Raw genomic sequence first — 115,343 nt, 5'->3', positions numbered from 1 at the left:
GCATCTTTACTTCTTCTGAATGAGTAAACAGTAGTTTCGGCACTATCCCTTGATATATCCATACAAAAGCAAATAAAAAGCATACGAGCCAATACGTCATTGTTCTTCTAATTAGTAACCTAGGATGAAGCCCCTTTTCTAACCATAATTTTAAGGCATCAAAACTCCAAGCGGTCGCCCAACCTAATAACGGACGAAAAATATAGGAATCTATTACATTTCCTATACGACCAAATCTTGTATCATAATCATATTGTGTCTCAAAATGGATGTATTCTTTATTCGGCGTATACTTCCAATAACCACGTCCTATTTGAATAAGAGATAATGTATTATCCGTCCAAAATTTTAAAGAGGAAATTCTTTCACCAGTTTCTTTTCTTATTTCACCTATTGATTCCCCTTCTCCAGCTATTTCAAGCCCAAATCCAATCTTTGTTTTATACAAAAACTTCTGTGGTTCTCCTTCTTTTTTCTCTAAATACGAAATTTCAGTAAAGCGAGCATCCCACTCTGTATGTATATCTGGTTCTTGCGTATATCTCCATAATTTTTCCATCGTCGTGTTCATTTTTGTCGCAACATAAATAGGCTGTTTCCTTTTCATTCTCCCACCTCCTATGCACTATAAGTTTAATGTACATGCAATGAATTTATTTTGCTACATTTTTCACAAACTTTTCTGTAAAAAGAAAGAATTTTTAAAATATATGTAAAACACTTGATTCCCCGAAAAATTTAAATTATTATAAAACAAATGTTACCAATAACTTCATAAATCAAACACTCTCGCCTAAAACGTGAGATAGAGGTTGCGATACTTATGAGTATTCTAATGGAGACACAGAGATGTCTATGAACTTAGATGAAAGGAAGTATTGCCGAAATTGATAAATTTCTCTGCATTTATCAATTGGGGCTGTTTTCGAATAGAAACAGAACTGTCATATGTACAGACGTGTACGTATGAAGAGCTATCTACAAAAAAGAGATATCATTTTTTATGATATTCCTTTTTTGGCGGTTTTTTTATTAGCTCCGTTTTCTGTTTCCCTTTTCCTGTAACAGCACCATCCTCACTTATTTGAGATGGTGTTTTTTGTTTGTCTTTCTGGTAACTACAGGAGTATTGGGATTTATATATTTCCTAATCTATTCTTAAAAATAGACGAAAGAAGGAATTTGTAATGGAAACAATTGTTCAAAAATTTGGTGGCACTTCTGTCGGAAGCGTCGAACGCATTCAACATGTAGCAAATTTAATTATTGAAGAATATGAACGAGGTCATAGCGTTGTCTCTGTCGTTTCAGCAATGGGAAAAAGTACGGATCAACTTGTCGCACTCGCTAACGCTATTACAGAAAATCCAAGTAAACGTGAAATGGATATGCTTCTATCTACAGGAGAACAAGTAACTATTTCATTATTAACAATGGCACTGCAAGCAAAAGGCTATCATGCAATTTCATTAACAGGATGGCAAGCTGGTATTACGACAGAATCTGTACATAGTAGTGCACGGATTACTGACATTCATACAGATCGTATTCAATCTTATCTTGCTGAAGGCACGATTGTTATCGTAGCTGGTTTCCAAGGTATAAGTGTAGCAAATGAAATTACAACGCTTGGCCGTGGTGGTTCTGATACGACTGCTGTCGCACTAGCCGCTGCACTTAAAGCAAAAAAATGTGATATTTATACGGATGTGACAGGCGTATATACGACGGACCCACGAGTTGTAAAAGATGCTTACAAATTAGATGAAATTTCTTATGACGAAATGTTAGAGCTTGCTAATCTCGGTGCTGGCGTATTACACCCACGCGCTGTTGAGTTTGCTAAAAATCATAACGTAGTTTTAGAAGTTCGCTCAAGTATGGAACAAGAAAACGGAACAATTGTAAAAGGAGAATGTAACATGGAACAACAATCAATCGTTAAAGGTATTGCATTTGAGGATAACATTACACGTGTCACAATTAAAGGACTAGAACAAGGCTCGCTTTCAACAGTTTTCTCTACATTAGCAGCAGCACACATTAATGTAGATATCATCATTCAAAGTATTACAAATGAAGGAACTGTACATCTCTCCTTCTCCATTCACTCGAATGATTTAAGAGAAACTTTAAAAGTTTTGGAACAAAATCAAGAAACTCTTCACTACGAATCTGTAGAACATGAAAATCACTTAGCAAAAGTATCAATCGTAGGATCTGGCATGGTATCTAACCCTGGTGTCGCTGCAAATATGTTCACTACTTTAAAAGAAGAAAATATTCATATTAAAATGGTAAGTACATCAGAAATTAAAGTGTCTGTCGTTATTGACCGCCTTCATTTAGTAACAGGTGTTGAGGCGTTGCATCAATCATTTATGGCGAAAATTGAGCCTTTAGTGCAAATGAGCTAATTTGATATTTTCAGTAACGCTTATAAAAAAATCATATTAATCTACTTCCTTCCTATTAAATAAAATGCTGTTCGTTAACAAGATGCTATATGACATATAAAAAAACACCTTGTCACCTTTTCATATACTATGACAAGGTGTTTTTGACTGAAAGGAATTTGTAACTACTTAGTAGTATAATTATGAGGATGATTAAATAATAAACTTTTATACATAAGGAGATAAGACTATGGCAAAAAACAAATTACTACGAATGGACAATGTCAGCATCGTTGTAGAATCCCTTGATAACGCAATCTCTTTCTTCGAGGAGATTGGCTTGAACCTCGAAGGGCGAGCCACTGTCGAAGGTGAATGGGCTGGTCGCGTAACTGGACTCGGCTCTCAGTGCGTAGAGATTGCTATGATGGTCACTCCAGATGGCCACAGCCGAATTGAACTTTCGCGATTTCTCACCCCACCTACTATATCAGATCACCGAAATACTCCTGTAAACGCCCTCGGTTATCTACGCGTCATGTTCACCGTTGAAGACATTGACGAAATGGTATCCAGACTCACTAAGCATGGTGCAGAGCTCGTTGGCGAAGTAGTTCAATACGAGAACTCGTATCGTCTCTGCTACATTCGTGGAGTCGAAGGAATTTTAATCGGTTTAGCGGAAGAACTCGGTAATAAATAAGCAAGTGACGTTTTATAAAAAAGAGGGAATAGCTCTATATTTAAGCTATTCCCTCACTTCTATTAAAACAGATGAATGTTTTCTTTTTTACAAGCTGCACGTAAATCGTCAGGCCATACAGAAGATTGAACTTCACCGATATGTGCTTTACGTAAGAAGTACATGCACATTCTTGATTGTCCAATACCACCGCCGATTGTTAATGGTAGTACGTCTTCTAGTATACCTTTATGGAAATCATACTCACGTTTGAAGTCTTCACCAGTTTTCGTTAACTGCTCATCAAGTGATTTACTATCAACACGAATTCCCATTGATGATAATTCAAATGAAGATTGTAGTACTGGGTGCCAGAATAAAATGTCACCGTTTAATTTCCAATCGTCATAATCAGCTGCGCGTCCATCGTGCTTTTCACCTGAACGAAGTGCATCACCAATTCCGATAATGAAAACTGCACCATGTTCTTTTGCAATTGCATGTTCACGATCTTTCGGTGTTAATTCTGGATATTTATCTTCTAATTCTTGAGAAGTAACGAAAACAATTTCTTCCGGTAAATACTTTCCAAGGAACGGATATTTTTCAAATAAGTGATCTTCTAAATCTTTGAATATTCCATAAATTGTTTGTACTGTTTTTTGTAAGTAATCGACAGTACGCCATTCTTTTTGAACGATTTTTTCCCAATCCCATTGGTCAACGTAAATGGAATGCGTTGCATCAAGTTCTTCATCACGACGAATCGCGTTCATGTTTGTATATAAACCTTCACCAGCTTCATATCCGTATTCATGTAATGCAAATCGTTTCCATTTCGCTAGTGAATGAACAATTTCTAATTCTTCTCCTGAATGTAACATATCAAATTCAATTGGACGTTCTACACCGTTTAGGTGATCGTTTAATCCTGATTTTTTCGTTACGAATAATGGTGCAGATACGCGGAATAGTTCAAGACGTTTTGCTAATTGGTCCTCGAAAAATGTTTTAACTTCCTTAATTGCGATTTGAGTCTCTCTTACTGTCATTAATGATTGATACATGGTGGTTTCCTCCTAAAATGTTTGGATGTTGTGAAAAGAAGCCAACAAAAAAGCCCTTCTTTCCCAAAAAACTGGGACGAAAGGCTTTGGTTCCGCGGTACCACCCAAATTAGCAACAGAGGTTGCTCACTTATACAATACGGAGATGAAATATCTCGATACTGTTCTTCTTGTAACGGCGAAGTTCCCGGCTAAGTCTACTTTCCTATAAAGGATTTCGGTTAGCAACTCCAGGAGGTTCTTCATAATAGGCTTCGTATCAGGCTCACACCACCCCTGACTCGCTTAAACTACGTCCTACTACTACTCGTCCTTTCATAGTCGTTTTGTTGTCACATCTCTGAAACATTTTATTAATGATTATTCTATACAAAAAATAAAGAAAGTCAACAAAAAGTTTTAAAATATTTTTCAATTCTTTATTTTACGGCTTTATTGATTGTTGTTAATTTAACATCTTTACTTTTTCTGCCTCGTCAATCCAAAAAATGTTTCACTGACCGAAACTAACGTATACACAACAATTAATGTGATCGTTCGGAATATAGAATCCGCAGTATTTCTTATTATTTTCATTTTCTTTATAATTCCTTTCAGTTTACTTGCAATTTCATGATATACTATAGCATTCAAGCAGTTTATTTTTACTTAAAGTAATCATAGTCATTTATAAAGAGTATTTTCTAAATCATTGACTATTATCAAATAAGATTTTTATATAACGGAGTGATCATATGAGTAAAACGAAAGCAAAACCGAAAAAAGGTGTAGGACAAGGTACAGGAAGTAAAGGATGGAACCGTTGGCAATCAAGTGCAAAGAAAAAGGCAGCTGCCAAACCATACAAAAGTAAAGGTACAAAGAAGTAATTTAAATAACATTTGATTTCTTTGCTTTATACAAAACAAAATATAATTATTACAACAAAAAAGCTATGCCCTCATAAATTTGAAGGCATAGCTTTTTTATATTAAATCATTAAAATATCTCGAATTTCTTCCTCTGTGATTGAGGACAATTTCTCTTCTCCCGGCTCAATCACTTCAGCGATTAAATTTTTCTTACTTTCTTGCAGTTCATGCATTTTCTCCTCAATTGTTCCGTGGGCTACTAGCTTTATAACTTGCACTGTATTTTTTTGTCCCATTCGATACGCTCTATCGGCCGCTTGTTGTTCAACAGCTGGATTCCACCATAAATCGTATAATATTACTGTATCTGCACCAGTTAAATTAAGTCCGGTACCACCAGCTTTTAAAGAAATGAGAAATAGATTCCCTTCTCCTTCGTTAAACCGATCGCATAGCTCTACACGTTCCTGCGCTGGTGTACTCCCGTCTAAATAAAAGTATGGAATTGCTTGGCGATTTAACTCACGACCAATAATGGAAAGCATCTTCGTAAATTGAGAAAAAATTAATATTCTCTTTCCTGTGCTTCTACATTCCTCTAAAATCTCTAACAGTTGTTCAAATTTAGCTGAACTTCCTTTGTAATCATCAACAAATAAAGCAGGATGACAACAAATTTGTCGCAATCTCGTTAAACCAGCTAAAATTCTAATTTTATTTTTACGTAACGTATCTTTGTCTAAATGCTTTAACGTTTCTTCCCTTAACTTCGCTAAATAAGCAGCATAAAGACTCTTTTGATCGGGTAATAACTCCGATGATTGTAAGTGCTCTATTTTCTCTGGCAACTCATTTAATACGTCCCCTTTTAATCGTCTTAATACGAATGGTTTCACTCGCTTCGCTATATCTTCACGCCTTAAATCACCGAACTCTTTTCTTCCTGGTAATAATTCCGGGAAGACGACATGGAAGATAGACCATAGCTCTTCTAATGAATTTTCTACAGGTGTACCCGTTAGCCCAAAACGGTATTCAGCTTGAATTATTTTCACAGCTCTTGCCGTTTGCGTTGTAGGGTTTTTAAACGCCTGCGCTTCATCAAGGAATAGTGTATGAAATGGTCTTGCATACAATCTTATATCTCTTCTCAATAATGGATATGACGTAATTACGACATCAAATTCCGTTATATCTTTCAAAATTTTCCGGCGCTCTGCTTGAATTCCATCTGCAATAACTGCTCTAATATGCGGGGCGAATTTTTTCAATTCACTAAACCAATTATAAACAAGAGATGATGGTGAAACGACTAATATAGGCAGTTTCTTTTCTCGAATCTCAGGCAAAACAGAATCTATAAAAGCAATGCTTTGCAACGTTTTTCCAAGTCCCATATCATCTGCTAAAATACCTCCAAAACGGTAATGAGCAAGTGTTTTCATCCATTCGAACCCATATACTTGATACTTTCTCATTTCTGCATTTAAAGTATTTGGCACAGCAAATTTTAATTTTTTCGGGTTTTGAATGTTTTCTACTAACTCTTGAACAGAATCATCCAAACTTAAAACATTGCCTTCATGAAGTCCATTCATCCATTTTACACTCCGAATAAGTGGAACATTTACCTCTTCTCCATGTAAAAATTCTTTCCGAATACCTGATTCTTTTATAAACTGATTAATTTCATTAAACTCTTTACTCTCTAGGGATAAAAACGAACCGTTCGCCAATCGATAATATTTACGTTTCTCTTCAAGGGCCGCTAATACACCTTTAATTTCTGCTTCTGGTATTCCTTTTATATCAAAACGAAATGACAACCAATCAATTCTTTCTTTTCTTCTCACTGTAATAAGAGGAACTGCATCCCCTTTACTAATTCGCAATTTGATTGCTGTCGTCGCATAAATATCAACTAAACCTTTTAATGTTGGCACGACGTGATATAAAAAGTTATACTCAGCTTCTTCATTATGCATAAAGTAACCGCCTTCTGTTTTTGCAAAAGCACTTTCACTCATAATGTCTAAAATCTCTTTTTCCTTTTTCTCATCACGATTAAAAACAGACGGCTGTCCATCCTCTTCTAGCGGATTAATCATGACGTTCCCATAGTGAAATTCAAGACCTGCTAATAAGCGATTTTTCACGCGGTCTAAATACAATTTCGCTTTTAGCGAAGGGGTTTCAACACGATCCGATATTACTTCATCAATGTGTACAGTTCCGAGCTTCATTAATCCTGGTACAACTTTCGAGACGAAATGTTCCATCTTACTTTCTGGAATATAAAACTGATTACTATTTGAACGACTCATCATCTTTTGTAATTCAATAAGTCGCATACAATCTTCAATATGTAAGTGATATAATTTCCCATCGTAAAGTGCATTGTTATACATATCCATAACTTGTACACGATTTAGACCATCTATATGAAGTGTAAATCCACCATTATTTCCCTTCGTAAATTCAAAGTGTAACGGCAACAATCCTTTTGAAACTTGTAATCCCTGAAACAGTTGTTCATTTTGTTTCAGCTGTACATATTCAACTTTAGAAAGTGAAGAGAGCATATCTTTCCATGAAGCTGGTGGTATAAATATCATACTTTCATCTTGTTTCGCATGTACTTCTAGCGTATCTTCATACATTTTTTCGTTATGATACATTTTAATGAGCTGCTGAATAATCGCATCCGTTTCTTGTTTAAAACTATGTACATCTGGTGTATATGTAAATTCATTTGAACAATGAAAAGACTCTCTTTTCTCCACCTTAGAAAGAAATTCTCTAATATGATTTATGAAATACACTTTGGCAAGTTTCAATTGAATTCCAAGAAGAGCCCCTCCACTTCTCGTAGCTACTGGTGTACATATAAACTCAATATCTAATATTTCACGTGTATCAAAACGGTGTTGTTTACTTTTTGGCCTCAGTGGTTTGTCTGCAAACAGCTGAAACATACCACTTGTCAATTGATCATTTCTGTTACTAGTGGAACTCATTCCACCTGTTTGTTGATTATAGTTTATTTGTATTAATACTGCTGCAACATGTTGACAGTACGTTTGAAAAGACGCTAATGAAGGACAACTACATTTTGCAACAACATCACCCTTTTTAGCTTTTTCTACTGTAACATGGAAATCCTCGTTCCCTTTTACTGTCGCCTCGCAAATTTCTTTATTTTCATCATAATGATTTATTATCACTTTATTTGATTTATAATAGGCTTCACCTCTTTTATATGAGGTCTCTCCGCACACTTCTTTAATAATCGATTTATTCAATGTGAAACTCATCGCTTTGACACTTCCTTAATATAAAACCATTTTCTCTTACTTAACATTTTACATGCTCCACGAGAAAATATAAAATGTTGATTTAACAAAAAAGATGCTTATTTATAAGCATCTTCTTCACTCTATCTCCATCAACCTCTTCGCCTCAAAATACAACACTTGAATAAACTTCTTCGTATTAATTCGCGTATGACCAGAAGATGCGAGTTCATCTTTCGTCATTTCTGTCATACGTTTTCTAACTACGGTGAAATCGAAAAATTTTGGAGCATAGCTTTCAAATTTTGGATTTGAAAAGTCTGTTAATCCTAAAGAAGCCAAATGATTTAACGACTGATAAATAGCTCGACGTACTCTTTGTTCAGACGCTTTTTTCTCTTTATCAATATCCGCATCTAAAGCTAAATCCCCTAGCTTCCTTATCGTAATATGATGAAAAATTTCTTTTAACGCAGGAAAGCCAAACTCAAATGTCTGTGCCTTTTCTTGACCATATAAATATTCCAGCATACTAAGTAAATCTTTACTTCCATTCTCTCCCGCAATACCGAGTTCTGATAGTAAAAAGCGCCCTAAATCTCCTATCTTTTTTCCTTCTTGCACTGGTTCAGTACGCAATTGCGGTTTTTCCCACTGAAACACGTTATTTAATGATTTTTGAATATCATGTATAGAACGCTCCAATCTAATACGCTCCATCACTTTGCGTACAACAGATACAACTTCGATTTTGTTTAATGGTTTTGTAATATAATATTCTACACCAAGTGTATATGCCTCACCTATAAGCTGCTTCGATTCCACTTGAGAAATCATAATGATTTTCCCAGTGAAAGTTGACGCAATGTGACGAACTGTTTCAATTCCGTCCCTCATCGGCATCAACAAATCAATAAATAAAATATCTACTTTTTTAAAATTTAGTTGATCCGCTTCAATAAAAGCTCCGTCATCCGCCTCACCAATTACTTCTCCAAGGTCTCCATCTTCAATAATTTGCGAAAGCATCGAACGGAAAACTTCATCATCGTCTACGATATAATAAAACAAATCTATTCCCCTTCCCGCTTTAAACTATCCTCTGGTAAACAAACGATAAACTTACATCCTCTTTTATTTTCTCGGTCTTCTAATCTCACTTCTCCGCCTAGCTCTGTTACCATTTCATTTATGTAAGAAAGCCCAATACCAGTTGACGGTGTTCCCGTTTGATCATACTTGGAAGTAAATCCTGGCTTAAATACTAATTTCTTATACTTTTGTGCAATACCAGGTCCATCGTCAATTACTTCAAAAAATATATGTTGCTCTCTTTTATATAGCTTAATAATAACGACACCTTTATCTTCAATTGCTTCAACTGCATTCGAAACTAAGTTATTAAAGATTGATAGAACTGTATACACGTGGTATGCAGCATGCTCACCTTCTATATGTTTAGAAAAACGTATATCCTTTTCTAGCATTTCGGCATACTTCTCGTTTATTCTAACAATCATTTCTGCTAACTCATGTCCTTCTACATATTCAGCCACATTTTTATCTAATAACAGTTTAGATAACCCTGCAAATATCCTTTGATTATCCTTTTTTATTTCATGCACTTCCCCTGCTATTTTCAATGCTGTTTTACTACTTGAATCAGCGCTTACTTGTAAATTTCGATATAGTTGATATGCTTCTTGTGTAATTAACTCCGCATTTTGTAACGTCTTTTTCAAATGAACAGATTCTACATATAAATTAGAAAGATGCATTAACATATTTTCATTTTCTTTTCGAACTTGCGATTCTTTTAATTTCGTTTCATATAAATTCATCATATTTAAAAAACCAAGTGCAAAGAAACTACGAAAAATAGCAATAATGATGAGTTTATTTACTTCAGAAATCGTTATTGTTGTACCTAGTACTAACATGTGATAAAACGCAAGTTCTGACATACTTGCAACAATTTCAATTGAAATTCCAAGGCATCCAATAATGATTGGTTTCTGATGGAACTTATTTACCCTGCAAAGCGAAAAAAGACTGCCATAAATAAAATAATAGAAGAACACAGGATAACGCAAATAAAATGATTCTGTCATATGAAATGAACCTTGCATGATCCAGTCAAGGCATACTCGGAATAAGACTACAGATATCCCAACAAGAATACCTGCAACTCCTGCTGGTACTCTTCTTAAAAATAATAATAAAAAGAAGAATAGCGGTGTACCGAAGCTAACTCGAAACGTATCATTAAAGGGATGAAAGTTCAGCTCCCCAGCAATCGGAACAACGACCATTAATATAATTAAAAGGGACATATCTTTCTTCCATAATTGATTCCAATTCAAAGGTGACACTTCCTATACTTTTTTTCAGTAGTAAAAGCGAAAGCCCGCTTATTGTTATAAACGGGCTTTTTTTCTATATTCTAACCTTTTCTACCGCTTTTATTTGGCGATACTCTGGCTTCCACATTGCTTCTTTCACTGCCATCTTAATATCGTTATCACTTAAGTTCACTCTTGCAACACCTTCTGCAACTGCAACTTTAGCTACTTCAATTGCAACCATTTCTGAGATATTACGTAATTCTTCGACCTCTGGTAAAATAGGTGCTCCTGGCTGACTTGTATCTACCATACTTGCAACTGCTTCAGCAGCTGCTGCGAACATTCCATCCGTCATGACGCTTGCTCGTACTACAATTGTTCCAAGACCAAGCCCTGGGAAAATAAGTGCATTATTTGATTGTCCAATCACATACGTTACACCGTTATATGTAACTGGTTCAAATGGACTTCCTGTTGCAACTAACGCTCTTCCTTCTGTCCACTCGATTAAATCTGCTGGTTTTGCTTCAGCAAGTGGCGTCGGATTCGACATTGGTAAAATGATTGGTCTTTCTACGTGAGAAGCCATTTCTTTAATAATCTCTTCTTTAAATGCACCTGCAACAGTAGATGTACCAATTAAAATTGTCGGTTTTACATATTTCACAACTTCAGCAAGTCCGATCACATCATTTTGCTTCCACTCACTTACTTCTGCTTCTTTTCTTGCGTACGGAATTTGGAAATCAAGAAGATCTTCCATATTATCTGTAACTAACCCGTTACGATCAATACACCAGAAACGCTTATATGATTCTTCTTCAGATACGCCTACGCGGACCATCGCATCTCTAACTTGATCTGCGATACCGATTCCAGCCGTACCAGCACCAAATACAACAACACGGTGTTCACTTAGCGGTACACCAGAAGCTTTCACTGCCGATAATACTGCCGCAAGTGAAACTGCACCTGTACCTTGAATATCATCATTAAACGTACAAACATCATGACGATATTTATCTAAAATTTTTCGTGCGTTACGAGAGCTAAAGTCTTCCCAATGTAAAAGTGCTTTCGGAAATTGTTTGTTTACCGCTTGTACAAACGTATCAATAAATTCATCGTAAGCTTCACCTGTTATACGAGGGTGACGATTTCCAATATAAAATGGATTGTTTAATAGCTCCTCACGGTTTGTACCTACATCTAAAATTACCGGTAATACACGACTAGGATCGATTCCAACTGCAGCAGTGTAAACAGCTAATTTTCCGATTGCGATGTTAATACCACCAACGCCCCAGTCACCAATTCCTAATATACCTTCTCCATCTGTTACAACGACTAAATCAATGTTCTCAGCTGTTGCACCGATATTCGTAAATGCTTCTTCGATACCTGATGGATCGTTAATTGATAAATAAACACCACGTGGTTTACGATATTCATGACTATATCTTTGAATTGCTACACCGACAGTTGGTGTATATACAATCGGTAACATTTCACGTAAATGATCTGTTAATATACGATAAAATAATACTTCATTTCGATCATGTAACGCAGTTAAGTATACATTCTTTAATAAATCATCCGGCTGAGAACTAAATTGTTCGTATGCTCGGCGTGCTTGTTCTTCTAATGTTAAAACTGCTGGCGGTAATAACCCTTTTAAACCTAATTCTTCTCTCTCTTCTTGCGTGAAAGCTACCCCTTTATTTAAAAGTGGTGTTGATAATACTTCTGCTCCTCTTAATGTTGTTTCTAATGCACCATTAGAAGCTACTGTAAACTTGCTCATAACATCCCTACCTCTATTCATATATAGCATTTCTATATTGTAAACAAAAAAGAGGGGATTGTCCCCCTCTTCTTTTAATTTTTCTTTAAAAGAGTTGCTCCTGCAATCCCTGGGTGTGTCATTTCGAATGGATCTAGAATTAACTCTAAGTCTTCTTGTGACAATACACCATTTTTCACACAAAGTTCTCGAACGGATTGGCCTGTTGCAATTGCTTCTTTCGCAACGCGAGCTGCTGCTTCATAACCGATATGAGGGTTCACGGCTGTAATAATTCCTACACTTTTCTCAACATACTCTTTTAAGCGATCTTCATTCGCTTCAATTCCTTTTAAGCAATTATCTGTAAAGGCACGGAAACCGTTATTCATAATGCTAATCGATTGAAGTAAGTTGAAAACAAGTACTGGTTCCATAACGTTTAATTCTAATTGTCCTGCTTCTGAAGCAAGGCAAATTGTATGGTCATTACCAATTACTTGGAACGCAATTTGGTTAATAACTTCTGGCATAACAGGGTTTACTTTCCCTGGCATAATAGAAGAACCTGGTTGACGAGCTGGTAACATAATTTCAGCTAAACCAACACGTGGACCTGATGCCATTAAGCGAAGGTCGTTCGCAATTTTAGACATATTCATCATACATACTTTCAGTGCTGCTGATACTTCTGTGTATGCATCCGTATTTTGCGTTGCATCTACTAAGTCTTCTGCACCAACAAGTGGCAGTTCACTAATTGCAGCTAAATGTTTTACAACTGCTTCAATATATTCTGGATCTGCATTTAAGCCTGTACCAACTGCAGTTGCCCCCATATTTACTTCATATAAATGTTGACGCGATTGTTGAATTCGTTTCATATCACGCTCAAGTACGCGAGAGTATGCTTTAAACTCTTGTCCAAGACGAATTGGCACCGCATCTTGTAAATGTGTACGCCCCATTTTAATAACATGGTCAAACTGTTCTGCTTTTAATTCAAATACATCATGCATATAACCCATCGTTTGTAATAAGCCTTCTAATGCATTTAACGTTGCGATATGAATCGCCGTTGGGAATGCATCATTTGTTGATTGGGCCATATTTACATGGCTATTTGGACTAATATAATGATAGTCTCCCTTTTCCATTCCTAATAATTCAAGAGCACGATTGGCAATGACTTCATTTGCGTTCATATTCATTGAAGTACCTGCTCCGCCTTGAATTGGATCGACGATGAAATGATCATGCCATTTTCCATCAAGAATTTCTTGAGCAGCTTCTGCGATCACGCCACCCTTGTTCAATTCCAATCTTCCTACATCTGTATTAGCAAGCGCTGCTGCTTTTTTTACAATTGCGAACGCTCTAATTAAACCTTCATGGATTTTGTATCCTGTAATTGGGAAGTTTTCAACTGCACGCATTGTTTGTACGCCGTAGTATGCATAGTTTGGTACTTCTTTCTCACCTAAAAAATCTTTTTCAATTCGAACACCATTTTTAACTTCAGTTAATGTTGCCATGATTATTCACTCCTTAACGATTTCTTATGCTGCTTTTGTTTCTTTGACTGTTTCTACATATTGTTTTGCTTTCTCATTATCGAATTCGCCTTCCCACTTTGACATAACAATGGCCGCTAATGCATTTCCTAATACATTGACAGATGAGCGAATCATATCTAAAATGCGGTCAATTCCCGCAATTAACGCGATACCTTCTAGTGGTAACCCCATTGAACCTAACGTTGCTAATACAACAACGAACGATGCACCTGGAACTCCCGCCATACCTTTGGATGTTAACATGAGAACGAATAATAACGTTATTTGCTCCGTTAGTGACATGTGTACACCGTACATTTGTGCAACAAACAATGCCGCTAACGCTTGATAAATAGCCGATCCAGTCAAGTTAAATGTATAACCTGTCGGAATTACGAAAGAGGCAACTGCCTTTGGACAACCGAACTCTTCCATTTTTCTCATTATATTAGGTAAAACAGCTTCTGAACTTGCTGTCGTAAATGAAAGAATTAGTTCTTCTTTTAAAATTTTCATTAATGTAAAAATGTTTACGCCAACCATTCGTGCATTAATACCTAATACAATCACAACGAATAGTATAACAGTTACGTATACAGCTAGCACTAGTTTTCCTAAAGGAAGTAGTGTTGCTACACCAAATTTTGCAACCGTAACCGCAATTAAGGCGAATACACCAAATGGTGCAAATTTCATGACTTGATTTGTAACCCAAAACATCGCTTCGAGTACACCTTCAAAGAAGTTAAAGACAGGCTTTCCTTTTTCCCCAATTGCCGCAACTCCTAAACCGAATAATACTGAGAAGAATATAATCGGTAATAGGTCACCTTGTGCAATCGATTCAAATACGTTTTTCGGTACAATGTGAACAATTGTCTCAGCAAAACCTTTCTTCTCTGTTGCATCTGCTGTTTGTTTATAAGAAGAAATATCACTTTGCTGTAAATTACTCATATCAACACCAGTACCTGGTTGGAATATATTCGCTGCAAGTAATCCCATTAAAATAGCAATCGTTGTAATAATTTCAAAATAAAGAATTGTCTTACCACCCAGTTTCCCAAGCTTCTTCATATCTCCTACACCAGCTACTGCAACAATTAATGCTGAAATAACAATTGGTACTACAATCATCTTAATTAAGTGAATAAATATATCCCCAATTGGTGTGATATAAGAAATCGCCGTTTTATTGCCATAAAAGACTGCCCCTACTACAATCCCTAAAACAAGCGCGACAAAAATTTGTGTTGCCAATCCGAATTTTTTCATTTATGTTCATCCCCTTCATGCGAACGCTTTCAATTTGAATTTATAAAAGCTACTCACACATCTTATAAGCGAACCTACAAAATCATACAAAAACCTACAAGTTCGTCACAAAAAATTCAAATATTTTTCTTCTTTTTTTCATTGACACCATTTTGTTAAAAAACGATAAAATAAACTTGATAAGTAATCAGATTGTTTCGTATAATCAAAAAGATATATACTTAAAACAAATTAAAATGAAAAGGAGTGGATGGTATGAAAAGTTACGTGAAAAAATTCGTCCTATCTTCTTCTTTTCTTTTTCATTTTCTTAAAAAGGAACAAAGGCATTCGCCTTTGTTCCTTTTTTATTGCGATCTATATAGGGGGAATTGTTATGAGGTCATATAAACGTGTCTTAATTAAATTAAGCGGCGGTGCACTTGCCGATCAAACTGGAAATAGCTTTAACTCCAAACGATTAGAACATATCGCAAACGAAATTTTATCCATTGTTGATTTGGATATCGAAGTATCCATCGTCATCGGTGGCGGTAACATTTTTAGGGGGCATCTAGCTGAAGAGTGGGGAATTGATCGCGTAGAAGCTGATAATATCGGTACACTAGGTACAATCATTAACAGCTTAATGCTTCGCGGTGTTTTAACAAGTAAAACAAATAGAGAAGTACGCGTTATGACGTCCATTCCATTCAATGCAGTAGCTGAACCATACATTCGCTTGCGTGCAGTCCACCATTTAGATAACGGCTATATCGTTATCTTTGGAGGCGGAAACGGGCAACCGTTCGTGACGACAGATTATCCAAGCGTACAAAGAGCTATTGAAATGAATAGCGATGCCATATTAGTCGCAAAACAAGGTGTCGATGGCGTCTTTACAAGTGATCCAAAGCATAATAAATCAGCAAAAATGTACAGCAAACTAAACTATAATGATGTTGTTAGACAAAATATACAAGTCATGGATCAAGCAGCATTACTGCTTGCCAGGGACTACAATTTACCAGCACATGTCTTTAACTTTGATGAGCCTGGAGTGATGAAACGAATTTGTTTAGGGGAGCATGTAGGGACGTTGATTAATGATGATGCTTCATTGCTTGTGCATGAAAAGTAATTAGTTCTCATAAAAAAGGGGTGTCTATAAAAGACCCCCTTTTCTTTAAACTTTATAAATAAAAATCCACCAAACCCGCAAATTTCTCCTTACAACGCTCCCAAAAAGATAACTTCTCAAAAAACTCTTTCGTCATTACTTTCGAATCACGAAAATCCTCTGTTAACACTGTATTAACTTGCGCTACAATAGGACCACCATGAATATAAAAATTCATTTCATCATTTATATTAAAGCTACGCGAAGTAAAGTTTGTTGTGCCAATAACGGTTAATTCATTATCAATAAGCATTAATTTGCCATGGAACATTCCTTTTTTATAACCATATACAGTAATCCCATTATTAACAGCTTGACGTATGTATGGATACGCCGCTTCTTTTATAAGAGGTAGATCTGGTTTATATGACCAAAGTATTTTTACTGTAACACCACGCTTTTGTGCTGCGATTAAAGCATTCATTGATTCTTCATTTTTCGCTATAAAATACGGCGTTGCAATTACAATGGAGTGCTGAGCTTGTTTTATAAGATCTAAATATTTTTCAGCGACGTGATGCCCATTATAACTAACCATAGTATGTAATGTATTCCCTTTACTAGCTTTATTCGTACTTCTCTTTATATCTTCTTTCGTATCTCGTTTCCAATCTAAAGCAAATTGTTCCTCTAAATCTTTTGCACCTTCTCCTTTTACCCGTACATGATAATCTCTCCAGTACCCAAAGTGTTTATCTTTCCCTAAGTACTCATCTCCTATATTAAAACCACCTGTATAACCAATCTCTCCATCAATTGTTGTAATTCGGCGATGATTACGATGATGAAGGGAATAAAACCCGAATGGTAATTCCTGTTTTCTACTATATGTAAAATGCACACCATTTTTCTGTAATTCTTTTTTCATCTTTCTTTCAAATGATAAATCGTTAAGTAAATCGACAGATAAATATACGTTTACTCCTTCTCTTGCCTTTTCTTTTAATAAGTTTAAAAAAGTATGACTGCTTTTATCATCCGATAAAATAAAAAAATAAGTGTAAATAGATTGTTTCGCTTCTTTTATATCAGTAAATAACTGTTTATAAAATGACTTTCCTTCTACATATAATTGAAAATCACTATAATGAGGTGCATACTCTGTTGGCATGTTTTTCCCAGTTTCCATTTTCCTACCTAAAGTAACATCAATATGCATACAAATTAAAATAAAAGCGAAAATAGCAATAATAATAGAAGTAACTCGTAATATTTTTTTAATCATTTTGATTTCCTTCCGCTCATTTTTCTTTCCACCCTTCTATTTTGGCATTCAAATTCAGATTTCATGCTTCATACAAAAAAGGATGTGACTTAACGTCACACCCTTTTCATATTAAACAAAGTTTCTCGCATCATTATTTCTTCCAAACTTATAAATAGCAATTAAGAAGAATGCTACCGCAAAGGCGAATAAGATTAAAATGTTTACATACAACTCTGAAAATGGGATTCCTTGCTGTAGTTTTGCTATCGTGTCTAGCAACCAACGCTGCGGAAGGAAATCAGCTACTTTTTGTACCGCTTTTGGCATAATGTCATATGGAAAATAACATCCGGCAAGTAAACAAGTTGGTACAATGACCAGATTTTGCATCGTATTTGCCGATGCTGAGTTTTTCGAAAAAGCAACAAGAACTAATGATATTCCAATCGCTATTAAAGCAAATAGCATGAGTACGCCAATCATCACTATGAAAGGCATATTGATATTCGTATGAAAAACATTCGTTAGGAATAGGGTTGTAATTAGAATTTGTACTGTTAACATCATCATATTTACTCCGACATTAGATAATATAAATCTCTTCCCATCTATCGGTGTTGATAAGAGTCTAAAGTACGTTCTATTTTCTTTTTCTTTTAAAATAGAACCTGATAAGTTCGCTGCTGAAAACAGCATAAACATAATAAGGTAACCCATCGTTTGGTTTGTCATATCTTTATTTTTCGAAGTATCTTCTAGCGTTTCAGTTTTCATCTTAAATGCACTTTTTTGATACCCTGCGTACATAGTATCAAATGTACTTTGATCTGTTCCTGCTACTTTACTAATAGCTGCTACATTATCAATATAGTTATATAAATATGATTTTATAAATACTGTTACTTGATCACCTTTAATCGATGCAATCTCGATATGATTAGGTTTCCCTTCTCGAACACTTTTTGAAAAACCAGAATGTAATGTAATAACTCCATCAAGTTTTTTGGAAGTGAGTTTATCTTCTACTTCCGACTCCTTAACCTTACTCACTTTCACATGATTTAATCCTTCTAAGAACTTTATCGTATCATTTGCTATCAGCTCATTTTCCTTATTTACAATCCCGATATTTAACGTGCCTTGCCCCGCATTTCCGTATATCGAAAAAGAGATGAGTGTTCCGATTATCGGCAAACTAATAATAATGAATAACCCTTTTTTATTTTTCAAAAGGACAGATAGCGTTTTTTGTATGAGCCATAAAATATCTTTCATACTATAGCCCCTCCCGTCTACGTAATGCAATAATTGCAATTAATAAAAAGAGTGCTGAAATCCCAAGATTTAAACATATTACTGGCAGTGTCGCTCCTACATCGTTTGCATAAATAATTTTCATGACAGCTGTGTTTGCCCACGTTAATGGTGATAAGTTCGTAACTAAATTTTCTTCTACTACGAAGTATGCACCACCAAAAATAGAAGCTAACTGTATAACAACAAGAATAATTGCTCTCGATGATTCAGCTGTTTTCGTAATATACCCGATCCCTAAACCGAAGCTAATTGCTAGAAAGACTTGTGTTAATAAAATAATAAATATGATTCCAAGGTGGTCGCCCCAATTCGCTTGAAATACAAATTTACTAAATAACATGACAAGTAATACGCAAAGTGCGTTCGCTACTAGGCTACCAAGTACTTTTCCAATAAATATTTCAGCTTTACTTATAGGTGCAGCAATGAGACGATCTCCTGTTTTACGTATGCGTTCTCCTCGGATTAAAGAACTCGCTCCCATTGCAGCATATAATGCAATCATCGTTGTCATTACAACCGCATAGTAATCCATGGAACCTGGTTTTTTCGTAGCTTGTAAGGATGTTTCTTTTATATAATCATTATGATTTCCGTTTGAAATAACTGTGCTCACCTTAGTAGGATCTACTTTTGCAACTTCGGCCGCTACATTGTACTTATCAACAAATGTTGTAAGCATTCCTTCCACAATACTCCCCTCAATACTACTTTTGTCACTTCCGTACAATTTTGCACCATCTTTATTTAACTCTACATAAGCGGCATATTTATTTTGCTTCACTTCTTCTTTCCCATCTATACCTTCGGAAGCTTTTTTAAAATGAATACCCGATTTATCGACTTCTTTCGTAAATGCTTCGAACGATTGAGAAAATGTGCTACTCGCTTCATCTTTGTAGAGCACTTGTATATCTTTAATCGCTTGACTATCGCTATCAAATGCATTCGTTAACGCTGTTCCTAACACAAGCATAAGTACAACCGGAAATGCTAACATAAAAACTAAAGTTCTTACGTCTCTGAAATCTCTTTTAATATGCATAACTGCAATATTGAAGATGTTCAACTGATGAACCTCCCTTTACCTTTTCTTCATTTACTTTTTATTTATCTCGTAAGTTTCTTCCAGTCAACGTAAGAAATACAGTTTCTAAATTCGGTGCCTGCTCTTCTAACGAACGAATTTCAATATCGTGATTAATGAAATGCTGAATAATTTTATTTAAATTATTTAATCCTGCATCCGAGTTTACCTTGATTACGTTCTCTTCAATTTGAACAGCTTTCACACCGTTTATCTCTTTTAACTTTTCTACATCTAAATTTTCTACTGACTTCACTTCAATCCAAATATCTTTCGTATCTGTAATAATCGCTTTTAACTGTTCTTTCGTACCTTCTGCAATCACTTTACCGTGGTCGACAATTGCGATTTTTGTACAAATCTCTTCCACTTCTTCCATGTAGTGGCTCGTGTAAATAATCGTGCTTCCCATTTCATTTAATTTCCGAACAGACTGAAGGATATAGTTTCTTGACTGCGGATCAATTCCAACTGTCGGTTCATCCATAATAATTAACTTCGGTCTATGAGCAATTGCACAAGCTATATTCAGTCTTCGTTTCATCCCACCAGAAAAGTTTTTCGGGTAACTCTTATGTTTATCGCTAAGCCCCACAAATTGAAGTGCTTCCTCTACTCTTGCTTTTAGTTCAACCCCTCTTAACCCATACAATCCAGCAAAGAATTTCACATTTTCATAGGCAGTTAACTCTTCATAAATCGCAATATCTTGCGGAACGATTCCGATATTCATTTTTGCAAATCGATTATGTTTCTTTATATTTTTTCCTAGTATGCTAATTTCGCCTTCATTACTTCTTAACAAACCAGCAATCATATTTATCGTTGTACTCTTACCAGCACCATTTGATCCTAAAAAGCCAAATATTTCTCCTTCTTTAATAGATAAAGACATATTATCAACTGCGATAAAATCACCAAATTTTTTCGTTAAATTTTTAATTTCTAATGTATTCATCATTTCACCCCTATTTCGGTTTCTCTGCTATTAGTATAAACAAAAAGAATGAACCTGCTCAGTGCAGAAGTTCATTCTTTTCACATGAGATTATTCACTTTTTTCATATGAGATGGTTCATCTTCGTCCCATTCTCTTATATCGGCAACAACATCGTCACTAAAAAACCACTTGTTCCATCTACAATAATTTTTCCGTTTACAGACGCTGTTCGCTCCTCCATCCCCATAATACCGAGACCTTTCTTAACAAGGGCTGCGCCTTTTCCGTTATCCTTCACTTGCACCTTAACCATCTTGTTAAGTACATGAATATCTATAGAAATAACTGTCGCATCAGCATATTTCATCGCATTTGTTAATGCCTCTGTAACATTTTCACCAATAATTTTCCACTGAATGGGAGAAATCATATCTAAGTTTCCCTTATATACGAAAGGAATGTTTACATCATGCTTACTAGCAAACTCCTCTATGAATAATTTCATACGGTGAATGCCAATTTGCTCAGTTGGTGGCTTCATATTTTTTAATGTAATGCGAATACTTTCAATTCCATCTTTTGAAATGTGAATTGCATTTTGTAATAACTCCGCAGATTTTTCTTTATCTATCCCCATTAATCTCTTTGCTGCTTCCATTTGAATCAATGCGCCTGTCATCGAGTGACCAATTTTATCATGAATTTCTTGTGATAATCGATTTCTCTCTTCTAACTTAAATGTGTATTCTGATTGTCTTATGTACTCTTTATTTTCATGTAAGCTTTTCGTAAGTCGTTGCATATCTTTTCGCATCTTATCATTTTGCGATTCAAGCTTTACTACACGTGATATATATCGATCTGCCATAGTTAAAACGAGAAAAGAAAATGCAACAATTAATCCATAAGTCATTCGAATGCTTTCATCTGTAATTGTAATTGGAAGCATCATAATAACAAAGTGTGACCAATTCTTGTCTATGTAATGGAATGTAATTTCGTATAAATTCAAAGGTAAAAACAAAATAAAAAACGGATGAACCCTCCATGTTAATAACATAACTACACTAATTGAAATACAAATCAATATTTTTTTGTACGTATCTTTTTTTAATATAGAGATTAGCACGTTTACAGAAAGATATAAAAGCAAAGCAAATATAACCCATGGTAATTTCGTAACATTTGAATGTATGTAACTGAACACAATATATATAAAGACAATTAATTTACTTACAGTTAACCAAAATTCCATATCATTAATCTACTTTCCCTGTTAAGTAATAAATCGCAATTTGTGTGCGATGTTCAAGTCCAGTTTTCCCTAAAACTGACGTAATATAATTTGCAATTGTTCCCTCAGATATAAAAAGCTGTTTCGAAATTTCTTTATTTGAGAAACCTTTTGCAATTAATGCGATAATACTAAGCTCCCTTTCTGTGAAAAGACTCTTATCAATTTTACATTCTTCCTCTTTACTTTCCATTAAATTAGACTTAATTTTATCGAGGACAACATCTTGCATAACAGTTTGACCGTTATATACTCCTTTTATCGCATCACGAATACGCTCCGGATCGTTATTTTTTAATAAATAACCTTTCGCTCCGTTTTTTACTGCATCCAAAATATACTCATCATCATCAAACGTCGTTAAAATAAGCGGTTTTGTTTTCGTCTCTTCACAAATGAACTTCGTCGCCTCTACACCGTTCATATTTGGCATACGAACATCTAAAAGAGCAATATCAACTTCATGCTTTTTACAATACGCTACAGCTTCTTCCCCATCATTTACAGTATCTACTACTTCAAACTCTTCGTATGTATTTAAAATAATTTTCATGCCCTCTCTAATAAAAGAGTTATCATCTGCTATTAATATTTTAATTTTCATGTTTGTTAGTATGAATCTTTCCCTACTAACATTCACATCCTTTCTCCGTATAACATTTCCTACTTGCTCATTATATACTTCTCTTTACCATTTTTTCACACCTTTTTTCATCTAGCTCTTCTGCAAAAAATATATTATTCTTTTTTTACAAAATGTGTAGGGTGACTTATCATTCTTTACGTCTATATAATAGAATGCGTCAAAAAGGAGGGAGAGACCGATTGAGGAAAAACAATTAATTGAAAAAGCACAGCAAGGAAGCGAGCATGCTTTTCGTATCCTTGTACAAACATATCGTCATTATATTTTTCAAGTTATCTTTTCTATTTTAAGACATGAAGAAGATGCGAAAGATGTTACACAAGAAGTATTCGTAAAAATTCACACCTCTCTCCCAAATTATCAATTTCGTGGATTAAAAACGTGGATGGCACGTATTGCCACCAATCACGCTATTGATTATAAGAGAAAGAAAGCTAGAGAAAGTGAAGAACTCTCCTTATGTAAAGAAGCTGAGGAAAATATACAGTCCTCTCATAATATTGAGGCTTTATTATTGACGAAAGAGCAGAAATTACTCATTGCTCAAAAACTGCGAGAACTTCCCGAAAATTACCGTGACGTCGTTCTCGCACATTACTTAGAAGAAAAGAGCTATCAAGAAATTGCTTTACAGGAAAACATCGAAGTAAAAACAGTCGAAATGAAACTGTATCGAGCACGAAAATGGATTAAAAAACATTGGAAGGAGGAAGAGTTTCTATGATGCATTATTCAAAAGAAGATTGGCGCAATTATACATTAGATTTTATAGAAAGCAATGAACGTGAATCTATGGAAGAACATCTTTATAAATGTGATCATTGTTTAGCACTTTATATGGAAAGTATTGATGAACAACATGAAAACCTTCCAATGATAAATGATGATTCATTTACGAACGAAGTTATGACGCAAATTAATTTTGAAACACTACAGTCTAATGAAAATATAAAAACAACCTCACTAAAGCGCACGATCATTCACTACATAATTGCGACTGCGGCTACAATTATTTTTATGGTAAGTGGTTTATTTCAGTATATTTTTACAGCGACATCAAATTTAGAGAAATCTTCAAAACATAACGAGTCTTCTATTTCACAACAAATTGTAAACAAATCGGTAGACACATCGAAAAAGGACGGAGGTTCAAAGCATGAATAAAAATCCCTTTTTAGCACTTGTATTAGGGCTAATTCCTGGGCTTGGACATTTATACTTAAAAAAGCTAGGACGGTTTATTTTATATAGCGGGGGATCACTATTTCTATTCTCCTTTGCAGTATTTTGTACCATAGTAGTAAGAGAACGTGATATTGCTTTTCTTTCTCTATTTTTACTAGCTGTTCTATGGGTAATTAACTTACTAGATTTAGTTATCACCATTATAAACCAAACGAAAAAGCAAGAAGCTGGAGAAGTGATAAATTCCTCTAAAGAGAGCGAACGATTTTATATCATTCTCTTATCCATCATCCCTGGACTTGGCCATTTCCAATTAGGACTTATGCAACGCGGACTTACATTTTTAGTAGCTTGCACAGGAATCGGAAGTATGATCATTTTCGTTGCACTTTTAACATCGCAAGAAAGTTTTCTTATCTTCCTTATTACGTTACCTGTTTTATGGATTTATAATTTCTTTGACGTTGTTCAGCAACTACAGAAAAAAGAACGTGGCGAGCAATTAATTGACCGTACTATTTTCGAAGATTTTGAAGAACATCGAGAGCAGGAAAAGAAAAGTAAAACATTTGCTTCTATTTTAGCGATGTTCCCTGGAGCAGGTCATATGTATTTAGGCTTACAACGCCGTGGTCTTCAGCTTATGGCAGCCTTCTTACTATCTATTTATTTACTCGACTTATTAAGACTTTCTGCATTTTTATTTTTAGTACCAATCATTTGGTTTTATAGCTTTTTTGATGCGTTACAGCAAACAGCAAAATACGGAAAAGAACGAGTTCAAGACGAACCCATTATCGATTATTTTATAAATCATCAAAGATGGATCGGTATCGGATTAATTACACTCGGTGGTTATTATTTATTAAATCAAACAGTCCTTCCTATTTTGAATGATTATTTTGTAACTATATTTAATATTCATCTTAGTGAACTATATTATCGCTATTTCCAAACATCTATCGTTGCGCTCCTTTTAATTGGCGGCGGCTTTAAATTGTTACTTGGAAATAAAGAAAACAAAGGTGGGACAAACGAATGAGGACTTGGCGTGTTGGAACATTCTCAATGGGGCTTTCTATTATATCGTTAGGATGCTTTTTACTATTTTCAGTCGTAAAAGGAATTCAAGTATTAGATACACTAACTGCATGGTGGCCAGTTTTACTCATCATACTTGGAGCCGAAGTTTTACTATACCTTCTATTTTCTAAGAAGGAACAATCATTTATTAAATATGATATTTTTAGTATTTTCTTTATCGGCGTTTTAGGAAGCGTCGGAATTGCTTTTTACTGTTTATTATCAACTGGATTACTAGAAGAAGTTCGTCACTCTATTAACACAACGAGGCAAACGAGTAATATTCCAGACGGACAATTTGATATACCTGAATCTATCAAAAAAATCGTAGTAGATGCAGGACATCAGCCTCTAACGATAGAGGGAAATAATACAAATCAAATTCATCTTTTGGGAACTTATGAAATGACAACGAAAGCAAATGAAAAACTCAATTTAAAACAAGATGATTTCCTTTCAGTTCAAACGGCTGGAGAAACGATGTATATCACTTTAAAATCATTACCTGTTCAGCATACGTTATTTAATTCAGCACCACAGGTGAAACCAACGCTTGTTCTTCCGCAAAATAAAAATGTGGAAATCCGTGCTTCAAATAACGAACTATCTCTTTATCCAGGTCAATTACAAAATAATTGGTTTGTACAGGAAAGCTCAAGAGTGTCTGTCCATCTTGCAAAAGAAAGTGATGTATCTTTAACAGCAATAACGAATCAAAAAGAAATACACGGAAACACACCTTGGGAGCAAGTAGAAGATTTAACGAAAAAAGAAAATAATTCTTCAGAAGAACATCCAGAATTAAACGAGCAAGAACATTGGTATAAAAATTCGATTAAAACTGGAAATGGGACGTACAAGTTAAATATTGAGAAAACTTATAATTTGAATATGAGCGTTATCGAAAAATAAAAAACCTTCCGCAATTGCGGAAGGTTTTTCTCATATAATCGCTTTAATTCCTTCTAACACTAATCCAATCATAAATCCGCAAACAGCCCCGTTTACTCGGATCCACTGTAAATCTTTACCGACGTTATTTTCAATCATTTCGATTAACGTTTTATCATCTAACTTATCAAGGTTTTCTTGTACAAGCTTACCAATTTTCGAATGGTTCTTCTCAACAAGACTCACAACTTGTTTTTGTAACCAATCTTCTATTTTTTGAACTATCTGTTCATCTTCTTTTATTTTATTCATTTGTTTTTGTAAAAATGGAATAACATATTTATCAGCAAATTCTTCATTATTTACAAAAGCAACTGCTCTTTGTTGTACTTGCTCTAGCATCTCTTTTATTTTGTCAGTAGCATCCCAATTCGCAATCCACTTTTCTTTCCAATTTTCTAATTCCTTTAGTAAGGCTTCATTTTCTTTTACATTGATAATTTCTTGACGAATCTTCGCTAATATAAGTTGTCTTGTGGTATTATCAGCCTCTTGTAAGCTGTTAATATTACTAATGATAAACTTCTGCAAAATGCCGCCAATTTTATCTTCATCTACAATATTCATAAATGATTTCAAAGTAAACTGCAAGAATCCATCTACTTTTATATTTTCCATCGCCTTCATACCTAAGCTACCGAGCTGGTAACGAGCTTCATCTTGCGCGGTCCAATCTTTTACCTTCACTAATATGTAATCAAGTGTCTTTTCATCATATTCTTGCACAACTAATTGATCAACAAGCACTTGTAAAATGTTACTTGTATTAATTGTATGTAAATATGTTTTTAATTCTTTTTCAATAATAACAGCTAACTTTTCTGTATCTATTGTTACAATTGCTTTCTCTGCAATCGTTACAATCCCCTTTTTCACAGCATCAGACTGCATTTCTCTCTCAGCAATTTGCAGTACCATTTGTGCTAACTGCATCTCTTTTACTTTATTCGTAATACTTTCTTTCGTCAGCCATTCATTTTCTAACGTATGAATGAGCCCTTTCGTTACTCGTTTACGATTTTTAGGTAATAACGCTGTATGCGGAATTGGAATTCCCATCGGATGACGGAATAAAGCAGTAACCGCAAACCAATCTGCAAGCCCGCCAACCAATCCAGCTTCAAATCCCCCTTGTATAATCTCTCCTGCTACCGTTCCTTGAAAAGGGATAGAAGCCGCGAAGCCGACACCCATAACCCCAAGCGAAATACCCGCTATATATTTAGTCTGTAATGACATCGTATACACATCCTCTTATTATGTAAAATAAAGCTTTTTTGTTGTATTTATTCAATATTAGTTATCCTTTATATATACTATAAAGAACTATTGTGAAAATAACAAAGATTTTTATGTACATGAAAAAATGAGGCTACAATTAGCCTCATTTTTCTTATACCGTTAACTCCAAACCTTTCCTATAATATTCATTCATTACATCTTTTGGAACCATACTTCCACCCGTTCCCCACACAATATGAGTACCTTTTTTCACCTTCTCTGTTAACTGTTGCTTTTGTAAATACTCATCTTCTTTACATACTTTCACTGGCCCTATCATACCTGCTAGTGCAGAAGGCTCTAAACCAATATTCTCCGTATCAGCTAGTTCTTTTAACAATCTATATAACTCTTCATCACTTACTGTGTAATTCCCACTCAAAAATGGTTCCATCGTTTTACCGACAAATCCAGATGGCCTTCCTACCGCAAGTCCATCCGCATCTGTTACATTATCAATTCCGATATCTTGAACGGCAATTTTGTCATGAAGGCCTGTCATTAAGCCGAGTAACATACATGGTGAGTGTGTTGGCTCTGCAAAGAAACAATGAACGTTGTCTTTATACAATAACTTTAAACCGAATGCTACGCCGCCCGGTCCTCCTCCTACTCCGCACGGAAGGTAAACAAATAAAGGGTGATCTTCATCTACTACAACCTCTAACTCTTCTAATTGCTTTTGTAATCGTGATGCGGCTACTGCGTATCCTAAAAATAGATCATGTGAGTTTTCATCGTCTACAAAATAACAGCTAGGATCCGCATCCGCCTGTCGTCTTCCTTCTTCTACTGCTTTGCTATAATCATCTTCATATTCAATAACGTTTACACCTTTACTTCTTAATAAACTTTTCTTCCATTCTTTTGCGTCTGCTGACATATGAACGGTTACATTAAAACCTAGATTCGCACTCATAATTCCTATGCTAAGTCCTAAATTCCCTGTAGAACCTACCGCAATTGAATACTTCGAGAAAAACTCTCTACATGTATCACTATCTAAAATGGAATAATCATCTTCTTCTGTTAACATTCCGTGCTGCAATGCTAGTTGCTCAGCATGTTTCAACACTTCATAAATGCCGCCTCTAGCTTTAATTGATCCTGATATCGGGAGATGACTATCACATTTTAATAATAATTCTCCTAAAATAGGTTGCTTGTAATTTGTCTCTAAAGCTTTTTTCATAGAAGGTATTTTCACTAAAGGTGATTCGATTATGCCGTTCGTCCCTTTCGTTTCAGGAAAAACTTTCGCAATATATGGCGCAAAACGCTTTAATCTCTCTTCCGCATCTTTTACATTCTCTTCATTCAATGGTGTACCTTTTATTGCTGTTTCATACTTTTCTATGTTTGGATTTATCCAAAATACTTCTTCTGTTGCGATTAATTTCTTTAATAGTGGATATTCCTCTTTTAATTTCTCTATTTCCTTCATTTCTCTTCCTCCTCATCACCTTGTAGCTTACGATTTAATAAATTATAATTAAATTAATTTTAATATAGTTTAACACAAATCATTCAATTAAGTTAATTTTAATTTAATTTTTTTAAATATAATTTAATAATTATTAAGGAGATTTTCATTATGGAAAATATAGATATCGGTAAAAAAATTGAAAAACAAAGAAAAGAAAAAGGTTTAACTAGTAAAGAACTAGCAAAGATGGCTGATATTACACCATCTATGTTAAGTCAAATTGAGCGCGGGTCCGCTAACCCTTCTATTCAAACATTAAAAGTGCTTGCTAAAGCTCTTGATGTGCCAACATTTAGCTTTTTACTTGAAGATACAAATACAGACGATTTAATTGTACGTTCCCATAAACGAAAGAAAATGATTATCGATAATTTATCATATGAAATGCTTTCACCTGATTTCACTGGAAATTTAGCAACAGCAATTATGACTATCCCGCCTAATACAGCTTCATCAGAAAATGTGCTAGAACATAAAGGAGAAGAATTGGCATTTGTCTTAGATGGGAAAATCACATTATATTTAAATGAGGAAGAATACGTATTAGAAACTGGCGACAGTGTAAAGATACCTGCTTATTTAAAACATAAATGGGGGAATCATTTTAAAAAAAATGCCATTGTTTTGTTTTCTGTTACTCCGCCGATTTTTTAATGTATCAATAAAAACAGGATGATTCTTATAAAATGCGGATTATCCTGTTTTTATTAAATAAGAAAGTGAAATTTTTGTTAAAAACTTAACAGTTGGACCCAATCTGAACAAGCCTCCTAAAAACATATTTACAAGTGAAACTATCCCTCCCATTGACGCTAACGTATCATGAATCAGATTCATCCCACCACTACCAGAGGCACTTGTAATATTCACATAAAAATAAGAAATACGTAAAAATTAATTGATTTTTCGGAATTTTGTTGAAAAATATGGTAAAATTACTCTTATACTTCTTCTATTTTGCTATTATAGAAATAATTAAATTAGGATACTTTTATCGGATGGGGGAATATATAATGAGTGTGTTATTAAAAGGGCATGAACAGATTGTCAACGAATTAAACATTTTATATCAAGTAATGGTAGCGGAGCAATTAATTGAAGCGAAACAATTAAAAGAAAAAATAGAGAAACAGATTAATAAAATTGAAGCTGATTAAAATCTATCGCTTTACTACTCCCTACTAAACTTTAAATATAAGGTCCTAACCGATTGGACAAACATTAAGTATGATACTTTTAGTCAAATTGTTCGTTTTGACAATCTAATAACTGAAGACTTTATTACTTATTATTATCACTTTTTTAAAGCTGAACATGCTACCATTATTGGAAATTATGATGAAGCAAAAAAAGAATACGAAAAAGCTGAATCCCTTTTAAAACATGTACCAGGCGAACTAGAAGAAGCTGAATATAAATATAAATTTGCTATACTTAATCACCATACAAACAAACCACTTACAGCAATCAATTATGCAAATCAAGCGAAAGAGATTTTCTCAAAATATCCACGTTATGAAATTAAAATAGCTCTATGCGAAAACATTTTAGGCTCATGTTCTGTTTATTTAAAACAATTCGAACAAGCCGAAGAGAACTATAATTCAGCAATCAATATTTTACAAAAGCTGAAAGACGATACACTAATCTTAAAAGTTCGAAATAACTTAGGTTGGCTCTACTCTTCTCAAAATCTATCAACCCTTGCTATTAGACATCTTACAATAGTTACAAACAAATTACCTAAACACCTAAAAGCCAATTTTCTACAAGCCAAAGAACATTTTAGTTTAAATGAAAAAGAACTTGCAAACGATTGGGTTCAAAAAGGCTTAGAAATTTGTAATGAATTAAATAATCAAGAATATAAACACCATTTCACTATCTTAAAAACACAACACACTGGTATTCTAGACGACTTAGAAAACGCAATCATTGCAGGCACTACATATTTTAACAGTAAAGAATTATACGATTATGCACAAGAATATTACGAATTATTAGCAGTAGAATTGCATAAAGTGAATAAAATAGAGAAATCTCAAAAATATTTTTTCAAAACTTACGAAGCAAAACAAAAATTATTAACTAAGGAGCCACTAAGATAATGAAAAAGATTAGTTTAGCTATTTTAACCTTTACATGCATACTTGCTTTTGGCTTTAATAATTTCACTGAAAATCAACAAGCAAAACAACTTCCAAAATGGGATACAGATAAACAAGAAACACATGCAGACCTATAGAAACCTAAAAACCCCTAATAAAGGGGTTTTTAGATTTCTACAATATAATGATTTAGCATATGATGAAGAAATACGCTTATAAAAGATAGCCATACACAGATACTCTCTGTACATGGCTATCTTTTATTTTTTCGGCACTAACAAAATCCCTAAACTAATAATACAAAAGCTCATTATTTGCTGTGCTGATAGACCAAACTGAACCGAATTTTGTTCACTAACAAGCGAAATAATGATTTGAGCAAACCCCTCAACAATTAGAAAAATACTTATATTCTTTCCATTTCCGAGCCTTTCATTTTTCATCCATAACAAGCCCATTATACAAAGAGCAAGGATGATCTCGTATACGAAAATAGGGTGATATAATAGTTTAGATTCATATATTTTCATTCCCCATGGTAGTGTCGTTGGTGCACCTACTTCATGATGTAATAGAAAATAAAAGATAGTGCTCACACACAATCCAAAAGGGAGTACATCAAGTAAAATACGAAGCAAAAATTGTTCCTTTTTACTTTTCCAAACAATGTATACACTAGCAATTACGCATCCTACTACAATATGTTGCATACTTCCAACAGCTAATAGTGCTTGCACTGGCGCCTCAAAAGCCCATACAGGATTTAAAATTGCTGGTGCAAACTTCCATACAAATACGATGATAAGAAACGCATTTGTTACGGCATCCATCATTTTTTCATATGATACATTTTGATGCCTCATCTTTCGTTTCATCAACATAAATCCAAATAGACTTCCAATTATAAGAGATACGGGTTGTAATCTCACGATCCACTCCATCATCACGAAATCCCCTTTTAACTCTCAATCAATTTCTTAAATTTCTTTTCTAATTGATCTGGTGGCAATACACCTCGTACATGATCTACTATAATTCCATCTTTATTAACAAAAAATGTCGTCGGTAAAGAGAATACTTTATAATCTAGTCCAGCTACTCCGTCCATATCTAGTAGAACCGGAAACTCAAATCCATAGCGATTAGCAAATGCGCTTGCTTCTTGTACTGGGTCACTAACAGTTGCATTCACCGCAAAAATTTCAACATCCTTTTTATATTTATCATACATATGAACTAAGTCAGGTGCCTCCATTTCACACGGCCCACACCATGATGCCCAAAAATTAATAATATATGGTTTTCCCTTGGCATCATTTAACGACTGCAACTTTCCGTCTAATCCTTTTAATGTGATGCCAGGTGCTTTAAAACCTACTTGTGGTAATACTTCTTTCTCTTGTAACTCTGCTTGCTTTGCTTTTCTTTCCTTTTCTTCTTTCTTTGAATTATAAAAGTTAACCCCCGCCCAAGCGAGAGCACCTACTAGTATAATAGCAATTAGTTTCTTCACTTTTCTTCCTCCTCATTTTTAAAAACCTGTAAATCCACCGAATAGACGAATAAAGAATGCTGTAATTTTCGTCATTTGATTTGTATACAATAAAATACCTGTAATATATGATAAACAAGATATATATATAGCGATAAAAAGTATAATGATATAAATAACAACACTACTCTATCCACACTACATAGAGTAGTGTTTATCCTTAAAAAAAAGAGGCTATATGCACTCTCCGACAATAAGTACAACCGACATACAGAATAAACCTACTGTTACATATACCGAATTCGTATGTAACGGAATAGTAAGCTTAATAACCTTTTCATTTAACACTTGCTCGATTCGTAAATTTATTGCTGTTTTTGCAAATGAAGCTGTAACACATCGATTTTCCATTGTCTTTATTTTAATTAATTTTAATAACGCGCTACCTAACTCAAATGAAGATTCCATTTTTTGCATCGCATATTTATCTGCTGCTAACTCTTGATACGTATGGTATCGTTGTAACAATTCTTTTAATATCGGGATGTAAATCATTCCTTCTGCTAATAACGTAAAACAAAATAATTTTAGCGGATCCCAATTATTTTGATGATATTCTTCATGGAAAATAATCGCATCAATCTCTTCATCTGAAAACGTCTGAAGCAAACCTTCTGACATGACAACTTTCGGACGGAATAATCCAATTGTAAACGCTGCAACTTCCGCAGTCGGCAATATATATATTTGTTTCCCTTTTCTAATAAATGGGATAAGTACTTTTTGTACTTTTTTACTATAGAAAAATTGCCGCCAAATTCTTTTACACACAATCAATACAGTAATTAATAATAACCCCGCTATTATAATACGAACCATTGATAGTTCTTTCATATGTTTTTCTAACTGAAACAAGCAAAACTTTGAAAGGAATAATGCCCTATTTTGAAAGAGAAATGGATATGTAACATAATACAATAACAAGCTGAAAAAGAGGGTACTAACAATGAGCGCTAACAATACGATTTTACGCATTTGCCATTTCATTTCATCGATCCTCTTTTTTTAACTGATTCAATTTGTCTTCTAATTTTTTTATTAAATTCGGATCAGCCTGCTCTAACTCATCTATCATATGTGTTACAACTAAATCTCCAAATTCCCCCACTAATTCCTGTGTCATTTTCTTCGTTTGATTAGATAAGAATTCTTCTTTCGTTTGTATAGCACGATATATGCCACTTCTTTTCACAGTCTGTTTTTCTAAGTGTAATTTCTCTACTAACCTGTTCATAACTGTCATAACAGTATTAAAATTCACAGGCGATTCTTCACTTAACTTCCGCTGGACTTCTTTAATAGTAATACCTTCAGTAGACCAAATAATCTCCATAATCTTCGCTTCAAGCGGTCCAAAGAAATGATTTAATCCTTGCTCATTTAACCTATAGTTTTGCGTAAACATCGTATGACTCCTTTCACACTACGAATTGTAGTACAAATTAAATGAGAGGTCAAACGCAAGTAATATAAACTAAAATTCACTACCTATAAATACGTACCTCATTCTATTCATTATAAGCCTAACTTATCTCCAAATGTATCAAGGAGATACTGCTCTAATATTTGTACACTAAACTTCTCATTACGCCCAAGGGCAAATAATTCCCGATCTTTCGCTACGATAGTATCTAACGGAATAACTACATTATCCACTATTTTTGTAATTTCAATTATATTACTTTTTACATTTACTTCTGTTTTAAATTCAACGTTTTCTAACACTATATGTGAACGTCTTCCTGATGCAAAAAAAGTAAAATTAGGATTTTTAACAACGCCAATTTCAGTCTCTAACGCATATAAATAGTGAAAAATTACATCTCTATGTCCATCTTTTATTATTTTTTCATCCTTCTCATCGTCTAAGTATTCTTTCAGCTTCGTTGTAAATTCAAATCGAAAATCCACTTTTTTTCACGCTCCTTCTTTGTATTTCATATTAAATAAATATATTGAAATAATTTTACCATATTGTAATAAAACTTCCTATTAAAAGTAAAAACTGTTTTAGAAAATCGCTATTATTTCCGATACCCTTTTAAAATATAAGTATAAATTCAATATGAATGAATGCGTCATTATATCTATTTAAACATATTTTTTCCATATTTTGAAACATTAGTATGAAATATTATATATCAATGAATGGTTTCTAATGCATTGGTATATATAGTCAGTAGTTTCTTTACTATTCCGATATACTTAAGCTATATTTTCTAATTATTGATTACATTACGGAAGGAATGTAACTCTCTTCTATCGAATTTTTATATAACAAAAATGATTAGGTGGTGCTTTACTATGAAATTAGCTGTCATTGGTGGCGGTGATTTACAAGATTCAAATCACTTGCCTATTAATGAACGCCTTATAGAATTAACAAATAAACAGTACCCAAAAATATTGTTTATTCCAACGGCTAGTCATGATGATGAAAGCTATATAAAATTATTTTTAGACACGTTTGAAAAACAATTACATTGTGAAGTACAAATTTTACGCATTACAACAGATTCACCTTCTAAGTATGAAATAGACGAGATGATTCATTCAGCCGATTTAATTTATTTAGGTGGTGGAAACTATATTCACATGCTTACACAATGGAAAGAATATAGACTTGATGAAAAATTATTATTGGCTCTACAGCAAGGAACACTTATTGCTGGTTATAGTGCTGGTGCTATGTGTTGGTTCACGTCTAGTATCCGATCAGATTATGAAGGTTTTGGTTATATAGAGAGTAACGGATGGGGTATTGTTAATAAAAGATTTTGTCCACATTATAATCAATTAAACAGAATGAACGCCTTCCATTCCTTTTTACAAAATCATCAAGGGAATATAGAAGGAATTGCACTGGAGGATAATTGTGCTTTATATATTACAGAGGAATCCTTTGAGATTATCGGGGAACCAGAAAAAGCGTGGGAGTTTTATATGAGTGATAAAACACTCATTAGACAACATTTTGATATCACTTTAAAAAGCTATTTGTAAACCTCCACTTACGAAAAAAATGTCCCTAAGTCTAATTACTTAGGGACATTTTTCTATTTAACTAACTAATCGTGTAATTCGTTTCTTTTGCCATGAAAGCTTATAATATGCATACTGTAATATTAAGCTGACAATAAATGCTGCTGGATACCCGATCCAGATGCCTTCTATTCCAAGACTTGTATGGTAAGAAAGATAATATGCTACGGGGACTTCTACAAGCCAAATTGAAACAACTCCAATAACAGTTGGCCAAAGTACTGTACCGCTCGCTCGCATTGTCGCACTAATAATTTGTGCATGACCGAAAATTAAATAACTCCATAACGTAATCATAACTAAGCTATGAGCAATTTCAATTGTAGTTTGACTCGTTAAAAATAGTGATAAAATGTCTCTTGAGAATAAGTAAATAAGAGATATTAACACACCACCGATGACGTAGTTCATAATAATTCCGGCCTTCACAACTTTCTGCAATCGATCAAATTGATTCCCCCCAATCGATTGCGCCGCAAAAATAGAAACTGTAATACCAAGGCTAACTGCTGGCATTTGCACATAACTTGCAACTTGATTCACAACGCCGTAAGCAGCTGTTGCATCCGAACCGTAACGATTTACAAACGCGATTACGGCAATTTCAGATAATGAAACTAATATCATATTAATACTCGCTGGAATACCGAGCCTTAGCAATAACTTTAATAACTCCCAGTCCATTCGAAGATACTTTCTTACTGTGCCATCTAGTTGTAGTGGGTGATTTTTCTTCTTTAAATACACAAGCATGACAAGAAACGTAATAACTGTAGATATAACAGAAGCATAGGCCGCTCCATACACATCTAATTTCGGAGCTCCTAACCATCCAAAAATAAGAATCGGTAATAAGATCATATTTAGCGCTGTACTTACAATTAAAAAGTAAAATGGCGTTTTAGAATCTCCTGTACCTCTCATAAATGTTGTATATGCAAAATATAAAAATAATACTGGCATCGATATAAATAAAATTCGTGCATAATGTACACTTATTTCAATAATATTTTCTGGCGTTCCCATAAGACGCATAATATCCATCGCAAAAATACTACCTATTATCGCTAATACAACTCCGATAATAAAAGTAAACGTAAGCGTAGTACCGACAATAGCTTTTAAACGATCTTCATTTTTAGCACCAAACGCCTGACCAATTAAAATAGAGCTTCCTGAACCGATACCAATTACGAATGAAACAAGTAAAAAGAACAAAGGAAAGAATGCTGATATAGCCGCTAAATCATTAACTCCAAGCCATCTTCCTACTACTACCATACCAAATAATTGTCCAACTGATTGTAGTACATTACTTAATAGTAACGGTACTAAAAACAGAGACATCGATTTCCAAATCGGTTTACTCTCACTTTCCAACTTTTGTGACTCCGCACCTTCTTTATTGTTATCTGCAGGTGGTTTCAAATTTCATTTCTCCTTTTATTAAAAATCTGTTTTCAATATCTATCTCTTTGTATAGTTGTTATAATACTGTGCTTCTATTCATTTTCCTTCCGCATGATTATAACTTCACCCAATATTGACTTCCATCGGCTGTTCGATCTAAAAATCCATATTCGATTAAATATCTTCTTAAAGTTACGAAATCAGGGTATACATTTTCTATCACTGTATTTACTTCTTTTTCAGTATACTTTTTATTACTATCAAACTTCTTTACTAAATGACGTAAGATAATTAATTTACGCTTTTGTTTCTTCGGAAATTTAGAGAGAGGTCCATCTAACCCTTCTGTAAAATGAGCTTTTAATACTTCATCATTTTCTTCTTCCGTAATATTGTATCGATCATCCACCATCGTTGCTGTTCTATGAATTGGCACAAATTTCGTTTGTACTTTTGATTTTTCTTCTGATAATTCCATTAGTGCTAAAAATACTTTTGCTTGCTTCATTTTCTCTCGCAGTGTAAATCGATGATTACGAATTGTTGATGTACTTCCGCCATCCAACTCTTTTACAATTTGTTTATCATTCAGTCCCATATGGAAAAACTGAACCATTCTCTTTTGTAAATCCGTTAAACCAGTAAATTTCTTATCCATATTTAATAAATAATCAAACATAGATGTATGCTCATTTTGAATATGCAATTGGACGAACTTTTCTGCTTCATACCAAACTTGATTATCTTGATAAATAACACCTTTAATAAATGTTTCACCACAAGCTAAGCAAATGTACTCCTCTTTTGCTTCATCAAACACATACCCTTTCTTTAATTCTTCTATTGACGCATCCCAAAACTTCTCTGAAATATCATTCACACTAAACACTCCTTCAAAATGTTTATTTTAAAACCAAACAAATTACCATAACGTTTATTGTCACTTTACCATCTTATCACAACGCAAACAAACATTTCAATCTTTCGTTTACCCATTTTATAAACTTTTATAAAAACATCTACCGAACTTCTTTAATACAACGAAAAGCGAATATGTTTATACAAATTCATTTTATAAAATGTGAAATAGAATATGAATATTCTTCAAGACCCTTGGTTTACCGTTAAGCAAATTGCACAGAATACATATGCGATTAGTGAATATGGAACCTGTATTCACTCATTACAAAACTTCAGTATTCAATTTTAACGACAAAAAGGATGTTTTCGTATAAGAAAACATCCTTTACTTTTTATATATTCTATTTACAGTCTCTACTAAAACTTTACTTGCTCGTACAAATGTATGCTTTCGATTTCTATCTTCAACAAATTTATTAGCACAACTACTCATAATCATCATACAACTAATTATGACTAACGCTATCTTTCTATTCTTGTAAGTCACTTCATGCCACTCCACTATTACAAAACTTCTTTTGAATTTATCCCATCAAGAAATTTTACATGAATAATAAAACGTATGAATATGCAATTCTGCATATTCATACGTTTTATTACAATATTATGATTTAATTTAGTTAAAGAACAAGTAAACCGAGGTGACTGACTTGAAATTTAAAGCGAAAAAAAATCCATTCCACGTCATTTTCATTACATTATTTATAATTATTTTTTTCGTTTCGTTATTCTTCCAAAATGAAAATTCTATTTTTTTCACTCTCATGATGCTATTAAATATCGTGAATCTTTCTTCATTCTATTTCTCTCACTACAACGTAACGGAATCATCTCTTGTTGTAAAACACGGTTTCATACTTCGTACTGAAATCTCATTCAAAGACATTCGCCATATTAAGTACTCTGGCAAAAAACTTCGTTCAAAAAAATGGACTAGGCAACAATTAGAAATTAATTATAATTTATTTGACTCAGTGACCACTTTCGTACCACAAGAAGAAGAAAAATTCATTTCACTCTTAAAAGAGAACTGCCCACAGATGAGCGTAATGAATACGCCTGCTAACAAATAATATATTTTGAAACTTGCAGTATTGCAAGTAGATGAAACATAAAAATGAACATCAAAAAAGCCAAGATTCTATACTAAGAACCTTGGCTTTTTCTATTACTCTTTTGGAGCAATCATTTTCTTCGGATCTACAATTTCATCAAATTTCTCTTCTGTTAGTAGTCCAGATTGTAATGCAGCTTCTTTTAAAGTTAATCCCTCTTTATGAGCATGCTTCGCAATTTTCGCTGCATTTTCATATCCGATATGTGGGTTTAGCGCTGTTACAAGCATTAGTGAACGATTCACATTTTCATTAATTACTTCTTTATCTGCTTCAATACCAACTGCACAATTGTCATTAAACGAAACAATTGCATCCGCTAATAAGTGGGCTGATTGTAAGAAGTTATAAGCAATAACAGGTTTAAATACGTTTAACTCAAAGTTACCTTGGCTCGCAGCAAATCCGATCGTTGCATCATTCCCCATCACTTGTGCTACAACCATCGTTAATGCTTCACTTTGCGTTGGATTTACTTTACCTGGCATAATAGAGCTTCCCGGTTCATTTGCTGGAATAATAATTTCTCCAAGACCACTACGTGGACCACTTGCAAGCCAACGTACATCGTTAGCGATCTTCATTAGATCCGCAGCTAATGCTTTTAATGCACCGTGAGTATATACAACTTCATCATGGCTCGTTAATGCATGGAACTTATTTGGTGCAGAAACAAATTGTTTACCTGTAAATTGACTAATTTCCTCTGATACCATCTCACCAAATTTAGGATGAGCATTAATACCTGTTCCAACCGCAGTTCCACCAATTGCTAACTCTTTCATATATGTATTGCTCTCTGCAATCATACGCTCTGTTTTTTCAAGCATACGGTGCCATCCGCTAATTTCTTGTCCTAAAGTTAACGGTGTTGCATCTTGTAAATGTGTACGACCAATTTTTATAATATGTTCAAATGCAGTTACTTTTTCTGCTAAAGTTTCTTTTAATTTCGTAATTGCTGGTAATACGTGATTTTCTACTGCGATTACACAAGCTACATGAAGTGCCGTTGGAAATGTATCATTTGAACTTTGTGACATGTTCACATCATCATTTGGATGAATATGTACGTCAGATCCCTTCTCTTTCAAAATTTGATTCCCACGATTTGCAATTACTTCATTCACATTCATGTTTGACTGTGTACCACTACCTGTTTGCCATACGACAAGCGGAAAATGTTCATTCCATTTCCCTGCAATCACTTCATCAGCAGCTTCTACAATTGCTTCTGCTTTTTCTTGTGATAGCTTTCCTAATTTTTGATTGCTAAGCGCTGCACTCTTCTTTAAAATTGCAAATGCTTTTACAATTTCAAGCGGCATTTGCTCTGTTCCAATTGGAAAGTTTTCTTTACTACGTTGTGTTTGTGCTGCCCATAATTTATCAGCTGGAACTTTTATTTCTCCTAATGTATCTCTTTCAATTCTGTACTCCATGTTTTCATCCCCTTGAAAATATAATATCTACATCTCTTATAATAACAGACTTTCTCTTAAATGATAAGAATTCTCACTCTTATATATAGATATTCTATATGTATTTTAAAAAATTCCTCTTGACCTAAACTTAAGTTTAGGCTGTATCCTTTCCATTGTAACCTACTATAACACTACTGGAGGAATTCAATATGAAAAAATATGCTTTTATAACAGGTGCGAATAAAGGAATTGGATATGAACTTGTTCGTCAATTAGCAGAAAAAGATTATCACGTATTTTTAGGTGCTCGTAATGAACAACTTGGACAACAAGCCGTAGAATCTTTAAATGTTTCAAACGTTTCCTATATTCAAGTAGATATTTCAAATTCACAATCCATTCAAGAAGCAACAAAGAAAATTTACGAAACGACTGACCACTTACATTTATTAATTAATAACGCAGGCATAGCGATAGACTTCAATACACTACCTAGTGAATTAAATATTGAAACTTTACGCCAAGGATTTGAAGTTAATTTTTTTGGAACTTTCCAAATGATACAAGCCTTTTTACCATTATTAAAGAATTCAAAAAACAGTAAAATAATAAATATAACTACTGACATGGCCTCACTAACAATGTTTGCTAATGGTGAAACACATCCAATCAATACACTAGGATATAATTCTTCCAAAACAGCTATTAATGCTTTAACATTAGCTTTTAGTAAAGAATTTGCTACTAACGGTCCAGAAGTATTTGGGGTAACTCCTGGTTTTACAACTACAGATCTTAATGGAAATTCCCCCGGTGGCCATACAACCACTGAAAGTGCTAAAATTATTATTAAATATGCATTAAGTGAAACAAACTATAATGGTAAAATACTAAATAAAAATGGCATTATACCTTGGTAACAAAAGGATGAATGATATGTATTATACAATTGGGCAAGTCGCCAAAATGCAACACTTAACTATTTCTCAAATACGTTATTACGATAAACAAGGACTGTTCCCTTTTCTGCAAAGAAATGAAAAAGGAGATCGAGTTTTTGATAAAGAAGCACTCAAATATTTAGAAATGATTTTGTGTTTAAAAAACACTGGTATGCCTATTCAAAAAATAAAACAATTTATCGACTGGTCTATGGAAGGAGAATCTACCATCTTTCAACGGTTGGAATTAATGAAACAACAGGAGACCAATGTCTTACAGCTTCTCCAAGACACTGAAAAAAACTTAAAAAAGATACAACAAAAAATTGCTAAATATGAGAATGAAATAACTTCAGCAGATGCTATTACAAAATAAAAAAATCACCTTCTACATATTGTAGAAGGTGATTTTTATTTTATGATGCTTGCTTTCCTTTATCTGCATCATCTACATACCAGATGAATTTGCCTGTATATCCATAAATAACTGCTAAAATTAACGATACGAAGCTTAACCACATAAACGGAACGTATGAGAACGTTGCTACACCTAAAATACCAGCCATAAAAATACCATTATCAGACCATGGAACCATACCTGAAGTTAACGTTCCACCTACTTCTGAGTTACGTGCTAATACACGACGGTCTATTTTTAATTTATCATAGCTATCTTCCATAATTTTTGGTGTTAAAATTAGTGATACATACATCGCACAACCAAATATATTAGCTAAGAATGCCACGATTAATGTAGACAACGTTACATTACCTGCAGAATTTAATTTCTTCTCAAATTTTGATACGATTACTTTTAAAACACCTAGTTTTTCAAGTAATCCACCAAATCCTAAACCGAAAATAATAACAGCTACTGAGCCAAGCATACCGTTAATTCCACCACGGTTTAATAACTTGTCAACAAACTCAACACCAGATTGAATTGAGAATCCGTTATAAGCTGTTCCAATCGCTTCTCCAAAGTTCATCCCTTGGAAAAGAGTTGCCCAAATTGCACCAATTAAAGCTCCCATTGCAATTGTTGGCATAGACGGTTTCTTCATCGCTAATAGAACGATAACAATGATCGCCGGAACAAGCATCCATATTTTAATATCAAATTGCTTTAATAAAGCTTCTTTTAAAAATTCTACTCGATTCAAATCAACATTATCTCCGCCATACATCCAACCAGCTACAGTAAACATAATACTAGTAATAATATAAGCCGGAACATCTAATACGAGCATAGCTCGAACGTGAGCAATAACATCTACTTTCGCCATAGAAGCTGCAAGAACTGTGCTATCAGAAAGTGGTGATAATTTGTCACCGAAATAAGCTCCTGAAAGAACTGCACCAGCAACAAGCGGAAGTGGTAAACCAAGTCCTTCACCAATCGCCATCATAGCAATACCTGCTGTTCCTACTGTTCCCCAAGACGTTCCTGTCGCGATAGAAGTTATAGAACAAATAATTAATGTTGCTAATAGGAATATGCTAGGGTGAATAAATTCTAATCCATAATAAATTAATGTTGGTACTACCCCACCAGCAATCCATGTTCCAATTAAAGCACCTACTGCAACTAAAATCAGTATTGCTTCTAATCCGTTAGAAATCCCTTTCGTAATTGCATCTTGCAATTCTTGATAACGAAATCCTAATCTTAATCCAAGCGCAATTACTAAAAACCATGAAATAAATAGCGCTAATTGAATTGGGAGATCAAAAATCGTTTGGAAGGAAAAGACAACAGCAAGAAATAGTAATAAAAGAACTATGATTTCTAGCATCGATGGTAATCTTACACTTTTCATTTTTTTCTCTCCTTACAAGTCGATAACATGACGTATGTCGTCTTACATGTATGTAATATACAATTAGCGAAGACAAAACAAAATTTTCATATTATTTCGATTTATTTTTCCAGTATAATATATTCACAACCCTTTCTATTGTAAAAGTAGATTACGTTTTTCGCAATGAAAAATATAAAAAATGTTGTATTTTTATTTATCCCGATATTTTCGGCCAATAAGACCTCCGCCTTAAAATTCAGTAAGCGCAAAGCACTTAGGTAAGAAATTAACTACTGTAACATCCCGGACTGACATGAACGTATTAAAGCTTCACTTTATTTACAAAGAAAAATCCCATACTAACTTTTTTAATATTTGCTGCAACAAAACTTTTTACAACTATCTTCACTTTTTAATTCACACCATTATTTCCCACGCAAAAATAGGACACACATCATAAAAATGATGCATGCCCTACCTTTATTTATACATATTTTGTATTTCTTCTTTATTTTTAAGTATTTCCTCAAACTTATCACTACAACCCTTCGGAAATAACACTCCCAGTCCATATGAATGCGCAAATTGAAAATGAGGGTACTTCGCTTTTACCTCATCCCAAAACTTATATACGCCGAAATCACCACTTCTAACTTCAATATCATGAAATAATACAATACCATTTTTCGCGACTTTAGGCAGCCAGGTGTTATAATCGTGAGAAACAGCTTCATACGTATGATATCCATCAATATGCAAAAGATTTATCGTTTCATCTTGAAACCGGTCTACAGCATCATCAAAAGTAGATCGAATTAAATTTCCTATATTAAGGTAGTTATCGCTCACTACTTTTTCTACTATTTGAAAAACCCCTTCTCCATATGGACCTGTGTGCCCATCTCCAGCCCAAGTATCTACTGCAAAGCATTTAGTCGATAACCCTCCATCTTTTACTCCCTGACAAAAACTAAAAAAGGAAGCTCCTAAATGTGTACCTAGCTCGACTAAAGTTTCTGGTTTTTCAAATCGTACTAAGTCATATGCAAAATCTAAATGTCCACTCCACGCAGATTGTGACCGAATAATAGGACTAAATGTTTCAAATTCAAATGATGGTTTATGAGTAACCCAGTTCATCGCATAACTCCTTCTGCACATATTTTTAACAAACCAAATTACTCTTATCTTTATTTTTTTATCGCCATGATTATGATTCTATTTCATGAAAATATGAAGAATTTATTCTTTTCTATTGAGGTAAAACATCATATACATATGGGTCAGTTGGCTTATTAATTTTCTCGATTTTGTTTACTTTTACAAGTGAAAAGACTGTTCCTTTATATGTCGTTTCATCTAATAATCCTGTTATTTTCACCCATGTTTCTTCTGGAATATTTTCAACATTTTTCCCCGTAACAATCATCCCCCAGACTGATGCATCCGCAATACAACAAGTTATGCCATATCGAGCCACTACCGCTTTATTACCCGTCACATCCTTATCATTATACATAAACCCTGAGAATGTAATTTCTTTCCCTTTAAATCCTTTTACATTTTGACCAATTATACTCATTGTTTGAACATAATCCTTATCCTCTACTTGTATTTTTCGTTGTCCTAACATACTTTTTACTACTTGCTCTTCCGTTTCATAAGTCGTTGATAAATTTGATGTTTCATCTGGATCATCGAATACCTCTTGCCCATCAAAATCATCCTGTTTCCCCTCTTTTTCGTTACCTTCCATACTTCTCGCCTGTACACTTTGATTCATACCCCTTTTTCCTGCTAAACTTCCATCAATTGTTACACTTCCAAAGAGAAAAGCACTAACTATCGGAACAACAAATAAAACATATACAAAGAAACTTTTTATCCCTGATTTTAATGCTGTATGGTGCTTACAACAATTACAATCACCCTCTTTTTCTCTCCAAACTTGTAAAGAACCAAGAAGTAAAATCACTACAAAAGCTATATACGTAAATTTAATCATTTTTGGAGCGATAAAATTATAAATATTCCCTGTTACAAGTAGTTTAAATAAGAGCATTGCTAAACCAATTAAAATAATTCCACGAATATAGCGATGATATGCCTTCTGCTCCTCTTTCTCCATTCTTTCTCACCTCCTATAACATTATGATTTGCAGGATGGTATACACAGATACAATGACAATTCCCATCAAAAAGAATACAAATTTCTTTTGAAAATATGCAAATAGCATTAACGTATTTTTCATATCAAGCATAGGCCCAAACACAAGAAATGCGAGAAGTGCCTTTACTGAGAAGACATGTCCAAAAGATGCCGCTATAAAAGCATCGGCTGCAGAGCAAATTGATAAAACATAACCAAATCCCATCATAATAAAGGGGGCAATTACTTCGTTATGTGCTACTGCATCCAGTACATTCCGATCAAAAAACGTTTGAAATACACTTGCTAAAAAAGCACCAATCAATAAATACTTACCAGTATCAAAAAACTCATCTACAGTGTGATTCGTAACATCTTTCCAACTCTTTTTTTTGCTTGTTTGAACTGAAACCTCTACATCTTTTAAAACATTTCTTTCGCGATAGCAATAATACACAATTAAACCTATGAATAGAGCAACTAGAATTGTTATCCCAAAGCGTGCATATACAACGTAATCATTTTTTTGAAACGCATATACAGTAGATAAAAGAACAACTGGATTCATAATGGGTGCACTCAATAAAATAACAATGCCTAAATGAAGTGGTAGCCCCTTTTGAATGAGCCTTCTTACAATTGGTATAATGACACATTCACACATTGGAAAAAGAACTCCCACAAATACTGCTGGAATCATTGCAACAATCGGAGATTTCGGCATTACTTTTTGAATCATATCTTCCGTCACAAACACTTGAATAAATGAAGAAACAATTACCCCTAATAAAATAAAGGGTATTGCTTCAAAAATGATACTTAAAAATACTGTATTCACATTCAACCATTCCTGTGGCATATTTTTGTGCAAATTTGCTAGACTTGTAAAATCTACAAAAAATAATAAAAAGAGAAACATAGCGATAAGAGCTATGCCTACTAATTCTTTTGAAACTCTATTAAAGACCAAGCTTCTCGCCTCCATTTTATTTATATGTAAACATGTGCTTGTCCAAATGCTTCATACTACAGCACAAATTTTATAGTCTATTTCTATTCTTAAATCGTAATCATTATGATTTATTATTGATTTTTCTTTTCCCATCGTTTAATATAAAACGTAATCATTACGATTTAAAGGAGAGATCATTTCATGAAAAAAGTACCTATCACTGTATTAAGTGGTTTTTTAGGATCTGGAAAAACTACCTTACTACATCACATTTTAACTAATAAGAATAACTTAAAAGTAGCTGTTATCGTTAATGATATGAGCGAAGTAAACATTGATGCATCTCTTATAAAAAAGGGTGGTTTTTCACGTACGGAGGAAAAACTAGTAGAGATTCAAAATGGCTGTATTTGTTGTACACTACGAGAAGATTTAATGATAGAAGTGAATCGTCTTGTGGAAAATGGTGATATTGACTATATTATTATTGAATCTTCTGGTATAAGTGAGCCTATTCCAGTTGCTCAAACGTTTACTTATACAGACGAAGTTCTTAACATTGATTTAACGAAAAATTGTCGCCTCGATACGATGGTTACAGTTGTAGATGCAAATAGATTTTGGGATGATTTTGCAGATGGAGAAAGTTTATTAGACCGAAAACAAGCAATCGATGAGAATGACACACGGGAAGTTATTGATTTATTAATAGATCAAATTGAGTTTGCAAACGTAATTATTCTTAATAAGATAGATTTGCTAGAAAAAGAAGATGTGATAGAGCTTCATCATTTACTAAAAAAATTAAATCCTAATGCAAAAGTTCTTGAATCTTCGTTTAGCAAAGTACCATTACAAGAAATTTTAAACACAAATCTATTTAATTATGAAGAAGCTAGTCAATCGGCCGGCTGGATACAAGAATTAAACAGTGACCATCATACACCGGAAACAGAAGAATACGGTATCACTTCTTTTGTTTACCGCCGCAAATATCCTTTCCATCCCGAGCGCCTTATGAATTGGCTAGAAAAATGGCCTTTAGATGTTGTAAGAGCGAAAGGATTCTTCTGGCTGGCATCTCGTAATAATATAATAGGGCTTCTATCTCAAGCAGGCTCCTCTATTACAATTCAAGGAGCCGGTGAATGGATAGCCGCATTACCTGAAACTGAAAGAAATCAAATGATTGCAGAAGAACCAGAAGTATTGAAAAACTGGGATACACAATATGGAGATCGAATAACCGAACTCGTATTTATTGGAATTGATATGAACCGTTCGTTAATTGAACAATCATTAGATGATTGTCTATTAACAGAAAAAGAAATGAGACAAAACTGGAACACATTTATTGATCCTATTCCAGCTTTTACTTACACTTCATAATTCAAAATAGAAAGGCTTCTGTAAACGGAAGCCTTTCTATTTTATCGTTCTCTGATCTAACACACATCTTTAATTTGAATAACAACTTTACATTAAGTAAGGAATTTCAGTTTGTTTTTAATTCTTTTCGTGATATATTGCATATTGTATACGATATATTTCTTGAAAGGAGGACTCTATACATTATGGATTCGAATCGTTTAAAAGGAATCATTATGGTTGTAATCGGTGCTTGTTTATGGGGCTTGTCTGGAACAGCTGCACAACAACTTTTTCAATATGACAATGTTTCAACCGAATGGTTAGTTACGATCCGTTTACTTATATCTGGAATTATTTTGCTCATTATTTCCTCATTCGGAACGAGAAAAAAAGAGATATTTGGCATTTGGAAACAAAAATCTGATGCTATTAAAATGATTTTGTTTGGTCTATTCGGTATGCTTGCTGTACAGTATACGTATTTCGCTTCAATTAAAGAAGGAAATGCTGCCGTGGCAACATTATTACAATATTTAGCTCCTATATTCATCACTGTATACTTACTTTTCAAATGGAACGTTCGTCCATCAAAAATTGATTTCATTTCAATTACCCTTTCATTAGTAGGTACTTTTCTCTTACTAACAAACGGGTCTGTTCATAACTTGGCTGTTTCTACACCAGCTATTATTTGGGGGATTTTATCTGGATTATCTCTCGCTTTTTATAGTTTATATTCAAAGGAATTGTTAGAAAAATGGTCTTCCTCCGTTATCGTTGGATGGGGCATGATTATTGGGGGTATTGGTGTAACGATTGTACACTTTACTTCTACAAACGAATTCATTTTATTATCAACTATGAAATATGTAAAACTAAGTACCCTACCGCTCATCACATTTGTCGTCATTTTCGGGACACTTATTGCCTTTTATTTATACTTAGACAGCATACGATACCTGACTCCGAAAGAAACAACATTATTTGGTTGCACAGAACCACTCGCAGCTATTATTTCTTCTGTACTTATATTGCAAGTGCCATTTCAATCTTTTCAGTTATTAGGCGCTTTTTGTGTCATTGTAATGGTGCTCATCTTAAGCCAAAAGCCGGATGAAGGGAAACAAAAATTAAAGCTTGTTCATGTAAAAAAGGAAAATATACAATGAAAGGATTGAATTCACTATGCCTGTCCCTCAAAATTATAAAAAACCAGGAAGAGTTTCAGCAAAATCACTCGTTTTAAATCAACTACAAAATTGGATTATTGAAGGTGTACTGAAGCCCAATGAAAAAATTAATGATGGGGAATTGGCTGAGGCACTAGGAGTAAGCAGAACACCTGTAAGAGAAGCACTTCAAATATTAGAGCTTTCTGGATTAGCGGAAATGGTACCAGGGCAAAAAACGAAAATTGCTCCTATTAAGTTAGACGACGTATCTATCATTTATGAAACGATGGCTGGTCTTCACTCTATTATAGGAAAGCAAGCTCTTCAAAACATTACAGACGCTGATATTCAACTACTTTCTGAAATAAATGAGCATTTTCAGCAATCTATAGAGAAAAAAAACGCAAAACAAGCTTTAGAATTAGATATACAATTCCACAATACAATTTCTTCTATTGCTAAAAACCAATATATTGAACCCTTTCTAGAAAATATGCAACTTCACGTTTTACGTCTTGAATATTTGTTTTTCCAAAACTTTGTTCCAGCAAGTCAATCTATTGAAGAACATCACTCTATCATTCAAGCATTACAGAAGCAGGACGAAAAACAAATGGAACAAATAATGACCCAAAACTGGCTCCGTCCCATGAAAGAAATACAAAAAATAATTTCTACGAAATAAAAGGAGAGCTGGTTACACAAAATCGTAACCAGTTCTCCTTTTACTAATCTATATAGCTATGCCTGGATATTTGCATAATCTTCCATATCTTCGTACTCTTTTTCCAATTCCTCTAAAGACAGCTCGTATAATTGTCGGTCGCGAATCTTAAACACACCTGCTCCAATTAACTCATCAATTAAATGCCTCTTACGATTTTCAACAGCAAAACGGAGTTGACTACTCATCTTTTAAAAAACTCCTTTCTACGATCATTGAAAATGATAATCTTTATCAATTACCACTTTTGATTATAAAAGATGACTCTTTATAAGTAAAGTAATTTCATGAAATATTTACCTTGCAAAGTACTTGTGGCCACATTATATATATGTATGCCGCGCGAAAAATGTTATACACTTTTTCTTATCCTTTTTCTTTCATACTTTGCAAGTTGTCTCATCATGATTAAATTCACCATCTATTTCTACTTGAATGGTGACATGTTCTACATGAAATTTCTCCTTTAATACATACGTAGCCTCTTTTAATACACTTTGCGTTTCATTCCCTTTAATAATAAGATGACATGTTAATACTTGAAAATCTGATGTGACAGACCATATGTGCAAATCATGAACTTCTTTGACAATCGGAATATTTAATAACGTACTTTTTACCTCTTCAACATTTATGTGCTGTGGTGCACCTTCCATTAATATATGAACCGTATCACGTGTTACACGCCATCCACTAATAATGACTAAAATAGACACAAGAATACTAGCAATCGCATCTGCAGCAGTCCATCCGAAAAATTTAATAAGTAACGCAGCAATGATCGCTCCGACGGAACCCAATAGATCGCCTAGTACGTGCAGGAAAGCACTTCTTAAATTCAAATTACCTTTCACATCTCCGCCTCTCATTAATATCCAGGCTGATAAAATATTAATAAGCAGACCAAGGACTGCAATAATGAGCATCCCATTACTAGCAATCTCAACTGGTTCTTTAAAACGACGGATTGCTTCAATAAAAATGTATACCGAAATGACAATAAGAACGACACCGTTACATAATGCTGCTAACATTTCGACTCGCTTATATCCATATGTTTTCACAGTTGTTGCTGTTTTTTCTCCGAGCTTAAACGCAAGTAAACTTAAAGCTAAAGATACTGCATCACTTAGCATATGCCCCGCGTCAGATAGTAGTGCTAAGCTATTTGTTACAAATCCACCAATAACTTCTGCAATCATAAAACTTGTTGTTAGTAGGAAGGCAATTAGTAACGCCTTTTTATTTTTTGAATGACCATAATCATGCGAATGTCCCATACTTATACTCCTTTAAGTACAATATCTGTATGTTAGTATGAAACAAACTCCCCATCTTTATCCCGAATTGACTGATTGTAAACGCCCGCTTCCTCTGTATACACACTTCGCTATTTTTTAAACAATCCCTTTTTCTCAAATAAAACAAGACTACTTCTTTTTTATTTTCATATTGTTTACTAATGAAAGAATTTTGAAGGAGGTTACTTAAATGAAACGTTTATTTCTCTGTATGGAACGTGAACTTGTTGTAGTGAAAGAACACAATGATAACTATGAAACGACTTATCACTTACAAAGTATGCAACCTACCTGTATCGCTGTTGATCCGTTCCACCCAAACCGTGTATATTGCGGAACATTTGGACGAGGTCTATGGTTAAGTGACGATAGTGGGGATTCATGGCGACCAATTGGAGATTCTTATCGTTACTTTGATTTCCCTAAAGAAGATGGTATTTTGCACTCCTCTATCACTTCCATAACAATAAGCTCAAATGAACAAGTTAACGGATATGGTGTCGTTTATGTCGGCACAGAACCAAGCGCTTTATTTCGCTCTGAAAATGGTGGTGAAACGTGGACTGAACTTAAAAATATGAAATCATTATTATCTTCTTATACGTGGGCATTTCCGCCTAGACCTTTTACCCATCACGTACGCTGGATTACAGTTGACCCAAACAACCCTAATACAATACACGTTTCAATCGAAGCTGGTGCTGTTATTCAAAGTAACGATAAAGGGCATACATGGATTGATAAAAAATTCGGTGCTCCTATCGATGCTCATCAATTACTTATGCACCCTGAAGCACCAAATCGCCTTTATGCATCATGTGGTGACGGATTTATGGGCGGACCTGATCGTGCTTATCTTGAGAGTTATAACAATGGAAACAGCTGGATCTCATGTAGTGCAGGACTTGAACATCATTATTTATACAGCATGGCAATTGATCCAGCTGATTGTGATACGATTCTCGTTTCTGCCGCGCCAAGTGCTGATCTCGCTCATCATCGTATCCCTTATGAATCTTATATTTATCGAAAAACGAAAGATACTCCGTTCCAGCAAGTACAACAAGGACTACCATCTGCAATCGGTACAGTCATTTCGATGTTTGCTACAAACGAAGCCGAACCACATACGTTCTACACGTTAAATAACAATGGCGTCTTTCAATCCAATGATAGCGGCGAATCGTGGGAACAACTAAACATTCCGTGGAAAGATGAATATAAAACGCAGCATCCGCATGCGTTACTCGTAACTAGTTATTGATGTAAAAAAGACTGCCTAATGGTTTTAGGCAGTCTTTCTTTTATTTCTTTAAGTCGATTACAATATTATCTAACACAATAGCCTGATTGCCTCCCAGTCTTCGAGGTACAAAACGCTCCTTTACTTGTCCTTCAACTATTGTTACCGATTCATAATTTTCAGAAGTGTGGATTCTTAAATTAACGTGAGGTGTTATTATTAACTTAGTAGCGTTCTCATTAAGTTGTTGGAATGTTTTACTCCAATTAAAATTATAAGAATCTTCACCTGAACCTCCATTTCCTTCTCCATAATACTGATTACCTAAATCATCTCTCACTTCTAAATCGACATCTACTCCATCCCATACACCCCTTATCTCTTGAGATACTTCTTGGTTGTAGTATAGAATAAACGAAATTGGTGTTATTTCCATTCTCTCCATATTTACTTTGACACCATCTTTTTCTGTACTACCTCCAATCAATTGCTCTTTATTTTCTATTCCTTTTAGATTAATATTAAAATTCCAATCCCCTTTTATCTCTTCTTCAGTTTCTAAAATGGCTATACTTTGTACAATCCATTCAACATTTACTATAGTTTCTTTACTACCAACTAGATCGCTACTTGTTTTGATTAAACCTGTATATTTTCTATCTGCGACTTTAGTAATTTTATTGCTACCTGATTGGGCACCTGCTCCTTTAATAGTTAAAAAATCCAACGTAATTGGATTCTCGCCTAAATCTCTGTTACTTTCTATAGAATAGTTTATTGATATTGTCTTCCCATCAAAAATCGCATCATTAATCGTTATCTTTATTCCCTTGCTTTCTTTTGTCATATTTAGTACTGTAGCGTATTGTTTATAATTATAATGAGGCTCCATTATCTTCCCTGCGTCAGCTTTAGAGTTTTCATATAACCCTGTTCTACCATTATCTAAAAATCGGAATATGTCACCTACAATTGGCAATCCCCCAGCATATGTAGGAAATCCGATACCGAGTGTTGCAACTGATAATCCTACTAAAATAGATGCAGCAGCGACACCTTTTTTCCAACTTTTCATCTTTTTCTTCGTACGTATCGATTGTTTTACATTTCGTTTTACTTTTTCCTTTTCGATTTCAGAAGTCTCAATTTCCTCTAGTTCTTTTTCATCTATATCAATATCATTTAATAGTTCATAAATGTCTTTCATATTACACTACCTCCAAAACTAATATTCGTAGCATTTTGTTGTAGTTTCTTTTTCCCCCGGTACACTCGATTATCAATTGCTGCCCGAGTTAATCCTAACTTGTCACCTATTTCCTCTGTCTTCATACCAAGTAAATATTTCATAATGAACACCTTTTGATCTAGCGGTTCTAATTGATTAATGAGCTTCAATAATTCTTCCCTATCTTCCATAACGATTAATTCGTCTTCTGCTGATTTTTCTGTACTGATATGAAACTCATCTGAAATGATTTCTACTGTTTTAGTCGATTTCCGGTAATAATCAATTGCTTTAAACTTCGCAATCGCTGCAATCCACTTTTTAAAATCACTCGGCTCTCCATGGAATTTATTTGCGTTATTCCAAATGGAAAGAAATATATCGTTTATACATTCCTCTATGAGTCCATCATTTTGAATGGGAAGTAGAACTTTATGCGTGATCCCCTTTATGAGTGGTAAGTATGTATCGACAACGAATTCTAACGCGTCTTCTTTTTGCCGCTGTAATCTTTTTATAAAATTTTTCTCATTTGATTTCATGTAGCGATTCCCCTTATTGTTTTGTAAAAGCTTTTACACCCTATATAACGTCTGAGAAAATTTTTTCTCTCATCTTTTTTATTTTTTGTATGTAATGGAATACTTTCCCTTAGCCATTTTCTCACATAACTATGCATTCAAGGAAAACTTTCTCAAGTCTGTAATTTAATTCATGTAGTACACTATTTATATAGTCACTCTTTAATTTAGTGTACATTTTATTTCATTAATCTATTTTAAAAATTAGGAGATGAGATGTGTATGTGTGGAATTACAGGTTGGGTAGATTGGAAAGAAGACCTTTCAAATCAACATGTTATTTTAAAAAAGATGGCAAATAGTATTCAGCATCGTGGTCCGGACGCTGAAGGATTTTGGTTTTCACCTCGCGCAGCTTTTGCACACCGCCGATTAATCGTAATAGATCCTAAAGGAGGAACGCAGCCAAAAACATTTCGTGCTGGTGATTATACGTATGCTCTTACTTATAATGGAGAAATTTATAATTTCCGTGAACTGAGAGAGCAGCTTCAAAAATGTGGGCATGCATTTGAAACCCATTCAGATACAGAAGTATTACTACATGCTTATTTAGAATGGAAAGAAGACTGCGTACGACATTTAAACGGAATTTTCGCTTTTGCCTTATGGGATGATCAGAAGCAACAATTGTTTTTAGCACGAGATCATTTAGGTGTAAAACCACTCTTTTTTACAGAAAGAAATGGCAGTATTATTTTCGGCTCTGAAATTAAAGCATTATTAGCGCATCCATCTGTCCCTGCTGAAATTGATGCGAATGGAATAAATGAAATATTTGGATTAGGCTTATTTCGCACTCCAGGATGTGGCGTCTTTAAACATATTCAAGAAGTACGTGCTGGACATTCTATAACATTTACACGTCATAAAAAAGTAGTTACGAAGTATTGGAATTTAGAAAGTAAGTTCCATACAGACTCTATAGAAGATACATCTTCGCATATTTTATCTATTTTACAAGATACAGTAAAAAGACAATTAATTGCCGATGTTCCTCTCGTTTGTATGTTATCAGGCGGATTAGACTCTAGCGGTATTACTGCACTTGCGGGTAAAGAATTTGCTGCTGAAAATAAAACACTTCATACGTATTCCGTTGATTTTGTAAATAGCGCAAAAGATTTCGAGCTAACATTTGCTCGCACTGGTTTAGACGCTCCTTGGGTAAAACGCGTTTCTGAACATGTCGGGACAGCGCATCATGATATCATTGTGAATGCTGAAGAATTAGCAAATCACTTATTCGTTCCCCTTCATGCGAAAGATTTACCGAGTGCTGGTGAAATGGAAACTTCACTATATTTACTATTTTGCGAAATGAAAAAAGATGCGACCGTAGCTTTATCCGGCGAATCAGCTGATGAAGTATTCGGTGGATATCCTTGGTTTCATCAAGAAGAACTACTATATGTAGATAAGTTTCCTTGGCTAACAAATTGGAAAAATACATCTCCTCTTCTACTAAATGAAGTAAGTAACCAATGTAATCTAGAAGACTATATTGATACACGATTCCAAGAAGCGATACTTGAAGTACCTACTCTTGAAGGCGAAAGTAAAAAATCCGCGAAACAACGTCAAATGTTTTATTTATTTTTAACAAGATTCCTTCCTTTCTTACTTGACCGTAAAGATCGTATGAGTATGGCTGTTGGATTTGAAGTTCGTGTACCGTTTTGCGATTATAGATTAGTTGAATATTTATGGAATGTTCCTTTCAACATAAAAAGTATTGATAATATCGAAAAAGGCATTTTACGTAGAGCACTACAACCAGCTTTACCTGACGATGTACGCAATAGAAGAAAAAGCGCTTATCCAACTTCACAAGATCCACACTACTTACAAACAATCCGTAATTTAACACTTGATATGTGTAACAATAAAAACAATCCTATTTTCTCACTTATTAATCATTCCATCTTACTTTCAATTGCTGATCAAAGTAATAAAGAGATTAACAATTTTGAAGCAAGAAGTGCCATGGAGTATATGCTACAAGTAAATGAATGGTTAAAAACATATCATATCCATATTGCTTAACAAAAAGGAGTTCAAGGATAAAAGCCTTGAACTCCTTTTATATTAATTAGCACATTGTTTATTATCAGTATCAATAGACCATCCAATAATCGTGGCACAATCTCTACCTTTCCACTGCAGTACATTTGTTAATACTGGCTCAATCTGCAAGCTATTCCCGTCATGTAATACTTCTACTAAAGATTGATCATCATCAAACTTTCGTTTGTCACACTCTAAAATGCCATCTGTTGCCATTACAATGTGATTCATTCCTTTTTCTAATCCTCTTACACCTGACGTAAAGCAAGGTGTATTTGCTGCAAAAATATTTTTCCTGCCAATATATTCGTAATTTTTCCGTTTATTTAATCGTCCTTTTCCATTTTTCGTTTTCTCAGAATGGAATAAATACGCGAAACAATCACCAACTGATAACCAATATAAAAATTCGCCTTTTCGTAAACAAATTAAGCAAGCGAGTTCCTCATCATCTTGATCACACTTTTTAATAAATAACTCATCTGTAAATAACGCTAATAAGTACATATGTGTATGATGAAAAGCTAAATGTATTGGATAGGAAAATAACTCTTTTAATTTCTCTTTTCTTTCTGAAATCGCTTCTATTATATAATCAATATTTTTTGTTTTGTGGTGTGTATCAAAAATCATAACAAATTCAAATTGTAATTCAGGATCCCACCAAGCAAGCACCGCATCTCCTCGTTCATATGCATCACTTTCTTGATTTCCCCCATATACGCCGACTGAAAGAGGACCACATTTTTCAATATGTATTTCATCTACATACATCTGTTCATGACTCATCCATTTGAATGTATTCACAGCTATCATCCTCTCTCTTGCTAAATGTATACCTTTACACATAGATTACCTTATATTTCAATAAAAATAAACTTTTTCAACATTTTTTATCCAAATAAAAGGATTTTATTTCTAAAATGACGAATATATCTTACTATACGATATAAAAAGGGGATTTATTATTATGAACAACATTAATCAACATTGGGAGAGCATTTATTATCACTTACGATACGAATACGAGGACAACCTTTCCCACCAAGCAATTCGTATTTTACAAATCGTTTCTCGTGAGAAAGATATAACAATTGGAAAAGTCGCTACTGAGCTTAGTCTTTCTCATAACACAGCATCTGAACATATAAAGCGCCTTATTCAAAAGGGGTTCATCGTTAAAGAGAGAAATAAAAAAGATGAAAGAGTGGTAAACCTTACATTAACAATTGAAGGAATTGAAGTATTAGAAAAACATACTTTACTAGATAAAGAAAAGATAAAAATATTAGAATCACAGTTATCAAAAGAAGAACAACAATTAATTGAAAAAGCATTTTCGTTATTAGCGAAGGAGGCAAAATATGCATTTCCTCGTTAAAGTAATCGTTTCGGCACTTATTATCGGCGTTATCACTGAAGTCGCTAAACACTACAGTACGATAGGTGGCTTTATTGCTGCCCTTCCTCTCGTGAGTTTACTTAGTCTATTTTGGATTTCATTTGAAGGCGGGAATAAACAAGAATTGAGTCAATTTGCTTTAGGGGTATTATATGGATTCCCCGCATCAGCACTACTATTATTTATTGTCTATATTGGTTTAAAAAATTCATTTACACTTAGTACATCTGTCCTACTCGGTATAGGTGTTTGGTGTATCGTTTTTGCTTGTCAAAAATTATTTCAAGCTTAGGAGGAATTAACATTCATAAATTTGTAGAAATAATGGGGCAAAATATAGAAGTACATATAAAAGGAGGTGGTAAACAAACTGTAGTCATTCAAACCGGAATGAGTTGCTCATTTTATGATTGGCTTCCTATTATAAAAAAGCTTTCACAGCACTTTACAGTCGTTTCATACCATCGCCCAGGTTACGGGAAAAGTGAGCTAGGAAATCAACCACGTACAATAAGGCAAGTTACAAAAGAGCTGCATATGTTACTAAACAAACTAGCTATTCAAGAGCCATTTATTCTAATCGGTCATTCCTATGGAGGATTATGTGCACAACATTTTGCGATGTTACATGAAGATAAGCTGCAAGCACTTATTTTAGTTGATTCTACTTCGATGAACTTACACCGTTTAGATGAACTTCATTTACCAATTTCTGATCAAACTGACTCGGATGATATGTGGCTTGAAAAATATAATACATACTCCAAAATGGATGTAGACATGCTTTCTAATAAACTAAAATCTATACTCGCTAACCAATCAAGACAGTACATTGAATTTTCTACCTCTCCTCTGTTATATAAAGCAACAGCTTCTGAACTATATGAGTGGAAAAATTGTGCTCGCTCAATAAAGGAGCTATATAAAACATTAGAAATACCATTAATCGTTATCGGTAGAGATCCTCATTATTCTATTACTCAGTTAACTGAGGGTGGCATGCCAAAAGAGGAAGCAACACAACTTGAAGCAATGTGGCAAGAACTGATCCATGAACAATTACAACTCTCAATACATAGCCAATATATACTTGCCGAACATGCTGGTCACGGAATCGAAATTGATCGGCCTGATATTATTATTGGGGCTGTTCAATCTCTATAAATAAAAAAAGGAAGCAACTAAAGTTGCTTCCTTACTTATCTATTCATAATCTTCTTCATCATCGATTTCTTCGTAATAAGCATTCCCATTACTTACATAAATAGGGCCATTCGCAACATCAATACGTAATACCCATGCCCATGGCACAGCTAAACGCTTATGTATTGCTCGCCAAAAGCTCATTGATTTTCTTTCGTACTCCTGGAACTCCTGAAGTAACTCTTTATAGGAGGAACCGTCTAACTGAATATTTGCTTCTAGCAAACGAGAATGGGCATAGTACTGCAGCTCTAGTTCAGCAGCAATTTCCATTTCTTCTTCTGTTGCCATACCAATAATTGTTCCATCTGCTGGTGCAATTTCATATACGTTGTGAACTTCAATAAGCCCTTCTTTCTCTTTCTCAAACATGTAAACAGCCTCCTTTAACATATAATTTTTATGTTACAAAGTCATACTTCTACAATAACTTCTCTCTTTCCTCTTTTTTTGATAAACTTTTACAAAATATTTAACCGATGACCTGTTTTCTCTATTCTTTCAGCAGAAATGAAACGATTTTTATCAAAATTTAATTTATACACATCAGGCATATGAAGTGTTTTCCAAAACTCCAAATCATATTTCGAATTAAAATAATTCATTAGTAATACCATAATATTTCCATGCGTACCTATTACAATATTCTTACCTTCATATTTTTTTAATATATTTTGTATACATATTACAGCGCGCTTTTGTGCTACAGTATTCGATTCTCCGCCTTCGTATGCAAAACTCCAATCTTTCCACACATTCTGCATAGCATCATTAAAATTTGATACTGGCTCTGTGCTCAATAATCTTTCACGCAAATCTTCTTCAGTTTGTATTGATAATTTATATGTATTCGCAATTCCTTGTACAGTTTGGATTGCTCTTTTGTAAGGACTAGAAATAACAACATCAATATGTTTATCTTTTAATAAATGCGTTACATTTTCTGCATCACAGTGCCCTTTTTCAGATAAAGGTCGTTCCCGTTCTTCTTTTGTATATGTAGAATGGGCATGGCGAACGAAATATATTGTTGTCATTTTTTAACCTCCTTTCTTATTTTCCATCTATATTCAATAATAAGATTGGAAAATCCTGTATTACAAAAGAGCACTTTTCATAAGTGCCCCTTTGTTTACATAATAAAATTATTTCATTATAATTTATTTCTAAACTCTTCATCTGTTATAGCATCTTGAATAAAATAATCTATATTATTTCTCAGTTTTTGATATGAAACTTAATCTTCTATATCGTTAAACATAATGACAATTTCTACTTTATTCCCTTTCTTATCTGTAGTATACAAGCTTTTTGTCAATACGAATGCGGTAGAACCACCTTTTTGACCAGCATATTCGAACTTACTATTTTTAACTGTTCCTTTGAAAATGTTCTCGATCTCTTCTTGCATTGATTTTGGAAAATAATTTCTACTATTTATCTTTTCCATTATACTCATATAATCTTTAGCGTTTGCACCCACTAATCGATCTGACCAAATTCGCTGAAATTCCATATCTACCTTTAATGGGATATCCCGTTTCTTCCATGCTTCTTCATCTTTCATCCATTCATGAATTTGTAACACATGTTTATTATACTCATCCTTTGACATGTTACGTATCATTTCTAATGATTGATTTTCTGGCTCATGAAGCTCATTTTCTACATACCCTCTCATATATAGTGAAGCAGTATACGAAGAGAACTTGTCATGACTAGTAAGCTCTAACTCTTTTATACTTTCATTTACTCTTTCTAATCCAAGCTTATCTAATAAATATGTTGTATTTGCATTAGAACTATAATGAATCATCCCTTTAGCGACTTCTTCTAAAGAAATTTTTCCGTTTTTCACTAATTCTCTCACTTTGGCATCTTCTAACCAGTCAGGATGTGCTCCACCATCAGTGTTTTTAACATAATATTTTTCTAGCTCCTGCAATGAAATTTGTTCATCTTTACTTATTTTCCCTTCTGATACTTGTTTAGCAAATTCAACTGCTATTACGATTTTTGCTGTACTCGCTAAAGGCAATTTTACATTTTCATTTATAGATGTTAGTATTTCCCCATTTTTTCTAATCAGTAATGAACATGTTTTATCACTTTTATGTTCTTTTATGTACTTTAATACGTAATTCGGATCTTCTTTTGACAAGTAGTACTTCATAATAACAAAGAAAGCTATAACGGCTACTATAATGACTCCTGCAACAATTCCTATAATCTTTAATATGTTCACAATATACCTCCTCTAACAAATTTCCTTCTATATCATAATTATACCGAATGAAATTACAAAATTATACAAAACAGATTGACTCTTCCTACACACAAAGAATCATTATTTTATTTCACACTGTATTGTATGGAAAATCTCATGAATATGTCTAACTTTCACATAACAAAAAAACATGCCTTCATTAGGAAAGCACGTTTTGTGATATTCTTCACATTTTTTAGTTAAAAAATAAATGTTTACTTACCATGATGTAACATTAAATCACTAAGTTCTTCTTCAATGTGATTTAATTTCGCAACGCCTTCTTTCCATTTATGAATATAACGTGAAACCCCAACAAAAAACAAAACAATAATTGTGGAAAGAATAATACCATATACGATTGCTACAGTACTCATAGTTACACTTCCTTATAATTAGTAATGTGGTTATTAGTTATATTTTTATTATAAACCTTTTTCTTTTAAAATACTTCAATTTCAACTTTTTGTAACAAAATTGATTTTTCTAATATTTCGTTCGTAAAAATGGCATATTTTTCACAAATTATACAAAACTTCACCATATGTACTATTACCATATGAGTTATATTATTAAATAGAATAAAGGGGATGATATACTATGACGACTTGGTTTATTGTAATGTTAGTTGTATTTGGAGCATTTAAAATTATCGTTTCTAGCCTTCCTAACTCTGTTATTGAATCCATTATTAGTCGCTTTGAAACACATCCACAACTGGAAGAAGAGAATGTGACTGTTACAATGAACGGAAATAACTTAGTAGGCGAAAAGAAATCAAAAATTATTCATGATTTTAACGAAGGTTTATTTTTAGATCGCTATTATGCACCGCCACACAATGAGGGTACTCCTTTAATTATCAATGCAAAACGTGGTAAAAAAGATTTCACATTTTATATTTATAGTCATGAAGAGCATGTTGATGTTGTAAAACAATATAAAAAGAAGGTAGTTGCTTATAGTTTACGCTCTAAAAACCTTCAAAATAGTGATATGTTCGTGTCAGCTGACTTAGCTTAATACTCATATATTAGAAAAAGGAATCCACGAAATATGGATTCCTTTTTTCTCATTTACTGAAAAATAAGCTCTGTCTTCAAACTATCTTTCGGTAACAACCAGCCTTTTTTCTCTAAACTCGCCATTAATAATTCCCTTTGTTTTGTCGCAATACTTTCTTCATTTGTTTTAAATGACACTTCTATTACGAAGTCATCTTCTAATTTTCCGGTATTACTTAATGGCCAAATTTCAATATTTGCTTTTATGTTTTCAAACTCTCCTGTATATCGTTGCATTAATACAGGACCGTAAATACGGGAATTCTTTAACATCTCTTCTCCCCAATTTGTATACAACCATTTGTTCATTTTCCCTGGTAATTTTTCTATTAACATTTTTTGAGCAGCTTGTTTATTTGGTAAATCAAGTATTCCATATCCTTTAGCACTGTAACTTTTCTTATTTGAAATGCTTAATGTTTTCTTCTCAAATCCCCAATCTATTTCCGCCTCATAACTATCCGTATTACTATCGAATCCTTCTTTTTTAGCTACTTCTAGTGCATCTTGAATTACACCATTTGGAATAGGATATCTTTTTTTATATGTTAGTTCAAAATCTTTACTAAATTCTTTCTTTCGAATTCTAGCGAACCAACCTTCCTCACTTAAACTTTTATTTGCAGTATCTAAAAATTGCACTTGTATTCTTTCATATTTTGTACCAGCTTGGAAATGTTCTAGCACCTCTTGCTTCATCTCTTTGTTATCACCTAATACTTGTTCTGGCTTCAATAATAACTTTACTTCAAAACTAGGTTTCATTGGACTAGCAGCAAACCCTTCCTTAACGTTATAAAGGAAACAACAAAAGAAAATGCTTACGAATACAAATACTTTTTTCATATACCTATCCCCTTTGCATTTTAAATGACTTCTATACGTTCCATTGCAAGTGAATATACATTTTCATATCCTGCTGTACTTAGCTTCTGTTGTAATCGATCCGTATCCTCTTTCAAAGCGTGCACTAGCACCGTATGTTCTGGTAATAATGTATTTAACATCTTTTTAACGTCTCTTATACTTTGGTGAACTTTATACGAAACTCGATTCACCCTACATGTATTCCTTACATGCTCTTTCATAACTTTTTCTGCAAAACTCCCTTTCGCAATATGCCCAGTAAAAATAACGGCATTCCGCTTTTCATTCCGAAGCTGTTCATAGTATAACTGTGCTCGTTTCGTTTGCATATTCGCATCACTCATTACAACTATTCCGTAACTATTTTGCATACTAATGTCATTATCCATCACTATTATGTTTCTTTTTAAACTCTCCATAATCCATTTAAGTTCTTCATTATTTTTTATCCAATCTTTATATACGAACATCTCTTCAAATCCAGCCAAAATTTCTTTATCTACTATAAGCGGAAATTCTTTATATCGTTCATATAAATACAATACTATATCTTGCGCCCTACCAAGTTGTGGCAGCGGTAATAATGCTATTCCTTTATTTTGCATAACTCGTTCAATTTCTGCACATAGATCGTCTAATCTTTCATTTTGCGAAACATCCTCTGTGTGATAAGCGGCATCTACAATTGCAACTTTTATATTGTGGCCCAATCTCTCAGGTAAATTAGCTCGTAGTATATTAGACTCTGCTGAATAGTCGCCTGAATAAAACACGTATGTATTACACATATCAACTAAAAACCAAACAGCTCCCAATACATGCCCACTATATCCCCATTGAAACCGCAATGTAGGAGTAATTTGTACCCATTCATTTGGATTGCTAATCTCATCAATACATACATAATTTAAATCTTTTATATTTTGGTCGCTATAAGGTAAATTCCACCCTTGCATCACATTATAGTTTCTCCATTTTTCATAATATAACGGCAGTTGCTCCTTCGTATAACGAGTCGTCCAAATTTTTTTCTTATAACCATACTTCGCTAATAAAGGTACACCCATCGTATGATCTTCATGAATATGTGATAAAAATACCGCATCTAAAAATGGAACAGCTTCTCTCTCTATTTTTGGATAACTATCCTCATAAGATCGATTAATACCACAATCAAATACTATTTTCGTCTCTTTATTTTTTACAAAATAGCAGGAGCGACCGTACTCTCCTGCTCCTCCCCATACTTCTACCCTCATCATGCTACCCCTTTTCGCTTTTGCTCCATATGTTGCAGCAGTAATAAGCACATTGTTGTAAGTCCAACAGAAACAACGGCCATCGCCATGCCTATAGATACTTCACCCTGTTCAAATTGAGCAAAAATAAACGTTGCTGACGTTTCTACTGATGGAGGTAATACGAGAAGCGATGCTACTAACTCTCTTATCGAAATTGTAAATGTCATCGCCCATCCAGCAAGAATGCCTGGGATAATAAGAGGCAATATTATTTTTCTAAAAATATAAATATAATTTCCAGAAAAAACACTTCCTGCCTGCATGAGAGAATCATCAATTTGTCCGAGTGATGATTTTACATATTGCACCGTGTAAGGTAAAAACAGAACAACATACGTTACGATAACCATGATTGGTGTATTGTAAATTGACATAGGCATATATGGTGAATTCCAAAATAGAATAAGACCTACAACCATAACGATTCCTGGTACCATATTCGGTAACATACCGCACATATCAAGCCATTTTTCAGAGTTTTTTTTCCCCTTTCGAATCATAAGTGCCAAAAAGACTCCAATCATTACCGCAATAATCGCTGTTACGAGTGAAAAAAGAAAACTATTCCATAAAGCCTCTAATCCCGGAGATCCCATTGTAAACAATGCCTCATAATGGCTTGTTGTAAAGTTATTTACATGTAAACCGTCGCCTCTTAATTTTGACAAAGATGCAATAAGTATAGAAAAGTATGGAATTCCAATTGATACGATTAATAAGCCAATTACATACATCCATGCTACAACACGTGTAAATATAGACAAAGTATATCTTTTAGATTTCACACCTTTTCCACTAACCATTGCATATGAATACTTTCGATTCAATACATTTTGCATATACCAAATGAGCATACAAGCACTAAGTAATAAAGAAGATAATGCTGTTGCACTACTAAAATCAATAGGCCAACTCGAAATAAATTTATGGATTTCTGATGTTAACACGTGGAATCCTATTCTACGTCCGAATGTAGCCGGTGTTCCAAATTCAGCAATCGTCTTTACGAAAATGAGTAAAGCACCCATTACATAACTTGATACTAATAACGGCAATATTATTTTTCTTAAGCGATAGAAAAAACTTCCGCCATGAACTGCTGCAGCATCTTCTTTACTACTCCCAATCTGAAGTAACGTGTTTTTCAGCATGAAATAAAGGAATGGGAATAAATGCAGACTCATAATTAATACCATACCTCCTAAACTAAAAAACGATGATGAAACTGTCTTTAGCATCGGGAAAAATTGTTCAAAATAGCCGTTAGGTTGCATGAACAAAATCCAGCCCATCGATCCAATATACGGCGGTGTCATAAATGGAATCATAAAAACAATATCTAACTTACTATACTTTCCTACATCTGTTTTGCTCATAATAAATGCCAATGGAAATGCAAATATTGTAGCTCCTATTACAACGAGTACACCTAGAAGCATCGAATTTAGAAAAATTCCAGCTAATCCACCACTCTGCATCACTTCAAAAGGCTTTAAAAAATTCCAACTGCTATTTTCATATACACTAGAAAATAAAATAAGAAAAAGTGGAATGACGATTAACATCGCCACAAGTAATAACGCTACCGTCATTCCAAATTGTCTTACTGATACGAATCGATTTACCATGGAATCACCATCTTATTGAAATACTTTCTTAAATTGTTTTCCTATTTCATCTTGCTCTTTCTCAACTGTTTTCCAATCAATATTTAATACTGGAATCTCTTCTACATTTGGTCTATTTTCAGCTTTTATATCTGTTCTACCCGGCAATAAATACGCTTTAGAAACTTGTTTTTGTACATCATCGGATAACAAATAATCAATAAACTCTTTTGCACCTTCAACATTTTTACTATCCTTCATAATCCCCGCTGCACGTGGGCTAATAACTGTTCCGCTTTTTGGATATACGATATCAACAGGTTCACCCTTTGCTTTTGCGCTATACGTCATATAATCAACACCCGCAATGACCATATCTTTCGCACCTGTTACAACTGGGTCTAACGCTTCCTGGTTTGCTCCTGCTACTGTAACTTCATTTTTCTTAAGCTGCTCAAATAAATTCCATCCATCTTGTCCATTCTTTTTCACGTATCCTGTTACAAAGTCTAAAGCTGAACCTGAAAGTGCTGGATCTGGAAGATTCACTTTCCCTTTCCATTCTCCTTTCGTTATATCGCTCCAATCTTCAGGCGCTGTCTTCACATTTTTTGTATTGTACACAATCCCTAATGCTGAAGCACTATACCCGAAATAATGTCCTTTATCATCTGACCATTCAGAACGCAGCTTATCAGCTTGTTTCGCCTCTTTATAAGCTAACGTTTGACCTTCTTTCTTTAATCCTTCCATCGCTGGTAAGGAAGCGAGTACGACAACGTCAACGACTGGATTTTTCTTTTCAGCTTCCATTCTCGCTAAAATTTTACCAGTTGTCCCTTGAAACATTTCCACCTTTATACCAGTTTTCTTTTCAAAGTCTTTTTGAATTTTTTCTGCTAATCCTTTTGGCCCTGCACTATATACAACAATTTTCTTTTCATTCGTATTTTCACTTTTTGCATCTGCATTACCTGTCTTTGAACTACAACCTGTTACTACAGTAGAAAATAGTAAAGTACATACAAATAAAGACTTAAGCGAACTGAATTTCTTCATACGATTCTCCCCCTATATGATGAATACATTTTTTTGGTACATATAACGATACTGGTTTCCCGATGCTTAATTTACTATTGTGATAAGCTGTCCATATTCCGAGTGCCCCCATGTTTACTTTTATTTCATACCGTTCTCCTACATATGTAACGTGCTTAATTTCACCTGTATACATTTCGCACACTTCATTTTTCGTCCAGCTCACATGCTCTGGACGAACCATTTTTTTACCCTCTACAAGCCAATTCGCCTTACCAACAAATTTGGCAACAAATTCATGAGACGGTTTCACATAAATATCTTCGGGTGTTCCTTTTTGTAATACTGCTCCTTGTTTCATGACAATAATTTGGTCTGACATTGACATTGCTTCTGTTTGGTCGTGAGTGACATACAGTGCAGTTAAACCAATGGAATGAACGATATCCATAAGCTCTATTCTCATTTCTTCTCGCAAAATTGCATCGAGTGCACTTAGCGGTTCGTCAAACAAAATAAAATGAGGTTTTGTTACAATTGCTCTAGCGAATGCGACACGTTGTTGCTGTCCACCAGAAAGTTCGTGTGGATACCTTTTCTCCATACCTTGCAGGCGAACTCGCTTTATTGCATCTTCTACTTTTTCTCGTAAATGATTCGTTTGCTTTGTAGCTCTTAAACCAAATGCAACATTTTCAAAAACAGTCATGTGCGGCCATAAAGCAAAATCTTGAAATACCATACCGATATTCCGTTCATGAGGAGATGTCTTTATCTTTTTTGTAGCAGAATACATGCACTGCTCTCCAAAATATATTTCTCCCTTATCTGGGTCTTCAAGTCCTGCTATCATTCTAAGTAAAGTCGTTTTCCCACATCCCGAAGGTCCTAAAAGTGTAGTGAATTCCCCTTGTTTCATTACAATCTGCAACGGCTTTAACGCTTGTGTTTTTCCAAATGTTTTTTCTAATCCATTAATTTTAATATCCATCGTCTCACCTCTCTCCCCTCATTCTTAACCTGCTTTCATTCTATATGGAAGATTTATACTGAATGTTAATGTACTGTAAAGATTAAATTAAAAAACTTCTAATAAACTATTTATTTCTATAGATTTTTTCTATAGTTAAAATAAAAAGGCGGCAATTCATAATGAATCTCTTAAAATTAGAAATTGTAGTACTTATTAAGAAATACAAAAAGCTTACAATCGTTGCAGAAAAACTTGGCGTTAAACAACCAACTATTACATTTCATATAAAAAGCTTAGAAGAAGAACTCGGTGTGTCTTTATTCGAATTACGTTCTGGAAGGTATTTCTTAACAGAGGCTGGTGAGGCTTTGCACCATTATGCTTGTAAAATAGATGCACTTATGAAAGAAGCTAGACGTGTCACGCAAGAGTTTAAAGATTTTCATAAAGGTGCTATAACAATCGGCGCTAGTTATGTACCAGCGACTTATCTTTTGCCAGAAGTCGTTCATCAATTTCAATGTGAATTTCCCAATATAAAAATAACACTACTAGTTAAAACAGCCCCTGAAATTCGAATGATGCTACAAAATCACGAAATCGATCTTGGGATAATTTCCGCTGCTCCATTTGATGAACCACTTTTAAAACAAACGAATATAATGCCCGATACACTTGTTCTTGCTTTTTCCAAAGAACATCATTTTTCAAAGAAAGACAATGTATCGTTACAAAATATCAAAAAGGAACGCATACTATTGCATCGTAATCCATCTACAACGAGAGACTTACTTACACAATGGACGTTAGCGCACAACATTACATTCCAATCAGAAATTGAATTAGACTCATTAGAAACGATGAAACAAATTTTAAAATATGGTAATGGAATTGCCTTGATTTCTAAACTGGCTATCGAACAAGAAATACAACGAAATGAGCTATGCTATATACCAATCCCTGAATTTGAATTTCAGCGTAATATTTATACGATTCATCATGAGGACAGATGGAATTCTAAAATCATTTCTTTTTTACTACAGAGCATCACTTCATTTGCAACAAAAAATTAAAAGGCTGTCGTTATGCACGACAGCCTTTTAAACTATAAATCTATTTATTTTTCTTTGCCTCAATTTTTGCTTGCGCCTCTTCAGCCTTATCTAATGCTTCTGATACTTTCTTCTCTTTTTCTTTCACTTCATCTATACTATCGACAGCTTTAATAATTTTATCGATTCCTTCTTCTTCTACCTTTCTACGCTTTGCCACTCTTTCATTTACTTTCTCTTCCACATCTTTTGCTTTTTGAAGCATATTCTCTGCATTTGATGTTACAGCTTTTTCAAGTGCATCGTCTTTTTTCATTTGTAACACTTCATTTGCAATGTCTTTCGCTTCTAAATACTTACCGTCTTTTAATGCTGTTGCTCCGTGATCCATTTTCTCGGCCATTTCTTTATATGATTTCGCTTCATTCCCGGACTTCTCTTTTTCTGCTTTTTCAAACCACATTGCTGCATCACTATATTTTTCATCTTTCAATGATTGCATACCTGTTTCAATATATGTGTCATAATTGCTACATCCAGCCATCACGACTAACAGAAAAAGCATAACAAAACTTAATTTTTTCATGCTGTTGTCTCCTTTTCTTTGCAAGCTCACTTTACTTTAACATACATGAAAAAGAGTTTCAAAAACTAAAATACTAATTTAGTCATTTTTATAATGATAAGTCAAATTTTTATTATTTTCTTATTTTTAAGCGGACACATCTACTTGTTTTTTCGCCATATGTTGCTTTACTCCAACTAATACAACTAACAATAAACCTCCGCCTATTGTCATCATAACAATGCTAGTTGGCAACATATCTAATAGTAGTCCATATACAATCATACCAAGTGGTGCGATTGCAGTCGCAATTGTTTCAAGTAGGCCAAACACACGCCCTAGGTAGCTCGGATCTGTCGTTTTTTGCATATGTACTTGCATTGGAATGTTTACAATCATAATTGCTATACCAGTTAACATCATAAAAGCAATATAGTAAATAAAACTTGCTACTTTTGGAATGATAACTAACAACGGAAAGACTGTACATAAACTTAAACCTGCAAACAAAAACAGTCCAGTATAAATAGAACGAAACGGATTATTCACTTCTTTACGTACTGATAACGCAATTGCACCAATTAACATCCCAACTGCTAACATTCCCTCTACAGTACCGAGTTGCTTTGAAGATAAATGCAATGTATGGACGATAATGTATGGAAGTGCAACTGTTAGACCACACGCAAAAAAGTTTACCCACAATGCTATTTTCATTAAACCATATATTTCACGTCGTCTTTTTACATATAAAAAACCTTCTTTTATACTCGTCAAGAAATGCTCTGTACTCTCAGCCACTTCTTTTTTATATAAATCAAATGCGATAAATAATTGCAAAATAACCGCTAAAAAGAACGTAATACTATTTAACAAAAAGAACGACTGAATTGAAAAGAAACCATATACAACTCCGCCAATAATCGGCCCTAAAATATTTGATAAAGAAGCCGCCGTTTGATTTAAAGCACTCGCTTTTTGAATACGTCCTTCATCTACTAAACTCGGAATAGACGAAGTTAATGCAACGGAATAAAAACTTGCACAAATTGATAATAATGCTGCTGAAATATAAATAAAAAGAAGTGATGGTCCAAATATAGTAGCAAGAATAAACATACTAAGCATCGTTAAACTACTTAATAAATCAGTACCAATGACAAGCCATTTTCGATTCACACGGTCTGCTACAGCACCAGCAATTGGGCCACAGATTATCCTTGGAATTGATCCGCAAACGAGCGTAATTGCAAACCCCATCCCTGAACCAGTAGTCTTTAATACATATAACCCCATTGCGAACGTATAAATACCTGAGCCTAATAAAGACGTCATTTTTCCAATCATCATTAAAATGATATTTCTAGTTGCAATCTTCATTCTTGAATCATGTTGTCCTATACTTATATCTCCCATTTTTGACTCTCTCCCCTTAAAAGTTAAATTGTGTTAAACTTATTATATAATCAACTTTCCAATTTTCACAACAAAAAGTTAAATACAATTAAACTTCTTAAATATAAAGGAGCAATAATATGGCAACTCTCGGTGAAAAAATTAAAGCATTACGAAAAGAAAAAAAGCTTACGCAAACAGCACTGGCAGGTTCGGAACTGACAAAAAGTATGCTTAGTCAAATTGAAAATGGAAAAGCTACACCTTCTATGAAAACATTACAATATATTGCTGAAAAACTTGAATGTGAAATGAGCTTTTTATTAGAAGAAGATGAAGGAGAAATTGTAGAACTCATTCAAAAAATGGAGCCATTAATAAAAGCAAATAAATGCGATGAAGTATACAAGACTTTACTACCTATCGTTCAAACAGAGCTACCTTCTACTTTAAATACAGCTCGCTTATATAAACAGTTCCTAACAGGAGCAGTTATTATGAACGATTATCATATTGAATATTACGTTGAAACTGCTGTTTCTATATTTGAAAAATATACTTTATATCGAGAAAGCACTGAAACGAAACTACTGTTTTACTATATGCTCTTCAAACGTAAAAAATATAAAGAATGTTTACAGATGATTGCTACAATTCGTGATGAATATAAAGCAAAGAATTTAGAAATGGATCTGATTACACATATACAACTATACTTAAAAGAAGCCATTATTTTACTCGCATACGGCAATTATGAAAAATGTGAAAAAGTCATTTTAGATGCACTTGCATTTTCAAAAAAGCATCAAGTGTATTATAAAACAGATGAATTTTACCGGATTTTATCTTACCAAAAAGTCATTACAGCTGATAAAGAACGATATTTATATTACATAAAAAAATCTGAGCAATTTGCCATTTTTACAGAAGATATTCTATCCATCGCAATTATTGATATTTTAAAAGCATACTATTACAACACAATTACTAATGAATATACAATCGCATTAAAACATCTAGAACAATTTCGAGAAAAACTAAAAGATGAACCAATCTTTCAAGACGATGGATTGTATTATCTTGAAAAAGGAAAATCTCTGTATGGTTTAAAACGTTACGAGGAAGCTTTGGAAACATTAAAACGTGCTAATATTCCAGATTATATGAGTCATCCACTTGATCAGTCATGGTTATTAACAGCTGGATCATATCGTGCCCTGTGTCATATAGAACTTCAAGATAAACCAGCTGCTCTGAAAGAAGCAAAAGAAGCAGTTCAAACGATAGATGGTTATCCTGATTCCATCTTCACTTCATTTATTAAAGAAACATTACAAATAATACAAAAACTTTAAGAATGTCTCTAAATGGTATATTATTCCTCTTTTTTAGCAAAGATAATAATGATGGGAGGAATATAAATGAATATACAACGTGCAATAGAGCTTTCTATGTCAGCAGAACAAGCCAATGTCAATTTTCAAGGCATGCCTGTTATGATTCAACACGTCGATGAAAGCAATGAAACCGCCCGCATATATGAAGTAAAAAACCCAGGACGCGAATTAACTGTTCCAGTTAATAGCTTAGAGGAAATATAAGAAATGCCACTTCTCTTTTGAAGTGGCATTTTTCTTATAAATCAAAAATACAACTATTATTTCTTCTAATTTTTTAAGATTATAATAAGAAAATGTAAAATTTATACTATAAACCTATATTTTGTGATAATGTATGATTTGGAAATAAATAAATCTTTATAGATGAATAATATAAAGTTTTTTTCATTTCCTACTCTATACATAAAGGAGGAATTGTATGAGCCTTTCTATATACGAAGGTTTAGGCATTATTTTTTTCGTAATCATTATGACTTACGCCCTTGCACACAAATATTTATGCTCAAAAAAATTACTTATTATTCTATTTCTCATTTGTAATGCTATTTATCTTATTTGGCGAACTTTTTATTCGTTACCAACTATTAATCTCATAAGTATTATCGCTGGTATTATATTGTTAATTACAGAATGGGCTGGTTACTTACAATCTATCGTTTTCAGCATTGTTTCATGGAAGCCATATAAACGGAAAGAAGTACCATTATCCACTTTCGAAAAACTGCCTACTGTCGACATATTTATTGCAACTTACAATGAACCGATCGATTTGTTAAAACGTACTGTAGCTGCTTGTACGTTGATTACTTATCCGAAAGAGTTACTAAACATTTATATTTGTGACGATGGGCGCCGTGAAAGTGTAAAGCAACTTGCGGCAGAGTTTTCTGTTCAGCACATAACTCGCACAGAAAATAAGCATGCAAAAGCTGGAAATTTAAATCATGCGATGCTTCATTCAAAAGGTGATATTATCGTAACAATGGATGCTGATATGATACCACGAGCTAACTTTTTAGAGCGAACGATTGGTTATTTTTCTAAAAATAATGTTGTATTCGTACAAGCACCACAAGTTTTTTATAATGCTGATCCTTTCCAATATAATTTGTTTTTTGAAGATAACATCGCCAATGAACAAGATTTCTTTATGCGCCAGTTAGAAGAAGGAAAAGATCGCTTTAATGCTACGATGTATGTTGGTAGTAACGCCCTATTTCGCCGCACCGCTCTTGAAGAAATTGGAGGATTTGCGACTGGAGTTATTACTGAAGATATGGCAACTGGTATGCTACTACAAGCTAACAAATGGGAAACTATATTTGTCAATGAAACACTTGCTGTTGGATTATCCCCAGAAACATTTAGTGATTTATTAAAACAGCGTGACCGCTGGTGTAGAGGGAATATTCAAGTCGTAAAAAAATGGAATCCTTTCACTATAAAAGGATTATCTTTTATGCAGCGTCTTTTATATGCAGATGGAATCCATTATTGGTTTTTCGGTGTTTATAAAATGATATTTTTACTAGCACCGCTATTATTTTTAATATTTGATATTTATAGTTTAGAAATTAATTTCATGCACTTATTCATGTTCTGGGCACCTGCTTTTTTAACATCACAGCTTATTTTCAAAGCTGTTTCTAATAAAAAACGAACAGCTACGTGGAGTCATGTGTACGAAGTTGCTATGGCTCCTTATATGGGATTTGCTATTTTATCAGAAACTTTCTTACGTAAAAAATTTCAATTTCATGTGACAAGAAAAGGAGTTCAAAATAATACAAGGCATTTTTTATGGATTGCAAGCGTCCCTCATCTCATATTACTCATTTTAACAATTATTGCACTGATTCGTGCAACACTTATGTTCTTATATCCTGAGCAATATCATATTGAAAGAGAAAGTTTATATATTAATATTTTCTGGGTACTATACAACGGGATAGCTATTGTCACTTCACTATTTGTAGCATTTGAAAGACCGCGTTTTCGAAATTCAGAACGTTTCGTAGTAAATTTACCAGGTACTTTATATGCCGAAGATATGATCATTTCTTGCAATGTCCTTGATATTAGTGAAACGGGGGCACGTTTTGAATTAGATTCCTCCATTCCATTTGAAACTTTATCAAGTCTATCTTCCTATACGTTATCTTTTGGCGAGGTAAAAAAGATTCATAGTACAAAAAAATGGATTCAAAGACAAGAAAATTCTGTACAAGTTGGTGTATCATTTGATGATGTATCCCATGAGCAATATTGTAAACTCATTCTTCATTTATTTAGTAAACCGGTTAATGACCGGGTGGAAAAGGTGTACGATAAAGCATTTCTTACACTAGCAATTGCATCTTTCATAAAAAACACAAAAAAAGCACCAAGACAATTTCGCAGACAACATATACGTGAGCAACTGATGTCTCCTGGAACATTGCATATGAATGGGATGCCGATTGAAGCGACTATTATCGACTATAGTACAGGTGGATGCCAAGTACAAACGAACATCCCACTTGTTATTGACCAAATTATACAAGTAACAATGGAGGAACGTAATATTCAAAAGAGAAATGCACAAGTGTGTTGGATTCAAAAAAAAGGTCGTAAAATATATGCTGGATTAAAATTCACAGCGTAAAAAAAGAAAAGAAGCGTAGTGCTTCTTTTCTTTTTTTACATGCTAAAATACTTATTAAAAGGGGGAAATTTATATGGAAAATGCTTCACAAAAGGCGAGTCATTATTATGCGGTGATATTCACTTCTAATTTATCAAATGATACAACTGACTATAATACCGTTGCCGAAGAAATGGAGGAACTCGCAAAGCAACAACCTGGATTTTTAGGTGTAGAAAGTGCACGAGGTAATTCTGGGCTCGGAATAACAATTTCTTATTGGGAATCACTTGATGCAATTGAAAATTGGAAAAAGAACGCCTTACATAAAGAAGCGAAAAAAAGAGGTCGTGAGCAATGGTATGAAAACTTCCACCTGCGTATTTGTCTTGTTGAGAAAGAATTTAAGTTTCATAGAGGTACTTTATAACTATGAAGGAAAAATTAGCTCTCGTTATTGTTCATGAAATATATGGTGTGAACGACCATATGCATCACGTTACCCAGCACTTTACTTCATCTCATATAGACGTATTCTGTCCTAATCTTCTACACTTACAACATGCATTTCATTATCGTGATGAAGAAAAGGCATATGAACATTTTGTAAATCATATTGGATTTGATGATGGAAAAAAGCAAATTGAAGAATTCATTTCTCATCTTTCTAGTAGTTATACACATATTGGACTTATCGGCTTTAGTGTTGGAGCTACCATCTCATGGCTATGTAGTAACAATCCGAAAATAAATTTTATTATCGGATGTTACGGTTCTCGTATACGCGACTATGTTCACATAAAACCTACATGCGCTACATTACTTATATTCCCTGAAAAAGAATCTAGTTTTTCAGTATCCTCTTTAATTCAAACATTGCAGCAACAAAAGAATCCTTTATTAGAAATCAAACAACTACACGGTGAACATGGATTTCTAAATCCGTACACTGAAAAATATAACGAGCACTCTACAAAAGAAGCATACAATTTAATAGATTCATTTCTTGTAAAGTGAAACTTCAATCAGTGGGGGGTCATCCCCCACCTAATCTCTTTTCTTACGTTGAGTTTTAAGGTGTGGGTCTTACTGCCCATGCGTGATAAAAACAATCTTATACAGGAGACTCAAATGACGCTGACATTACTCTTACCTGTTTTCATACTCATTGCCTTTATCTCAGCGCTAACTATCATTTTTATAACCGTAAAAAAAGGAGGATTTTTCAACCGCCCCTACTTACAATCTATTATCGTTTGCATTTTATTTTTTACTAATTGGATCTTATATGTAACAACTTTTTATTCGCTACTCCCCGCGAAAGTTAGTGAGTTCCTATTCCTACCCATTTGGTTTTTCCTTTGTATTTTAGGTTTTATAACTTTCTGGCGCGAATGGAGAAATAATCGTGTATTTTCCATATGTATCGTTCTTCTTTCCTTTATTAGTTTTTTATTTGGGTTATTGTTGTTAGTTCTTTCGGGGATGTAATAGAAGAAGGAAGAAAAGCCAACTTTCAACTTTTCTTCCTTCTCTGTTTACCTTTAGCTTTCACTGTCACTGATTCACAAGGTGTATAATATATTTGAGGTGTCGCCTTATCAACAAACATCATAAACGTAACGAAACCGATAATAAAGAAAATAAACAACGTTAACAAAATTGCTCCTATCGTTAAAAGTATCATAACACCACCCCTATATTTTTCATGTTATTACACTTTTCGCTATTATATGAGCGTAATCCTTTTTAGAAAAAGAAACGTAACAAAATAATCACAACCACTCCCGTTAATACTGTACCTAATAAACTACGAGTATATATCGCTACAAGAAATGTTGGAATTGCTGCAATAAGATAATCCCACTGCATCGTTTCATGCATAAATAAAACTTGTGCTAAAAGCGCTGCTAATATCGCAATTGGTATGTAATTTAACCATTTTAAACCCCAGTCAGGAATTTGTAGTTTGCTAAATACGAGTAGAGGTAAAATACGTGGCACGAGTGTAACAGCTCCTGCTGCTAGTAAAAGTAATAATACATCTAATCTCATTTCCATTTTTCAATCAACACTCCAATCGTCGCAGCTAGTAAGGTTGCGCTAATAACCGCTATACTATCTGGCATAAATAGGTGTGAAACGTATGCGATAATAATCGCTACAATTGCAACACTTAAATGAATTGCTAGTTTCGGTTTACTACTTATGAGCTGAAGAACAAATAATCCGATAAACATCGCTGGTAATGCATAATCCATCCCGTATGTATGTGGATCTGGTATCCACTCACCAAATAGCCCACCAATAATAGTAGCAAGAATCCAATTTAAATACGCTGTTACGTTAAGCCCTATCATCCATCTTTCACCTAAATATCCTTTTTGCGCTGCATGCTGCACTGCAACGCCGAACGTTTCATCTGTAATTTGCGAACCGATGATTAAGTTTTTAAATAGAGGAATTTTAGTAAAGTACGGTGCAAGCGCTGCGCTCATTAATAAATGGCGTAAATTAACAAAAAATACAGTGAAAATAATTGCGGAAGCAGGAGCACCGGCTGCATACATACCAGCTAATATAAATTGGGCAGAACCTGCATAAATTAAAGTGGACATAAATGCAATTTCAATGATAGAAAAACCTGCTGTTTTTGCAATTACACCAGCTGCTATACCGATGCTCAAATAACCAAATACAGTTGGTAAACAATCTTTTACTCCTTGCTGAAATGTATCATCGCTCTGCAAAGCTACATGTGCCTGAGCTTTACTCATCCTTATCATCCTCCATTCCTTCTAAAGTTCGTTTTCCTGTTACGACATGAACTAGATCTATATTTTCACGCCATAACGTATCTAACTTATCAGCTCCAAATTCCTTCGTGATTTCTTCAACCATAATATCGTGCCGCACATACTCTGTAGCAACGAGAACTAGCGCTGGGTCATACGTTGTAACGGCCCATGAAGTGCTATCATTTGAGAAGTTCGCAATTAATACTTCCTCTCCATCACGAGCAATAACAGTTAAATGACCACCCATTCTCTTTTCAACAACGTGGGGCGTCATATAATTATGGTGAAATGTCGCTCCTATTTTTGTTTCTGGAGCTCCAAATAAGATTGAAAATATATGTACGCCTTCCTCTTCCTTTTGATGAATGTATGGCTCAATTTCATGCACTTGATCTTCCCATACAGAAATCCATAACTCTTTCTTTGCCCTATTAATTATATTGCATATCTCTTTTAAAACACGATCATTTGAGCGAATATGCGAAATTACATCAATCTGTCTTTCTTGTTCTAAACCATTTAATTTCTCATCTAAAAATTCAAAGGACTTTTCAAAGTCTTTTCGCATTCGATTCATTAATTCGGTAGCTGGTACTGGTACATATTTCACTGGTTCAGAAGGTACAATATGCACCGCTCCTTTATCCATTAACTTACCGAGTACCTCGTAAATCATAGAACGAGGTACTCCTGTTTGTTTACTCACTTCATAGCCTGTTACTGGGGAATGTTTTAACAATCCAATATACGCTTTACATTCATACTGGGAAAATCCCAACTTTTGTAATTCCTTTATAATTTCATCCATCGGTAACCCCTCACAATCTAAATCGCCCTTACTTCAAAACGACGATTTTGCTTTCCTTTACTTTTTACTTTATCAATAACAAGTGTTCCTATTTCACTCGTATTTTTCACATGTGTGCCTCCACAAGCTTGTTCGTCTAAATTTTCAATTGTAACAATGCGGATTTCTTGGATAGTAGTTGGCAGGAGATTTATTGCTGTTTTAATCATTCCTACAGCATTTTCTGCTTCTTCGCGGCTCATATAACGAGTGGAAATTTCTTTATTTTGCTTAATAAGTTTATTCACTTCCTCAACAATTTCTTCTACTTCCACGCTCGATAACTCTTGTAACTCATTAAAATCGATACGTGCTTTATCAGGATAAATTTGATTTCCAGTGCATAGAGCTCCATACTTTTCATAAACAACAGCTCCGATAAGATGCAGTAAAGAGTGATGACGCATTAAATTATGACGTCTTTCCCAATTTATCTCTAATTTAACTGGACCTAACTTTACTTGAGCTTCATCTTTTATATAGTGAACTATTTCTCCTTGCTCCTTCTTTACTTTTTCAACTTCAAATACAGACCCATCTTGTACAATGACACCCGTATCACATTCCTGTCCTCCACCAGTTGGATAAAAAACTGTTTCTTTTACAAATACTTTATTCCCTTCTACTCTTATCACTTCTGTTTCGCAACTCGTTTTGTATGCATCTTCTAAATATAATGCCGTTGTCATACTCTCACCTCTTTAGTAGTTATAGTTATACCTACTAATATAAAAAAGAAGCTCCGTAAAGTCAATTGATAATTCTGAAATTTAAAATTAATAAAAGACTCCTTTATTAGGAGTCCACTATCTCAATATTTCATTCGCTTCTTTTTCATAAATTTTATCAAATGACGTCATAACGCGCTGTGATGCTTGAATCATCTTTTGATCTGTCATAAGATCTGCCATCTCTTTCGTCATATCAACATTCGAATTTTCTAGCATATGATTTTTTACTATTCCTGTTCCGTTCGGTAAATTAGCAATGTTTCCTTCTGCTAGTGTAAAGCTTTTGTTTTCACGTTGCACGAGACGTGCATTCGTTTCTGCATCTACTGTTTTTGTTTGCAAACGACCAATATTATTTTGTGTTACTTCATCATATAATGTACCGTCTGCTTGTACAGCAACCTTTGCTCCTTCTGGAATACGAATACGCTCATTATTCTCTCCTATTACGAAAGCACCTGAAGATGTTTGTAAATATCGATCACTATTTAATGTGAAACTACCATCTCTCGTTAAAAACGTTTCATCATTTTTAGAAGTAACAAAAAATGATGTTGTGCCGGCCGCGCCGTCATCTAAAAAGAAATCTGTAGCGCTATTTGTCATTTGTATATTTCCTTGTACTAAATTCACATGCGTTGCAGCTGGTACTACAGCGTAATCGACCGAACCGATATTTGTTACCGCCCCATCTCCGCGGCGATATGTGTCTTGTACATCAAATACTTTAGACGTCATATTTTCTGCTTTAAATCCTGTCGTTTGAGCATTTGCAACGTTATTCGAATGAACATTAATGCGCTGCATGTAATTCATCATGCCCATAGAACCTATATAAAGACCGTTCATATTCGTTTGAATAAGGCAAGCGCCTTATTCTTCACCTCTTTTCTACGATGTTTGTAACATTTGTTTTGCTAAATGTTCAGCTGTAGCGATATGTATATTTTTCTTTATGTCTTGGCCATCTGTCATTAATACAATAGGAGCTGATGATACTGCTGGAATTTTCAACAATTCGCCACTACTTGCTGTTTCATCAAATTTCGTAAACACAATACCATCTATATGAATATCTTTAAAGTTTGTAATGATTTCAATCATATCTTTACTTTTCATAGAAGCTGATAACGTTAAACAAATATAATCTGGTTCTACTTGTCCCATCGTTTCAATCATTTCTTCCACTGTTTCTGACGTACGGTAATTTTTTCCGGCTGTATCAATTAAAATATAATCGACGCGTGCTTCTTCTTTAAAATACGTAAGCGCTCTTGTCATTGCAGCTTCATCACGCACAGCAATTACTTCAGATCCAATTGTCTTTACGTTATCTTGCAATTGCTGCACTGTCCCTATGCGCGAATGATCGGTCGTTATAAAACCAACTGTTTTTTTCTTACCGTGAAATTGCCATGCCATTTTCGCCAGTGTCGTCGTTTTACCAACGCCAGTTGGACCTATTAATGCAATTGTTTGTACTTCTTTTTCAAAGACGTTTTCCGTATTAAAATGAGATTTCATATCTTCCAATATGTACCTGATAACTTCTTCTTCCGTAATCATCGTTGCATTTTCAAACTTTATTTTTAACTTTTCAGCATATGCATGAATGAAATATTGTTCCACATCGTTTTGTTCTAGCATCCGAATTACTTTTTGAATAATAAACGGTACAGATTCTTGATTTTCTTTCTTTGGAGCTACTTCTTCTTTCTTTACTGGAACGACTTGTTTCACAACTTTTTTCTTTTTCGTTACTTCCGTTTCTTTCATCGGTTTCACAACGACGATTCCTTTTTCAAACAGCTTTAATAGTTTCTCTTTTTTTCTTGCCCATTCTTCACTATTTCCTGTTTGCATCGCCGCGTATGACATAGAAGTCGTTACGTTTTCTAAATTGTGCAGTACTGATTGAATTCCATTCGCCTTCACAATTTGTTCTGAAGGATCATTCACAACATCCATTAACTGTTCATGAAATTGAGCTGTACCTTCATTCACTTCTTCTTGTTTTTCTTCTGGAAAAGCAACTAACATTTCATAATCCTTTTTCCAAAAAAACGGTATATTTCGTTTTACACTTTCATCGACAACGTAATAATAATCTGTACCATATTGGTCAAATAACTTTCGATACAATTCATTTTTCGAAGCTGCTTTTATTCGCATTAACGCTTCTTTCTTTTCTGTACTTTCCATTACTTCACCCCCTACTATTCAATATAGGCAATTTGATCCACAACAATTTCTGGTGCTAATTCACTAATACAAAGTACTTGTGCTTCCACTTGATAACGTTCTAGCAGTCTTACAATCGCAAATCTAAAATCTTTTCTACGTGTTAATAACACTGGCTCTCTTCCCATTAAACGTGCTTGCTTAAAGACGCGCTGCACTTGCTCAACGACACGTGTTTCTAAATCTAAATCCCAGTTTAATAAGTAACCTTGATATGAATTATTCACAACATCCGCATCTAACTCAATTGAATCAGAGAAGAGCGCTGCATATATTTTTCCGTCCGGATTTTTCGCATTTTCACAAATAACTTTTGAAATACATTCACGAACAAATGATGTTACACCATCAACGTGGTTTTGATAAATTTCTTTGCCGTCAATAATACCTTCAATAATTGTTGGTAAATCCCGAATAGAAATACCTTCTTTTAGAAGTTGTTTAATAACATTTTGAACGAGTGATAAATCAATTTCTTTTTTCTTAATCTCTTCTAATAGAACGCCATTATCATTTTCAAGCGAGTTAATTAAGTCTTTTACATGTTGGCGCTGAATTAATTCGTGAAGATTACGTCTAACGACAACATCTAAATGTGTAATTAATATGCTAAGTGGCTCTAAAACTTGATAGCCTTTCATTTGTGCATCTTGCACCATATGCTCTAAAATCCAATATCCATCTTCACCGAAAATTGGATCTTTCGCTGGCTCTGCATCTAAATCAGCCATTACATTTGGTGTTTTTAATGCTAATAAATAACCTGATTTTAAAACACCTTCAGCCGCCTTCGCACCTTTAATTCGAATAATGTAACGTCCGCGTGGTCTAAAGCTCGTATTATCTTTAAAATTAATTCCAGGAACATTAATACCAAGGTCAGTAATAATTGACTTCCTCATAAGAACAACTTTATCACGGGCTGTTTCCCCGTTAATTTTCTGCTTTACAAGTGCTGCTAAATCTAAACCGAGTTCTACTATAATTGGATATTTGTCCGTAAATACTGCGAATGAATCTTCCACTTGTTGCAGTTGCTCATCTTCGCCTTGGATCATTTCTATTTCTTTTTGAAGCTCGTCTTCTTTTTCTTTCTTTATTCGATTTTTATTACGAATTCCTAAGAAGATAATTGTTCCGCCAACGAGTGCGAATGGTAGAAACGGTAGCGGAGTAAAAATACCCATTGCGATAAATAAACCACCAAGCGCATATACAACGACTTCATGCGCTAATAACTCTTTAAAGATACCTTCTGTTACTGTATCCGGTGAACCGTCAAATACACGCGTTACGATAATACCAGTTGAAATCGCAAGCATAAGCGATCCAATTTGGTTTACGATTCCGTCACCGACAGTTAACTGTGTATAATGAAGAGCCGCATCCGCAAAGCTCATCCCTTGCTGCATCATTCCGACAATTAAACCGAAAATAATGTTTACGAATAAAATGACAATCCCGAAAATAACGTCCCCTTTAATGAACTTTCCGGCACCATCCATCGCCCCGTAAAACTCTGTTTCCATATTTAATTTTTTTCGTTTTGCTTGTGCATCTTTTTCTGAAATAATACGCTGGTTTAAATCAGCATCGATAGACATTTGTTTCCCTGGTAAAGAATCAAGTGTAAAACGAGCTGCAACTTCAGCTGTACGAGACGCACCGTTTGCAACAATAAACTGGAATATGATTAATACTGTAAAAATAACGATACCAATTAATAAGTTTCCGCCAATTACGAACTGGCCGAACTCTTCAATAACATGACCTGCATTTCCATCTGTCAAAATCGCTCGCGTCGTCGAAACGTTAATCGATACGCGGAAAATCCCGATTAATAACAGCATCGTTGGAAATGACTTTAATTCATCCCACTCGTTAATACTTGTCGCTCGCATATAAATAAGCACTGACATACTTAGTAGAAAAACGATAATAATATCAAGTATAAATGGTGGAAGTGGAATTAAGAGCGCCACTACGAATGACGCTGCTAAAAAGATAGAAAAATAGGTTCTTGCAGAATCTATCTTAAACAAAGAGATCTCCTCCAAACGCGCTATTATACTTCAAGTTCATTCGTCTGAATTAAATAGCGCATAACTTCAATTACAGCTACATATAAATCTTCTGGAATCGTCTCATCTTCCTCGACTTGATAATATAAAGAACGAGCAAGCGGACGGTTTTCCACCATTGGTATTTCTTGTTCACGGGCAAGCGTTCGTATATATAACGCGAGCTCATCTTCCCCTTTTGCAACGACAATTGGTGCTGCATCAACGTGTTTATTGTAACGAAGTACGACCGAAATATGAGTCGGGTTGTTTACAATAAACGTTGCGCCATCCATCTTCTTCGCAATTGTTCCTTGCAAGATTGCATGCATAAAGTTTTTTCGTTTCCCTTTTACTTGCGGGTCCCCTTCATTATCTTTATGCTCTTGTTTCACTTCTTCTTTTTTCATCTTAATATCTTGCTCGTACTCCCATTTTTGATAAATGAAATCAATAATAGAAAGAACGATTAAAATAATTAAAATTGCTAAGAAAATAAATTTAATTTGCCTAATAATTTCAGTAAGTGACGCAGTCCAGTTAAATCCAATCATGCTCACGATTTTCTCTAAATTCTTTTTAAAAAGAACGTAAGCGACGTAACCGATTAATCCCATATAAAACAGTGATTTCAAAATATCTACTAAACTTTTACGACTAAACAGTCTCGTGAAATAGTTTTTCGGATTAATACGTGATGCTTTCGGTTTAATGACTTTAGAAGAAAATAGGAACCCGACTTGAATCATATAATTGAATAAATGAAAAGCGTATACGAGTATTAATATCGGAGCCGATACTTTCAGTAATAAAATCCCCATTAAATAAAAATACTCGGTTGAATCTGTATTTTTTCCAATTTGATCAAACAGCACCGCTACGGAATTCGCAATCTCATACCCTAGCCAATCTCCGAAGAAATAAACGACAACTGCTAATACGAGAATGGAAAATAAATTATTTAAATCTTTACTCCGGGCAATATTCCCTTCTTCACGCGATTTTTTACGCTTCTGCGGGGTGGCCTTTTCTGTTTTATTATCCTTTGCCATGCGCGTCCCCCTACTTCGTTAAGAAAAAGTTAAATAGTTTCGTATACTCTTCAAGTAATACATCCGTCATATTTTTAAACACATAACCGAGCATCGGTACACTCATCGCAATAAACAAAATACCGCACGTAATTTTAATTACGTATGCATTCATAAAAACGTTTAATTGCGGAGCGTTTTTTGCAATTAAAATTAGAACAAAGTTAATGATGAATAAACTTCCCATAAGCGGAAGAGCAATTTCAACCGCTGATGTGATCGCAAATAATAGCGTTGCGAGTAGACTATCTAAAAAACTAGTCGTCAGCAATTTTGAAATCGCCTCTGTATATTGAAACGACTTTAAAATCGTGGCAACGAAATAATTAATGCCGCCAAGTGAAATAAAAATAATGAGAAAAAATATATCAAAAATGGTTGATAGTAAAGTAGACTGTGAGCCCGCATTTACATCAAACAAACTTGCTTGTGATAAACCGATATCAAAGTCTAAAATATGCCCGGCCATTTTCGGAATGTTCCACAGCATTTCTACAATTTTTGAAAGTGATAATCCAATTACAATTTGCGTTCCTGCATAAGCTGCAACGTCCCAAACTGTCTTGATGTGAGAGACATCCACTTGATCAGCCACTGTAATTGAAAGAGCAAGTCCAACTGTAACCTTCGCCATTGCTGGAATGGATCGTCCTGAGAAAAACGGTAAAAAATATAAAAATGAAGTAATGCGGCAAAACGCAAAAAACGTTGCCGCCCATAATTCCATATTCATTTCAGTTCACCTATCTTAGTACGAACGCAATAGCGATGGGATTTTATCAAATAAATCTAAAATAAGTGTCGTTAACTCTTGGAACATCCACGGACCTAAAATGATAATAACGAGGACAATACTCGCCATTTTCGGTAAAAACGTCAGCGTTTGCTCTTGAATTTGCATCATCGCCATAATGACAGCGATGATAATAACGACAATCATACTTACGCCGGCAACCGGCATTAAAATCATAACCCCTTTATAAAAAAAGGTTTGAAAAATATCTATAATTGGTGACGTATTCATTTATATGACTCCTATCACATAGCATCAAACGCTTCAGGCGACCGTTTTAAACATAATGTCGACGATTTTTGTATATCCACCTAAATATACGAAAACGAGTATTTTAAACGGTAAACTTAAAATCATCGGCGGTACCATCATCATCCCGAGGTACATTAAAAGTGTACTAATAATCAAATCTATAAATACAAACGCTAAATAAATGAACATCCCTGTTAGTAAACCTTTTTGAATTTGCGTTAACGTAAAGGATGGTACGAGCGTAAATAGTGAAAGATCTTTCAAATCTTTCGGCAACTCTTCTCCGCGTACTTTCAGCATCATTTTTAAATCATGCTTATACGTATGCTTTGACATATATTCTTTCATAATAGGAGCTGTCGTTTCCGCAGCTTGACTTACTGTTATTTTCTCTTTCGTCATCGGATCCCACACATCACTCTTCAGTTGCCCGAGTACAGGCTGCATCGTAAAGAGTGATAAAAATAATGCAAGTCCAACAAGCACTTGGTTTGGTGGTAAATTCATTACCCCAAGTCCTTGACGTGTAATCCCTAGAACGATCATAAAATAAGTAAAATGTGTAAATAATAGAACGATAGAAGAAGATAATGATAAAAGGGTAACGAGCGCAAATAGTTGTACACTTGAATTACTCGTAAACTCTTTTCCATTTTCGAAATTAATAAAACCGTTCGGGGCTGCATACGCTGGATTTACAAAAATAATTGAAAAAACGATAGAAAATACGAAAATAACGGCTAATAATGATAACTGTTTCTTTATTCTCATGATGGATCCTCTACTTTTTTCGTTTCACTCTTCACCGCGTCTTCTAGTGCTTGTTGAAACTGATTTCCTGTTCCGGTTAATTGCACAGACTGCACACCGTTATTACTAATAACAGTGAACACTTGCTTTCCGTCCACTTCAAATAAAAAGGCACTCGTTTGATGATTTAAATACACACCGTCTTTTACTTGAATATGGCCATTTTCACCCTGCTTAAAAAACTGCTGTTTGCGCGTCTTTTTCGTCATATAATATGCACCGTAACCGAGCGCACCAAACAGTAAAACGACTTGAAATAAGGTCGTCATATACGACATATGACTCCTCCTCTACTCTTTATCTTGCATTTGACTTTGCGCTTTCATAAGCGCCGCTTGTTTTTTATCAGCTTCAATTTCAGAAATGATAATACCGAATTTCTCGTCCATTACGATTGCTTCACCGATGCCGACTTTCATATTACTTAAATACACATCTACTTTATGTCCTAAGTTTTTCTCTACTTCAAGAACATCGCCAACTTTTAACTGCTTTACATCACCAAGCGTAATAGATGACTTTCCAAGCTTTACACCAAGTTCAATCGAAATATCTGAAACAGTATCGATATGTGCTTTACCTGCTTCATTTCGCTTTCCTGCAAAATCTTCTAATCCCATTAATGACACGGGAGATACTTCATGCTTCATATGGATCCTCCTACTCTACAAAACTTTTAAATAGGAGCGCCTTACGCGTTCCATCTTTTCCAATAAAACAATTAAATTTATGCTTTCCATCTACATAACCAAGTAATTCATCCGAAACTTTCGTATGAAGCGGAATAATATCGCCTTCTTCAATTTGTTCAATCTCACTCATTGTCATTTTCTGCTCACCAATTGCAACGTGAACAGGTTTGTACACTTGATTTACTTTCATTTCCACTTCAGACGTATACTTTTTACGCTTGTCTGAAGAATGTTCGACAATATTTTCAGACGTTAACTTATCCATAATTTCTTCAACAGATAAGAATGGAATTCCGATACGCACCGTCGTATTCCAAAAATCTGTTTTCATATTTACGTTAAGTAATGAAATGATATCGCTCGCTGTCGTAATCTTTAATGCATTCGGATCTGTTTCCGTCGTTACAAATTTCGGTTCAATCGCAACAACACTTTCAAATGATTGCTCTAAATTTTTACAAAGAAGCAAGAATATATTATCAAGCGTTAAAAACTCAAACGCTGTTAACGGTCTGCGCATCGTAAAGTTACGCTTACTATCTCCGCCAAGCCAACATTCATGAATATAAATAACGAATGCTAAATCAATCTCAATAACAATTTCTCCAAGCTCTGGTAAACCGAGATCAATTACGCAATATAAATAATAATCTTTCGGCATTTTCTCCACATATTCACTCGTAAATGGAACTTGCTCAACTGTTGAAGGTTCTAGTTCAATTGGAATACGCATACGCGCTGATAACGTCTGTGACGTCTGCTTTCCAAACGTAGAAGCAATCGCTTGCAAACTACGTAAATGCTCAACACCGAACTTCTCTGGTCTATTAAAATCATACTCTTGAAATTTCTCTTGCTTTCCTGCTTCTTGTGCGAAAGCTGGCATTTCCTCGCCTTCATTTACCGCCTTCAGCAGGGCATCAATTTGCTCTTGGCTTAATTTTTCGCCACTCATGACAATCCCCTTCCCTACCTTTTCAATTCAACGATTTCAACGTACATCTTTCCATTCTTCGTCAAAATCTTTCCGGTTCCAATCTCTTCATTCTCAAGCATAAGACGCACCGTATTTTTCGTTGAATTTTCAAGACGATACAATGTACCTTTCGTAATATGAAGCAGATCTTCAATTTTCTTTTTCGTATTTCCGATTTCAAAATAAATTGTTAACGGAATATCATCTTGTAATTTCAAATCTAGCCAACTCCCATATCATGTTCACGAAAATTTCATGTTCTCTCTATATATGAAACTTCTTATTTTGAAACGTCGATATTTAATATTTTTTTAATATATCCTTGCGTTTCTTTAAATGGCGGTACGCCTCCGTACTTTCTCACATTCCCAGGACCAGCATTATAAGAAGCAAGTGCCAATACTAAGTCGCCGTTATTTTTCTTTAAATAACCGCTTAACTCTTTCACGCCACCTTCAATACTTTCAGCTGGTGAAAAGGGATTCTTCACACCCATCTCCTTCACATTCGCTGGCATAAGCTGCATAAGTCCCATCGCACCGGCATGTGACACCGTTTTCGGATTAAAATTAGACTCTACTTCAATCATTTTTTGAATTAACGTTTTTGGAATTCCATATGTACGACTTACTCGATCAATAATATCCTCATACTTGCCTTCATTGGAAGAACGTATTTTTTGAATATTATACTTCTTCGTTAATTCCCACGTATCAGCGGCCTCATTTTTCGTTTCTGGGAAACGTCGTTCAAACTCTTTTTGCGCAACTTGCACTTCATCTGCTTTCTTCGTTTCAGCCTTTTCTTCAAGCTTACTCGCTTCCTCTACTTTATTAATAGTTTCTGCCGGTTTATTAACAACCGCTTCTATTTTCGTAGATTGTACCGGCTGACTCATATCTTCTATGTTTGCCGGCTGCGTAGTAGCCTTCGTCTCCTTCGCAGGTTCATTCTGCAACTTCTCTTGAAAACGACTACTAACGAATGCTTGTGGACTACTTAGCTTTTGCTGAATTTGCCCTTTCTTATATGCAAGCACTTCTTTTACTATATTTCCAACTATCATAATATCACCTTTTCGGTAAACAAAGATAATCTAATATTAGAGTTTTTTTTTAAAGTTTGCAATAATCCTTTTAATAATTATGTAATAAAAAAATGAATATATTGTTAAACTGTTATTTTTTTATATTTATTAATTCGAATTTTTAGTTGACACCCGCTATGACAAGGATTACAATAAATCTCGAAATTGATTTTTTCGCATATTACCGTTTTTCAATTTGCAGAAAAGTCAATATAAAAAAATGGGGGTTCTTAAAATGAGAATTAACACAAACATTAATAGTTTACGTACGCAAGAATATATGCGTCAAAACCAATCAAAAATGAGTACTGCTATGGATCGTTTATCAAGTGGTAAACGTATCAACAACGCTTCTGACGATGCAGCAGGTCTTGCAATCGCAACTCGTATGAAAGCTCGTCAAGGTGGCCTAAACGTCGCTGCACGTAACACACAAGATGGAATTTCATTGATTCGTACTGCAGATTCAGCTTTAAACTCTGTATCTAATATCTTACTTCGTATGCGTGACCTTGCAAACCAATCTGCAACTGGTACAAACACTGATACAAATAAGGTTGCTCTTCAAAAGGAATTTACACAATTAAAAGAACAAATTAATTATATCGCAGCTAATACACAGTTCAATGATAAAAACTTATTAGATGGATCTAGTGACCAAATTAAAATTCAAACTTTAGATTCTGATGATGCAAGCAAACAAATTGAAATCAAGTTAAACAGCTCTACACTTGATGCGTTAAAAATCAAAGACTTAGCAATCGGTAGCGAAGGTGCATCTAAAACACAACTTGAAACATTAACAAACAAAATGGATGCATTAAAAACAGTAAAAGCAGCAGATGTTTCGGGAATGAAAACTGCTGTTGACGAGGCTAAAACAGCTTTTGAAGCAGTAAAAAGTTACATGGCGCCAGCTGATGTAGCAACACTTGAAGGTAAATTTAAAGATTTTGATGGTAAATCTGTCGCTGCAGATCAAGAGGCTTCTGCAAAAGCAATTCAAACTTCTTTTGATACAATTTCCAAATCAGCAACTATGCCTAAAGCTGCTGCTGATGCTGACGCATTAGGTGCAGTAAAACAAATCGACGTAGCCCTTAAAACAATCGCTGACAATCAAGCAACTTTAGGTGCTACATTAAACCGCCTTGAATTCAACGTAACAAACCTTAAGAGCCAAGAAAACTCTATGGCATCTTCTGCTTCTCAAATCGAAGACGCTGACATGGCGAAAGAAATGTCTGAAATGACTAAGTTCAAAATCTTGAACGAAGCTGGTATCAGCATGCTTTCTCAAGCAAACCAAACTCCACAAATGGTTTCTAAATTATTACAATAAGCCATTTGAGTTAGTTTCCTGAATAAACCTCTCTGCTTGCGGAGAGGTTTATTTTTTCTATATAGATAGATTGAAAGATTTTTTTAGCTTAAAGAGAAGCTTTAGCCATATTTAGTAGCGGTCAGGGCCTATTTTATTCTCGTTCCGTGTATGAAAACAAAAAGATAAAGTGAGCATAAGTTTCTTTTTCTCTTCATAACCGTTTATTAGCTTTAGAACACTGACTATATCAATCTATAAGGAGTGTCTATTATGCGTATTGGTACGAATGTTTTGAGTATGAATGCTAGGCAGTCGTTGTATGAGAATGAGAAGCATATGAATGTGGCGATTGAGCATTTGGCGATTGGTAAGAAGTTAAACCATGCTTCTGATAATCCTGCGAATGTTGCGATTGTGACTCGTATGCATGCGAGAGCAAGTGGTATGCGCGCGGCGATTCGTAATAATGAGGATGCGATATCGATGCTTCGCACGGCGGAAGCTGCCCTTCAAACTGTGACAAATATTTTACAGCGTATGCGTGATTTAGCCGTTCAATCTGCGAACGGTACAAATTCAAATGCAAACCGTCATTCGCTGAATAAAGAGTTTCAGTCTTTAACAGAACAAATTGGCTATATTGGCGAGACGACTGAGTTTAATGATTTATCTGTATTTGACGGTCAAAACCGCCCTATTACATTAGACGATATCGGTCATACGGTAAATATGACGAAACATATTCCCCCTTCCCCTACACAACATGACATCAAGATTTCAACAGAACAAGAAGCAAGAGCGGCAATTCTTAAAATCGAAGAGGCTTTGCAAAGTGTGTCATTTCATCGTGCCGACCTTGGTGCAATGATAAATCGTTTACAGTTTAATATTGAAAATTTAAATAATCAAAGTATGGCGTTAACAGATGCTGCATCTCTAATTGAAGATGCAGACATGGCGCAGGAGATGAGTGATTTTTTAAAGTTCAAATTATTGACTGAAGTTGCACTTAGTATGGTTTCACAAGCGAACCAAATTCCGCAAATGGTCTCTAAACTACTACAATCATAAAAATGAATCTGCCTTCTTTGGAACGATTCCATACAAAACAAAAGGGAAATACATATAAACTATGTATCTCCCTTTTATTTTGTACCCAAATTTTATTACTGTGTTACCGTCATAACTTGTCCGCTACGGTCAACCATTATTTTCATTTTACCGTCTTGTGCATTATATAGCCCTAGTTTATGTAATTCCATTTTACAATCTTGTACGAAAGTTGGTAATTTACGAATTTGATCGATATCAGAACTTGTAATGAAATGAATTAAAAGCTGCGTCATGCCTTTAATATCTTGTACAAGCTCTTCTTTCTCTCGTTTTAGCCTTTCATTTTCTAGTTGTAACGACTGCAATTCACCTTCTAAGCTACGTGTATTCTTTGCTTCTCTAGAACGCCCTGCTGCCATGCTAGAAAGCTTATAAATACCTTCCATAAACTGATGTAGTTCGTCTTCTTTCCTTTCACTACATTGATTAATCGTTTCAAAGTTATCAACGATACCAGATATAACTGTTACAAGATTTTTTTCATCCTCTTTGTGCTGAATTTCACCTTTTAATTCGTACTCGTTTTCTTGTTTTCTTGCAACGATTGTCTCTTTTACTGGTATATATTTTCGCTTTCGTCCTGGTTTTTGTTTTTCAATATTTTCAAACGGTATTTCACATTTTTTCAATTTATAATACGTATTTTGCAATTGACTTTCTGTTTTTGGAAAAAGATTTAGTTCATTTTTACTTACGTATTTTGAAATATTTAAAATGTTTAAACCGTGACGTTGACAAAATTGATACACTTCATACAGTAGCTCTAGTTCAGACTTCAGCCATGTAATTGCTGATTTTTCATATGCTCGCATCCCGCCATTTTTTTCTATATCTATTTGAAATAATACCATTCTATTATGTAAATCAACTAATTCTTCATACTTTACTTGGAATTCTTTTTCTATTTTTTTAAATTCCACCTCTAGTTGCATATCGTTCATTTTATTATTTGACATGTTTTGTAAAAGACCTAATACATTAATTGCTGTATGGTGATACATAATCTGTGCCACTCCCCCTCATCCTTTCACAATTCTCATCTGACTCCCATGTCTTTTAAGAAAATAGCAATTTTTACATATCCATATTATAACAGTTCGAAATTATCTGTCAAATAATAAACATACAAAAATGTATAGAAAGTATAAAAATTTGGAAAATGTTTTTTATTAATATGCAAAATTGCATATTAATTACATTTAATTATATTATATGGTATTTTGAATATTTTTTCACCGAAAAAATTTGCGCTACCACGAAATGTTACTAAAGTAATCAAAAAAATACGTTCACTTATATTTTTAAATTAAAAATCTCTAAATAAAGATTATTCACACATACAGCGACAAACACCCAAGAAACCTTTCATTTTTCTACCAGCTTAAAGTATAGAATACTAAAAAGGAATTAGCCATATGTAGCATTGGCTAATTCCTTCCTCTCTCTAACAGAATAGAGTTATAAACCCAGTCTTCAAATCCTCAATCGAAGTCTCACTTCTTCTAAAGCTATCTCGGCGGCTCTCTCGTCCCATTTACCTAAAAAACACTCCATATCTCTGGTCTTACATCGCATGGGTCTCTATTAGGTACTGACCGCTGCCACACATAGCTAGTTCCTCTATTCCAGCTAAAAAAGTACTTTTCTTACAACACTAACTTATCAACTAAACCAATTAGCTCTTGAATATCTGGCTTACTTACTTGAGCATTTGCTCCTACAGCTTCACCTTTATGGAATAATTCATTTGTAATTAATGAAGAGAAAATAATGACTGGTAAACGATTCATTACTTCACTATCCTTAACCACTTTCGTTAAATGATGTCCATCCATTTTTGGCATTTCAATATCCGTAATTAGCAAGTGAATATGTTCAAACATTTTTTCGCCTTGCTCTTTCGCTAATTTTTCAATTTGCGCTAACGCTTCTGCACCATTGCTGAAGAAGTTCATTTTCGTATATCCAGCTGATGATAATGTTTCTTCTAATATTTGGCGAAGCATTGCTGAATCTTCTGCAATATAAATTACTTTTTCAGCTCGATCTGTTTTTTGTTCTAACCCTGCAATTGATTTATTGTCATAACCAGTGCCGCTAATTTCACATACAATTTTTTCATAATCTAATAGTAAGATGATTTTGCCATCTAGTTTTACAATACCAGATGTCGTTTCTTCTAGTCCCATAGATAATGAAGCTGGTTCATCAATTTGTTCCCACGAAATACGTTGAATACGATGTACTTCATCCACGCGGAAAATAACTTTCATTTGGTTTAATTCTGAGATGATAAATTTCGTTTGATCAAGTGGCTTTGTTGACTTTAAATTAAGAGCCATTGCCAAGTTAATAACAGGTAAAATTTCACCACGTACTTGAACAACACCTTCAACTGCATGATGAGATTCTGGCACAGTTGTAACAGGGAATGGATTAATGATTTCACGTACTTTCATAACATTAATACTAAATAGGTTTTCACCAACAGTATACGTAACAATCTCTAATTCATTTGTTCCGCTTTCTAATAAAATACTTTGTGCTTGTGACATAAAGGTGTCGCTCCCCTTCCATTAATTCCGTATATCTAATTATTAAGCTTTATAAAAGAGAAAAAGTCAACTACCTATATAAAAAATATAGATAGTCGAACGATTCATTTTATTAAAAAACAATTAATCTTGTATAAACGAAGCAAGTGCTTCTAATAACACTTCTTGCGCTCCTACAATTTCTGTCGGCATTGCTTCCCATTGTTTCGAAAGCTCCGTCTCTACTCTTATTCTCAGCTCAGAATTCATTTCTGCTAGCACATATTCTTTCGTTGCTATATCAACATCAAGTAGCGCGAGTGCATATAATTCCGGGTCATTTATTTTTTCGAATAATCGTTTTAATACTACCGGTGCTATATGTTTTAATTTTTCAATATGAATTTCCTTATCCGAAAATAGTAACTCATATTGAATAAACGTAACATTTTCTTTAATCACTTTAAAATAACAATTATTTTTTTTATCATTCACAAAATAACCGTTTGGATCTGCAATAATACTCTCTACTTTACGAATTAAATCTGGCAAACTATTCGCCGCCATTACAGTTCGCTGCTCAACCTCACTCGGCGAAACGAATGTAACGCGATACTTATTTTGCGCCATCCTCCTCACCTCTCCTTTTATAGAAATTCAGTCTAATTGTATACTACAACTACCTTAAATTAACTTAAAACTATTTTATATTACCACTTCTTACACTACCACACTACTCTAGTAACGCTACATATCTCTGGTCTTACACATCGGTCGGGACTCTATTAGGCACTAACCGCTCCAAAACAACGCTTGGTCCTCTCGTCAACCCTAAAAAGAGCTTTTAAGATCTTTTTAAGAACTTTTCAATAACTCTATGTTATTAAACCAAAACGCTATCTGCTGATCCGTAATATTTGGCAACATAACAAAAAACTCACGACACTTCATCTCATCCTTAAACAGTTGATACTTCCAAACGCTATCCCTACTACCAACACTTATGAAATAAAACTCATGGATACGGCCAATGATTGCTTGTTTTTCGCCAAATGAATACGGAGGCACTTGCTTAATTTCAAATTGATCTGGTAAATATACATGCTCTTCTCGTTCTATTTTTAATACTTGCTCGGCAAGTTCACGTTTATTTTCGAAAAAAGGCAATTGTAAAATTCGCTCTTGTCTTGTCATACGAATAAAAAACCCTTTCTACTCCATTACATTTTTTCCATGCGATATATTATCGAATTAAGTTTACAACTTCATTTAATACTTCATCTGAAACTTTAATTACTTTCGCATTTCCTTGGAATCCGCGTTGGTATAACATTAAGTCAACGAATTCTACAGATAAATCTACGTTAGCACCTTCTTGTGCACCACCGCGTACTTTACCTGCACCGTTTTGACCAGATGTACCAAGAGCTAAAATACCTGTTGTATTCGTTGCTGTATAGTTACCATTACCTGTTTTCATTAGTCCGCCTTCGTTCGGGAACATCGCAACAGCTAATTGACCTGCAGATTTCATACTTCCATCAGAATATTTTACCATTACGTATCCACCGTCAGCAATGAAGCAATCTTTAACCGTCGCTGCTGCTCTACCATCTACGTCTGTTACTGATAATGTTTTATCTGTTGGATGATTTGTTAAATGGCTTAAGTCTAATTTTATAGAACCGCCATCAAATGGAATATTGGCTCCTTGCTCTTTCGGATTTGGATTTCCAACAGCATCAAATGTCATATTACCACCTGCACCTGGAACATCTTTAAACTCTGTTTCTTTTTTCGAGTCATTGCGCATTTGTACTTTATATGTATAGTTATGTTCACTCGTTTGTTTAAACTCTACACGCATTGTCCATGTATTCCCCGCATTATCATATACAGGTAAATCTTGTGTAATTTGTTTTTCACCAGTTGGAATATTCCCTTTAATTGTCCCTTTCGATGTTCGAATACCACCAATTGCTGTTCCCATTGGAATTTGCAACGGTCCTGGAATTCCAGATAAATCAACTTCACCAGTTGCCTCATTTGCAGGGTATGCAAACACGTATTGACCTTCAGTATTCGTAATATAGTAATCTGAAGATATCCCAAACGTACCTTTACGAGTAAATTCCATATTTCCGCCTTTTGAATCACCTACAACGAAGAAACCATTACCTTCCATTGCTGCTTGTGTTTTGCCACCTGTTAACGTAATTGTACCATCACTATAATCCGTAACCGTACCACTCATTTTCACACCGTTACCAATACTTTTCGGATTCGTTCCTGCGTATTTACCGTCACCTTTTGCACCAATCGAATTGTTATATAGTAAATCATCAAACATTGCTTTTTGTTTTTTATAACCTACTGTTTGTGCATTGGCAATATTATTTGAAGTTACACTTAATGCATTTTGTGTTGCATTCATCCCTGTAATACTTGTATATAACGCTTTAATCATAACGTATGGACACTCCTTATGAATTTGTATTTTTTACTTCTTCAGTTACTTTTTGATCGTCTTTCTTTGCGTCTTCTGGGTTCGTTTCCCCAATCGGTTTATCAGACACTCTCTCAACGAAACGAAGAGAGACAACTTTATTATTAATAACGAGCTGTACATCGTTATTTTCCGCAAGACGAACCGTTTCTACTTGACCGGTTACTTTGTTTCCGTCACCGTCAACACCTCTTACGTATTTCCCTAAAAACTTCATTCCACCATCAAGTGCTGTTGAATACATCGTTGATTGCAGCTTATCTACCGCTTTCGTCATATTCTGCACTTGTTCCATAAGAGATAACTGCGCTGTCTGATTCATCATTTGATTCATATCCATCGCATTAAATGGATCTTGATGTTGGAAACTTGATAAAAACAATTTTAAGAAATCATCTTTCCCCATTACCCCAGGAGTCTTTTGCGCTCCTGCTGAAACTCCATTACTTTGTTGCACTGGCGATTGTACACCATTAACAGGTACATTACTTTTTTGCGCTCCTGCTTGTAACGGAATATGATTTGTACTCGTTGTATTTAATCCAACTGTTGGCACGCTTTATTCCTCCAATAATCCCGCAAATTCTGTTGATTGTTGTTTTTCATGATTTGTATTTGCTAATTTCTGTTTTTGCCTTTGCTCTTGTTCTCGCTGTTCTTTACGATTTTCATCTTTATCTGAATAGCTAATTTGAATATTGATTTCTTTTTCTTTTAACTTTAATCTCAATTCATCAAAAATGATTTCAACACGTTTTTTCGCATCGTGTTTTTCCATTTCTACGTGAACGTCAATTTGATCTCCGTGTTTTTTCATAAACACTGTTAATGTACCAAGTTTTTCTGGATTTAACTGGAATAAAACACGTTCTTGTTTCACTACAAATTTTTGCAGCGCTTCTACTTGCGCTTCCATTTTCTTTCCTAAGTCAGGTAATGAAACTTTCTCAGCACCACTATTTGATTTCCCTATTTGTTCGGTACTCGTCGTTTTATTTAATAATTCTGCACCTGCAGAGCTCGAATCGTTTAATGCATCAACTTCTGGCAACTCTATCTTTGCATCATCGCTCTCAGCTTTCGGAAGATCTACGTCTTTAAACTCTTCTTGTTTCTTTGCAATATTACAAGTTTCTGTTTCTACAGCCTTCAATGCTTGCATCGCTTGCTCTGGCATCTTCATTTTGTCTAATACCATTTGCATTGTATCTTCTAAACATATAGCATTTTTGATATTCATATTTGAAAGAAGTTCTTGTAATTGTTGTAATTCAGCTGCAGGTAATTCATTAAGTTTAATATTGCCATATTCTTTATATAGCTCTTGTATTTTTTGTATGTATTGATATAACAATTCCGGCTGGACATGTAATTGCTCAATTGCAACCATTTGCTCAGATACAGCTAATAACAACTGTTCTGTCTCTTTTTTTTCTTCTTTCTTTACAATAGGTTCTTCTTCCGTTACCGATTTTTTAGAAAGAATATAATCTTTTCTCTCTTCTTTTGGTGCTTCTTCTCGTTTCGTTTTCTCCGTTTGCGGCTGTTTTTTATTTTCCATTCTCATCGTACGATCGAATGAAGAATCTTCATTTTTTGATTGTACTTCTAGCCCTTTTTCTTTTTGCGGAGGTAAACTTTGTTGCACCGGTAATACAGACTGTATCACTACATTCACCTCATCCATTCATACACATTTTCAAATCCAGAAGCATTTTTTCTTCCAGCTTTTCTTGTGCTTTCGCAAGCTTTTTGCAATCTTCTTGATACATCTCATCAATGACACGTTCTTTTTCTTTTACTTGCTCTAAAAGGCTTTCATTTTTTTGAATAAAACCTTCCGTTTTTTTAATTTTTCGATTCCATTCTTCTATTCTTTCAGGTGAAAACGTATGTGAAGAAAGCATGCCAGCCATAATACGTTGCCCAGTTTGTACGACTTTACTACGCGATTTCACAACATATAAATCATATTCTTTTTTTTGTTCTATTTTTCTTTTTTCAGCTGTTAATTCATACACTTCTTTTAAAATATGTTCTTTTTCTTGATTTATTTGCAATTTTATTGTGTCGTACTGCTGTTTATCCACCTGTTTTCATAACCCCTTTCTATTATAACGTTCTCTTTTTCTATTATATAGTTTTTTCCAAAAAAAATCTGTGAAATATTAAAAAACAAAAAAATAAGACCTCTTATGCAGAGGCCTTATACTATATGCTGTATCGCTTCAACGATATCATCAAATTGGAAACTATCCGATCGACCTTGCTTTAAAAATGTATTTATGCCTTCTACTTTATTTTTACATTCAAAAATATAAGCATTTTCTTCATTTTGTTGAATCGTTCCTAGCTTAAAATACAATTCATTTTCTTTATAAATTGATAAAATCTTTCTCATTTCATTTGCAAGTTGCCAATGATGTGGCGAAACAATTTCTTCCATAATCCTACTTACTGAATCTAATACTGAAATTGCAGGATAATGACTAAGCGTTGCAAGCTCACGCTTTAATACGATATGTCCATCTAAAATACCACGTGCTAAATCTGGTACAGGACCATTTAAATCGTCCCCATCAACAAGCACCGTATAAATACCTGTTATAGATCCCTTTTGTGTTTTTCCGGAACGCTCTAACAACTTCTTCATATAACTTTCCATTAATAGTGTTTTACCACCAATCGGTAACTCTTTAACAGCAATATCAACACTTCTTCGTGCATCGGCAAAACGAGTAACAGAGTCCATCATAAGTAATACGTTATTGCCTTGATCACGGAAGTATTCAGCAATAGACGTTGCAAGTTTCGCTGCACGAAGTTGCATAAGGTGACTTTCATCTGACGTCGCTACAACAACGACGCTTTTTCGCATACCTTCCTCGCCTAACTCTTTTCGAATAAAGTCTTTTACTTCCCGGCCACGTTCTCCTACTAAACTAATAACATTTATATCAGCTTTTGCATTTTTTGCTATCATTCCAAGTAAAGTTGATTTACCAACACCTGACCCAGCAAAAATACCAATCTTTTGACCGATACCAATTGTTAGCATAGAATCAATTGATTTTATTCCTGTTTCAAATACATCGGTAATCTCTTCACGTTCAAATGCATGTATAGGCGGTGCATCTAGTTTTATTTTCTGTAATGGAATGTTTTCAGCTTCCTCATTTAACACTTCACCATTTGCACTTAACACTTTTCCGAGCAAGTGATTACCACGTGGTACAACAACATCTTCTGAAACTAATGTCACTGAATCTCCATAACATACTTTTTCTGTCTGTTCAAATGGAAGAAGCATATTATTTTCCTTTTCAATGGCAATCACTTCACATAAGACGTTATGTTCTCCAACGAAGCAAACATCACCAATCTTCGCTTTCGGCCCTTTTGCTACGAAAAACTGTTCTTGTACACTATGAACTTTGCCTACTTTCGTATACAGCGGTGTTTCAATGAACTTATTCCATTTTTCGTTCTCATTCATTAACAGGCGGCTCATACATTTTGCTCCTCAAATAACTTCTCTTCTTCCCATTTCTGACGAAGTTTCGCAAATATAGGTGCAAATTTAAATTCAAAGAACTCTTTCTCTTCTTCCAGAACAAATTCACCAAACTGCAGGGAGAAATCATATTTCCATTCTACTAATTGTAGTAACCAATATTCTTTCGTATTTTCCTTCTCTTCTTGAATACGTTCAAACGTTTCTGGATGTACTGTAATGATTAATTTTTCAAACGAAGTTGGCAATGTTTGCACGATGCCAGTTAAAATAGGTAACACATCAAGCAATCGTGAATCTACCGCTTGATTCACGATTTTTTCTGCTAGATGAAAAGATTGATCCCATAATAACTCTGTCCATTCATATGCTGTTTCTTGTTGTTCTTTTTGAAATTGCACACGCGCTGCTTCCATCTGTTCCATTTGCTCATGAATATGCATTTGAAATTGTTCTTTATCTTGTAATAACTGCTGCCGCTCTCGTTCTAGCATTTGCTTCTCTTGCCTTAGCTGATTCATTTCCATATGTAACGATTCTTGCTGGGCGCGAAGTTCTGCATGATCAGCTTGTAATTCTTCCTCTTCTATTTGAACTGAAGCTGGTTTTGGAAATTGTAATTCATACGTTTCTTCAGAAAAAGAAACAGAATTCTTCGGAATTCTGTTTTTAAATAAGGACATCCTCTTCACCTCTTTGAACGATAATTCTTCCTTCTTTCTCTAGCTTTTTCACTGTACCAGTGATCGTTTGCTGCGCTTTTTCAGCATCCGTCATCTTAAGCGGTCCTAAGCCATCTAATTCTTCTAGAATCATCTCTTTACGGTTTGAAGACATACATGTAAATAATTTCTCTTTAATTTCTTCTTTTGCAATTTTAAGTGCTTTCGCAAGAACACCGTTATCTGTAATTTCTTCTAATACACGGCGAAGCGCAAGATCTTCAAGACCAAGTAAGTCTTCAAAGACAAACATATTTTCTTTAATTTTCTCAGATAACTCATAATCGACTTCATCCAGCTTTTGAAAGACTGTTTTTTCAACACCTCGTGAAACATTATTTAAAATATTTACGATTGTTTTCAAGCCATCAGTTTTATTAATTGCACTAAATGCCATATTATTTAATTTCGATTTTAACAACTCACCAATTTGATTAATTAACTCACCATCAACTTGTTCTAGTTTCGCTATACCCATTACCGTTTCAACGCGCTTATGATCTGGCAATCTCTCAATTAATTGAGACGCAAGTTGCGGTTTAATATAAGAAGCGATAATTGCAATTGTTTGTGGTGACTCATCATTAAGCACTGTAAGAAGTGGCTCTAAATCTGTAAGTGAATTTAAGAACTCAAACGGATTATCTTTGTTATACCAAAGATCTTCCAATAATTTTTCCAGTTCGTCTTCTGGCATGTTTTTAAATATGCGACGAATGTATTCTTTATCTGGAGTGACTAAGTTCAATTCTTTTACATTTAGTTCATATAAGAACTCTCCTAGTACATTTTCTAACGTTTCTGGTTTGTATACACGAAACTTTGCGATTTCACGAAGTAATACTTCTTTTTCCTCAGCTGTCATATATTCAATGACTTTTGCTGCCACCCCTTCTTCTAATGTACGAATAAGGATGGCAGCTTTTTCTTTGGAGGAGATTTCATCTAACATCGTTGTTCCTCCCTTACTGTCCGTTTAACCATTTTTTAATTACTTTTGCAGTTCCTTCTACATGTTCTTTCGTAGCATCCTGCACTTGTTCATCTAACGTTGGTTCTTTCGGTTCTTCTGGTTCAGGTTTTGGCTCTGGCACTATTTTTTCTTCAGGAATTTCCAAGATACTTTCATTACTTGCAGCAATTTCCTCTTCTGCTAAGTATTCTTCATATTCCTCTTCTTCTTTCTTTCTCTTACGTCTTGCTAATAAGAACCATACTAGGCCACCGATTGCTAATAAGCCAGCTGTAATTCCACCGAATAACCACCAGTTCATACCACTTTTTTCTGGCTCTTTCTCTTTTTCGGCTTTCGGCTGATCGAACTGAACAGTTACAACGTTAACTTGACCATTTATAAAGTTACCGTTCGGATCAGCTTGAAGTCCTGCCGATGTTCCGATTGCTTCTTTAAAAGTTGTCATATCAATTCTACGTTTTACTAACGTATCATTATCTACCCATACAACAACATTCGTTTTCGTTAATTCTGGGTGTTTCTTAATTGTTTCAACTGTTTTATCTATTTCATAATTTTCAATTTTGTTGCCATTTTTATTATCGTAGACAACTTTACCATTTTGATTATTGTTCGTACCGTAATTTGGCACTTCACCGTTAGCTGTAATACCAGCACCTTGCTTCGTATCTGCCCCTTCTTGCGCAGTAGAGCTTTCCTCTTGCTCTTGTTTACTACGAAGTACACCTTTATCACCATACTTCTCTGACTGACGTGTAACTTCATCGTAGTTTACAGATACTTTCGTATTCACTTTATATTCATTCGGTTTAAACATCGTCATTAACGTTGCATCAATGTCTTGCTTTAATTTACCTTCAAGTTGGTGCTGCATCTCTACTTCTTTCTCATAAGAAGAGGAACTACTAGAATGTGCTTCATCTGCTCCTTTTGAGATAACACCTTTTTTACTATCAATAACACTTACTTCTTCTGCTTTCACACCAGGAACCGCTGCACTAATCATTTGCTGTATACCTGCAACTTGATCAGCTGTTAACAATTGTCCACGCTTCACTCCAACGGTAATCGCCGCTGTTCCTTTTGCTTTTTCTTCATCAAAAATTGTCTCTTTTTCAGGCAATGTAATTTGAACATTTGCCGTTTCAACTGTCGCAAAATTTCTTACAATATCTTGCTCCAATTGCTTCTTCGTACCGACAATTTGCTTCATTTTTTTATCTTGTTCACTTGAACCGAGAGAACTTTCTAATAAAATTTCTTCACCGCTTTTCGAATTAAACGGTAAGCCCATCCCATTCATTTCTTTTCGAACCCATGGAGCATCATTCTTTTGCACACGAATTGAACCATCGGCCGCTAATTGGTAATCGACACCTAACTTCGATAATTCTGCTGTAATCTCTTGTTTATCTGCATCATTTAAATTTTGATATACAACAACATATTTATCTGGCAAGGTGAAGTATAAAAGTGCTCCTGTTACAATCGCTAAAAGCGCAGCACCGATTACTAACTTATGCCACGTTTTTAACGATTGGATAACATTTTTCATCTTTTCCATTTAAACACACCCGTCCACTTTCCTAAATTTGCATATTAATTAGTGACTTATAATTTTCAATAAGATTATCACGTACGAGAGCAGCTGTTTTCATTTGAGACTCAGCTTTCTTTTGCTGGATTAAAACGTCATGTGTTTCTCCTACCCCTTTAGTTAGTAAATCATATACTGCTGTTTGCGCATTGTTTTGCGTTTGATTCATATCTTCCAATAAATCAATAAACTTTTTCTCCGGAGCTACAGATGTTTGAGAAGTTTTCGGTGCACCAATTGACTGAATTGCTCCAAATGGTTGTGTATGTAACATTGGTTGAATTTTCATATTACTATCTTCCCCCTTATCCTCGGCCGATTTCTAAATCTTTATCAAGCATTTTTTTATTCGCATTTAATACACTCGTATTCGCTTCATACATTTTTTGAGCAACCATTACATTCGTCATTTCAGCAGTTACATCAATATTGGGATAACGTACATATCCTTCTTCATTTGCGTGCGGATGCGTCGGATCATACACTAAATTTTCCGTTTTGTCTGCTTCAATACTTTTTATTTTTACTCCGTTAGTAGGAGCCCCATCTAACATACTTGCAAAACTATTGTTTGATTCTAGCACCACACTACGCCGCTCATATAAATCTGCCCCCGGAGCCGCCGTCGTATTTGCATTTACAATATTGTTAGAAGTAACTTCCATCCACTTTCTCGCTGTCGTTAGTCCTGAGCCACTTGCATTAATTGCCTGAAACATCCGTTGTCTCTCCTTCTACTTTTAACGTCCGCGTGCCGCTTGGTTAATTGCATATTGTGTATTAATTGCGTTAACTGAAATACCGTATAACTGATTTGCTTTCATTAAATCTAGCATTTCTGTCGTTACATCCACACTATTTCCGTCTTTATTCGTTTGCATTGATTTTGTTTGAATCTTTGCATATGTATTTTTCGTATTTACTGTCGGCAAGTGCATTTCATTCGTTTGATATAAATCTGGATTACTCTTTAAATCAGCCGCATTGTTTTTATATAACGCACTACTTTTATTCATCTGCTCAGCAAATGTTACATCTTGTGCTTTATAGCCAGGTGTATTCGCATTTGCAATATTACTAGAAACCGTATTTCGTTTCGTCACTAAATAATTCATATAATGGCTTACATCACTCACTAAATCTGGCATATTCCACACCCTTCCTTTTCTAACTTAATGATCCACTGATAGAAGTTTCACTTCATTATTTATTTTCTTATATGCATTTATTAAAATATTTACTATTATGTACCCTTACATATTTTATTCCATTTTTTCATTGTTGTCTTTAGAAAAATATAAAAATATAAAAAAGAATGCAAAAAACTGTATACACACAGTAATCTATAGAACATTTCAATATATAAACTAAAGTCCATTTTTCTATTATTTAGATTACAATTATTATTTCATCACAGTCATAAAATGAAACCTCAATCAGCGGGTTCTTTATGTAAACGAAGGAATAGACCCCCTTTTAAAAGGGGAACCTGTTTCCAGACGTTATTATTAATATTTACCGTAAAATGAATTAGCCTTCATTCGCCCATCATTTGTCATAATCATTTCTTCCAAAATCTTTTGCTTATCCCGAATATGCTGTGCTGCCTTAATAATGAACGGGCTTACTTCTGCTGCAACTTGTGCACGCGTTTCTTCATCCAATGTCATCATCCAGCGATTTAACATCTCACTCTTCTCAGCAAACTCTCTGTCTGACACTTGCAATTCACCGATTTCATTAAAACAGCTGACAAACGTCCGATAAATATCATTGTTCATTTTCAAGTGCTCCGCGGTAACCGTCTATTAAATCTTGTAACACTTTCACAATTGCATCAATATCTTTCGCTTCACGCGTTACTTTCATCGTTTGAATTTGAATGCTAATCCAATCATATAAACCATAGAGACTATCATATAAATCTTTCGTAATTTCAGGATTTAATTGAAGCTTTAGTTCTTCAAAAATACGTTCTAATTTTTCAAGAAGTGCGTCCCCTTCTTGTAGTTTAAAAGTATGTAAAAGTTCTTCTAAATTACGAAACTCTACAATACATCTTTCATAAATATAAATTGTATTTTTAATCGGATTACTCGTCATAATATCATTTTGCATATAACGTTGCCATGCTTGCATACGATCACTTCCTCAACTTTCATTAATCATCACTTTTTTGTTTTGTCATTGCTTTAATTGTTTTTAGTTGGCTATCAAGCGCTGCTAATGTACTCTCTAGCTTTTGATACTTCTTCACAATTTCATCTTGCTTTTGCAAGTTTTGCGTTTCAATATCTTTAATCTTTTTATCTAAATCACTTACACGTGAATCAATATTTTTTACACGTTCTCCAACTACACCTTTATCACCGAATATTTTATCAAGTGGTTCTTCCATCATTTTTCCTAAACCGTTGGAACTAAAGAAAAATTGCTTCGCTGCATCAGGTTTTTCTTTTAATGCTTGTGTTAATTTTTCATCATTAACTTCCATCGTTCCATCTTGCTTTAATTGAATACCGAATGTGAATAAATAATTACCATCTTGAGAAAATGTTGCAACATTGTTCATCGCTTGACGTACGCTTTGCATAATTACCTGCCCTTGGAAAACTCCATCTTTCCCAGCAAAAAGGTCAACTGTAGAAACTGCTTTATTATACTCTGCTACCATCTTTTTAATAATATTGGCTGTGTCTGTTACATTAGAATCACTTACCGTAAATTTTAATTCTACACCTTTTGTTTTTGGATCTGTTGTTGTACCGGCATCTGGTGTCCCTTCTACTTTCGGCTCAGTTACTTTTAACAATTCAATTTTCACACCCGGAAGAGCCTCAATTGTATTAGTAAAACTTTCAGCTTCAATACCATTAATACTATATTTGGCATTTTGTGCTTCATTGATTGTATTAAGCGCTGTGCCATCCGCATTAGCTAAACCAATATCTTGAAATAGTGTAGATGTGTTCCCCTCAAACTTAATTACTCCATCTGTTCCTTCTTTTTTCGAGGTCATGAAAATTTTATTTCCAAGTGTATAAGCTGATACGCCATAATCTCCATCATTAATCTTATTAATTAAATCTTTATATGTCATATCAGTTGTTACTTTTAATTCTTTACCGCCTAGTTTTAATGTTTCATCTTTAGGAAGCTTCGCATTTATATCTTTAATGTCATTTGAAGCTATTTGATGACGCTGCGCAAGCTGTGTAATAGTCATATTAAAAGTTCCTGCAATCGCCCCACCATCAGCTTTCACATTAATGTAGCCGTCTTGTGTTGTCGTTACTTTTTTCTCATTCCCTTTAAAAGCTGCTAAATCTTTAAACACTTGAGTAAAAGGAGTAAATTGTGTCTTTAAACTTGCATATACTTGTTTATCTTGCGTAAGTTTTTGCTTCTCAGTAGTATACGGTGTTTTTCTCATATCTAACGCTTGCATCTCTAATTCTACTAGGTTAGAAGTATCGATCATATTATTTCCGAGGTTCCAAATTTGTTGTCTACCACCAATACCTGTCATCGTTGTTCCTGCCATTTTTCTCACTCCTTATAGATTACATGTAGTCTAAAATACTTGTTTTACTCATCGTACTAACCGCTTTAAGCGTCGCTTCATACGTTGCATTTATATATGCCAAGTCAGAAATCGCGACCGCTAAATCGACATCCTCAATTTCTTTACGGTTTTCTTGAAGCGCTAAGTTTTGCTCGCTTAAAATTGTTTTAAACGTCTCCATCGTGTTCATTGTTGAACCAACTTCAGTTGTACGGTTAATGATGCCATCTAAGTTTTTCTTATTTTCTCCTAATAACGGTTGTAACGCTTTTTGGTCACCTTTTTGCATCGCTTCGCTCATCTGTTTTAACGTTTTTATAACCGGGGATAATAATGCTTCTCCGTTACGGAACGCTTTGAATTCATAACCGTCATTTAGTTGCCAGTTCACATCATTTTTTCCGCCCTGGTATGTACCATCTTCTGTAAATGGTGGCTTCTCTGCACTATCACCACCGAAAATATAACGGCCTTGCTCTTTCGTATTCGCTAAATATACAACTTGTTTTAAAATTTGATCAATCTCTGCACCGATTGCTTTCAATTCTTTTTCACCATTTTGCTCACTTAATGCTTGTACTGTTAATTGATCTGCTCTCGTTAAAGATTTCAAAACACCTTGTAAAGTATTTTCAGTTTGTGTTAATACATTTTTCGAATCCGCTATATCTTTTTGCATTTGCTCCATATTTGCCAATGAATGTTGAATCGCAAATGATTTACTCGCTGCAAGTGGGTCTTCACTCATAAGAAGATTTTTCTTCCCTGAAGTTACTTGGTTTCTATGGTATTGTTGTTGCACATTCAAATCCATTAACTGATTCTTTGCCCAGTTTGCATTTTGAAATGTAGATACTCTCATTTCTATCTCCTCCTTATATATTTCCAATCAATTACTATCACTTATCGAATAATCGAAAATAGACTATCAAACACTTCATTCATCGTAGTAATAGCTTTAGAATTTGCGACGAAGTATTTTTGGAAGGCCATTAAATTTACCATTTCCTCTTCCATATTTACCCCTTCGACGCTCATTTTTTCTTGCTGAATACCTTCTAGTAAGTCTCCATGAATTTTTTGATAAGCATTCACTGCACTTTTATCAGAGGCTACACGAACTATAAATTGGTCTAATGCTTGTTTATAAGAAAGACCTTCTTTATAATCTCCATCTGTAATTGCTGCTAGTTTATTTGCTGTTTCAGCAGATATTTTCATTTTCGAAACATCTTTTTGGAATTCTGGATTTAACTTCATATCCTTCGCATAATCTCCAACGAAGAAATCTTTTCCCATCACTATATTCACTTGATTTTTCACTGAACTCATTAAGTCTTCGAGATTTTTTTTATAATCAACAATCTTTGCTTTCGTATCAATCGCTGACTTTATCGCTCCGCTAGTTACAGAGATTTCTGAACCGTAAATCTCAACTGACATTGGGTCTTTTTCTTTATTTAATTGAAGTGGATATGTATCTTGTCCATTTACTGTTAAAATACCATTCATTCTAACACTCGCGATATTAGGATTCATAGATTCATAAGATACTTCGATGTTTGCATACTTAGACATCTCTGTAACGATGCGATCTCGTTCGTCTAAAAGTTGATTCGGCACTTGTGTACCCGCTTGTCCAATTTTATGATTCGCTTCTGCTAAACTAGCAGCAAGACGATTAAATTCATTAACATGCGCTTCAATATCTTCTGCTGTCTGTGCTTCCACTGTATCTAAGTTTTTTGCAAGACGATTCACTTGACTTGTGAACTTCCCAGTTTCAGAAATTAATGTATCATAGTAGTTTGGTTGCTCTGGATTTTTTGCTACTTCACGAAAGGCATTAAAGAAACCGTCCATTAAACTAGATAATGAATTCTTCCCTGTCGTTCCAACCATAGACTCTACACGTGATAAAGTTGAATTCATGTAGTTATAATAAGAGAGCTGAGATAATTGATCATTAAACTGCTTCGTTTTTACCTCATCAGTAATACGGTCAACACCTAGCGTTTGTACACCGTAACCAATTCTCTGTTCTGGCGTATGACCATTGCTTGCTCCAACAGATCCGTAATTCACCATTTGACGAACATAACCTGGTGTATGAATGTTAGACAAGTTTTGTTTCGTTGTTTGTAACCCCATTTGAGCCGCTAACATGCCCGATAGCGGTGTATTATAATCAGATAATCTCATAAAGCTTCACTTCTCCTTTACAATAGTTCGTTCATAAAGATTTGCGAATTATTGTTTCGCTCTAAGTTATATTCAGAAACAGAATCCACAATACTTTCTGTAGTTTTTAATAGTACGTTTAAGTAATATTGATTTTTCAAAAGAATCATTTTTACATTCTCTTCTAATTCAGTTACGTTTTTTTGTAATTCTTCCATTTTTTCGATTTCTTCTTGAGAAAAATACGAAAATAACGCACTTACACGAAACGATTCAACTCCTTGTTCTTTACAGAACTGAACAACCATTTCTTCAAATGAGCTTGATAACCCTTTTAAACCATCAATGTACTGCAATTGCTCTACTTGCAACTTTTGAACTGCATTTACATTTTTATTTTTTAAATTCTCATATATTTGCTCTCCAAGCGTTTGAATATTTTCATACGCTTTTTGAATAATAACGAGTTTTTCATATAATTGTATGTACATATAGCTTCCTTTCTTTTACAAGACTAAATTCACAATTAAACCATGGATTTCTCCAATTTGATTTAACATTTCTAAATGTCCTGTTTTCGTATTAATTAAATTCATAACATCTTCTAATTCATTCAATCCCATTTCTGCCTGTTTCACAATCGTCATTTTCTGTGAATATCCGTAACGCGGGTGACGAGACATGACATCTTTATACTGCAATACATTATCAACGTAAAAATTCAAAAATGATTTTACTGTATTTTTGTATTCCATTACATTATCAAGCGTTAATTCCATTTCAATTTTCTCTTTAATTTCTCCAATATTATCGACAAACGCTTCCATTTGTTCTAGCAATTTATCTTTTTTCGGATCTGCATGCAAATTATCCGAAAATGCAAGCCCTGTCCTGACATTTGCTTCTTTCGGCATTTGAGTAGCAGGCGGTATATGCGATAAAATTGGATTATGCGAGATAGAACGTAGCATATATATCACCTATTTATTTTTTTATTTCTTCCTAAACTTAATCGTAAAATCCAGTTATTTATAATTATACTCTGAACAGTAATATTTTGCAGTTATTTTTTATAAAAGATATGTTACAATTTAGCATGAGGTGGCACAATTCTATGAATATTTTCCTTTGTGGTTCAAATCAATTAACAGCATTAGATCAAGAAGAAATTAAAAAATTTTTAACTGACTATGCTCACAAACATAAAATTTACATATTATGTTATAAATCTATTGAAAATGAGGTTCTTCGTTTTTTCGTTGAGAATGAAAGACTCGCTCAAAATTTATGCCTTTACACGCTGCAACCATTGCAAGCAATAACAGATGAATTTCAAGAAGTCGTTGATTACTTAAAAAAACACGGAGCCGAATATGTTGCTTTTGATCATCCTTCTGACTCCATTTACCGATCAGATTATATGTTTTTTGTTAAACAAATTATTGAAGACACTGATTTAGTTCTCTGTTTTTATAATGGTGACAAACATACATCTGTCATCCCTGTCGATGTTGCAAAAGAAGCAGGTATTGATGCTGTCATTTATGATTTACCAGGATTACATGAAAAGCAAATGAAAAAAAGCTTTGAACAAAAAATTCGTATGATGTAAAGGGGGAGGCACAATATCATTATTGTGCCCATTGTAAATATGATAATTGAACAAGATTATGATCATTTTATCGCAAGTTTTAAACAACAATTCAATATGGACATCGCTTCATATAAACAAGATAGAATGCGCCGTAGAATCGATGCTTTCATTTCGAGAAAAGGCTTCGAAAACTACACTAATTTTTTAAACAAATTACGCGCTGATCAAAATTTATTTTTAAATTTTATTGACTATATTACAATTAACGTTTCAGAGTTTTTTAGAAATAAAGAACGATGGCAAACTTTAGAGTCGAAAGCACTACCAAAATTACTCGAACAAAATAGCGGAAAATTAAAGGTATGGAGTGCCGCTTGCGCTGCTGGTGAAGAACCATATACACTCTCTTTAATTTTATCAAAGCATCTAGCTCCATTTCGTTTTGAAATTCAAGCAACAGATCTTGATTTTCATATTTTAGAAACCGCAAAACGCGGTCAATATACAGAACGTTCTTTAAAGGAATTACCTACTGATTTGAAAGAACGTCATTTCACAAAAGAGAATGATATATATTCATTGCATCAAAACATTAAACAAAACGTCTCGTTTAAACAACATGACCTTTTAATGCAGTCATTCGATACAAATTATGATTTGATTATTTGTCGTAACGTAATGATATATTTCACAGAAGAAGCAAGAGTAAAACTTTACGAAAAATTTAGTCGTTCTTTACGAAAAGGCGGTGTACTATTTGTTGGTAGTACGGAACAAATTTTAACACCCGAACGTTACAATCTTCAGCGATTTGATACATTCTTCTACGAAAAAATATAAAAAAGGTCGTCACAATGGAGTGACGACCTTTTTACATAACTCGAATTAAAATAATACCGACAATCCATATGAAGAGAAAAAGAAACGTCATAGACCATTTATGTTCTTGCATCGTTTGTTTCAACGCCTGTGACAATTGTGTCATGTTCATTTCCGCAAGCGCTCTCCATACACTTACATCCCGATCTTTAGCAATGCGGTCTGTAACGCTAATTAAAATCGTTTCGTTAGACAATTTTGTTATATAAGCAGTAATTACCGTTACCATCAAATTTATATTTCCTTCTGAAGAATCACTTTCCACTCTAGAGATGAGTGCACTTACATCTAGTAAAGGAATATGTACTTTTCTACCAAATGATAGTTGCACTTCAGCGAAATCATATGTTCCATCTAACAAAGGAAGTTCCTTTATATGCGCCTGCTTAATAAGTCCTTGTAGGCTTCTAATTACTTGTTCAAACACTTTTTCTGATTGCTTTCCTTCTTGAGATAATGTATGTAACTTTTTAAAAAGTTGTAACACTGTATCCATCTCTTTAGAAAGCATTTCCTTCATAATCTTTCCATCACTTAAACTTGCAAGTAAAATACCTATTTCATTATTTTTCGAAATAATTTTAGACTGTCCAGTAAACACTAAATTGCTACGCTTTCGTTCTTTCTGGATTTCATGCTCCGAAATAGCTGCAGGCTGTTTTAATGGTTGTAGCGTCTTATCTTCAATTGTCGTACGTTTAATCTCCATTTAAGCGCCTCCACTACTATGAAATAATTAGCCCCATTCTTTATTACTCTTTAAAACTAAAAACAGTACGAACAAACCTGACATGATAGTAAATACATCCGAAGCTTGTACTCCCTGTTCACCTTTTTCTTCTTCCTTGTCTTTCGTTTCTTCTTTTTGTTCTTTCTTTTTAGAGACAACTTGTTTGTTATTTTTCTCTTTTTGGTCCTTCGCCTTATGTACTTCCTTGTTGTCTTCGAACGGCTCTTTTATAACGTAAGTAAATTCCTCTTTCTCTTTCAACGGTTCTTTTATAAACTTATTTACTTTCTCATCTTGCTTCGGAATTTGAACAACTGGCAATTTTTCTTCTGGAAGCGGGTTTTTGACTTTCAAATCTTCTTGCTTCTCATTTTCTTTCTTATCTTCTAATTCATTTTCTAGTTTATTATCTAATTTATCTTCTTTCTCTTTCTCTGCTATCTTTTTATCATCTTCGTTTTTTGGCGCCAAAACAGAAATGGTATATTCACTTTCTTCAACAAGTTTATTACCTGCTGCATCTATTATCTCTACAAGTAATTCGTATGGCCCAGCCGGCAATGCTTCTGTTATTTCAAATACTTTTTGCCAATCCATATCATGCTTGTTGTAGTCTAATAAAAACGAAAGCTCTTTATTTTCTTTCCCTTTTAATGTAACGCGCACTTCTTTTACAACCGATTCTATATCTGACGCTTTTACTCGTATATGTATAGAATCTCCCTGTTTTCGTTCAACTAAGTTCTCTTTTACTTCATCAATAGTAACTTTCTGTAACTTTGGCAATTCTTTATCTATAGTTGGCGTTTCATTTTTAATACGAATGAGCGGGACTTTCACTTCATTTTTTACGATTTCTTCTTTCTCATTCTCTTTGTAACTTTGAACGAGCTGAAGATTCCAATCACCTTGCAAATCAAAATCCCCTGCTTTATAGTTAGCAACCCAACTCTTCGTTTCTTCATCATACTCAAAAGATAGTATTCTTTCTTGCGCATATTGCTCGCCATTTTTTTGTAACTGCAATATACCTTTCATACTTTGAATGTTTTTCCCATTTGGTTCTACAGCAATTCGCACTTCTTCGCCAACTTTAAGCTCCGGCTTATTTACTGTAATAATTCCCTGTTCTGTTTCTATCTTTCTTTCATTCAATTGTTTATTTACTACTTCTTGTTGTTTTGCTTCTTGTTCTGCTTCTTTTTGTTTCTCTTCATCTTGTTTCGTTTCCACTTGCTCTGAAGATTTTTGAGATTCCTTATTTTCTTCTTGTACATTCACTTCATTTATTTTTTGATCTGGCTCAATTTGTTCCTCAGCCTGACTTTGCAAGGGGAAGAACAAGCACACATGTATGCATAGCCAACTCATTAGAAAAAACTTTACGTTTTTCATCTACTAGTTCAAACTCCTATTTCAATGCCTTATAGTGATTTCGTCACTTTTACTCCGAAAAATCCATCTACATTTACAAGTTCACCATACGCCACTAATACATCATTTACATAAATACGAATCGGTTCATCAATATCCTCATCTAGTACAACTGCTTCATTTTCTTGTAAACTTAATATATCTTGAATCGTTTTCACTGTACTTCCAAATACAAATTTCACATTCATTTCTACATTTTGTAGAATGGACGTGTCCATATATACTGGTTCCATTTGTTTTACTTCTTTAAATTCAATAGGTTGCACAACTGGTTCTACAATTTTTTCTTCTTCAATTTCTTCTGTGGCAATCTCTTCTTCTTCCACCATCGGATACAGAAGTCGCCTTACCATTTCTTTCGCTTCGGAAATTGGCAAAATTTGATACATCTTCGATTGAAGCAGATCGCCAATTTCAAGATTGAACGTAATTTGAACGAGTTCGTCCACTTCCATTGACTCTCCCAAATATTCCATTTCTTCTTTTAACGTTACAAATTTAACATTTGGAGGCGTCATGTCCATTTTTTCTTGAAACATTTCTGACATCGCCGTAGCAGCATGACCCATCATTTGGTTCATAATTTCTTTAATACCGCTCAGTTCTAATTCAGTAAGCTCTTTTTCTGGGTCAACTTCCCCTGTTCCCATCATCATTAAATCTACCATTGTTAAGGCAACATCTTTCGTAAATACGAATACATTCTCATTCTTTAGCCCTTCAACAAAGTCGACATTTAAAATAACAAATGGTACTGGTACTCCATCATAATGACGAACATTGATTGCTTCCACATTTGGTGTACTAATTGTAACTGGCTGATTTAAAAGCGTTGATAATACTGTTGAAGCGGAACCAATTGAAATATTTGCAATTTCACCAAGAACATCTTTCTCTTCTTGTGTTAAATGCTCTTTTTCAACTTGTTCTTCTACAATCTCAGTTTCCACTACTTCTGCTGGTTCGTCTGTTTCTTCTACTCCACCAGATAATTGCATTAATTTATTTACCATTTGTTTCGCATGCTCAACTGAAACAATTTGTACAAGTTTAGAGTTTACAAGATTATCTATCTTTAAATCAAACGATACTTTAACAATCGTATGATTCCCATCGATTTCAGAGATTTTCTCCATTTCTTCTGATAACTTTACAACTTTAATCGTCGGCGGAGACATATCTACTGTATCTTGGAAGAATTCCGACATAGATGTAGCTGCGAATCCCATCATTTGATTCATCGCTTCTTGTACAGCACTTAGCTCTAATTCACCAAGTTCTTTTCCGTCCTCCACTTCACCTGTTCCCATCATCATTAAATCAGCAATGGACAATGCAACATCTTGCTTAAGAACAAGAAGGTTTTCCATATCTAATCCTTTTGTAAAATGAATGTTTAATACAACATGTGGAACTTCGACATCTCTTGAATCATATAAATCTACCAACTCTATACGAGGAGCAGTAATGCTTACTTGCCTATTTAAAATTGTTGATAATACAGTTGAAGCTGAACCAAATGATATATTTGCAATTTCGCCAAGAATATCGCA

At 34.3% G+C, this 115,343-nt stretch carries 122 protein-coding genes, 2 pseudogenes, 1 riboswitch and 1 other annotated feature (2 of these 126 cut by a window edge); of the genes and pseudogenes, 35 read left to right on the top strand and 89 right to left on the bottom strand.

Annotated features, from left to right (window positions below):
* Window positions 1-607, bottom strand: the 5' portion of a protein-coding gene (locus ACTFRH_RS05215) for a DoxX-like family protein (RefSeq protein WP_000823952.1). The gene continues 302 nt to the left of window position 1, outside the view; the window shows 607 of its 909 coding nt (coding positions 1-607); the start codon lies at window positions 605-607; the stop codon falls past the left edge of the window.
* 191 nt (window positions 608-798) lie between these two features.
* Window positions 799-985: riboswitch (Lysine riboswitch) on the top strand.
* Window positions 986-1,187: 202 nt separating this feature from the next.
* On the opposite strand from ACTFRH_RS05215, the gene ACTFRH_RS05210 reads away from it, so the two are divergent.
* Both ACTFRH_RS05210 and ACTFRH_RS05205 read left to right on the top strand, forming a co-directional pair.
* On the top strand, window positions 1,188-2,417 hold the full coding sequence (locus ACTFRH_RS05210) for an aspartate kinase (protein ID WP_000448071.1): 1,230 nt from the start codon (window positions 1,188-1,190) through the stop codon (window positions 2,415-2,417).
* 229 nt (window positions 2,418-2,646) lie between these two features.
* Window positions 2,647-3,099 (top strand): VOC family protein, encoded by a 453-nt coding sequence (locus ACTFRH_RS05205; protein WP_001107266.1) that lies wholly within the window; start codon window positions 2,647-2,649, stop codon window positions 3,097-3,099.
* A 62-nt stretch (window positions 3,100-3,161) separates the two neighbouring features.
* Here ACTFRH_RS05205 and asnA read toward each other — a convergent pair whose 3' ends face one another.
* Window positions 3,162-4,145, bottom strand: coding sequence for an aspartate--ammonia ligase (asnA, locus tag ACTFRH_RS05200; protein WP_000284914.1), 984 nt, complete (start codon window positions 4,143-4,145; stop codon window positions 3,162-3,164).
* A gap of 69 nt (window positions 4,146-4,214) precedes the next feature.
* Window positions 4,215-4,473, bottom strand: a binding site (T-box leader).
* A 406-nt stretch (window positions 4,474-4,879) separates the two neighbouring features.
* Here asnA and ACTFRH_RS05195 point away from each other — a divergent pair.
* A complete protein-coding gene (locus ACTFRH_RS05195) occupies window positions 4,880-5,014 on the top strand; it encodes a DUF3934 domain-containing protein (protein ID WP_000047588.1) in 135 nt (44 codons plus the stop codon).
* Between the two features lie 101 nt (window positions 5,015-5,115).
* On the opposite strand, the gene ACTFRH_RS05190 is transcribed toward ACTFRH_RS05195, so the two are convergent.
* The 6 genes from ACTFRH_RS05190 to ACTFRH_RS05165 form a co-directional block, all read right to left on the bottom strand.
* Window positions 5,116-8,310: a DEAD/DEAH box helicase gene (locus ACTFRH_RS05190; protein ID WP_000011057.1), complete on the bottom strand. Its 3,195-nt coding sequence runs from the start codon at window positions 8,308-8,310 to the stop codon at window positions 5,116-5,118.
* A gap of 117 nt (window positions 8,311-8,427) precedes the next feature.
* The gene (locus tag ACTFRH_RS05185; protein WP_000500301.1) at window positions 8,428-9,360 is read right to left on the bottom strand and encodes a response regulator; all 933 of its coding nucleotides are present in this window, start codon (window positions 9,358-9,360) and stop codon (window positions 8,428-8,430) included.
* Between the two features lie 2 nt (window positions 9,361-9,362).
* On the bottom strand, window positions 9,363-10,661 hold the full coding sequence (locus tag ACTFRH_RS05180; RefSeq protein ID WP_080345681.1) for a sensor histidine kinase: 1,299 nt from the start codon (window positions 10,659-10,661) through the stop codon (window positions 9,363-9,365).
* A gap of 64 nt (window positions 10,662-10,725) precedes the next feature.
* On the bottom strand, window positions 10,726-12,438 hold the full coding sequence (gene malS, locus ACTFRH_RS05175; protein ID WP_033703526.1) for an oxaloacetate-decarboxylating malate dehydrogenase: 1,713 nt from the start codon (window positions 12,436-12,438) through the stop codon (window positions 10,726-10,728).
* 74 nt (window positions 12,439-12,512) lie between these two features.
* Complete coding sequence (gene aspA / locus ACTFRH_RS05170) at window positions 12,513-13,952, bottom strand: aspartate ammonia-lyase (protein ID WP_000224200.1); 1,440 nt, start codon at window positions 13,950-13,952, stop codon at window positions 12,513-12,515.
* 24 nt (window positions 13,953-13,976) lie between these two features.
* A complete protein-coding gene (locus tag ACTFRH_RS05165; protein WP_000713293.1) occupies window positions 13,977-15,248 on the bottom strand; it encodes a cation:dicarboxylate symporter family transporter in 1,272 nt (423 codons plus the stop codon).
* 376 nt (window positions 15,249-15,624) lie between these two features.
* Between ACTFRH_RS05165 and pyrH the strand changes: the two genes are divergently transcribed.
* Window positions 15,625-16,368, top strand: coding sequence for a UMP kinase (gene pyrH, locus ACTFRH_RS05160; protein WP_001258266.1), 744 nt, complete (start codon window positions 15,625-15,627; stop codon window positions 16,366-16,368).
* Window positions 16,369-16,420: 52 nt separating this feature from the next.
* Here pyrH and ACTFRH_RS05155 read toward each other — a convergent pair whose 3' ends face one another.
* The 6 genes from ACTFRH_RS05155 to ACTFRH_RS05130 all read right to left on the bottom strand — a co-directional run bounded on the left by ACTFRH_RS05155 (window position 16,421) and on the right by ACTFRH_RS05130 (window position 22,856).
* Complete coding sequence (locus ACTFRH_RS05155; protein ID WP_000591910.1) at window positions 16,421-17,632, bottom strand: phospholipase D-like domain-containing protein; 1,212 nt, start codon at window positions 17,630-17,632, stop codon at window positions 16,421-16,423.
* 111 nt (window positions 17,633-17,743) lie between these two features.
* Window positions 17,744-18,889, bottom strand: coding sequence for an ABC transporter permease (locus ACTFRH_RS05150; protein ID WP_000651851.1), 1,146 nt, complete (start codon window positions 18,887-18,889; stop codon window positions 17,744-17,746).
* Window position 18,890: 1 nt separating this feature from the next.
* The gene (locus tag ACTFRH_RS05145) at window positions 18,891-20,000 is read right to left on the bottom strand and encodes an ABC transporter permease (RefSeq protein WP_001020191.1); all 1,110 of its coding nucleotides are present in this window, start codon (window positions 19,998-20,000) and stop codon (window positions 18,891-18,893) included.
* A 37-nt stretch (window positions 20,001-20,037) separates the two neighbouring features.
* The gene (locus tag ACTFRH_RS05140; RefSeq protein ID WP_001093829.1) at window positions 20,038-20,976 is read right to left on the bottom strand and encodes an ABC transporter ATP-binding protein; all 939 of its coding nucleotides are present in this window, start codon (window positions 20,974-20,976) and stop codon (window positions 20,038-20,040) included.
* Between the two features lie 136 nt (window positions 20,977-21,112).
* On the bottom strand, window positions 21,113-22,213 hold the full coding sequence (locus ACTFRH_RS05135; RefSeq protein ID WP_000397656.1) for a sensor histidine kinase: 1,101 nt from the start codon (window positions 22,211-22,213) through the stop codon (window positions 21,113-21,115).
* A 4-nt stretch (window positions 22,214-22,217) separates the two neighbouring features.
* The gene (locus ACTFRH_RS05130) at window positions 22,218-22,856 is read right to left on the bottom strand and encodes a response regulator transcription factor (RefSeq protein ID WP_000694093.1); all 639 of its coding nucleotides are present in this window, start codon (window positions 22,854-22,856) and stop codon (window positions 22,218-22,220) included.
* Window positions 22,857-23,076: 220 nt separating this feature from the next.
* Here ACTFRH_RS05130 and ACTFRH_RS05125 point away from each other — a divergent pair, with 220 nt between their 5' ends.
* From ACTFRH_RS05125 to exsE, 4 genes are read left to right on the top strand one after another with little or no spacing between them, the layout of a single operon-like run.
* The gene (locus tag ACTFRH_RS05125) at window positions 23,077-23,622 is read left to right on the top strand and encodes an RNA polymerase sigma factor (RefSeq protein WP_306461541.1); all 546 of its coding nucleotides are present in this window, start codon (window positions 23,077-23,079) and stop codon (window positions 23,620-23,622) included.
* Window positions 23,619-24,062, top strand: a complete 444-nt coding sequence (locus ACTFRH_RS05120; protein ID WP_000972357.1) for a hypothetical protein — start codon at window positions 23,619-23,621, stop codon at window positions 24,060-24,062. The genes ACTFRH_RS05125 and ACTFRH_RS05120 overlap by 4 nt, the downstream gene beginning before the upstream one ends.
* A complete protein-coding gene (locus ACTFRH_RS05115) occupies window positions 24,055-25,125 on the top strand; it encodes a hypothetical protein (RefSeq protein WP_001039120.1) in 1,071 nt (356 codons plus the stop codon). Before ACTFRH_RS05120 ends, ACTFRH_RS05115 begins: the two co-directional genes overlap by 8 nt.
* Window positions 25,122-26,078 carry an exosporium protein ExsE gene (exsE, locus tag ACTFRH_RS05110; RefSeq protein WP_001261421.1) on the top strand — a complete coding sequence of 319 codons (957 nt, stop codon included), beginning with the start codon at window positions 25,122-25,124 and terminating at the stop codon, window positions 26,076-26,078. The genes ACTFRH_RS05115 and exsE overlap by 4 nt, the downstream gene beginning before the upstream one ends.
* 30 nt (window positions 26,079-26,108) lie before the next feature.
* Here the strand turns inward: exsE and ACTFRH_RS05105 are convergent, their stop codons facing one another.
* Entirely contained in the window at window positions 26,109-27,356 is a 1,248-nt protein-coding gene (locus ACTFRH_RS05105) for a DUF445 domain-containing protein (protein ID WP_000058310.1), read from the bottom strand.
* 154 nt (window positions 27,357-27,510) lie between these two features.
* On the bottom strand, window positions 27,511-28,842 hold the full coding sequence (locus ACTFRH_RS05100) for a D-serine ammonia-lyase (protein WP_000658341.1): 1,332 nt from the start codon (window positions 28,840-28,842) through the stop codon (window positions 27,511-27,513).
* A 150-nt stretch (window positions 28,843-28,992) separates the two neighbouring features.
* On the opposite strand from ACTFRH_RS05100, the gene ACTFRH_RS05095 reads away from it, so the two are divergent.
* Complete coding sequence (locus tag ACTFRH_RS05095) at window positions 28,993-29,538, top strand: helix-turn-helix domain-containing protein (RefSeq protein WP_000427632.1); 546 nt, start codon at window positions 28,993-28,995, stop codon at window positions 29,536-29,538.
* A 39-nt stretch (window positions 29,539-29,577) separates the two neighbouring features.
* Here ACTFRH_RS05095 and ACTFRH_RS05090 read toward each other — a convergent pair whose 3' ends face one another.
* The gene (locus ACTFRH_RS05090) at window positions 29,578-29,754 is read right to left on the bottom strand and encodes a hypothetical protein (protein WP_003300760.1); all 177 of its coding nucleotides are present in this window, start codon (window positions 29,752-29,754) and stop codon (window positions 29,578-29,580) included.
* A 143-nt stretch (window positions 29,755-29,897) separates the two neighbouring features.
* On the opposite strand from ACTFRH_RS05090, the pseudogene ACTFRH_RS05085 reads away from it, so the two are divergent.
* Together ACTFRH_RS05085 and ACTFRH_RS05080 are read left to right on the top strand one after the other, a co-directional pair.
* Window positions 29,898-30,992, top strand: a pseudogene (locus ACTFRH_RS05085) (tetratricopeptide repeat protein).
* A complete protein-coding gene (locus ACTFRH_RS05080) occupies window positions 30,992-31,129 on the top strand; it encodes a hypothetical protein (RefSeq protein ID WP_000724010.1) in 138 nt (45 codons plus the stop codon). Before ACTFRH_RS05085 ends, ACTFRH_RS05080 begins: the two are co-directional and overlap by 1 nt.
* A 123-nt stretch (window positions 31,130-31,252) precedes the next feature.
* On the opposite strand, the gene ACTFRH_RS05075 is transcribed toward ACTFRH_RS05080, so the two are convergent.
* The 5 genes from ACTFRH_RS05075 to ACTFRH_RS05055 form a co-directional block, all read right to left on the bottom strand.
* Window positions 31,253-31,933, bottom strand: a complete 681-nt coding sequence (locus ACTFRH_RS05075) for a prolipoprotein diacylglyceryl transferase family protein (protein WP_033703525.1) — start codon at window positions 31,931-31,933, stop codon at window positions 31,253-31,255.
* Between the two features lie 17 nt (window positions 31,934-31,950).
* Window positions 31,951-32,505, bottom strand: coding sequence for a TlpA family protein disulfide reductase (locus ACTFRH_RS05070; RefSeq protein WP_000733174.1), 555 nt, complete (start codon window positions 32,503-32,505; stop codon window positions 31,951-31,953).
* Between the two features lie 213 nt (window positions 32,506-32,718).
* The gene (locus ACTFRH_RS05065; protein ID WP_000871933.1) at window positions 32,719-33,531 is read right to left on the bottom strand and encodes a M56 family metallopeptidase; all 813 of its coding nucleotides are present in this window, start codon (window positions 33,529-33,531) and stop codon (window positions 32,719-32,721) included.
* A 1-nt stretch (window position 33,532) separates the two neighbouring features.
* Entirely contained in the window at window positions 33,533-33,949 is a 417-nt protein-coding gene (locus tag ACTFRH_RS05060; protein ID WP_000495078.1) for a BlaI/MecI/CopY family transcriptional regulator, read from the bottom strand.
* A 110-nt stretch (window positions 33,950-34,059) separates the two neighbouring features.
* The gene (locus ACTFRH_RS05055; protein ID WP_000347527.1) at window positions 34,060-34,455 is read right to left on the bottom strand and encodes a DUF3942 family protein; all 396 of its coding nucleotides are present in this window, start codon (window positions 34,453-34,455) and stop codon (window positions 34,060-34,062) included.
* A gap of 393 nt (window positions 34,456-34,848) precedes the next feature.
* Here ACTFRH_RS05055 and ACTFRH_RS05050 point away from each other — a divergent pair, with 393 nt between their 5' ends.
* The gene (locus ACTFRH_RS05050; protein ID WP_000762112.1) at window positions 34,849-35,547 is read left to right on the top strand and encodes a peptidase E; all 699 of its coding nucleotides are present in this window, start codon (window positions 34,849-34,851) and stop codon (window positions 35,545-35,547) included.
* A gap of 57 nt (window positions 35,548-35,604) precedes the next feature.
* On the opposite strand, the gene ACTFRH_RS05045 is transcribed toward ACTFRH_RS05050, so the two are convergent.
* The 3 genes from ACTFRH_RS05045 to ACTFRH_RS05035 all read right to left on the bottom strand — a co-directional run bounded on the left by ACTFRH_RS05045 (window position 35,605) and on the right by ACTFRH_RS05035 (window position 38,350).
* Entirely contained in the window at window positions 35,605-37,014 is a 1,410-nt protein-coding gene (locus ACTFRH_RS05045) for an MATE family efflux transporter (protein WP_000804132.1), read from the bottom strand.
* Between the two features lie 97 nt (window positions 37,015-37,111).
* Entirely contained in the window at window positions 37,112-37,876 is a 765-nt protein-coding gene (locus tag ACTFRH_RS05040) for a DUF2087 domain-containing protein (protein ID WP_000997949.1), read from the bottom strand.
* Window positions 37,877-38,242: 366 nt separating this feature from the next.
* Window positions 38,243-38,350, bottom strand: coding sequence for a permease (locus ACTFRH_RS05035; RefSeq protein ID WP_440049318.1), 108 nt, complete (start codon window positions 38,348-38,350; stop codon window positions 38,243-38,245).
* A 217-nt stretch (window positions 38,351-38,567) separates the two neighbouring features.
* Between ACTFRH_RS05035 and ACTFRH_RS05030 the strand changes: the two genes are divergently transcribed.
* Complete coding sequence (locus ACTFRH_RS05030) at window positions 38,568-38,990, top strand: PH domain-containing protein (RefSeq protein WP_000669075.1); 423 nt, start codon at window positions 38,568-38,570, stop codon at window positions 38,988-38,990.
* A 95-nt stretch (window positions 38,991-39,085) separates the two neighbouring features.
* Here ACTFRH_RS05030 and fumC read toward each other — a convergent pair whose 3' ends face one another.
* Window positions 39,086-40,474, bottom strand: a complete 1,389-nt coding sequence (gene fumC / locus ACTFRH_RS05025) for a class II fumarate hydratase (RefSeq protein WP_000456625.1) — start codon at window positions 40,472-40,474, stop codon at window positions 39,086-39,088.
* 191 nt (window positions 40,475-40,665) lie between these two features.
* Between fumC and ACTFRH_RS05020 the strand changes: the two genes are divergently transcribed.
* Window positions 40,666-41,376 (top strand): SDR family NAD(P)-dependent oxidoreductase, encoded by a 711-nt coding sequence (locus tag ACTFRH_RS05020; protein WP_000759546.1) that lies wholly within the window; start codon window positions 40,666-40,668, stop codon window positions 41,374-41,376.
* A gap of 16 nt (window positions 41,377-41,392) precedes the next feature.
* Window positions 41,393-41,773 (top strand): MerR family transcriptional regulator, encoded by a 381-nt coding sequence (locus ACTFRH_RS05015; protein WP_000291865.1) that lies wholly within the window; start codon window positions 41,393-41,395, stop codon window positions 41,771-41,773.
* 40 nt (window positions 41,774-41,813) lie between these two features.
* Here ACTFRH_RS05015 and nhaC read toward each other — a convergent pair whose 3' ends face one another.
* From nhaC to ACTFRH_RS04995, 4 genes are all read right to left on the bottom strand, one after another.
* Window positions 41,814-43,217, bottom strand: coding sequence for a Na+/H+ antiporter NhaC (gene nhaC, locus ACTFRH_RS05010; protein ID WP_000843987.1), 1,404 nt, complete (start codon window positions 43,215-43,217; stop codon window positions 41,814-41,816).
* A gap of 462 nt (window positions 43,218-43,679) precedes the next feature.
* On the bottom strand, window positions 43,680-44,339 hold the full coding sequence (locus ACTFRH_RS05005) for a class I SAM-dependent methyltransferase (RefSeq protein ID WP_001104670.1): 660 nt from the start codon (window positions 44,337-44,339) through the stop codon (window positions 43,680-43,682).
* A gap of 112 nt (window positions 44,340-44,451) precedes the next feature.
* On the bottom strand, window positions 44,452-45,327 hold the full coding sequence (locus ACTFRH_RS05000; protein WP_000409947.1) for a TIGR03943 family putative permease subunit: 876 nt from the start codon (window positions 45,325-45,327) through the stop codon (window positions 44,452-44,454).
* A gap of 13 nt (window positions 45,328-45,340) precedes the next feature.
* The gene (locus tag ACTFRH_RS04995; RefSeq protein ID WP_003300741.1) at window positions 45,341-46,333 is read right to left on the bottom strand and encodes a permease; all 993 of its coding nucleotides are present in this window, start codon (window positions 46,331-46,333) and stop codon (window positions 45,341-45,343) included.
* A 168-nt stretch (window positions 46,334-46,501) separates the two neighbouring features.
* On the opposite strand from ACTFRH_RS04995, the gene ACTFRH_RS04990 reads away from it, so the two are divergent.
* From ACTFRH_RS04990 to ACTFRH_RS04980, 3 genes are all read left to right on the top strand, one after another.
* Window positions 46,502-47,689, top strand: a complete 1,188-nt coding sequence (locus ACTFRH_RS04990) for a GTP-binding protein (protein ID WP_000757675.1) — start codon at window positions 46,502-46,504, stop codon at window positions 47,687-47,689.
* Between the two features lie 185 nt (window positions 47,690-47,874).
* Window positions 47,875-48,840, top strand: coding sequence for a DMT family transporter (locus ACTFRH_RS04985; RefSeq protein ID WP_000378091.1), 966 nt, complete (start codon window positions 47,875-47,877; stop codon window positions 48,838-48,840).
* A 16-nt stretch (window positions 48,841-48,856) separates the two neighbouring features.
* Window positions 48,857-49,528: a GntR family transcriptional regulator gene (locus ACTFRH_RS04980; RefSeq protein WP_001145064.1), complete on the top strand. Its 672-nt coding sequence runs from the start codon at window positions 48,857-48,859 to the stop codon at window positions 49,526-49,528.
* A gap of 56 nt (window positions 49,529-49,584) precedes the next feature.
* On the opposite strand, the gene fbpA is transcribed toward ACTFRH_RS04980, so the two are convergent.
* Window positions 49,585-49,755 carry a Fur-regulated basic protein FbpA gene (gene fbpA / locus ACTFRH_RS04975; RefSeq protein WP_000098302.1) on the bottom strand — a complete coding sequence of 57 codons (171 nt, stop codon included), beginning with the start codon at window positions 49,753-49,755 and terminating at the stop codon, window positions 49,585-49,587.
* 192 nt (window positions 49,756-49,947) lie between these two features.
* Window positions 49,948-50,847: a cation diffusion facilitator family transporter gene (locus ACTFRH_RS04970; protein ID WP_000510064.1), complete on the bottom strand. Its 900-nt coding sequence runs from the start codon at window positions 50,845-50,847 to the stop codon at window positions 49,948-49,950.
* A gap of 211 nt (window positions 50,848-51,058) precedes the next feature.
* Here ACTFRH_RS04970 and ACTFRH_RS04965 point away from each other — a divergent pair, with 211 nt between their 5' ends.
* Window positions 51,059-52,132: a WD40/YVTN/BNR-like repeat-containing protein gene (locus tag ACTFRH_RS04965; RefSeq protein ID WP_000825305.1), complete on the top strand. Its 1,074-nt coding sequence runs from the start codon at window positions 51,059-51,061 to the stop codon at window positions 52,130-52,132.
* 40 nt (window positions 52,133-52,172) lie between these two features.
* Here the strand turns inward: ACTFRH_RS04965 and ACTFRH_RS04960 are convergent, their stop codons facing one another.
* Window positions 52,173-53,318, bottom strand: coding sequence for a DUF4179 domain-containing protein (locus ACTFRH_RS04960; protein ID WP_000653158.1), 1,146 nt, complete (start codon window positions 53,316-53,318; stop codon window positions 52,173-52,175).
* The gene (locus tag ACTFRH_RS04955) at window positions 53,315-53,881 is read right to left on the bottom strand and encodes a sigma-70 family RNA polymerase sigma factor (protein ID WP_078439617.1); all 567 of its coding nucleotides are present in this window, start codon (window positions 53,879-53,881) and stop codon (window positions 53,315-53,317) included. The genes ACTFRH_RS04960 and ACTFRH_RS04955 overlap by 4 nt, the downstream gene beginning before the upstream one ends.
* A gap of 261 nt (window positions 53,882-54,142) precedes the next feature.
* Between ACTFRH_RS04955 and asnB the strand changes: the two genes are divergently transcribed.
* The gene (asnB, locus tag ACTFRH_RS04950) at window positions 54,143-55,966 is read left to right on the top strand and encodes an asparagine synthase (glutamine-hydrolyzing) (RefSeq protein ID WP_000333946.1); all 1,824 of its coding nucleotides are present in this window, start codon (window positions 54,143-54,145) and stop codon (window positions 55,964-55,966) included.
* A 42-nt stretch (window positions 55,967-56,008) separates the two neighbouring features.
* Here the strand turns inward: asnB and ACTFRH_RS04945 are convergent, their stop codons facing one another.
* Complete coding sequence (locus ACTFRH_RS04945) at window positions 56,009-56,836, bottom strand: protein phosphatase 2C domain-containing protein (protein ID WP_003300733.1); 828 nt, start codon at window positions 56,834-56,836, stop codon at window positions 56,009-56,011.
* Between the two features lie 121 nt (window positions 56,837-56,957).
* On the opposite strand from ACTFRH_RS04945, the gene ACTFRH_RS04940 reads away from it, so the two are divergent.
* Genes ACTFRH_RS04940 through ACTFRH_RS04930 form a run of 3 tightly spaced genes read left to right on the top strand, consistent with a single transcriptional unit; the run spans window position 56,958 to window position 58,553 of the window.
* On the top strand, window positions 56,958-57,368 hold the full coding sequence (locus ACTFRH_RS04940) for a MarR family winged helix-turn-helix transcriptional regulator (protein WP_001059785.1): 411 nt from the start codon (window positions 56,958-56,960) through the stop codon (window positions 57,366-57,368).
* A complete protein-coding gene (locus ACTFRH_RS04935; RefSeq protein ID WP_000545640.1) occupies window positions 57,352-57,681 on the top strand; it encodes a DUF3147 family protein in 330 nt (109 codons plus the stop codon). The genes ACTFRH_RS04940 and ACTFRH_RS04935 overlap by 17 nt, the downstream gene beginning before the upstream one ends.
* Window positions 57,642-58,553 (top strand): alpha/beta fold hydrolase, encoded by a 912-nt coding sequence (locus ACTFRH_RS04930; RefSeq protein ID WP_033702985.1) that lies wholly within the window; start codon window positions 57,642-57,644, stop codon window positions 58,551-58,553. The genes ACTFRH_RS04935 and ACTFRH_RS04930 overlap by 40 nt, the downstream gene beginning before the upstream one ends.
* Window positions 58,554-58,592: 39 nt before the next feature.
* Here ACTFRH_RS04930 and ACTFRH_RS04925 read toward each other — a convergent pair whose 3' ends face one another.
* From ACTFRH_RS04925 to ACTFRH_RS04905, 5 genes and pseudogenes are all read right to left on the bottom strand, one after another.
* The gene (locus ACTFRH_RS04925; protein ID WP_000461766.1) at window positions 58,593-58,964 is read right to left on the bottom strand and encodes a hypothetical protein; all 372 of its coding nucleotides are present in this window, start codon (window positions 58,962-58,964) and stop codon (window positions 58,593-58,595) included.
* Window positions 58,965-59,053: 89 nt separating this feature from the next.
* On the bottom strand, window positions 59,054-59,629 hold the full coding sequence (locus ACTFRH_RS04920) for a histidine phosphatase family protein (RefSeq protein ID WP_000208266.1): 576 nt from the start codon (window positions 59,627-59,629) through the stop codon (window positions 59,054-59,056).
* Window positions 59,630-59,745: 116 nt separating this feature from the next.
* Window positions 59,746-60,837 (bottom strand): annotated as a pseudogene (locus ACTFRH_RS04915) (serine hydrolase).
* 236 nt (window positions 60,838-61,073) lie between these two features.
* Window positions 61,074-61,235: a hypothetical protein gene (locus tag ACTFRH_RS04910; RefSeq protein ID WP_000108701.1), complete on the bottom strand. Its 162-nt coding sequence runs from the start codon at window positions 61,233-61,235 to the stop codon at window positions 61,074-61,076.
* 65 nt (window positions 61,236-61,300) lie between these two features.
* Window positions 61,301-61,417: a hypothetical protein gene (locus ACTFRH_RS04905; protein WP_002011946.1), complete on the bottom strand. Its 117-nt coding sequence runs from the start codon at window positions 61,415-61,417 to the stop codon at window positions 61,301-61,303.
* A 41-nt stretch (window positions 61,418-61,458) separates the two neighbouring features.
* Between ACTFRH_RS04905 and ACTFRH_RS04900 the strand changes: the two genes are divergently transcribed.
* Complete coding sequence (locus ACTFRH_RS04900; RefSeq protein WP_000214579.1) at window positions 61,459-61,881, top strand: YfmQ family protein; 423 nt, start codon at window positions 61,459-61,461, stop codon at window positions 61,879-61,881.
* 53 nt (window positions 61,882-61,934) lie between these two features.
* Here ACTFRH_RS04900 and ACTFRH_RS04895 read toward each other — a convergent pair whose 3' ends face one another.
* From ACTFRH_RS04895 to ACTFRH_RS04875, 5 genes are read right to left on the bottom strand one after another with little or no spacing between them, the layout of a single operon-like run.
* Window positions 61,935-62,768: a hypothetical protein gene (locus ACTFRH_RS04895; RefSeq protein WP_000755312.1), complete on the bottom strand. Its 834-nt coding sequence runs from the start codon at window positions 62,766-62,768 to the stop codon at window positions 61,935-61,937.
* A 20-nt stretch (window positions 62,769-62,788) separates the two neighbouring features.
* On the bottom strand, window positions 62,789-64,051 hold the full coding sequence (locus ACTFRH_RS04890; RefSeq protein ID WP_002181700.1) for an MBL fold metallo-hydrolase: 1,263 nt from the start codon (window positions 64,049-64,051) through the stop codon (window positions 62,789-62,791).
* Window positions 64,048-65,718: an ABC transporter permease gene (locus ACTFRH_RS04885; protein WP_000248139.1), complete on the bottom strand. Its 1,671-nt coding sequence runs from the start codon at window positions 65,716-65,718 to the stop codon at window positions 64,048-64,050. The genes ACTFRH_RS04890 and ACTFRH_RS04885 overlap by 4 nt, the downstream gene beginning before the upstream one ends.
* 12 nt (window positions 65,719-65,730) lie before the next feature.
* A complete protein-coding gene (locus tag ACTFRH_RS04880; RefSeq protein ID WP_000714713.1) occupies window positions 65,731-66,756 on the bottom strand; it encodes an ABC transporter substrate-binding protein in 1,026 nt (341 codons plus the stop codon).
* Window positions 66,734-67,726: an ABC transporter ATP-binding protein gene (locus tag ACTFRH_RS04875; protein ID WP_000351797.1), complete on the bottom strand. Its 993-nt coding sequence runs from the start codon at window positions 67,724-67,726 to the stop codon at window positions 66,734-66,736. Before ACTFRH_RS04875 ends, ACTFRH_RS04880 begins: the two co-directional genes overlap by 23 nt.
* Window positions 67,727-67,887: 161 nt before the next feature.
* Between ACTFRH_RS04875 and ACTFRH_RS04870 the strand changes: the two genes are divergently transcribed.
* Window positions 67,888-68,781 (top strand): LysR family transcriptional regulator, encoded by an 894-nt coding sequence (locus ACTFRH_RS04870; protein WP_001050614.1) that lies wholly within the window; start codon window positions 67,888-67,890, stop codon window positions 68,779-68,781.
* A 40-nt stretch (window positions 68,782-68,821) separates the two neighbouring features.
* Here ACTFRH_RS04870 and ACTFRH_RS04865 read toward each other — a convergent pair whose 3' ends face one another.
* Together ACTFRH_RS04865 and ACTFRH_RS04860 are read right to left on the bottom strand one after the other, a co-directional pair.
* Entirely contained in the window at window positions 68,822-69,346 is a 525-nt protein-coding gene (locus ACTFRH_RS04865) for a DUF4398 domain-containing protein (protein ID WP_000736424.1), read from the bottom strand.
* 126 nt (window positions 69,347-69,472) lie between these two features.
* Window positions 69,473-70,741, bottom strand: coding sequence for an MFS transporter (locus ACTFRH_RS04860; protein WP_000502483.1), 1,269 nt, complete (start codon window positions 70,739-70,741; stop codon window positions 69,473-69,475).
* Window positions 70,742-70,860: 119 nt separating this feature from the next.
* On the opposite strand from ACTFRH_RS04860, the gene ACTFRH_RS04855 reads away from it, so the two are divergent.
* The 6 genes from ACTFRH_RS04855 (at window position 70,861) to ACTFRH_RS04830 (ending at window position 76,234) form a co-directional block, all read left to right on the top strand.
* Entirely contained in the window at window positions 70,861-72,075 is a 1,215-nt protein-coding gene (locus tag ACTFRH_RS04855; RefSeq protein WP_000212339.1) for a helix-turn-helix domain-containing protein, read from the top strand.
* Window positions 72,076-72,141: 66 nt separating this feature from the next.
* Window positions 72,142-72,321, top strand: coding sequence for an H-type small acid-soluble spore protein (locus ACTFRH_RS04850; RefSeq protein ID WP_001025731.1), 180 nt, complete (start codon window positions 72,142-72,144; stop codon window positions 72,319-72,321).
* Window positions 72,322-72,538: 217 nt separating this feature from the next.
* Window positions 72,539-74,764, top strand: a complete 2,226-nt coding sequence (locus ACTFRH_RS04845; RefSeq protein WP_000059020.1) for a glycosyltransferase — start codon at window positions 72,539-72,541, stop codon at window positions 74,762-74,764.
* 73 nt (window positions 74,765-74,837) lie between these two features.
* The gene (locus ACTFRH_RS04840; protein WP_000426497.1) at window positions 74,838-75,173 is read left to right on the top strand and encodes an antibiotic biosynthesis monooxygenase family protein; all 336 of its coding nucleotides are present in this window, start codon (window positions 74,838-74,840) and stop codon (window positions 75,171-75,173) included.
* Between the two features lie 2 nt (window positions 75,174-75,175).
* Complete coding sequence (locus ACTFRH_RS04835) at window positions 75,176-75,760, top strand: dienelactone hydrolase family protein (protein ID WP_000660117.1); 585 nt, start codon at window positions 75,176-75,178, stop codon at window positions 75,758-75,760.
* 114 nt (window positions 75,761-75,874) lie between these two features.
* Window positions 75,875-76,234, top strand: coding sequence for a hypothetical protein (locus ACTFRH_RS04830; RefSeq protein ID WP_033702983.1), 360 nt, complete (start codon window positions 75,875-75,877; stop codon window positions 76,232-76,234).
* A 25-nt stretch (window positions 76,235-76,259) separates the two neighbouring features.
* Here ACTFRH_RS04830 and ACTFRH_RS04825 read toward each other — a convergent pair whose 3' ends face one another.
* The 17 genes from ACTFRH_RS04825 to ACTFRH_RS04745 form a co-directional block, all read right to left on the bottom strand.
* Window positions 76,260-76,430, bottom strand: coding sequence for a DUF3951 domain-containing protein (locus ACTFRH_RS04825; RefSeq protein WP_000602242.1), 171 nt, complete (start codon window positions 76,428-76,430; stop codon window positions 76,260-76,262).
* Between the two features lie 62 nt (window positions 76,431-76,492).
* Window positions 76,493-76,804 (bottom strand): AzlD domain-containing protein, encoded by a 312-nt coding sequence (locus tag ACTFRH_RS04820; RefSeq protein ID WP_000425944.1) that lies wholly within the window; start codon window positions 76,802-76,804, stop codon window positions 76,493-76,495.
* Window positions 76,795-77,520 (bottom strand): AzlC family ABC transporter permease, encoded by a 726-nt coding sequence (locus ACTFRH_RS04815; protein ID WP_000030480.1) that lies wholly within the window; start codon window positions 77,518-77,520, stop codon window positions 76,795-76,797. The genes ACTFRH_RS04820 and ACTFRH_RS04815 overlap by 10 nt, the downstream gene beginning before the upstream one ends.
* Window positions 77,513-78,349: a TrmB family transcriptional regulator gene (locus ACTFRH_RS04810; protein WP_000343372.1), complete on the bottom strand. Its 837-nt coding sequence runs from the start codon at window positions 78,347-78,349 to the stop codon at window positions 77,513-77,515. Before ACTFRH_RS04810 ends, ACTFRH_RS04815 begins: the two co-directional genes overlap by 8 nt.
* Before the next feature lie 17 nt (window positions 78,350-78,366).
* Window positions 78,367-79,077, bottom strand: coding sequence for an alanyl-tRNA editing protein (locus tag ACTFRH_RS04805; RefSeq protein ID WP_000205398.1), 711 nt, complete (start codon window positions 79,075-79,077; stop codon window positions 78,367-78,369).
* Window positions 79,078-79,194: 117 nt separating this feature from the next.
* Complete coding sequence (locus ACTFRH_RS04800; RefSeq protein WP_001013930.1) at window positions 79,195-79,968, bottom strand: flagellar basal-body rod protein FlgG; 774 nt, start codon at window positions 79,966-79,968, stop codon at window positions 79,195-79,197.
* Window positions 79,969-80,010: 42 nt separating this feature from the next.
* Entirely contained in the window at window positions 80,011-81,321 is a 1,311-nt protein-coding gene (gene flhF, locus ACTFRH_RS04795) for a flagellar biosynthesis protein FlhF (RefSeq protein WP_000446169.1), read from the bottom strand.
* Window positions 81,322-81,335: 14 nt separating this feature from the next.
* Window positions 81,336-83,402, bottom strand: coding sequence for a flagellar biosynthesis protein FlhA (gene flhA, locus ACTFRH_RS04790; protein ID WP_000472533.1), 2,067 nt, complete (start codon window positions 83,400-83,402; stop codon window positions 81,336-81,338).
* A 23-nt stretch (window positions 83,403-83,425) separates the two neighbouring features.
* Entirely contained in the window at window positions 83,426-84,472 is a 1,047-nt protein-coding gene (flhB, locus tag ACTFRH_RS04785; protein ID WP_001040114.1) for a flagellar type III secretion system protein FlhB, read from the bottom strand.
* 10 nt (window positions 84,473-84,482) lie between these two features.
* Window positions 84,483-85,244, bottom strand: a complete 762-nt coding sequence (locus ACTFRH_RS04780; protein WP_001055718.1) for a flagellar biosynthetic protein FliR — start codon at window positions 85,242-85,244, stop codon at window positions 84,483-84,485.
* Window positions 85,245-85,259: 15 nt separating this feature from the next.
* Window positions 85,260-85,535 carry a flagellar biosynthetic protein FliQ gene (locus ACTFRH_RS04775; protein WP_001098085.1) on the bottom strand — a complete coding sequence of 92 codons (276 nt, stop codon included), beginning with the start codon at window positions 85,533-85,535 and terminating at the stop codon, window positions 85,260-85,262.
* A gap of 33 nt (window positions 85,536-85,568) precedes the next feature.
* Window positions 85,569-86,327: a flagellar type III secretion system pore protein FliP gene (locus ACTFRH_RS04770; protein WP_001220582.1), complete on the bottom strand. Its 759-nt coding sequence runs from the start codon at window positions 86,325-86,327 to the stop codon at window positions 85,569-85,571.
* Window positions 86,324-86,644, bottom strand: coding sequence for a hypothetical protein (locus ACTFRH_RS04765; protein WP_000121176.1), 321 nt, complete (start codon window positions 86,642-86,644; stop codon window positions 86,324-86,326). Before ACTFRH_RS04765 ends, ACTFRH_RS04770 begins: the two co-directional genes overlap by 4 nt.
* Window positions 86,645-86,656: 12 nt before the next feature.
* Entirely contained in the window at window positions 86,657-87,016 is a 360-nt protein-coding gene (gene fliN, locus ACTFRH_RS04760; protein ID WP_000680010.1) for a flagellar motor switch protein FliN, read from the bottom strand.
* Window positions 87,017-87,026: 10 nt separating this feature from the next.
* Window positions 87,027-88,013 (bottom strand): flagellar motor switch protein FliM, encoded by a 987-nt coding sequence (fliM, locus tag ACTFRH_RS04755; RefSeq protein ID WP_000012356.1) that lies wholly within the window; start codon window positions 88,011-88,013, stop codon window positions 87,027-87,029.
* 14 nt (window positions 88,014-88,027) lie between these two features.
* The gene (locus ACTFRH_RS04750) at window positions 88,028-88,252 is read right to left on the bottom strand and encodes a flagellar motor switch protein FliN (protein ID WP_000775712.1); all 225 of its coding nucleotides are present in this window, start codon (window positions 88,250-88,252) and stop codon (window positions 88,028-88,030) included.
* 62 nt (window positions 88,253-88,314) lie between these two features.
* Complete coding sequence (locus ACTFRH_RS04745; RefSeq protein WP_000635221.1) at window positions 88,315-89,100, bottom strand: lytic transglycosylase domain-containing protein; 786 nt, start codon at window positions 89,098-89,100, stop codon at window positions 88,315-88,317.
* Between the two features lie 256 nt (window positions 89,101-89,356).
* Here ACTFRH_RS04745 and ACTFRH_RS04740 point away from each other — a divergent pair, with 256 nt between their 5' ends.
* Both ACTFRH_RS04740 and ACTFRH_RS04735 read left to right on the top strand, forming a co-directional pair.
* On the top strand, window positions 89,357-90,463 hold the full coding sequence (locus ACTFRH_RS04740; protein ID WP_001222328.1) for a flagellin N-terminal helical domain-containing protein: 1,107 nt from the start codon (window positions 89,357-89,359) through the stop codon (window positions 90,461-90,463).
* 252 nt (window positions 90,464-90,715) lie between these two features.
* Window positions 90,716-91,516 carry a flagellin N-terminal helical domain-containing protein gene (locus ACTFRH_RS04735; protein ID WP_001219685.1) on the top strand — a complete coding sequence of 267 codons (801 nt, stop codon included), beginning with the start codon at window positions 90,716-90,718 and terminating at the stop codon, window positions 91,514-91,516.
* Between the two features lie 95 nt (window positions 91,517-91,611).
* Here ACTFRH_RS04735 and ACTFRH_RS04730 read toward each other — a convergent pair whose 3' ends face one another.
* The 22 genes from ACTFRH_RS04730 to ACTFRH_RS04625 form a co-directional block, all read right to left on the bottom strand.
* Window positions 91,612-92,559: a DNA-binding domain-containing protein gene (locus tag ACTFRH_RS04730; RefSeq protein WP_000274680.1), complete on the bottom strand. Its 948-nt coding sequence runs from the start codon at window positions 92,557-92,559 to the stop codon at window positions 91,612-91,614.
* A 645-nt stretch (window positions 92,560-93,204) separates the two neighbouring features.
* Entirely contained in the window at window positions 93,205-94,113 is a 909-nt protein-coding gene (locus tag ACTFRH_RS04725; protein WP_000075943.1) for a chemotaxis protein, read from the bottom strand.
* Window positions 94,114-94,236: 123 nt separating this feature from the next.
* Complete coding sequence (locus tag ACTFRH_RS04720) at window positions 94,237-94,722, bottom strand: hypothetical protein (RefSeq protein WP_000068335.1); 486 nt, start codon at window positions 94,720-94,722, stop codon at window positions 94,237-94,239.
* 225 nt (window positions 94,723-94,947) lie between these two features.
* A complete protein-coding gene (locus tag ACTFRH_RS04715; RefSeq protein WP_000198171.1) occupies window positions 94,948-95,286 on the bottom strand; it encodes a DUF3964 family protein in 339 nt (112 codons plus the stop codon).
* A gap of 49 nt (window positions 95,287-95,335) precedes the next feature.
* Complete coding sequence (locus ACTFRH_RS04710; protein ID WP_000588321.1) at window positions 95,336-96,559, bottom strand: flagellar hook protein FlgE; 1,224 nt, start codon at window positions 96,557-96,559, stop codon at window positions 95,336-95,338.
* 16 nt (window positions 96,560-96,575) lie between these two features.
* Complete coding sequence (locus ACTFRH_RS04705; RefSeq protein WP_001143460.1) at window positions 96,576-97,154, bottom strand: flagellar hook assembly protein FlgD; 579 nt, start codon at window positions 97,152-97,154, stop codon at window positions 96,576-96,578.
* 3 nt (window positions 97,155-97,157) lie between these two features.
* Window positions 97,158-98,267 (bottom strand): flagellar hook-length control protein FliK, encoded by a 1,110-nt coding sequence (locus tag ACTFRH_RS04700; RefSeq protein ID WP_000616454.1) that lies wholly within the window; start codon window positions 98,265-98,267, stop codon window positions 97,158-97,160.
* Between the two features lie 10 nt (window positions 98,268-98,277).
* Window positions 98,278-98,688 (bottom strand): hypothetical protein, encoded by a 411-nt coding sequence (locus tag ACTFRH_RS04695; protein WP_000360855.1) that lies wholly within the window; start codon window positions 98,686-98,688, stop codon window positions 98,278-98,280.
* A gap of 116 nt (window positions 98,689-98,804) precedes the next feature.
* Window positions 98,805-100,109 carry a flagellar protein export ATPase FliI gene (fliI, locus tag ACTFRH_RS04690; protein ID WP_000088695.1) on the bottom strand — a complete coding sequence of 435 codons (1,305 nt, stop codon included), beginning with the start codon at window positions 100,107-100,109 and terminating at the stop codon, window positions 98,805-98,807.
* Window positions 100,106-100,795: a FliH/SctL family protein gene (locus ACTFRH_RS04685; RefSeq protein WP_000051691.1), complete on the bottom strand. Its 690-nt coding sequence runs from the start codon at window positions 100,793-100,795 to the stop codon at window positions 100,106-100,108. Before ACTFRH_RS04685 ends, fliI begins: the two co-directional genes overlap by 4 nt.
* Window positions 100,782-101,786, bottom strand: coding sequence for a flagellar motor switch protein FliG (gene fliG, locus ACTFRH_RS04680; protein ID WP_000883364.1), 1,005 nt, complete (start codon window positions 101,784-101,786; stop codon window positions 100,782-100,784). Before fliG ends, ACTFRH_RS04685 begins: the two co-directional genes overlap by 14 nt.
* A 13-nt stretch (window positions 101,787-101,799) precedes the next feature.
* A complete protein-coding gene (locus ACTFRH_RS04675) occupies window positions 101,800-103,374 on the bottom strand; it encodes a flagellar M-ring protein FliF C-terminal domain-containing protein (protein WP_000413934.1) in 1,575 nt (524 codons plus the stop codon).
* A gap of 22 nt (window positions 103,375-103,396) precedes the next feature.
* Window positions 103,397-103,696: a flagellar hook-basal body complex protein FliE gene (gene fliE / locus ACTFRH_RS04670; RefSeq protein ID WP_000701670.1), complete on the bottom strand. Its 300-nt coding sequence runs from the start codon at window positions 103,694-103,696 to the stop codon at window positions 103,397-103,399.
* 16 nt (window positions 103,697-103,712) lie between these two features.
* Complete coding sequence (flgC, locus tag ACTFRH_RS04665; protein WP_000484680.1) at window positions 103,713-104,126, bottom strand: flagellar basal body rod protein FlgC; 414 nt, start codon at window positions 104,124-104,126, stop codon at window positions 103,713-103,715.
* Window positions 104,127-104,147: 21 nt separating this feature from the next.
* Window positions 104,148-104,555, bottom strand: coding sequence for a flagellar basal body rod protein FlgB (gene flgB / locus ACTFRH_RS04660; protein ID WP_001113109.1), 408 nt, complete (start codon window positions 104,553-104,555; stop codon window positions 104,148-104,150).
* A 360-nt stretch (window positions 104,556-104,915) separates the two neighbouring features.
* Window positions 104,916-105,188, bottom strand: a complete 273-nt coding sequence (locus ACTFRH_RS04655; protein WP_001058088.1) for a hypothetical protein — start codon at window positions 105,186-105,188, stop codon at window positions 104,916-104,918.
* Window positions 105,178-105,546, bottom strand: a complete 369-nt coding sequence (locus ACTFRH_RS04650) for a flagellar export chaperone FliS (protein WP_001149532.1) — start codon at window positions 105,544-105,546, stop codon at window positions 105,178-105,180. Before ACTFRH_RS04650 ends, ACTFRH_RS04655 begins: the two co-directional genes overlap by 11 nt.
* Window positions 105,547-105,568: 22 nt before the next feature.
* A complete protein-coding gene (locus tag ACTFRH_RS04645) occupies window positions 105,569-106,951 on the bottom strand; it encodes a flagellar hook-associated protein 2 (RefSeq protein WP_000929308.1) in 1,383 nt (460 codons plus the stop codon).
* A 19-nt stretch (window positions 106,952-106,970) separates the two neighbouring features.
* On the bottom strand, window positions 106,971-107,834 hold the full coding sequence (locus ACTFRH_RS04640) for a flagellar hook-associated protein 3 (RefSeq protein WP_001266413.1): 864 nt from the start codon (window positions 107,832-107,834) through the stop codon (window positions 106,971-106,973).
* Between the two features lie 41 nt (window positions 107,835-107,875).
* Window positions 107,876-109,174, bottom strand: a complete 1,299-nt coding sequence (gene flgK / locus ACTFRH_RS04635) for a flagellar hook-associated protein FlgK (protein WP_001239712.1) — start codon at window positions 109,172-109,174, stop codon at window positions 107,876-107,878.
* 17 nt (window positions 109,175-109,191) lie between these two features.
* Window positions 109,192-109,644 (bottom strand): hypothetical protein, encoded by a 453-nt coding sequence (locus tag ACTFRH_RS04630; protein WP_000275902.1) that lies wholly within the window; start codon window positions 109,642-109,644, stop codon window positions 109,192-109,194.
* Between the two features lie 15 nt (window positions 109,645-109,659).
* On the bottom strand, window positions 109,660-110,124 hold the full coding sequence (locus ACTFRH_RS04625; RefSeq protein ID WP_000946323.1) for a YaaR family protein: 465 nt from the start codon (window positions 110,122-110,124) through the stop codon (window positions 109,660-109,662).
* A gap of 143 nt (window positions 110,125-110,267) precedes the next feature.
* On the opposite strand from ACTFRH_RS04625, the gene ACTFRH_RS04620 reads away from it, so the two are divergent.
* Window positions 110,268-110,765 carry a flagellar motor switch protein FliG gene (locus ACTFRH_RS04620; RefSeq protein WP_001020110.1) on the top strand — a complete coding sequence of 166 codons (498 nt, stop codon included), beginning with the start codon at window positions 110,268-110,270 and terminating at the stop codon, window positions 110,763-110,765.
* Between the two features lie 39 nt (window positions 110,766-110,804).
* Window positions 110,805-111,587: a protein-glutamate O-methyltransferase CheR gene (gene cheR, locus ACTFRH_RS04615; protein WP_000582877.1), complete on the top strand. Its 783-nt coding sequence runs from the start codon at window positions 110,805-110,807 to the stop codon at window positions 111,585-111,587.
* Window positions 111,588-111,618: 31 nt separating this feature from the next.
* Here the strand turns inward: cheR and ACTFRH_RS04610 are convergent, their stop codons facing one another.
* The 3 genes in view from ACTFRH_RS04610 to ACTFRH_RS04600 are tightly spaced (at most 29 nt apart) and all read right to left on the bottom strand, a layout consistent with a single transcriptional unit that may run on beyond the window.
* The gene (locus ACTFRH_RS04610) at window positions 111,619-112,335 is read right to left on the bottom strand and encodes a hypothetical protein (protein WP_000403967.1); all 717 of its coding nucleotides are present in this window, start codon (window positions 112,333-112,335) and stop codon (window positions 111,619-111,621) included.
* 27 nt (window positions 112,336-112,362) lie between these two features.
* Window positions 112,363-113,751, bottom strand: coding sequence for a hypothetical protein (locus tag ACTFRH_RS04605; protein ID WP_000800067.1), 1,389 nt, complete (start codon window positions 113,749-113,751; stop codon window positions 112,363-112,365).
* A gap of 29 nt (window positions 113,752-113,780) precedes the next feature.
* On the bottom strand, window positions 113,781-115,343 hold the 3' portion of the coding sequence (locus ACTFRH_RS04600) for a flagellar motor switch protein (RefSeq protein ID WP_001115010.1). It continues 78 nt past the right edge of the window; 1,563 of the gene's 1,641 nt are visible here — the last part of the coding sequence; its start codon lies off the right edge, out of view; it ends in the stop codon at window positions 113,781-113,783.

Source organism: Bacillus cereus group sp. MYBK216-1, from assembly GCF_051916495.1.
In the GTDB taxonomy this organism is placed as follows: Bacteria; Bacillota; Bacilli; order Bacillales; family Bacillaceae_G; genus Bacillus_A; species Bacillus_A thuringiensis_K.
Note: the sequence above shows the minus strand (reverse complement) of the source record. Positions and strands in the feature narration are given on the sequence as shown.

Bases quoted from the DNA above. Each gene is read 5' to 3' on its own strand.
- ACTFRH_RS05210 (WP_000448071.1), top strand. From the start codon at position 1,188: ATGGAAACAATTGTTCAAAAATTTGGTGGCACTTCTGTCGGAAGCGTC.
- ACTFRH_RS05205 (WP_001107266.1), top strand. From the start codon at position 2,647: ATGGCAAAAAACAAATTACTACGAATGGACAATGTCAGCATCGTTGTA.
- asnA (WP_000284914.1), bottom strand. From the start codon at position 4,145: ATGTATCAATCATTAATGACAGTAAGAGAGACTCAAATCGCAATTAAG.
- ACTFRH_RS05195 (WP_000047588.1), top strand. From the start codon at position 4,880: ATGAGTAAAACGAAAGCAAAACCGAAAAAAGGTGTAGGACAAGGTACA.
- ACTFRH_RS05190 (WP_000011057.1), bottom strand. From the start codon at position 8,310: ATGAGTTTCACATTGAATAAATCGATTATTAAAGAAGTGTGCGGAGAG.
- malS (WP_033703526.1), bottom strand. From the start codon at position 12,438: ATGAGCAAGTTTACAGTAGCTTCTAATGGTGCATTAGAAACAACATTA.
- aspA (WP_000224200.1), bottom strand. From the start codon at position 13,952: ATGGCAACATTAACTGAAGTTAAAAATGGTGTTCGAATTGAAAAAGAT.
- ACTFRH_RS05165 (WP_000713293.1), bottom strand. From the start codon at position 15,248: ATGAAAAAATTCGGATTGGCAACACAAATTTTTGTCGCGCTTGTTTTA.
- pyrH (WP_001258266.1), top strand. From the start codon at position 15,625: ATGAGGTCATATAAACGTGTCTTAATTAAATTAAGCGGCGGTGCACTT.
- ACTFRH_RS05155 (WP_000591910.1), bottom strand. From the start codon at position 17,632: ATGATTAAAAAAATATTACGAGTTACTTCTATTATTATTGCTATTTTC.
- ACTFRH_RS05150 (WP_000651851.1), bottom strand. From the start codon at position 18,889: ATGAAAGATATTTTATGGCTCATACAAAAAACGCTATCTGTCCTTTTG.
- ACTFRH_RS05140 (WP_001093829.1), bottom strand. From the start codon at position 20,976: ATGAATACATTAGAAATTAAAAATTTAACGAAAAAATTTGGTGATTTT.
- ACTFRH_RS05135 (WP_000397656.1), bottom strand. From the start codon at position 22,213: ATGGAATTTTGGTTAACTGTAAGTAAATTAATTGTCTTTATATATATT.
- ACTFRH_RS05130 (WP_000694093.1), bottom strand. From the start codon at position 22,856: ATGAAAATTAAAATATTAATAGCAGATGATAACTCTTTTATTAGAGAG.
- ACTFRH_RS05120 (WP_000972357.1), top strand. From the start codon at position 23,619: ATGATGCATTATTCAAAAGAAGATTGGCGCAATTATACATTAGATTTT.
- ACTFRH_RS05115 (WP_001039120.1), top strand. From the start codon at position 24,055: ATGAATAAAAATCCCTTTTTAGCACTTGTATTAGGGCTAATTCCTGGG.
- exsE (WP_001261421.1), top strand. From the start codon at position 25,122: ATGAGGACTTGGCGTGTTGGAACATTCTCAATGGGGCTTTCTATTATA.
- ACTFRH_RS05105 (WP_000058310.1), bottom strand. From the start codon at position 27,356: ATGTCATTACAGACTAAATATATAGCGGGTATTTCGCTTGGGGTTATG.
- ACTFRH_RS05100 (WP_000658341.1), bottom strand. From the start codon at position 28,842: ATGAAGGAAATAGAGAAATTAAAAGAGGAATATCCACTATTAAAGAAA.
- ACTFRH_RS05095 (WP_000427632.1), top strand. From the start codon at position 28,993: ATGGAAAATATAGATATCGGTAAAAAAATTGAAAAACAAAGAAAAGAA.
- ACTFRH_RS05080 (WP_000724010.1), top strand. From the start codon at position 30,992: ATGAAAAAGATTAGTTTAGCTATTTTAACCTTTACATGCATACTTGCT.
- ACTFRH_RS05075 (WP_033703525.1), bottom strand. From the start codon at position 31,933: ATGGAGTGGATCGTGAGATTACAACCCGTATCTCTTATAATTGGAAGT.
- ACTFRH_RS05065 (WP_000871933.1), bottom strand. From the start codon at position 33,531: ATGAAATGGCAAATGCGTAAAATCGTATTGTTAGCGCTCATTGTTAGT.
- ACTFRH_RS05060 (WP_000495078.1), bottom strand. From the start codon at position 33,949: ATGTTTACGCAAAACTATAGGTTAAATGAGCAAGGATTAAATCATTTC.
- ACTFRH_RS05050 (WP_000762112.1), top strand. From the start codon at position 34,849: ATGAAATTAGCTGTCATTGGTGGCGGTGATTTACAAGATTCAAATCAC.
- ACTFRH_RS05035 (WP_440049318.1), bottom strand. From the start codon at position 38,350: ATGAGTAGTTGTGCTAATAAATTTGTTGAAGATAGAAATCGAAAGCAT.
- fumC (WP_000456625.1), bottom strand. From the start codon at position 40,474: ATGGAGTACAGAATTGAAAGAGATACATTAGGAGAAATAAAAGTTCCA.
- ACTFRH_RS05020 (WP_000759546.1), top strand. From the start codon at position 40,666: ATGAAAAAATATGCTTTTATAACAGGTGCGAATAAAGGAATTGGATAT.
- ACTFRH_RS05015 (WP_000291865.1), top strand. From the start codon at position 41,393: ATGTATTATACAATTGGGCAAGTCGCCAAAATGCAACACTTAACTATT.
- nhaC (WP_000843987.1), bottom strand. From the start codon at position 43,217: ATGAAAAGTGTAAGATTACCATCGATGCTAGAAATCATAGTTCTTTTA.
- ACTFRH_RS05005 (WP_001104670.1), bottom strand. From the start codon at position 44,339: ATGAACTGGGTTACTCATAAACCATCATTTGAATTTGAAACATTTAGT.
- ACTFRH_RS05000 (WP_000409947.1), bottom strand. From the start codon at position 45,327: ATGGAGAAAGAGGAGCAGAAGGCATATCATCGCTATATTCGTGGAATT.
- ACTFRH_RS04995 (WP_003300741.1), bottom strand. From the start codon at position 46,333: ATGGAGGCGAGAAGCTTGGTCTTTAATAGAGTTTCAAAAGAATTAGTA.
- ACTFRH_RS04990 (WP_000757675.1), top strand. From the start codon at position 46,502: ATGAAAAAAGTACCTATCACTGTATTAAGTGGTTTTTTAGGATCTGGA.
- ACTFRH_RS04985 (WP_000378091.1), top strand. From the start codon at position 47,875: ATGGATTCGAATCGTTTAAAAGGAATCATTATGGTTGTAATCGGTGCT.
- ACTFRH_RS04980 (WP_001145064.1), top strand. From the start codon at position 48,857: ATGCCTGTCCCTCAAAATTATAAAAAACCAGGAAGAGTTTCAGCAAAA.
- fbpA (WP_000098302.1), bottom strand. From the start codon at position 49,755: ATGAGTAGTCAACTCCGTTTTGCTGTTGAAAATCGTAAGAGGCATTTA.
- ACTFRH_RS04970 (WP_000510064.1), bottom strand. From the start codon at position 50,847: ATGGGACATTCGCATGATTATGGTCATTCAAAAAATAAAAAGGCGTTA.
- ACTFRH_RS04965 (WP_000825305.1), top strand. From the start codon at position 51,059: ATGAAACGTTTATTTCTCTGTATGGAACGTGAACTTGTTGTAGTGAAA.
- ACTFRH_RS04960 (WP_000653158.1), bottom strand. From the start codon at position 53,318: ATGAAAGACATTTATGAACTATTAAATGATATTGATATAGATGAAAAA.
- ACTFRH_RS04955 (WP_078439617.1), bottom strand. From the start codon at position 53,881: ATGAAATCAAATGAGAAAAATTTTATAAAAAGATTACAGCGGCAAAAA.
- asnB (WP_000333946.1), top strand. From the start codon at position 54,143: ATGTGTGGAATTACAGGTTGGGTAGATTGGAAAGAAGACCTTTCAAAT.
- ACTFRH_RS04945 (WP_003300733.1), bottom strand. From the start codon at position 56,836: ATGTGTAAAGGTATACATTTAGCAAGAGAGAGGATGATAGCTGTGAAT.
- ACTFRH_RS04940 (WP_001059785.1), top strand. From the start codon at position 56,958: ATGAACAACATTAATCAACATTGGGAGAGCATTTATTATCACTTACGA.
- ACTFRH_RS04935 (WP_000545640.1), top strand. From the start codon at position 57,352: ATGCATTTCCTCGTTAAAGTAATCGTTTCGGCACTTATTATCGGCGTT.
- ACTFRH_RS04925 (WP_000461766.1), bottom strand. From the start codon at position 58,964: ATGTTTGAGAAAGAGAAAGAAGGGCTTATTGAAGTTCACAACGTATAT.
- ACTFRH_RS04920 (WP_000208266.1), bottom strand. From the start codon at position 59,629: ATGACAACAATATATTTCGTTCGCCATGCCCATTCTACATATACAAAA.
- ACTFRH_RS04910 (WP_000108701.1), bottom strand. From the start codon at position 61,235: ATGAGTACTGTAGCAATCGTATATGGTATTATTCTTTCCACAATTATT.
- ACTFRH_RS04905 (WP_002011946.1), bottom strand. From the start codon at position 61,417: ATGGTAATAGTACATATGGTGAAGTTTTGTATAATTTGTGAAAAATAT.
- ACTFRH_RS04900 (WP_000214579.1), top strand. From the start codon at position 61,459: ATGACGACTTGGTTTATTGTAATGTTAGTTGTATTTGGAGCATTTAAA.
- ACTFRH_RS04895 (WP_000755312.1), bottom strand. From the start codon at position 62,768: ATGAAAAAAGTATTTGTATTCGTAAGCATTTTCTTTTGTTGTTTCCTT.
- ACTFRH_RS04890 (WP_002181700.1), bottom strand. From the start codon at position 64,051: ATGATGAGGGTAGAAGTATGGGGAGGAGCAGGAGAGTACGGTCGCTCC.
- ACTFRH_RS04885 (WP_000248139.1), bottom strand. From the start codon at position 65,718: ATGGTAAATCGATTCGTATCAGTAAGACAATTTGGAATGACGGTAGCG.
- ACTFRH_RS04880 (WP_000714713.1), bottom strand. From the start codon at position 66,756: ATGAAGAAATTCAGTTCGCTTAAGTCTTTATTTGTATGTACTTTACTA.
- ACTFRH_RS04875 (WP_000351797.1), bottom strand. From the start codon at position 67,726: ATGGATATTAAAATTAATGGATTAGAAAAAACATTTGGAAAAACACAA.
- ACTFRH_RS04870 (WP_001050614.1), top strand. From the start codon at position 67,888: ATGAATCTCTTAAAATTAGAAATTGTAGTACTTATTAAGAAATACAAA.
- ACTFRH_RS04865 (WP_000736424.1), bottom strand. From the start codon at position 69,346: ATGAAAAAATTAAGTTTTGTTATGCTTTTTCTGTTAGTCGTGATGGCT.
- ACTFRH_RS04860 (WP_000502483.1), bottom strand. From the start codon at position 70,741: ATGGGAGATATAAGTATAGGACAACATGATTCAAGAATGAAGATTGCA.
- ACTFRH_RS04855 (WP_000212339.1), top strand. From the start codon at position 70,861: ATGGCAACTCTCGGTGAAAAAATTAAAGCATTACGAAAAGAAAAAAAG.
- ACTFRH_RS04850 (WP_001025731.1), top strand. From the start codon at position 72,142: ATGAATATACAACGTGCAATAGAGCTTTCTATGTCAGCAGAACAAGCC.
- ACTFRH_RS04845 (WP_000059020.1), top strand. From the start codon at position 72,539: ATGAGCCTTTCTATATACGAAGGTTTAGGCATTATTTTTTTCGTAATC.
- ACTFRH_RS04840 (WP_000426497.1), top strand. From the start codon at position 74,838: ATGGAAAATGCTTCACAAAAGGCGAGTCATTATTATGCGGTGATATTC.
- ACTFRH_RS04835 (WP_000660117.1), top strand. From the start codon at position 75,176: ATGAAGGAAAAATTAGCTCTCGTTATTGTTCATGAAATATATGGTGTG.
- ACTFRH_RS04830 (WP_033702983.1), top strand. From the start codon at position 75,875: ATGACGCTGACATTACTCTTACCTGTTTTCATACTCATTGCCTTTATC.
- ACTFRH_RS04825 (WP_000602242.1), bottom strand. From the start codon at position 76,430: ATGATACTTTTAACGATAGGAGCAATTTTGTTAACGTTGTTTATTTTC.
- ACTFRH_RS04820 (WP_000425944.1), bottom strand. From the start codon at position 76,804: ATGGAAATGAGATTAGATGTATTATTACTTTTACTAGCAGCAGGAGCT.
- ACTFRH_RS04815 (WP_000030480.1), bottom strand. From the start codon at position 77,520: ATGAGTAAAGCTCAGGCACATGTAGCTTTGCAGAGCGATGATACATTT.
- ACTFRH_RS04810 (WP_000343372.1), bottom strand. From the start codon at position 78,349: ATGGATGAAATTATAAAGGAATTACAAAAGTTGGGATTTTCCCAGTAT.
- ACTFRH_RS04805 (WP_000205398.1), bottom strand. From the start codon at position 79,077: ATGACAACGGCATTATATTTAGAAGATGCATACAAAACGAGTTGCGAA.
- ACTFRH_RS04800 (WP_001013930.1), bottom strand. From the start codon at position 79,968: ATGAACGGTCTTTATATAGGTTCTATGGGCATGATGAATTACATGCAG.
- flhF (WP_000446169.1), bottom strand. From the start codon at position 81,321: ATGGAAAGTACAGAAAAGAAAGAAGCGTTAATGCGAATAAAAGCAGCT.
- flhB (WP_001040114.1), bottom strand. From the start codon at position 84,472: ATGGCAAAGGATAATAAAACAGAAAAGGCCACCCCGCAGAAGCGTAAA.
- ACTFRH_RS04780 (WP_001055718.1), bottom strand. From the start codon at position 85,244: ATGAATATGGAATTATGGGCGGCAACGTTTTTTGCGTTTTGCCGCATT.
- ACTFRH_RS04775 (WP_001098085.1), bottom strand. From the start codon at position 85,535: ATGAATACGTCACCAATTATAGATATTTTTCAAACCTTTTTTTATAAA.
- ACTFRH_RS04770 (WP_001220582.1), bottom strand. From the start codon at position 86,327: ATGAGAATAAAGAAACAGTTATCATTATTAGCCGTTATTTTCGTATTT.
- ACTFRH_RS04765 (WP_000121176.1), bottom strand. From the start codon at position 86,644: ATGTCGTATATGACGACCTTATTTCAAGTCGTTTTACTGTTTGGTGCG.
- fliN (WP_000680010.1), bottom strand. From the start codon at position 87,016: ATGAAGCATGAAGTATCTCCCGTGTCATTAATGGGATTAGAAGATTTT.
- fliM (WP_000012356.1), bottom strand. From the start codon at position 88,013: ATGAGTGGCGAAAAATTAAGCCAAGAGCAAATTGATGCCCTGCTGAAG.
- ACTFRH_RS04745 (WP_000635221.1), bottom strand. From the start codon at position 89,100: ATGATAGTTGGAAATATAGTAAAAGAAGTGCTTGCATATAAGAAAGGG.
- ACTFRH_RS04740 (WP_001222328.1), top strand. From the start codon at position 89,357: ATGAGAATTAACACAAACATTAATAGTTTACGTACGCAAGAATATATG.
- ACTFRH_RS04735 (WP_001219685.1), top strand. From the start codon at position 90,716: ATGCGTATTGGTACGAATGTTTTGAGTATGAATGCTAGGCAGTCGTTG.
- ACTFRH_RS04730 (WP_000274680.1), bottom strand. From the start codon at position 92,559: ATGTATCACCATACAGCAATTAATGTATTAGGTCTTTTACAAAACATG.
- ACTFRH_RS04725 (WP_000075943.1), bottom strand. From the start codon at position 94,113: ATGTCACAAGCACAAAGTATTTTATTAGAAAGCGGAACAAATGAATTA.
- ACTFRH_RS04720 (WP_000068335.1), bottom strand. From the start codon at position 94,722: ATGGCGCAAAATAAGTATCGCGTTACATTCGTTTCGCCGAGTGAGGTT.
- ACTFRH_RS04715 (WP_000198171.1), bottom strand. From the start codon at position 95,286: ATGACAAGACAAGAGCGAATTTTACAATTGCCTTTTTTCGAAAATAAA.
- ACTFRH_RS04710 (WP_000588321.1), bottom strand. From the start codon at position 96,559: ATGATTAAAGCGTTATATACAAGTATTACAGGGATGAATGCAACACAA.
- fliI (WP_000088695.1), bottom strand. From the start codon at position 100,109: ATGAGCCGCCTGTTAATGAATGAGAACGAAAAATGGAATAAGTTCATT.
- ACTFRH_RS04685 (WP_000051691.1), bottom strand. From the start codon at position 100,795: ATGTCCTTATTTAAAAACAGAATTCCGAAGAATTCTGTTTCTTTTTCT.
- fliG (WP_000883364.1), bottom strand. From the start codon at position 101,786: ATGTTAGATGAAATCTCCTCCAAAGAAAAAGCTGCCATCCTTATTCGT.
- ACTFRH_RS04675 (WP_000413934.1), bottom strand. From the start codon at position 103,374: ATGGAAAAGATGAAAAATGTTATCCAATCGTTAAAAACGTGGCATAAG.
- fliE (WP_000701670.1), bottom strand. From the start codon at position 103,696: ATGAAAATTCAACCAATGTTACATACACAACCATTTGGAGCAATTCAG.
- flgC (WP_000484680.1), bottom strand. From the start codon at position 104,126: ATGTTTCAGGCAATTAATGCAAGTGGCTCAGGACTAACGACAGCGAGA.
- flgB (WP_001113109.1), bottom strand. From the start codon at position 104,555: ATGCCAGATTTAGTGAGTGATGTAAGCCATTATATGAATTATTTAGTG.
- ACTFRH_RS04655 (WP_001058088.1), bottom strand. From the start codon at position 105,188: ATGAACAATGATATTTATCGGACGTTTGTCAGCTGTTTTAATGAAATC.
- ACTFRH_RS04650 (WP_001149532.1), bottom strand. From the start codon at position 105,546: ATGCAAGCATGGCAACGTTATATGCAAAATGATATTATGACGAGTAAT.
- ACTFRH_RS04645 (WP_000929308.1), bottom strand. From the start codon at position 106,951: ATGGCAGGAACAACGATGACAGGTATTGGTGGTAGACAACAAATTTGG.
- ACTFRH_RS04640 (WP_001266413.1), bottom strand. From the start codon at position 107,834: ATGAGAGTATCTACATTTCAAAATGCAAACTGGGCAAAGAATCAGTTA.
- flgK (WP_001239712.1), bottom strand. From the start codon at position 109,174: ATGAGATTATCTGATTATAATACACCGCTATCGGGCATGTTAGCGGCT.
- ACTFRH_RS04630 (WP_000275902.1), bottom strand. From the start codon at position 109,644: ATGTACATACAATTATATGAAAAACTCGTTATTATTCAAAAAGCGTAT.
- ACTFRH_RS04625 (WP_000946323.1), bottom strand. From the start codon at position 110,124: ATGCTACGTTCTATCTCGCATAATCCAATTTTATCGCATATACCGCCT.
- ACTFRH_RS04620 (WP_001020110.1), top strand. From the start codon at position 110,268: ATGAATATTTTCCTTTGTGGTTCAAATCAATTAACAGCATTAGATCAA.
- cheR (WP_000582877.1), top strand. From the start codon at position 110,805: ATGATAATTGAACAAGATTATGATCATTTTATCGCAAGTTTTAAACAA.
- ACTFRH_RS04610 (WP_000403967.1), bottom strand. From the start codon at position 112,335: ATGGAGATTAAACGTACGACAATTGAAGATAAGACGCTACAACCATTA.
- ACTFRH_RS04605 (WP_000800067.1), bottom strand. From the start codon at position 113,751: ATGAAAAACGTAAAGTTTTTTCTAATGAGTTGGCTATGCATACATGTG.